99 protein-coding genes, 1 tRNA gene and 1 other RNA gene (1 of these 101 running past the window's edge) are annotated in these 115343 nt (G+C 55.0%); 41 read left to right on the top strand and 60 right to left on the bottom strand.

Annotated features, from left to right (window positions below; translation table 11 throughout):
• Nucleotides 1-267, bottom strand: the 5' end (the start) of a protein-coding gene (locus HNQ64_RS22825; protein WP_184212970.1) for a pyridoxamine 5'-phosphate oxidase family protein. The gene continues 270 nt to the left of window position 1, outside the view; 267 of the gene's 537 nt are visible here — the first part of the coding sequence; its start codon is at nt 265-267; the stop codon falls past the left edge of the window.
• Nucleotides 268-410: 143 nt separating this feature from the next.
• Here HNQ64_RS22825 and blaOXA point away from each other — a divergent pair, with 143 nt between their 5' ends.
• The gene (gene blaOXA / locus HNQ64_RS22820) at nt 411-1199 is read left to right on the top strand and encodes a class D beta-lactamase (protein WP_184212968.1); all 789 of its coding nucleotides are present in this window, start codon (nt 411-413) and stop codon (nt 1197-1199) included.
• Nucleotides 1200-1201: 2 nt separating this feature from the next.
• Here blaOXA and HNQ64_RS22815 read toward each other — a convergent pair whose 3' ends face one another.
• The 5 genes from HNQ64_RS22815 to HNQ64_RS22795 form a co-directional block, all read right to left on the bottom strand.
• Nucleotides 1202-2083, bottom strand: coding sequence for a transglutaminase family protein (locus HNQ64_RS22815; RefSeq protein WP_184212966.1), 882 nt, complete (start codon nt 2081-2083; stop codon nt 1202-1204).
• A gap of 120 nt (nt 2084-2203) precedes the next feature.
• Nucleotides 2204-3277 carry an alpha-E domain-containing protein gene (locus HNQ64_RS22810; RefSeq protein ID WP_221305540.1) on the bottom strand — a complete coding sequence of 358 codons (1074 nt, stop codon included), beginning with the start codon at nt 3275-3277 and terminating at the stop codon, nt 2204-2206.
• A 67-nt stretch (nt 3278-3344) separates the two neighbouring features.
• A complete protein-coding gene (locus HNQ64_RS22805) occupies nt 3345-4799 on the bottom strand; it encodes a circularly permuted type 2 ATP-grasp protein (RefSeq protein ID WP_184212964.1) in 1455 nt (484 codons plus the stop codon).
• A 69-nt stretch (nt 4800-4868) separates the two neighbouring features.
• Nucleotides 4869-5882 carry an NHL repeat-containing protein gene (locus tag HNQ64_RS22800; RefSeq protein ID WP_184212962.1) on the bottom strand — a complete coding sequence of 338 codons (1014 nt, stop codon included), beginning with the start codon at nt 5880-5882 and terminating at the stop codon, nt 4869-4871.
• A 283-nt stretch (nt 5883-6165) separates the two neighbouring features.
• Nucleotides 6166-6242: transfer RNA gene (locus HNQ64_RS22795), tRNA-Pro, on the bottom strand.
• A gap of 175 nt (nt 6243-6417) precedes the next feature.
• Between HNQ64_RS22795 and HNQ64_RS22790 the strand changes: the two genes are divergently transcribed.
• Nucleotides 6418-7599 (top strand): AI-2E family transporter, encoded by a 1182-nt coding sequence (locus HNQ64_RS22790; protein ID WP_184212960.1) that lies wholly within the window; start codon nt 6418-6420, stop codon nt 7597-7599.
• A gap of 13 nt (nt 7600-7612) precedes the next feature.
• On the opposite strand, the gene HNQ64_RS22785 is transcribed toward HNQ64_RS22790, so the two are convergent.
• From HNQ64_RS22785 to HNQ64_RS22770, 4 genes are all read right to left on the bottom strand, one after another.
• Complete coding sequence (locus tag HNQ64_RS22785; RefSeq protein ID WP_184212958.1) at nt 7613-8473, bottom strand: alpha/beta hydrolase; 861 nt, start codon at nt 8471-8473, stop codon at nt 7613-7615.
• A 58-nt stretch (nt 8474-8531) separates the two neighbouring features.
• On the bottom strand, nt 8532-9113 hold the full coding sequence (locus HNQ64_RS22780) for a sulfocyanin-like copper-binding protein (RefSeq protein ID WP_184212956.1): 582 nt from the start codon (nt 9111-9113) through the stop codon (nt 8532-8534).
• A 78-nt stretch (nt 9114-9191) separates the two neighbouring features.
• Nucleotides 9192-10562, bottom strand: coding sequence for a PQQ-dependent sugar dehydrogenase (locus HNQ64_RS22775; RefSeq protein ID WP_184212955.1), 1371 nt, complete (start codon nt 10560-10562; stop codon nt 9192-9194).
• A gap of 192 nt (nt 10563-10754) precedes the next feature.
• Nucleotides 10755-12944 carry an AMP-binding protein gene (locus HNQ64_RS22770; protein ID WP_184212954.1) on the bottom strand — a complete coding sequence of 730 codons (2190 nt, stop codon included), beginning with the start codon at nt 12942-12944 and terminating at the stop codon, nt 10755-10757.
• A gap of 175 nt (nt 12945-13119) precedes the next feature.
• On the opposite strand from HNQ64_RS22770, the gene HNQ64_RS22765 reads away from it, so the two are divergent.
• From HNQ64_RS22765 to HNQ64_RS22755, 3 genes are read left to right on the top strand one after another with little or no spacing between them, the layout of a single operon-like run.
• Complete coding sequence (locus HNQ64_RS22765; RefSeq protein WP_221305539.1) at nt 13120-14859, top strand: bifunctional alpha/beta hydrolase/class I SAM-dependent methyltransferase; 1740 nt, start codon at nt 13120-13122, stop codon at nt 14857-14859.
• A 34-nt stretch (nt 14860-14893) separates the two neighbouring features.
• A complete protein-coding gene (locus HNQ64_RS22760) occupies nt 14894-16243 on the top strand; it encodes a phosphatase PAP2/dual specificity phosphatase family protein (protein ID WP_184212953.1) in 1350 nt (449 codons plus the stop codon).
• A gap of 30 nt (nt 16244-16273) precedes the next feature.
• Complete coding sequence (locus HNQ64_RS22755; protein WP_184212952.1) at nt 16274-18022, top strand: alginate O-acetyltransferase AlgX-related protein; 1749 nt, start codon at nt 16274-16276, stop codon at nt 18020-18022.
• 143 nt (nt 18023-18165) lie between these two features.
• Here HNQ64_RS22755 and trmD read toward each other — a convergent pair whose 3' ends face one another.
• Nucleotides 18166-18837, bottom strand: a complete 672-nt coding sequence (gene trmD, locus HNQ64_RS22750; protein ID WP_184212951.1) for a tRNA (guanosine(37)-N1)-methyltransferase TrmD — start codon at nt 18835-18837, stop codon at nt 18166-18168.
• A 239-nt stretch (nt 18838-19076) separates the two neighbouring features.
• On the opposite strand from trmD, the gene HNQ64_RS22745 reads away from it, so the two are divergent.
• Complete coding sequence (locus HNQ64_RS22745; RefSeq protein ID WP_184212950.1) at nt 19077-19589, top strand: hypothetical protein; 513 nt, start codon at nt 19077-19079, stop codon at nt 19587-19589.
• Nucleotides 19586-19777 (top strand): hypothetical protein, encoded by a 192-nt coding sequence (locus HNQ64_RS22740; RefSeq protein ID WP_184212949.1) that lies wholly within the window; start codon nt 19586-19588, stop codon nt 19775-19777. Before HNQ64_RS22745 ends, HNQ64_RS22740 begins: the two co-directional genes overlap by 4 nt.
• A 22-nt stretch (nt 19778-19799) precedes the next feature.
• Here the strand turns inward: HNQ64_RS22740 and HNQ64_RS22735 are convergent, their stop codons facing one another.
• A complete protein-coding gene (locus HNQ64_RS22735; protein WP_184212948.1) occupies nt 19800-20240 on the bottom strand; it encodes a pyridoxamine 5'-phosphate oxidase family protein in 441 nt (146 codons plus the stop codon).
• 415 nt (nt 20241-20655) lie between these two features.
• Here HNQ64_RS22735 and HNQ64_RS22730 point away from each other — a divergent pair, with 415 nt between their 5' ends.
• Entirely contained in the window at nt 20656-23046 is a 2391-nt protein-coding gene (locus tag HNQ64_RS22730) for a Tex family protein (protein ID WP_184212947.1), read from the top strand.
• Nucleotides 23047-23097: 51 nt separating this feature from the next.
• Complete coding sequence (locus HNQ64_RS22725; protein WP_184212946.1) at nt 23098-24060, top strand: endonuclease/exonuclease/phosphatase family protein; 963 nt, start codon at nt 23098-23100, stop codon at nt 24058-24060.
• A gap of 10 nt (nt 24061-24070) precedes the next feature.
• Here the strand turns inward: HNQ64_RS22725 and HNQ64_RS22720 are convergent, their stop codons facing one another.
• The 3 genes from HNQ64_RS22720 to HNQ64_RS22710 all read right to left on the bottom strand — a co-directional run bounded on the left by HNQ64_RS22720 (nt 24071) and on the right by HNQ64_RS22710 (nt 25924).
• The gene (locus HNQ64_RS22720) at nt 24071-24763 is read right to left on the bottom strand and encodes an SdpI family protein (RefSeq protein ID WP_184212945.1); all 693 of its coding nucleotides are present in this window, start codon (nt 24761-24763) and stop codon (nt 24071-24073) included.
• 8 nt (nt 24764-24771) lie between these two features.
• Nucleotides 24772-25074, bottom strand: coding sequence for an autorepressor SdpR family transcription factor (locus tag HNQ64_RS22715; RefSeq protein WP_184212944.1), 303 nt, complete (start codon nt 25072-25074; stop codon nt 24772-24774).
• Between the two features lie 76 nt (nt 25075-25150).
• Nucleotides 25151-25924 carry an ABC transporter permease gene (locus HNQ64_RS22710; RefSeq protein WP_184212943.1) on the bottom strand — a complete coding sequence of 258 codons (774 nt, stop codon included), beginning with the start codon at nt 25922-25924 and terminating at the stop codon, nt 25151-25153.
• 493 nt (nt 25925-26417) lie between these two features.
• On the opposite strand from HNQ64_RS22710, the gene HNQ64_RS22705 reads away from it, so the two are divergent.
• Together HNQ64_RS22705 and HNQ64_RS22700 are read left to right on the top strand one after the other, a co-directional pair.
• On the top strand, nt 26418-27530 hold the full coding sequence (locus HNQ64_RS22705; protein ID WP_184212942.1) for a hypothetical protein: 1113 nt from the start codon (nt 26418-26420) through the stop codon (nt 27528-27530).
• 94 nt (nt 27531-27624) lie between these two features.
• The gene (locus HNQ64_RS22700; RefSeq protein ID WP_184212941.1) at nt 27625-28629 is read left to right on the top strand and encodes a hypothetical protein; all 1005 of its coding nucleotides are present in this window, start codon (nt 27625-27627) and stop codon (nt 28627-28629) included.
• On the opposite strand, the gene HNQ64_RS22695 is transcribed toward HNQ64_RS22700, so the two are convergent.
• Complete coding sequence (locus tag HNQ64_RS22695; RefSeq protein ID WP_184212940.1) at nt 28626-29723, bottom strand: substrate-binding domain-containing protein; 1098 nt, start codon at nt 29721-29723, stop codon at nt 28626-28628. The two genes, HNQ64_RS22700 and HNQ64_RS22695, sit on opposite strands and share 4 nt — an antisense overlap.
• A gap of 173 nt (nt 29724-29896) precedes the next feature.
• On the opposite strand from HNQ64_RS22695, the gene HNQ64_RS22690 reads away from it, so the two are divergent.
• A complete protein-coding gene (locus HNQ64_RS22690; protein WP_184212939.1) occupies nt 29897-31216 on the top strand; it encodes a S8 family peptidase in 1320 nt (439 codons plus the stop codon).
• A gap of 82 nt (nt 31217-31298) precedes the next feature.
• On the opposite strand, the gene xylA is transcribed toward HNQ64_RS22690, so the two are convergent.
• From xylA to HNQ64_RS22650, 8 genes are all read right to left on the bottom strand, one after another.
• Nucleotides 31299-32609 carry a xylose isomerase gene (gene xylA, locus HNQ64_RS22685; protein ID WP_184212938.1) on the bottom strand — a complete coding sequence of 437 codons (1311 nt, stop codon included), beginning with the start codon at nt 32607-32609 and terminating at the stop codon, nt 31299-31301.
• A gap of 350 nt (nt 32610-32959) precedes the next feature.
• Entirely contained in the window at nt 32960-33568 is a 609-nt protein-coding gene (gene thrH / locus HNQ64_RS22680; protein WP_184212937.1) for a bifunctional phosphoserine phosphatase/homoserine phosphotransferase ThrH, read from the bottom strand.
• A 417-nt stretch (nt 33569-33985) separates the two neighbouring features.
• Nucleotides 33986-34360: a holo-ACP synthase gene (gene acpS / locus HNQ64_RS22675; RefSeq protein WP_184212936.1), complete on the bottom strand. Its 375-nt coding sequence runs from the start codon at nt 34358-34360 to the stop codon at nt 33986-33988.
• Nucleotides 34357-35112, bottom strand: a complete 756-nt coding sequence (locus HNQ64_RS22670; RefSeq protein ID WP_184212935.1) for a pyridoxine 5'-phosphate synthase — start codon at nt 35110-35112, stop codon at nt 34357-34359. Before HNQ64_RS22670 ends, acpS begins: the two co-directional genes overlap by 4 nt.
• Nucleotides 35112-35534, bottom strand: a complete 423-nt coding sequence (locus HNQ64_RS22665; protein WP_184212934.1) for a hypothetical protein — start codon at nt 35532-35534, stop codon at nt 35112-35114. The genes HNQ64_RS22670 and HNQ64_RS22665 overlap by 1 nt, the downstream gene beginning before the upstream one ends.
• A gap of 8 nt (nt 35535-35542) precedes the next feature.
• Nucleotides 35543-37081 (bottom strand): bifunctional phosphoribosylaminoimidazolecarboxamide formyltransferase/IMP cyclohydrolase, encoded by a 1539-nt coding sequence (gene purH, locus HNQ64_RS22660; RefSeq protein WP_184212933.1) that lies wholly within the window; start codon nt 37079-37081, stop codon nt 35543-35545.
• Nucleotides 37082-37238: 157 nt separating this feature from the next.
• On the bottom strand, nt 37239-37985 hold the full coding sequence (fabG, locus tag HNQ64_RS22655) for a 3-oxoacyl-[acyl-carrier-protein] reductase (protein WP_184212932.1): 747 nt from the start codon (nt 37983-37985) through the stop codon (nt 37239-37241).
• Nucleotides 37986-38034: 49 nt separating this feature from the next.
• Nucleotides 38035-38412 (bottom strand): hypothetical protein, encoded by a 378-nt coding sequence (locus tag HNQ64_RS22650; RefSeq protein ID WP_184212931.1) that lies wholly within the window; start codon nt 38410-38412, stop codon nt 38035-38037.
• A gap of 149 nt (nt 38413-38561) precedes the next feature.
• Here HNQ64_RS22650 and HNQ64_RS22645 point away from each other — a divergent pair, with 149 nt between their 5' ends.
• The gene (locus tag HNQ64_RS22645) at nt 38562-39662 is read left to right on the top strand and encodes an NHL repeat-containing protein (protein WP_184212930.1); all 1101 of its coding nucleotides are present in this window, start codon (nt 38562-38564) and stop codon (nt 39660-39662) included.
• Here the strand turns inward: HNQ64_RS22645 and HNQ64_RS22640 are convergent, their stop codons facing one another.
• A complete protein-coding gene (locus HNQ64_RS22640) occupies nt 39663-40859 on the bottom strand; it encodes a glycosyltransferase (protein ID WP_184212929.1) in 1197 nt (398 codons plus the stop codon). It abuts the gene before it with no gap.
• A gap of 107 nt (nt 40860-40966) precedes the next feature.
• On the opposite strand from HNQ64_RS22640, the gene HNQ64_RS22635 reads away from it, so the two are divergent.
• Entirely contained in the window at nt 40967-42589 is a 1623-nt protein-coding gene (locus HNQ64_RS22635; RefSeq protein WP_184212928.1) for an AAA family ATPase, read from the top strand.
• Between the two features lie 4 nt (nt 42590-42593).
• Nucleotides 42594-43043 (top strand): hypothetical protein, encoded by a 450-nt coding sequence (locus HNQ64_RS22630; RefSeq protein ID WP_184212927.1) that lies wholly within the window; start codon nt 42594-42596, stop codon nt 43041-43043.
• Between the two features lie 45 nt (nt 43044-43088).
• Here HNQ64_RS22630 and HNQ64_RS22625 read toward each other — a convergent pair whose 3' ends face one another.
• The 3 genes from HNQ64_RS22625 to secA all read right to left on the bottom strand — a co-directional run bounded on the left by HNQ64_RS22625 (nt 43089) and on the right by secA (nt 48266).
• Nucleotides 43089-44108, bottom strand: a complete 1020-nt coding sequence (locus HNQ64_RS22625; protein ID WP_184212926.1) for a lipid A deacylase LpxR family protein — start codon at nt 44106-44108, stop codon at nt 43089-43091.
• Nucleotides 44109-44493: 385 nt separating this feature from the next.
• Complete coding sequence (locus tag HNQ64_RS22620; RefSeq protein WP_184212925.1) at nt 44494-44976, bottom strand: iron-sulfur cluster assembly scaffold protein; 483 nt, start codon at nt 44974-44976, stop codon at nt 44494-44496.
• 35 nt (nt 44977-45011) lie between these two features.
• Complete coding sequence (gene secA / locus HNQ64_RS22615) at nt 45012-48266, bottom strand: preprotein translocase subunit SecA (RefSeq protein ID WP_184212924.1); 3255 nt, start codon at nt 48264-48266, stop codon at nt 45012-45014.
• A 336-nt stretch (nt 48267-48602) separates the two neighbouring features.
• Between secA and HNQ64_RS22610 the strand changes: the two genes are divergently transcribed.
• Nucleotides 48603-48980, top strand: a complete 378-nt coding sequence (locus tag HNQ64_RS22610; RefSeq protein WP_184212923.1) for a DUF721 domain-containing protein — start codon at nt 48603-48605, stop codon at nt 48978-48980.
• Nucleotides 48981-48991: 11 nt separating this feature from the next.
• On the top strand, nt 48992-50428 hold the full coding sequence (locus HNQ64_RS22605; RefSeq protein WP_184212922.1) for a DUF2868 domain-containing protein: 1437 nt from the start codon (nt 48992-48994) through the stop codon (nt 50426-50428).
• A 123-nt stretch (nt 50429-50551) separates the two neighbouring features.
• Here HNQ64_RS22605 and HNQ64_RS22600 read toward each other — a convergent pair whose 3' ends face one another.
• The 9 genes from HNQ64_RS22600 to HNQ64_RS22560 form a co-directional block, all read right to left on the bottom strand.
• On the bottom strand, nt 50552-52171 hold the full coding sequence (locus HNQ64_RS22600; RefSeq protein ID WP_184212921.1) for a CTP synthase: 1620 nt from the start codon (nt 52169-52171) through the stop codon (nt 50552-50554).
• 31 nt (nt 52172-52202) lie between these two features.
• Nucleotides 52203-52961 (bottom strand): 3-deoxy-manno-octulosonate cytidylyltransferase, encoded by a 759-nt coding sequence (gene kdsB, locus HNQ64_RS22595; RefSeq protein WP_184212920.1) that lies wholly within the window; start codon nt 52959-52961, stop codon nt 52203-52205.
• A gap of 154 nt (nt 52962-53115) precedes the next feature.
• Nucleotides 53116-53571 carry an rRNA maturation RNase YbeY gene (gene ybeY, locus HNQ64_RS22590; RefSeq protein ID WP_184212919.1) on the bottom strand — a complete coding sequence of 152 codons (456 nt, stop codon included), beginning with the start codon at nt 53569-53571 and terminating at the stop codon, nt 53116-53118.
• The gene (locus HNQ64_RS22585) at nt 53571-55262 is read right to left on the bottom strand and encodes an HD family phosphohydrolase (protein WP_184212918.1); all 1692 of its coding nucleotides are present in this window, start codon (nt 55260-55262) and stop codon (nt 53571-53573) included. The genes ybeY and HNQ64_RS22585 overlap by 1 nt, the downstream gene beginning before the upstream one ends.
• A 108-nt stretch (nt 55263-55370) precedes the next feature.
• Nucleotides 55371-56330: a PhoH family protein gene (locus HNQ64_RS22580; protein WP_184212917.1), complete on the bottom strand. Its 960-nt coding sequence runs from the start codon at nt 56328-56330 to the stop codon at nt 55371-55373.
• A gap of 61 nt (nt 56331-56391) precedes the next feature.
• Nucleotides 56392-56634, bottom strand: a complete 243-nt coding sequence (locus tag HNQ64_RS22575) for a hypothetical protein (RefSeq protein WP_184212916.1) — start codon at nt 56632-56634, stop codon at nt 56392-56394.
• Nucleotides 56635-56670: 36 nt separating this feature from the next.
• Nucleotides 56671-57126, bottom strand: coding sequence for a hypothetical protein (locus HNQ64_RS22570; protein WP_184212915.1), 456 nt, complete (start codon nt 57124-57126; stop codon nt 56671-56673).
• Between the two features lie 38 nt (nt 57127-57164).
• A complete protein-coding gene (locus HNQ64_RS22565; RefSeq protein WP_184212914.1) occupies nt 57165-57989 on the bottom strand; it encodes a hypothetical protein in 825 nt (274 codons plus the stop codon).
• A gap of 88 nt (nt 57990-58077) precedes the next feature.
• Nucleotides 58078-60285 carry a serine/threonine-protein kinase gene (locus HNQ64_RS22560; RefSeq protein WP_184212913.1) on the bottom strand — a complete coding sequence of 736 codons (2208 nt, stop codon included), beginning with the start codon at nt 60283-60285 and terminating at the stop codon, nt 58078-58080.
• 181 nt (nt 60286-60466) lie between these two features.
• On the opposite strand from HNQ64_RS22560, the gene lepB reads away from it, so the two are divergent.
• Entirely contained in the window at nt 60467-61675 is a 1209-nt protein-coding gene (gene lepB, locus HNQ64_RS22555) for a signal peptidase I (RefSeq protein ID WP_184212912.1), read from the top strand.
• 36 nt (nt 61676-61711) lie between these two features.
• Here the strand turns inward: lepB and HNQ64_RS22550 are convergent, their stop codons facing one another.
• On the bottom strand, nt 61712-63412 hold the full coding sequence (locus HNQ64_RS22550; protein ID WP_184212911.1) for a hypothetical protein: 1701 nt from the start codon (nt 63410-63412) through the stop codon (nt 61712-61714).
• A gap of 157 nt (nt 63413-63569) precedes the next feature.
• Here HNQ64_RS22550 and HNQ64_RS22545 point away from each other — a divergent pair, with 157 nt between their 5' ends.
• Genes HNQ64_RS22545 through HNQ64_RS22535 form a run of 3 tightly spaced genes read left to right on the top strand, consistent with a single transcriptional unit; the run spans nt 63570 to nt 67010 of the window.
• Nucleotides 63570-64103 carry an RNA polymerase sigma factor gene (locus HNQ64_RS22545; protein WP_184212910.1) on the top strand — a complete coding sequence of 178 codons (534 nt, stop codon included), beginning with the start codon at nt 63570-63572 and terminating at the stop codon, nt 64101-64103.
• The gene (locus HNQ64_RS22540; protein ID WP_184212909.1) at nt 64096-65643 is read left to right on the top strand and encodes a LamG-like jellyroll fold domain-containing protein; all 1548 of its coding nucleotides are present in this window, start codon (nt 64096-64098) and stop codon (nt 65641-65643) included. Before HNQ64_RS22545 ends, HNQ64_RS22540 begins: the two co-directional genes overlap by 8 nt.
• Nucleotides 65644-65687: 44 nt before the next feature.
• Nucleotides 65688-67010 carry a Trx7/PDZ domain-containing (seleno)protein gene (locus tag HNQ64_RS22535; RefSeq protein ID WP_184212908.1) on the top strand — a complete coding sequence of 441 codons (1323 nt, stop codon included), beginning with the start codon at nt 65688-65690 and terminating at the stop codon, nt 67008-67010.
• A 33-nt stretch (nt 67011-67043) separates the two neighbouring features.
• On the opposite strand, the gene HNQ64_RS22530 is transcribed toward HNQ64_RS22535, so the two are convergent.
• The 6 genes from HNQ64_RS22530 to HNQ64_RS22505 all read right to left on the bottom strand — a co-directional run bounded on the left by HNQ64_RS22530 (nt 67044) and on the right by HNQ64_RS22505 (nt 72579).
• Nucleotides 67044-67841, bottom strand: a complete 798-nt coding sequence (locus HNQ64_RS22530; protein ID WP_184212907.1) for a thymidylate synthase — start codon at nt 67839-67841, stop codon at nt 67044-67046.
• Between the two features lie 71 nt (nt 67842-67912).
• Entirely contained in the window at nt 67913-68803 is an 891-nt protein-coding gene (gene ilvE, locus HNQ64_RS22525) for a branched-chain-amino-acid transaminase (RefSeq protein ID WP_184212906.1), read from the bottom strand.
• Between the two features lie 106 nt (nt 68804-68909).
• Complete coding sequence (locus tag HNQ64_RS22520; RefSeq protein ID WP_184212905.1) at nt 68910-69386, bottom strand: acetolactate synthase; 477 nt, start codon at nt 69384-69386, stop codon at nt 68910-68912.
• Between the two features lie 23 nt (nt 69387-69409).
• Complete coding sequence (locus HNQ64_RS22515; protein ID WP_184212904.1) at nt 69410-69835, bottom strand: DUF6941 family protein; 426 nt, start codon at nt 69833-69835, stop codon at nt 69410-69412.
• Between the two features lie 23 nt (nt 69836-69858).
• The gene (locus tag HNQ64_RS22510) at nt 69859-71910 is read right to left on the bottom strand and encodes a penicillin-binding transpeptidase domain-containing protein (protein ID WP_184212903.1); all 2052 of its coding nucleotides are present in this window, start codon (nt 71908-71910) and stop codon (nt 69859-69861) included.
• Between the two features lie 63 nt (nt 71911-71973).
• A complete protein-coding gene (locus tag HNQ64_RS22505; RefSeq protein ID WP_184212902.1) occupies nt 71974-72579 on the bottom strand; it encodes a riboflavin synthase in 606 nt (201 codons plus the stop codon).
• Nucleotides 72580-72729: 150 nt separating this feature from the next.
• Between HNQ64_RS22505 and HNQ64_RS22500 the strand changes: the two genes are divergently transcribed.
• Entirely contained in the window at nt 72730-75015 is a 2286-nt protein-coding gene (locus tag HNQ64_RS22500) for a heparinase II/III family protein (RefSeq protein WP_184212901.1), read from the top strand.
• A gap of 116 nt (nt 75016-75131) precedes the next feature.
• Here the strand turns inward: HNQ64_RS22500 and HNQ64_RS22495 are convergent, their stop codons facing one another.
• Nucleotides 75132-76865 (bottom strand): molybdopterin-dependent oxidoreductase, encoded by a 1734-nt coding sequence (locus HNQ64_RS22495; protein ID WP_184212900.1) that lies wholly within the window; start codon nt 76863-76865, stop codon nt 75132-75134.
• 206 nt (nt 76866-77071) lie between these two features.
• Here HNQ64_RS22495 and HNQ64_RS22490 point away from each other — a divergent pair, with 206 nt between their 5' ends.
• Nucleotides 77072-77686, top strand: coding sequence for an FmdB family zinc ribbon protein (locus tag HNQ64_RS22490; RefSeq protein ID WP_246431169.1), 615 nt, complete (start codon nt 77072-77074; stop codon nt 77684-77686).
• Nucleotides 77687-77694: 8 nt separating this feature from the next.
• Here HNQ64_RS22490 and HNQ64_RS22485 read toward each other — a convergent pair whose 3' ends face one another.
• Both HNQ64_RS22485 and HNQ64_RS22480 read right to left on the bottom strand, forming a co-directional pair.
• Nucleotides 77695-79170: an NAD(P)H-hydrate dehydratase gene (locus tag HNQ64_RS22485; protein WP_184212899.1), complete on the bottom strand. Its 1476-nt coding sequence runs from the start codon at nt 79168-79170 to the stop codon at nt 77695-77697.
• A 12-nt stretch (nt 79171-79182) separates the two neighbouring features.
• Complete coding sequence (locus tag HNQ64_RS22480) at nt 79183-79797, bottom strand: N-acetylmuramoyl-L-alanine amidase family protein (RefSeq protein ID WP_184212898.1); 615 nt, start codon at nt 79795-79797, stop codon at nt 79183-79185.
• 248 nt (nt 79798-80045) lie between these two features.
• On the opposite strand from HNQ64_RS22480, the gene HNQ64_RS22475 reads away from it, so the two are divergent.
• The 8 genes from HNQ64_RS22475 to HNQ64_RS22440 all read left to right on the top strand — a co-directional run bounded on the left by HNQ64_RS22475 (nt 80046) and on the right by HNQ64_RS22440 (nt 91693).
• On the top strand, nt 80046-80948 hold the full coding sequence (locus tag HNQ64_RS22475) for an alpha/beta hydrolase (protein WP_184212897.1): 903 nt from the start codon (nt 80046-80048) through the stop codon (nt 80946-80948).
• A 228-nt stretch (nt 80949-81176) separates the two neighbouring features.
• Nucleotides 81177-83597 (top strand): DUF1549 domain-containing protein, encoded by a 2421-nt coding sequence (locus HNQ64_RS22470; RefSeq protein ID WP_221305538.1) that lies wholly within the window; start codon nt 81177-81179, stop codon nt 83595-83597.
• Nucleotides 83598-83618: 21 nt separating this feature from the next.
• Entirely contained in the window at nt 83619-85067 is a 1449-nt protein-coding gene (locus HNQ64_RS22465) for a DUF1501 domain-containing protein (RefSeq protein ID WP_184212895.1), read from the top strand.
• A 57-nt stretch (nt 85068-85124) separates the two neighbouring features.
• Entirely contained in the window at nt 85125-86576 is a 1452-nt protein-coding gene (locus tag HNQ64_RS22460; protein ID WP_343075919.1) for a sulfatase-like hydrolase/transferase, read from the top strand.
• 24 nt (nt 86577-86600) lie between these two features.
• Entirely contained in the window at nt 86601-88499 is a 1899-nt protein-coding gene (locus HNQ64_RS22455) for a sulfatase (protein WP_184212893.1), read from the top strand.
• A 38-nt stretch (nt 88500-88537) separates the two neighbouring features.
• The gene (locus HNQ64_RS22450) at nt 88538-90361 is read left to right on the top strand and encodes a sulfatase family protein (RefSeq protein WP_184212892.1); all 1824 of its coding nucleotides are present in this window, start codon (nt 88538-88540) and stop codon (nt 90359-90361) included.
• Nucleotides 90362-90445: 84 nt separating this feature from the next.
• Nucleotides 90446-91396: an HPr(Ser) kinase/phosphatase gene (gene hprK / locus HNQ64_RS22445; protein ID WP_246431168.1), complete on the top strand. Its 951-nt coding sequence runs from the start codon at nt 90446-90448 to the stop codon at nt 91394-91396.
• A 24-nt stretch (nt 91397-91420) separates the two neighbouring features.
• Complete coding sequence (locus HNQ64_RS22440) at nt 91421-91693, top strand: HPr family phosphocarrier protein (RefSeq protein WP_184212890.1); 273 nt, start codon at nt 91421-91423, stop codon at nt 91691-91693.
• An 8-nt stretch (nt 91694-91701) separates the two neighbouring features.
• Here HNQ64_RS22440 and HNQ64_RS22435 read toward each other — a convergent pair whose 3' ends face one another.
• Complete coding sequence (locus HNQ64_RS22435; RefSeq protein ID WP_343075918.1) at nt 91702-92166, bottom strand: L,D-transpeptidase; 465 nt, start codon at nt 92164-92166, stop codon at nt 91702-91704.
• 151 nt (nt 92167-92317) lie between these two features.
• On the opposite strand from HNQ64_RS22435, the gene HNQ64_RS22430 reads away from it, so the two are divergent.
• Together HNQ64_RS22430 and ssrA are read left to right on the top strand one after the other, a co-directional pair.
• Nucleotides 92318-93376 (top strand): zinc-binding metallopeptidase family protein, encoded by a 1059-nt coding sequence (locus HNQ64_RS22430; protein ID WP_184212888.1) that lies wholly within the window; start codon nt 92318-92320, stop codon nt 93374-93376.
• 107 nt (nt 93377-93483) lie between these two features.
• Nucleotides 93484-93836: a transfer-messenger RNA gene (ssrA, locus tag HNQ64_RS22425) on the top strand.
• Between the two features lie 52 nt (nt 93837-93888).
• Here ssrA and HNQ64_RS22420 read toward each other — a convergent pair.
• The 6 genes from HNQ64_RS22420 to HNQ64_RS22395 form a co-directional block, all read right to left on the bottom strand.
• On the bottom strand, nt 93889-95367 hold the full coding sequence (locus tag HNQ64_RS22420; protein ID WP_184212887.1) for a sulfatase family protein: 1479 nt from the start codon (nt 95365-95367) through the stop codon (nt 93889-93891).
• The gene (locus HNQ64_RS22415) at nt 95364-96899 is read right to left on the bottom strand and encodes a sulfatase (RefSeq protein ID WP_184212886.1); all 1536 of its coding nucleotides are present in this window, start codon (nt 96897-96899) and stop codon (nt 95364-95366) included. Before HNQ64_RS22415 ends, HNQ64_RS22420 begins: the two co-directional genes overlap by 4 nt.
• 38 nt (nt 96900-96937) lie before the next feature.
• On the bottom strand, nt 96938-98269 hold the full coding sequence (locus tag HNQ64_RS22410; RefSeq protein WP_184212885.1) for a Gfo/Idh/MocA family protein: 1332 nt from the start codon (nt 98267-98269) through the stop codon (nt 96938-96940).
• 39 nt (nt 98270-98308) lie between these two features.
• Entirely contained in the window at nt 98309-100312 is a 2004-nt protein-coding gene (locus HNQ64_RS22405; protein ID WP_184212884.1) for an alginate lyase family protein, read from the bottom strand.
• 101 nt (nt 100313-100413) lie between these two features.
• Nucleotides 100414-101838, bottom strand: coding sequence for a FecR domain-containing protein (locus HNQ64_RS22400; protein WP_184212883.1), 1425 nt, complete (start codon nt 101836-101838; stop codon nt 100414-100416).
• A complete protein-coding gene (locus HNQ64_RS22395; protein WP_408004368.1) occupies nt 101835-102287 on the bottom strand; it encodes a sigma-70 family RNA polymerase sigma factor in 453 nt (150 codons plus the stop codon). The genes HNQ64_RS22400 and HNQ64_RS22395 overlap by 4 nt, the downstream gene beginning before the upstream one ends.
• Before the next feature lie 530 nt (nt 102288-102817).
• Between HNQ64_RS22395 and HNQ64_RS22390 the strand changes: the two genes are divergently transcribed.
• Nucleotides 102818-103498, top strand: a complete 681-nt coding sequence (locus HNQ64_RS22390; protein ID WP_184212881.1) for a hypothetical protein — start codon at nt 102818-102820, stop codon at nt 103496-103498.
• A 75-nt stretch (nt 103499-103573) separates the two neighbouring features.
• Here the strand turns inward: HNQ64_RS22390 and HNQ64_RS22385 are convergent, their stop codons facing one another.
• Complete coding sequence (locus HNQ64_RS22385) at nt 103574-104590, bottom strand: beta-ketoacyl-ACP synthase III (RefSeq protein ID WP_184212880.1); 1017 nt, start codon at nt 104588-104590, stop codon at nt 103574-103576.
• Nucleotides 104577-105599, bottom strand: a complete 1023-nt coding sequence (plsX, locus tag HNQ64_RS22380) for a phosphate acyltransferase PlsX (RefSeq protein WP_184212879.1) — start codon at nt 105597-105599, stop codon at nt 104577-104579. The genes HNQ64_RS22385 and plsX overlap by 14 nt, the downstream gene beginning before the upstream one ends.
• Before the next feature lie 178 nt (nt 105600-105777).
• On the opposite strand from plsX, the gene HNQ64_RS22375 reads away from it, so the two are divergent.
• The 4 genes from HNQ64_RS22375 to HNQ64_RS22360 are packed head-to-tail and all read left to right on the top strand — an operon-like array spanning nt 105778 to nt 109363.
• Nucleotides 105778-106971: an MlaE family ABC transporter permease gene (locus HNQ64_RS22375; protein ID WP_184212878.1), complete on the top strand. Its 1194-nt coding sequence runs from the start codon at nt 105778-105780 to the stop codon at nt 106969-106971.
• A 3-nt stretch (nt 106972-106974) separates the two neighbouring features.
• Entirely contained in the window at nt 106975-107763 is a 789-nt protein-coding gene (locus tag HNQ64_RS22370) for an ABC transporter ATP-binding protein (RefSeq protein ID WP_184212877.1), read from the top strand.
• A gap of 14 nt (nt 107764-107777) precedes the next feature.
• Entirely contained in the window at nt 107778-108788 is a 1011-nt protein-coding gene (locus HNQ64_RS22365; RefSeq protein WP_184212876.1) for an MlaD family protein, read from the top strand.
• A complete protein-coding gene (locus HNQ64_RS22360) occupies nt 108785-109363 on the top strand; it encodes a PqiC family protein (RefSeq protein WP_184212875.1) in 579 nt (192 codons plus the stop codon). The genes HNQ64_RS22365 and HNQ64_RS22360 overlap by 4 nt, the downstream gene beginning before the upstream one ends.
• A 143-nt stretch (nt 109364-109506) precedes the next feature.
• On the opposite strand, the gene rpmF is transcribed toward HNQ64_RS22360, so the two are convergent.
• Genes rpmF through coaD form a run of 3 tightly spaced genes read right to left on the bottom strand, consistent with a single transcriptional unit; the run spans nt 109507 to nt 110709 of the window.
• The gene (gene rpmF, locus HNQ64_RS22355; RefSeq protein WP_078815962.1) at nt 109507-109692 is read right to left on the bottom strand and encodes a 50S ribosomal protein L32; all 186 of its coding nucleotides are present in this window, start codon (nt 109690-109692) and stop codon (nt 109507-109509) included.
• A gap of 15 nt (nt 109693-109707) precedes the next feature.
• On the bottom strand, nt 109708-110184 hold the full coding sequence (locus tag HNQ64_RS22350) for a YceD family protein (RefSeq protein WP_184212874.1): 477 nt from the start codon (nt 110182-110184) through the stop codon (nt 109708-109710).
• Nucleotides 110185-110226: 42 nt separating this feature from the next.
• Nucleotides 110227-110709 carry a pantetheine-phosphate adenylyltransferase gene (gene coaD / locus HNQ64_RS22345; RefSeq protein ID WP_184212873.1) on the bottom strand — a complete coding sequence of 161 codons (483 nt, stop codon included), beginning with the start codon at nt 110707-110709 and terminating at the stop codon, nt 110227-110229.
• A gap of 110 nt (nt 110710-110819) precedes the next feature.
• On the opposite strand from coaD, the gene HNQ64_RS22340 reads away from it, so the two are divergent.
• The 3 genes from HNQ64_RS22340 to HNQ64_RS22330 all read left to right on the top strand — a co-directional run bounded on the left by HNQ64_RS22340 (nt 110820) and on the right by HNQ64_RS22330 (nt 114521).
• Nucleotides 110820-111257 (top strand): acyl-CoA thioesterase, encoded by a 438-nt coding sequence (locus tag HNQ64_RS22340; protein ID WP_221305537.1) that lies wholly within the window; start codon nt 110820-110822, stop codon nt 111255-111257.
• 195 nt (nt 111258-111452) lie between these two features.
• Nucleotides 111453-113777: a DUF1549 domain-containing protein gene (locus HNQ64_RS22335; RefSeq protein ID WP_184212872.1), complete on the top strand. Its 2325-nt coding sequence runs from the start codon at nt 111453-111455 to the stop codon at nt 113775-113777.
• 51 nt (nt 113778-113828) lie between these two features.
• Nucleotides 113829-114521: a histidine phosphatase family protein gene (locus tag HNQ64_RS22330; RefSeq protein WP_184212871.1), complete on the top strand. Its 693-nt coding sequence runs from the start codon at nt 113829-113831 to the stop codon at nt 114519-114521.
• A gap of 114 nt (nt 114522-114635) precedes the next feature.
• Here the strand turns inward: HNQ64_RS22330 and HNQ64_RS22325 are convergent, their stop codons facing one another.
• On the bottom strand, nt 114636-115130 hold the full coding sequence (locus HNQ64_RS22325; RefSeq protein WP_184212870.1) for a hypothetical protein: 495 nt from the start codon (nt 115128-115130) through the stop codon (nt 114636-114638).
• Nucleotides 115131-115343: the final 213 nt, after the last annotated feature.

The following is a 115343-nucleotide window of genomic DNA, read 5'->3' as shown; positions in this document are numbered from 1 at the left end:
GCCCTGAAAGAATAACGATACGGCGTGGTCTTCAATCACCTCTTGGTTTTTTTGACTGTCGTCCGCGCTGAGAAACCATAGATTGCCTGCGTCATCCACTTGCTGGACGCTCATGGGCCGGGCATGGTGAAATCCTCCGGTGGAGAGGGAGGTACAGAAGAAACAAGTTTGGGCTTTTTTGACGAGTTCACGAATCTTTTGGACGGCGTCTTGAGCGCTGAGGTCCTGATGATTATCTTCGGATTGCTGCTGGTGAATTGAGTTCATGAAGGCTGGGGTTTCATAGATTCGGTTTCAGCAAGAGATGTGGTTGCCCATCTCTGGCAGGCATGTCTGATCATGGGAAAGCTTTTGGGATAAAGGAATGCCCACTTGAAGAAGGCATCGTGTGGAGAATAACTTTTGCCTCCATGCGTGCTATTTTCGGCGGCTTATTTTTTCTATTTACGACGACCCTACTTCTCGCTCAAAAAGTGGTGGAGGAGCAGGGGCTGAAAACGTTCTTCACCCAGCGAGGCCTGGATGGGTGTTTTGTGGTTTTGGACCCGCAAAAGGACGTGCTGCATGTCTATAACCCTGAACGTGCCAAGGTGAGATTCCGCCCGGCTTCGACCTTTAAAATTCCGAATGCTCTCATCGGGCTAGATGTAGGTGCCGTGCAGGATTTGGACGAAATTCTTCCTTATGGTGGAACGAAGGAATGGATGAAGACCTGGGAAAAGGACATGAATCTGCGGGATGCCATGAAGATTTCGAATGTGGCGGTGTTTCACCAGTTGGCGAAACGCATCGGCCTGGAGCGGATGCAGGATAGGCTGACGGCCTTTCAGTATGGCAATGCACTGGCGAGCAAAGATATCGAGATACGCTTTTGGTTAGACGGCCCTCTGGAGATTTCAGCTCTGGAGCAGGTGGATTTTTTGCATCGCTTGGTGAGCGGAAAAGTGCCTGTGAAAGCGGAGACGCTGGAGTCCGTCAAGACACTGATCCAGTATGATAAGAAATCTGGTGTAGCGATCTATGGCAAGACGGGCTGGCTAGGCTCCAAGGGCACTCAGGTGGGCTGGTGGGTCGGCTGGGTGGAGAAGGAGGGTCAGTCCTATCCCTTTGCTTTGAATGCAAGAATCAAGTCCCTCGAAGATGCAAAACATCGCATCCCGATCGCTCTGGATTGCCTGCAAAAGCTGGGGTATTGGTGAGACTATTCTGCGAGACGGATCTGGACGATGACGTCCATGTGCTGCTTGCCCTTGCCGCGGAAGCGACCGCTTACAGGCTTGGCATCGTCATAGTCGCGACCGATGGCGAGTTTGATATAGCGGGTATCGGCCTCGCGATTGTGGGTGGGGTCCCAGGCCTTCCAGCCATAGTTAGGCAGGAAGATTTCCGTCCAGGCATGGGAAGCCTCATTTTCATCTCCCGTTTTGCCATTGTAGAAGTAACCGCTGACATAGCGGGCTGGGATGCCCTGGCTACGGCATAGGGCGAGCATCACGTGGGCATAGTCCTGGCACACTCCACGGCGATCTTTCAGCGCCTCGGCGGCGTTTGTGTGGACGTGGGTCCAGTCGGGATCATAGGAAAAGATGCTGTGAACATGCTGGCCGAGTTTGACAGAGTCTGCCCAGATGTCTGAGACGGAGTGGCCGATGATGTCCACGGCCTCGCGCCAAATGGCGACGTTTTGAGAAACAAACTTGGATTCGACGACAAAGTCGAAATAGTTCTCGTTCACCTTGGGGTCGTTCAATGCATCGAGTGAGAGAGCCTCAGGGATGGAGGTGCGTGCATCCTGGCGTGTTTCGATGAGCGAAACGGCCTCTACCTCTAAGGTTTCGTGAGGCTGATGGAGCTCGAAATGATCCACTCGATTGAGATAAAAATCCCGGTGGGTGTGCATGGGCACATTTGGATTGATGCGCAGGTCGAAATTTGCGCAGCGCTGGAGGGGATCGGAAACGGGGCAGAGACGGGCATCATTGTAGCTATCGAGCACAGGCCCATCGTAGTGGAAGCGCGTGAGGTGGCGCACGCGGAGGCGCATTCCAGAGGGCGGCGTGATGGCGGGTGAAGAATCGGGCATCCAAGAGGGGCGGGATGTTCTCAGGCAGGGGGGAAGAATGGGTAAATAATCGAGAACCGACAGCAAGAAGAAATCACATTTGCTGCCGGTTATCACCCAGGCGTCACCTGCCTAAGAGGCTCACTGCTGCTGTTGTTCTTGCTGCTGGTGAAAGCGGATTTCTGCCTGCATATCCACCGGGGGGTGATACATAAAAGTGGTGTAAAGATGTTCACCAAGAGCGCCAATTTCACGCTGCACTTCGGCCAGAAACTCATGAAGACCGCGACCAATGATATCTTTGGTGGTGGTAAAATTCAGGTTGTTCAGAAACTTGCCGAAACGATGTTCTCCTTCACTGCGATATTCGCCAGCCGGTGTGCCAGCGATGAGGTGGGCAAAGTCATCCATCTGCTGAAGGCAGAACATGAGCGAGCGGGGGAAGGTGTCTTCGAAGATAAGGAACTCGATGACCTTGGCGAAAAGAATATCAGCGACGTAAAAGCGACGGTAAGGCTCTACCGCACTGGCGGAACGGAGCACGGCCTGCCACTGCGCGGCATCTACGGCACCGCCCACATCCGTGACCTTGGGCAGGAGGATGTGGTACTTCATGTCCATGAGGCGCGTGGTTTTATCCGCACGCTCCAAGTATTTGCCAAACTGGATGAACTCGAAGCCCTCGTTTCGAGAGAAGGTGGAAACGGTGATGCCCTGGAAAAGATGGGAGTAGTATTTGATCTGGTCGTAAAAGGCGCTGGCTCCGCCATCCCAGATGTTTTCAGGGTCACTGTTTTTGATGAAGTGGTAGGCGTCATTTAGCACCTCCCACATCTCGCTGGAGATTTGGTCACGCACCTGGCGGGCGTTTTCACGGGCGTTGCCGATGCAGGTGAGGAGCGAATTGGGGTTCTCCTGACGGAAGGTGACAAACTCCATCACGCTTTCGCTGTCGGCGACTTCGTAAAGTTGGAAAAAGAGGTCCTCATCACCCGTAGAGCGAAGAATGGGTAGCCAGTGCTCTTTCATGGTCTCGTCAGAGACTTGGCCGAAATCTAGGATGATCTGCAAATTGACGTCCACAAGACGAGCGAGGTTTTCAGCTCGTTCCAGGTAGCGACTCATCCAGTAAAGGCTGCCTGCGACGCGGGAGAGCATCACGTTGGCCTGTTTGTGGCGGGCGACTTCTTCTTGGGTTGGGGGTGACTTGGGCATGGTCGGGAAAGGGGAAAGGAATGAAAGATAATGAGTGGGGTCGGGAATGATGAGCTGCGGATCTGCATCATTCGGGGACGGAGTTTCTCAGTACCCAGGTATCCTTCGAGCCCCCTCCTTGAGAGCTATTCACGACCAAAGAGCCTTTCTTCAAAGCCACGCGAGTGAGCCCACCGGGAGTGACGATGATCTTTTCCCCGTAGAGGATGTAGGGCCGAAGGTCAATGTGGCGGCCTTCAAACTGGTCCCCCGTCCAGGTGGGGTGACGGCTGAGCGAGATGGGGTCCTGCGCGATGAAATTGCGCGGGTTGTCCTCGATCATCACGCGGAATTCTTCGATCTCGGCTTTTGAGGCCCAGGGGCCCATGAGCATGCCATAACCACCGGCTTCGTTCGCTGATTTGACGACAAGCTTGTCCAAATTCGCTAGGATGTGAGCGCAGTCTTTCGGCTCAGAAGCAAGGTAAGTATCCACATTCGGGAGGATGGGATCTTCACCGAGGTAGTACTTGATCATGTGGGGCACAAAGTAATAGACCACTTTGTCATCGGCCACGCCTGTGCCGATGCTATTGGCGAGGCTGACATTGCCTGCGCGGTAGGCATTCACCAGGCCGGGAACACCGAGAAGGGAATCTGCCCGGAAGACAGAGGGATCTAGGAAGTCATCGTCAATACGGCGGTAGATGACATCCACCTTCACAAGGCCTGCGGTGGTGCGCATGTAAACCTTAAAATCACGGACGACGAGGTCGCGGCCTTCGACGATGGGAATCCCCATCTGGCGGGCGAGGAAGGCATGCTCAAAGTAGGCGCTGTTAAAAACACCCGGCGTGAGGAGCACGCAGTTCGGCGCGTCATTGGCCTTGAAATTCGCCGGGGCACAATACTGCATCACTTTCAGGAGCTCTGCTGGGTAATTGCTGACGGAGTGGACGCCGCTGGCCTTGAACAACTCTGGAAAAGTCCGCTTCAGGGCAGCTCGGTTTTCCAGCATGTAACTGGCACCGGAGGGACAGCGAAGGTTATCCTCCAGCACGAGGTAGCGGCCATCTTTGTCACGAATGAGGTCCGTGCCGCAGATGTGGACGTAGATGTCCTTGGGCACTTCGATGTGCATGAATTCCCGGCGGAAGTGCTTGGCACTCAGCACATACTGGGGTGGGATGATGCGGTCCTTGATGATCTTTTGCTCATGATAGATGTCATGCAGGAAAAGATTCAGCGCGGTGATGCGCTGGATGAGGCCTTTTTCGACAATTTCCCATTCCTCTGCCGCAATGACGCGGGGCACACAGTCGAACGGGAAAATACGCTCTGTGCCCTGTGAGTCGCTGTAAACAGTGAAGGTGACGCCGCCACGCATGAAGGAGGCCTCGACCGCCGACTGCTTGTTGCGGAATTCGTTAGGTTCCACGTCGTTAAGTGCCGCCGCTACGCTACGGTAGTGCGGACGGGTGACGCCATTGGCAGTGAACATCTCATCGAAGAAGTTCTCCGGCTGGTAGTTGTCGAAAAGCATGGTGGTTGTAGCCTTGTTGGTTGGCTGATGAAATGAATTAGCAAGTCTGAGGCCAAGATTGCGGACTCGTCAGCGCACGCGCTGCAGTTTGAGCAGTGGCGCGGTGGGGGAAGCAAATTGAGCGACGTAGAGATTCCCCTCCGCATCGGCGGCTACGGCATGTGGGTGGATGAAGGTGTGGGCATCACTCTTCAGGGGCTGGAGCACGCCATTTTCAGTGACAGCGGCGGGGGCGCCGATGTTGGAAATGATGCGAAAGTGGGAATCAAGGATGCTGATAAAGCCGGGAGAGTCGCGGTTTTGTGGCCACCGGTCTCCTAGGTGGGGCATGAGATAGTGGCCCTGCCAAGCGACGAGATCGCGCGGATTTCCGCCCGGGAAGGGGAATTTGTCCACAAACTGACCTTCGAGTGTGAAGCGTTTGATTTCTTGGCGGTCGCTCATGGCGATGATGATCCTGGGGGCGGCCGCGTCGCTGAGATCCAGCAGGCCGCCGTGAGGTCCCCAATGAGGAAGCTGGTTTTCACCCTGGCCGAGATCGCCTCCCCAGGATTTGAGGAGCTGACCCGTGACATTGTAGTGGTGGATGTAGTCTTTGCCGTAGCCGTCGAGCACCCAAAAATCGCCCTGAGGATGATGAAGTGTTTTGGAGGGGCGATACTCGGTGGCCTTGGCGTAAAGACCGCTTTTTTCTGGCCAGGGATAGCTGGCGAGTTCGGTGCCTTCGAGGCTGAGTTTGCGCACCTCATGCAGGGTCGTATCGGTAATGTAGAGGACTTCTCTGCCACCTTCTTTGACCAGACTCATGCCATGGGCTCCGGGCATGCGCGCTGTCCACTGCCCCAGGAGATCCCCCGTTTGAGGATCTAAGATGAGGACGTTATGCTGAGCTTCATCTGTCAGGACGAAAAGGCGGCCCTGGGAATCGAAGGTCAGTGCATGCCCATTTTTGAGAGGGGCGGTGGTGAGCGCTGCCTGTGCCCAGTTTTTGAGAAGGCGATATTGGAAAGGTTTTTGTCCCAGCAGTTCTTCTGCTTTGGCGATGCCAGACAGGCACAAGGCTAGGATCAATATTCGCAGCATGTCTCAGGCAATCATAAGAGGTTGTTTGAGGGAAGAGTAAACCGCTTGAGGTCGTCCGATTGATCGTCGCTACCAACTGGATCGTCTCATTGAGTGAGTGTGGACATGGCTGTTCTGGTGAAGCAGCGGGAGATTTTTCACCCTGGTGAGGTTCTGCGCCTGTAAATTGAAATCGCAATGAGAGTTCTTTGATGGTGCTGATGTCGCTTTGCTTAATGAGCGCAGGAACCGCCCAAATTGCAAACATCCGGCAAACTCAGACAAAGCCTGTGGCTTTGGAAAATGGTCGGGCCGGCGAGATTCGAACTCACGACCTCTTGCACCCCATGCAAGCGTTCTACCAGGCTGAACTACGGCCCGACCTTTTCGCAGGGCTGTGGAGCCCGGCTGGGACGTGGATACTGGCGTTTACCTCCCGCATTTGCAACTGAGATGTTGCTTTTAAAGAGAGATTCTTTTGGGGCCACCGATTGACGTTTCCTGTCGAGGCGGTGTTTCCTCTTGAGAAAAATCCTATCGTCTTGAATGTTTCCCCATGATCATCCTGCCGGAGCAAGATAAGACCGTTGATTGGGGCCGCAAAGGCTCGCAGATGATCCTCACGCTGGCGTGTCTAGTCATCGTACTTGCAGGGATGAAAGCGGCTGCGGGGGTGCTGGTACCCATGGTGTATGCATTCTTCCTGGCGGTGCTGAGTTTTCCGCTTTTGCGTTGGTTGACTCGCCATCGCATCCCCGGGCCTGTTGCGTTGGCGATGACCTTGCTAGTCAATCTGGGGGTATTGGCGGGGTTGATCACTTTGGCCGTGCGGCTGCTAATCAGCTTCAATTCGGATCTGCCGCGTTACCTGCGAGGGATTCAGCGCAACCTTACAGACCTAGGGGTGTGGCTGGATGATAATGGCATCGAAGGGGCGAAGGAGATGATGGGCAGTTTGTTTGACTGGAATACCATCATTGGTTATGCCACACAGCAGGATGTGATGTCCCGGATCGGTGCCATGCTGGGCAGTACGTTTGGCACTTTGGCCACGGTGTTTGCAGGGCTGGTGATGATTCTTATTTTGATGATGTTTGTCTTGATGGAGGCCACGGGGACTCAGCGTCGTATCGCAGCGGTCCGCACGTCTGGAGGTCCTGATTTCAGTGGTCTGATGCGCAGTGTCACGGACATCCAAAAATATCTCGGGATCAAGACGCTCATCAGTGCGCTCACTGGTTTATTAGCTGGCGTGTGGTGCTGGTTTTTTGATCTCCAGTATCCGCTGCTGTGGGCCATCCTGGCCTTTATTTTTAACTACATCCCGGCCGTGGGAAGCTCGGCCGCTAGTATTCCCGCGATCGTGGAGGCGCTGGTTCAACATGGTGGCGGCGCTGCCATTGGCATTGCGCTGGGGTATGGCGGCATCAATTTCGCTTTGGATAACTTTGTGCAGCCGCAGTTGCTGGGAAATCGCTTTGGCATCTCCGCTCTCGTGGTGGTGCTTTCGGTGATCTTTTGGGGCTGGCTCTGGGGCCCCATGGGCATGTTTTTGGCCGTGCCACTGACGATGGTGATGAAGGTGCTGCTGGATAACAGCGAGGAATTTCGCTGGGTCTCCGTGGCGATGTCTCAGAAGAAGATGCGGCGAGGTGAGGTGGAAGTGGTGGGCTACGACCTGGATGAAAACGAAATGGTGGGAGGTGGGGCGAGCACGGAAAGCCCGCGTCACGATTAGCCCTCTAGGCTTCTCATTGTTTGCGCCACAGCCACTTCATGGCTTCAGGGAAAAGAGACGCTCCGTGCTTGCTGTTGTGCTGGCCGTCACCGAATTCAAAGTGGTGATCATAGCCCATGAAGGTCAGGGCTTTGTCCATCTGTTGATTGGCTAGAGGCCAGTTGCCAAAGGGATTGTCGAGATCATTCGCCCCATCTTGGAGATAAATACGCAGGGGTTTACGCTCGGTGATGCGGATGACGTAGGGATACACATGGCCACCGGCGAGGTCCACATAACTGCCGATGGTGGAGAAGACTTTGCGGAATTTATCTGGGCGCTCCCAAGCGACGGTGAAGGCACAAATGGCGCCGCTGCTGGCACCTGCGAGAGCCCAGCCTTCAGGGTTGTCTGTCAGGCGGTAGTCTTTGGTGACTTGAGGGATGATTTCCTCTAACAGGAAGGTGGCGTAGGTGCTGCCTAACGTATTGTATTCTTTGCTGCGGTTGTTGTTTTTCCAGGCGCTGGCGGGTTTGGGACTGGAGATCGCATGGCCTGGATTGATAAAGATGGCGATGGTGGGTGCCATGTCGCCACTGGCGATGAGGTTGTCAAAGACTGTGGGGACGCGCCAAGCTCCTTTGAGCCCGACGTAATCATGACCGTCCTGAAAGACCATGAGGTTGGCGGGTTGCTCCGCTTTGTATTGGGCAGGAATGTAGAGCCACCAATCGCGTACGGTTCCTGGATAGATCTTTGATTCATGCGCAGGCATGGCAATGACGCGGCCTTTGGCGACATCCGGTTTCTCTTGGGAGAGGGGTGTCAGTTTGTAGTCATCCATGGCGTAAGCCGAGGAACCTAAAAGAAGTAACAAACTGGCGAGAAGACGCATGACGAGGAAGGGGGGAAATGAGTGAAACGGTGCTATTAAAGACTGAGAAGTCTGGGGACTATTTCACTTCTTTCGCAGCTTGGTCGCCCAGTTGCAAGGTGGGAACTGTGGCCTCATCGCTGATGATCAGGCTGACCCAGTGGCCGGCGACTGCGTGTGCGGGAAAGCCGCAGGCGAGGGCGAATTCACCCGCTTCATCCGGGACAAAGGTAAAATCTGCCTTGCCCAGGGTCATGCCTGTGAGGTGTTTCGGGGTAGCACCACCAGCAAAGTAAGGCTCGGGTGCTTGGAGCTTTTTGGTGTCACCTTTTTCGATCACAATGGCGCTGTGGGGAATGGGGCTGGGATTGATGAAGGTGACGTGGACTCGCCAGCCAGTGGGGATGGTGAGCACGGCTTTGCCATGGGAGTAGCCATTGAAATTCATGCCGTAGTTGGCGGCATTGAAAGTGGCTACGAGAGTGACTTTGACGCTCTTTGGGCCTTCACCCAGTTTCAAGAGATCCTCCGAGGTGATGCCCGCGAACAGCTCTTTTTTGAGACCTGGAATCTCAGTGCTATGATCATGAGCTGGAGGCGTGGATTGAGCGAGGGAGAACGTGGCAAAGCCCAAAATGGGGAGCAATAGACGAAGGAACATGGCAATGCAAAAGGGGTGAAAACACACGGAAAAGCGGAGGCCTTTCCGTGTGTTTTTGAGAGGAGTCGTCGTCGGCTTTTACTTGGCTGCGACAGGAGCGGTGACGGCGTCTTTAGCCACTTTGGCGGTGGGGACGATTTTCCACAGGGCTCCGCGCTCGCTGGTGTAGGGGTCCACAGGGCCGCCGTAGTTGGCGGTGGCGTGGGTAAGGTAGATGGCACCATCTGGACCGGTGCCGCTGCCCGTGGGGCGGATGCCATCGGCGAGGTCTAGCAGCTCCTGCATCTGCCATTTGCCGTCCACCTGCTGCATGCCCCAGACCTTGCCACTGCCCCAGTCAGCGGAGAAGTAGGTGCCTTCCAGTTCGGGATACTCGGCACCGCGGTAGATGCCCAGATTGATGACGCAGATGCCCTGATCCACATGACTGTATTCCGCGATGGGTTGCACGCCTACTTTGGGATAATTTTCAGGATCCACCGCAGTCTCGGTGCCATCTGGATTCTTTTTCAAAATCATGGGGAAGGGATGGCTGCCGCACATGAACTTCCAGCCGTAGTTTTCGCCGCCTTTGCTGCTGGCGGGCTGCATGTTGATTTCTTCCCAGTGATTTTGACCGATGTCGGCGATGAAAAGATCTCCAGTCTTGGAGTCAAAGCTGAAGGTCCAGGGATTACGCAGGCCGTAAGACCAGATTTCGGGTTTGGCTTTGGGGCGGACTTTGGAGAAGGCTTCTTCACTGACTCCAAAGAGCGTCATCTGCTGCAGCGGTGTGATGAAAGGATTGTCCTTGGGGATGTCGTAGGCGCGGTCTGCGCTGGATTTGTTGACGTCAATGCGCAGCATCTTGCCTAACCAAGTGTGCAGATCTTGACCGGCGTTGATGACATCACCCTCCCAGCCCCCATCGCCCACACCGATATAAAGGTAGCCATCTGGACCGAAGGCGATCTGGCCACCGTGATGGTTGCAGTAGGGAAAGTCGATCTGCATGATCACCTTCGCAGTCTCAGGATCCAGGCGATCTGGATTGCTTTTCGAGACGGTGAATTCGGTCACCATGGTGGCACCATTGAACCAAAGGTCAGCATAGGCGACATAGACTTTGCCATTGCTTTTGAAGTCTGGGTGGAAGGCCATGCTGAACATGCCTAACTCCAAGAATGACGAGATGGTTTTGTCCTTGAGGTCCAAGAACGGGCGCTTTGTCTTCTTGCCGTCTTTGATGATTTGGATGACGCCAGGGCGCTCCACCACGAAGATGCGGCCAGTGCCGTCATTGGGCGCTGCCACGCTGACGGGATCCACCAAGTCATCGGCCACTTTGACGAGACTGACCGAGATGTTCCCTGGGAGTTTCCCTCCTGGCTGTGCGGGTTTGATTTCTGCGGCAAAAGCGGGAGCCGTGAGAAGCGCGAGCAGGGTCAGCAAGGCAGGTTTGATTTTCATGGTGAGAATGGGTAGGGCAGGTTGGTTGCCAGAGCCTAAACGCCGTTAGGCTAAAAAAATCACACCTTTAAGACAAGCCTGAAATGTCTGTGCCAGAATGCTCCATGATCATGCGAGTTAGGCGATGGATTTATCCATCACCTTGCCCGCATGAAAATCGTTGGCTCCGGCCTCTGGATGAAAGGCTATGATTTAAGCTCCACCTTTGGCGATCTTCTCACAGTTTTGGACATCCAGTTTTCCAGAAGAAAGGATCGGAATGTCGGATACGCGAATCATCTTTTTAGGGATCCATAGCGGCGGCATGCCTTTCTCGAGCAAGCGGTAGCGCAGATCGAGAATTTCCTGGTGCTCAGGACCTCCAGGGATGGCTGTGAGGAGAATCAAGGCTTCACCTCTTTCCTGATCGGGGATACCGACAACGGCGATCTTCCTGGAGCTTTCATTCTCCAGGCCCATGGCTTTGATCAGGGCTTCCTCCACCGTTTCATGCGGCACCATTTCTCCGCCGATTTTCGAGAAGCGGCTGAGGCGACCTTCAATGTAAAGGAAACCGTCCATGTCCACGCGGCCAATATCTCCCGTCCGGAACCATCCATCGTTATCGAAAACTTCGGCGGTGCGTTTAGGATCATTGAGATAACCTTCAAAGACGTTGGTGCCTTTGAACCAAATCATGCCGCTGGAATGAAGCGACTGAGGTTCGTTCGTTTCGGGATGGGTGATGCGTACCGCAAGGCCCGGAATTAAATGCCCGACACTGCCTGGGCGGTGGCAGGGAATCCAGACGTAACCGTTGTCTTCATGACCCAGAGGCACAGGGTCTGGCAAGTTGACGTTGGAGACCGGGGAGGTCTCAGTGAGGCCGTAGCCCTCGAAGACTTTTTTGTCGAAGCGTTGCTCAAAGGCACTGGAGACGGTGGGGGGGAGTTTTTCAGCTCCGGTGACGACCATCTTCAAAGAGGCTAGCGACTCCCGGTTCACCCCGCGCAGATAGCCGCGCAGGAAAGTGGGAGTGGCGATCATGAGGGTGACACGATGTTTTTCGATCAACTCTCCTAGTTTCTTCGTCTCCAGGGGGCTCGGATAGGTGACCAAATTCAGGCCGCTGATGATGGGGTACCAGAGGGTGACGGTGCAGCCGAAACTGTGGAAAAGAGGCAGGCTGCCGAGGATGCTGTCCTTGGAGTCCATGCCCAGACGGCTGCTGAACTGGATGACGTTGGCCATCACATTCCGGTGGGTGAGGGCGACACCTTTCGGATTGCCCGAGCTACCGCTGGTGAATAAAAGGATGGCCTCTTCCCGACCACCTTTTTTGGGGACGCCTAGAACGCTGGCTAGGATGGCTGCGGGGAGGACTTTGCTCAGAGCCAGCCAAACGACGATTTGGGTCTTCAACTTCGGCAGGATTCGCTCGATGAGCATGAGCTGCTTCATCGGCGGCCAGGGAAAGCTTTGCATCTTCCGCACAAAGATATCTGCGGTGATGAACCGATCTAGATCTGCAGCTTTGATGGCAAACTCCACCGAGGTGCGTCCTGCAGTGAAGTTGAGATTGACCGGAATTTTGCCAGCGAGAAGCACCGCGACATTGGCGATGAGTCCACCTCGCCCTGGAGGAAGGATGATGCCTACGCGCTTTTTGTTAGTCTCAGCCTTGATGACTTTCGAAAGCGCGATGGCGACTGCTAAAACCTTATCGTAACCCAGCTCACTTTCATCTTTGCCATCCACGACCTTGTTGCGGGTGCCGTTGCGTTTGAGCCCCTGAATCAAGGCGTAGGCTAAATGAGTGTCCAGACCAGGGTGTTGACTAAAAGCCTGGTCTGCGAGGACAAAAAGCGCTTCTTGGTAGGCGGCCAGGGTGATGTCATCTCCTGAAATGAGAGGAGCCATCGCCATGAAGACGAAGCTTTCATCGCAATGACCGTCGATGCTGAGGGTAATCTCGCCCTTGGGTTGAACGAACAAGGGCAGCACCGGACAGGCGGCCTTGAGCAAGAATTCCAACTTGGCTCCTGGGACGGTGGTCAGTGGGGCATTTGTGGTAGCCGCCTCGGCAGGAAGATAAATGACAACGGAGCCTTTTTCGATCTCGCTGGTCACTGCTTTTCTGTAAGCGTGAGCATCGGTGAGGTTCGCGGGAATGACAAGAACGCGGACAGTATCCTGGTCCACGTGCGCTTTGAGTTGGGGGGACAGAGCTGCACCTTCCTCGAAGAGATACACCACCGTCTGCCCTTCCAGAAAGGTTTCTAGACGCATGAGGTCCAGATAGCTGAGGCGGGTGGGGAGGATGAGATAGCCACCGTTTGCAGGCAGATTTTCTTTCCCCAAAAGGGTGAGGTGTTTCAGCGAAACTGGCTTGTCCGTAGGCATGGCGAGAGGAGGCGAGGGGGTGAAGTGAAGTGTAAGCGATGAACCCTGCGCATTTCCAGCGGGAAAAGGATCATCACAGAGATAACCATTTATTTTGATCCTATCGGCGCTGCTTCTGCGCATGCGGGTGTGAACTCACCGGCCCTGGCTGGAAAGAGCTGAATCCTCACTTGCTATGACGACTATTCCTACACCATCTTCCCAGATGACCGAGCACACCTTTGCCTCCCATGACGGAGCCGAACTGTTTTACCGCGCCTGGTTACCCTTTTATCAAGCCAAACAGGCCATCGTGATCATGCACCGGGGGCACGAACACTCCGGCCGAATGCTGGAGCTAGCTAAAGCTCTGGATATGCCAGACACCGCCCTGTTTGCCTGGGATCAGCGTGGCCACGGCCAGTCTCCAGGTCCGCGTGGTGGGGCGGAAAATTTGGGCGTCGTCATCCGAGATCTGGAGGCGTTTTTCCAACACATCGAAAAAACTTACGCGATTGCGAGGGAAGACATCGTGCTGGTGGCTCACAGCGTAGGCGCTGTGGTGGCCGCAGCCTGGGTGCATGATTATGCGCCGCGTCTGCGTGGTCTGTTGCTGGGCACACCTGCTTTTCAGGTGAAACTCTATGTGCCGCTGGCTGTGCCACTGCTGCGCCTGAAAGAAAAAATGCTGCCGGGTGGTGTGGTGAAAAGCTACGTCAAATCCCGCGTGCTGACACATGATCCTGAGCAGCAGCGCGCCTACAATGAAGACCCGGCGATCTTCAAAGAGATCTCGGTGAACATCCTGCTGGACCTCTTCGATACCGCGCGGCGAGTGGTGGAAGATGCGGCGGCGATCCGTGTACCCACGCTCGTTTTCAGCGCCACTCAGGACTGGGTGGTGCAGACGGGGCCGCAGCGGGCGTTCTTTGAGCGTCTAGGCTCTGCGGACAAGGAATTCCACACGCTGCATGGTTTTTACCACGCCATCTTTCATGAGGCACAGCGGGAGGTGGTCTTCAATCGTGTGCGAGCTTTTGCCGAGCGGCTTTTTGTCAAACCTCCGGTTAAACTGGCCCCGCTGCTAGATGCGGATATCCGGGGGCACACACGCAGCGAGCGGGATGAGCTGGCGGCCTCGCGGGATTGCCTTTCCTCACGTTTGACTCGCTTTGTATTCGGTACCTTAGGCCGATTGAGTCATGGCATTGACCTGGGCTGGAAGGCGGGTTTTGATTCTGGGCGCACTCTGGATTACGTCTATCAAAACAAACCTTCCGGGCGGCTGATCCTCGGCTGGTTCATGGATAAATCGTATTTAGAAAGCCCAGGCTGGACGGGCATCCGCTGGCGGGGGCAAATGCTGCAAAAGGTGCTAGCGGAGGTGCTCGCCCAGGCTGGGTCCAGGCCGCATCTGGTGGACATCGCCTGTGGTGGCGGGCGCTACATTTTGCAAACGTTGCATGATCACCCAGAACTGCCCGTCACTGCTGTCTTACGGGATTATCAGCAGCCGAATTTGGATACGGCGAAAGCCACGGCTGAAAATCTCGATCTAACAGATCGTGTGACCTTCGTCCAGGCAGATGCCTTTGCTCGCAGTTCGTTAGCCGCACTCAATCCCGCGCCAGATGTAGCCGTAGTCTCAGGTCTGTATGAGCTTTTTAATGCGAATGCTCCGGTGCTGGAGTCTCTGCGTGGTCTGGCCGATGCCATGCCCCCTGGCACCCGTTTGGTGTACACGAATCAGCCGTGGCATCCGCAGTTGAAATTCATTGCCCATGTTTTGACCAATCGTGAGGGGCAGCCGTGGATCATGCGGCGGCGGACGCAGGAAGAAATGGACGACCTGGTTACGGCTGCCGGATTCATCAAAGAACGCCAGGAGACGGATCCTGCTGGTATCTTTACCATCAGTGTGGCACGAAAGTTGTAGCCCGTTTTACAATCTCGGGTACCGCCTTTCTTCCATGCAAGACCGTTCCATGCTGATCCAGGGATCTTCCGCCAGGCCTACCTTCCTCCAGGCGGCCTGGGTCAGTGCGTGGACCAGTGCGGTGTTTTTGGTGATCTACAATGCGAGCAACTGGATCACCGGGCTGCGGCCGGATGTGCAAACGGCGGCCTTTGGCTGGGAGCGTCTGTTCCCCGTGGTGGAGTGGATGATCGTCCCGTATTGGTCGCTCGATGCCTTTTTTGTCGTGGCGCCTTTTTTGTGCTCAGATCGCCAAGAACTGCGTGTGCTGCGTCGGCGGTTGGTGCTTTCCAATGTGATCGCGGGTGTCTGCTTTCTCATCATCCCTTTGGAACTCGCCTGGGCACGACCCAAGATCACGGAAGGGATGTTCGAGCCCTGGTTCCGTGCCATCCAGGCGATGGATGCCCCGCACAATCTTTTCCCAAGTTTGCACATCGTCCTGCGTACGATCATGGCGGTGCATTACGCGCGGCATTCCAGGGGGCTATTGCGCATTGTTCTACACATTTGGTTCAGCCTCATTGGCGTTTCCACCTTGCTGACATGGCAGCATCATCTGGTGGATGTGTTGGGTGGGTTCGTCCTCGCGGCGGTCATCTTCCACATCGTTCCTGACCAGGAGGAAAAGGCGACCGCAAATCGGCGCATCGGGTTTTATTACCTGACGGCCTCGGTGGTTCTCCTGTTTGCCTGTCGTTTGACTCTGCCGTGGACTCTCCTCTTGGCCTGGCCTGCTGCGGCTTTGGGCACCGTTGCAGCGGCTTCTTTGGGCATCGGTGCGGCGGTATTGAAAAAAACACGCGGTCGCCTTCCTGCCACCACCCGCTGGCTGCTGGCCCCCTGGCTTCTCGGGCAAGAGCTTTCCTGGTGGCACTACCGCCGCCAGTCGGCGAAGTGGAATCAACTCACTCCCCGCGTCTGGATGGGTCCGCTGCCAGATGATGCCACCGCGATTGAGCTCCTCGAAGCCGGCGTCACGGATGTGCTGGACCTCACGGCCGAGTTCGATGCGCCTGAGGCCTTTCGCCTCATGCCGGGTTATAAAAACATGCCGGTGGCAGATCTCACCGCGCCCACTCAGGATCAGCTCAAAGCCATGGCCGAATACATCGAGCGCGTGCGTAAGGACGGCATCGTCTTTGTCCATTGCAAGGCTGGCTACTCCCGCACCGCCGCTGCTGTGGGCGCGTGGCTGCTGCAAAGCGGCGGCACCACCGAAGCCGCCATCCGCCAGATGAAGGACGCCAGGCCTGGCATGATCGTCCGCCCAGAGGTCGTGCGTGCCCTCCGCGAAATGGAGTTATCCCTCACCGCCCCAGGGCGTAAACCTGTTTTGAGTTGAAGACGGCGCCGGGCCGGGAGATGGGCAACCATGATGGATGACCCCCTCAACTTTACCCGTATCTTCCCGCTTTTGCTGGCTGGGGGATTCGCCGCTTTTCCCAGACAGTTCGGGCCGTGGGCGTTCGGCACCGCTTTTGCGAGGATGGGCCTTGGTTTTGCCAAGCTGATGTTTCTGGCCCTGAATCTTGAAAGCCTTTACACCCTCTGTGTCAATGCCGCGCCCGAGGCCGCCAGCAGCTGGTCTGCATTCATTGGCATGGTAGCCTTCACGGGATGCCTCTACATGATGTTCACCGGCACTGCCGATGTTTGGGTGGGATTGATGCGGTTACTCAGAGTCGAAATGCCCGAGATCATTCGCCATCCCTTTGGCGCGAGGGGTTTCGTGGATTTCTGGAATCGTTGGGGAGTGTTGCCAGTCAATCACGTCCCCACGGCTTCATCGGCTCTCCTTCGTTGTGGCCTCTTGGTACTTTGTCTTCTTATTGCTCAGGGGTTTAGTTATGGCTTGTTGCTTTGGCTCCTGCTCCAGGCCTGCCTCATTGGGTTAGACTCTTGGTTAGGCCGCACTTCTGGCTGGATGGGGAAAATTCCACGCTGGATCAAAAGCATACTCACCATTGCTGCATTTACTTTGAGCACTCCGTTGCTTTACGGGGGCGGGTGGGAGGTGGCCATGCAGGAATGGAGTCGCCTTTTCAGTGCCTCGCCAGAGACGGTGTATTCGGTGTTTCTCGATGCCCGGCTCACTGCCCCGCAGGTTTGCTGGCTGCTGTGGATCAGTGTCCTTGCTGCCCTCGTCCTGCCCGGCTTTCCCTGGTGGATGGCGCGTGGCCCACGTCTCCGCCTCGCGGCCAAAGGTGCGGGTTTTCTTTGCTTTGGGGCCGTTATTTTGTTCGTCATAACATTCATCGAATCGGCTCCTTCCCCCCTCATCCGAGCCGGAGAATGGCTTCATCGTGTTTCCAGCCAAGCTGGCAGTCATGGCGTTCATCAGGGGATTGGAGGCTGGCTTTATGCAGACACTGATCTCTACCGCCTTACCCAAAAGCGGCACACTCCCGGTCAGGTCGAGGACATTCTCAGCCTGCAAAAGCAACTGCAAAGCCAGGGCAGCCCCCTGCTGCTCTTGCCCATCCCTGACAAGATCGGCCTCCGGCCTGAACCCATCCTCCCCGCCAGATACAAAGGGGCTGTTCACCCCTTGGGTTATCACGCGTCCATTCAGCGGCTCAAAAGCGCCGGCGTGGACGTTCTGGACATGTCCGAAAAACTTTGGGATCAGCGCAATCGCCTCCCCCTCCACTTCCATCAGGACACCCTCTGGACCGCTGAGGCCATGAAGGAGATCGCTGTCCAGGCCTCCCGCCACATTCGCAAAGCCTACCCCCAGGTTGTGCTCGATGAAACACCGCTGGTGGATGCTCAGTTCATCGAGCGCCAAGATTTTGGCGATCTCGCCCGTCGTCTGCATCGCCAGCCTGAATCCTTTTGGCCTGCCGAGACCACCCAAATGGTGGGCCTGCGTGGCCTCACCGGGGCTGAAACGTCGCCCGTGCTCGTCATCGGCGGCGATCTCGTTCGCGCCTACGATGACCCTTCCTTGAGCTTCCCGCCCACCTCACTTACCGATCCTCCTGCTGGTTTCCCCACCCAACTCGGGGCTCTCCTGGGCCGTGCTCTCGACGTGGCCGAAGCCGCTCCTGCAGCCACCCTCGTTCCTCGTATGAGCGGGAAAAAACTCATCATTTGGGTCGTCAGGGCAGGGGAACTCTAACCCTGGGGCGATGGGGCCTACTTTTCATTGTCGCAAGATGACCACACCTTCGGGGAAAGGCGGCAAGACTGGCGAACAGGTCTGAGAGCGGATGAGGCTCACCTCGCCAGACATTACCGCCCTACGTTGCCAAACCGTCGTCCTTACTCCAGTAAATCTGGCCGCATTTTCCGTGTCCGCTCCAGCGCCTGCTGCTGCCGCCATTCGGCGATTTTTCCATGGTTGCCGCTCAGTAAAATATCCGGCACCCGCAGCCCCTGAAACTCTGCTGGCTTCGTGTAATGGGGGGCCTCCAGCAGACCTGCCGGGCCAAAGGATTCCTCAACGGCGCTCAGGTCATCACCCAGAACACCGGGCAGTAGGCGAACGATGGCATCCATCACCACCACTGCAGCGATGGCCCCGTTGGTCAGCACATAGTCGCCCAGGCTCAGCTCTTCATCCACCCAATGGTCCACCACCCGCTGGTCCATGCCCTCATAGTGACCGGAAAGAAAAATCAGATGCTCCTCTTGTGCCAACCGCAGCGCTGACGCCTGGTTAAAAGGCTTTCCAGCGGGCGACATCAGGATCACCCGACTGCTCTCCGTATGCACCTTCTCCAGCGCCGCAAAAAGTGGCTCCGGCCTTAGCAGCATGCCCTGTCCACCGCCGTAAGGCGTGTCATCCACCTGCTTGTGTTTGCCCAGACCCTGCTCGCGCAGATCGTGCACCCCCACCGTGATCGCCCCCTTCTCCTGGGCCCGCCCCATGATGCTCGTGCCCATCGGCACAGTGATGAGTTCAGGAAAAAGAGTAATGACGTCTAGGCGCACAAAGGAGCTATGGCTTGGAGGGGAGAGGAGTGCAAGTTTCTCCCAAGCTAGGGGAACTTGAAACGAAGGGATTTGATTTCGATGATGCTCATATTTTCTCAGGCAGTGTCTGCATGATTCATCGAATTTGATGTTGCATCCTGCTTGCCACTCACTCTTGATGAAGCTTTGATAGAAACAATTCAGCAGAGAATAATGCCCTGAGCGAGTGGCAATTTGCTAACGGAGCTTGTCAGACCATGAAGGAAACTCTTTCTGAAATCAATGAACTGCGAGCTGTAGGTCTCATTGGTCAATGGGCCATCGGTCGGGCCATGGGAGCGACGTTTTACCTGGAACCAATCTCAACTTTTGATTTGGATATCTTTGTCATCTTTGAGGGTTCTCCGTTGATTCTGACATTGACGCCGATCTATAACTTTTTAACTGCACGCGGTCATGCAGCCGATGGTGATGCTATTTTAGTGCATGGCTGGCCGGTACAATTCCTGCCTGCCGAGTCCGCTTTATTGCGGGAAGCGGTGGAGGATGCCAAGGAGATAGAATTTGAAGGAGTGCCTGCCCGTGTGATGAGAGCAGAGCACCTGATGGCAATCGCATTGCAAACCGGTCGTGGGAAAGATTTTGCCAGGTTAATGACCTTTGTTGAAGCCGACATTGTTGATAGGTCGAAACTGGTCGATCTTTTAGCACGTTACGGTTTGGAAGCGGCTTGGAAGCGATTTAAACAAAATTACTTGAACCCATCATGAGTCCTTTGATGCAACAAACGCTGGAACAGAAGGCTCTCCGCCGAAAAAGGCTGATGGAATTGTCTTACCCTGAAAAGGTTCGCATCGTGCAGGAGTTACGTGCGGCGACACTTCAGATTCAGTCGGTGACCGAAAAACAATGGGTATTGAAGGAGGCGGTGCCTGTCTACGGGGATAAAAAGGCATAAACCTTGTCCAAGACGGGTATTTTCAAGACAGCGGTAACTCCCAGTACTCCAGCGCCCATTCCTTCATGTATCGCACCCGGTGGGGCGTGAACTTGTAGATGATCAGTTCCGGGTTGTTGATGTCGCGGAGGTAAGCTCGCAGGAGGGCGTTGCTGTTCCAGATCTCTTCAATTTGGGGGCGGTCGGTGAGGATCTCGGCAGTGGCGGTGATGCGGACTTGGTTGTGGTCGTCGTCGGTGTAGCAGAGCTCGGCTTTGGGATTGGTGGCGAGTTCGGCGGTTTTGCCGTAGCGGCGGAGATTGGCCACATAGACCGTGAAGCCGTCGGTTTTCACTGGGGAGACGGGGCGCAAGCGGGGTTGGTCGCCGTCCATCGTGGCGAGCACGGGGAACTTAGCGGCTTTCATCGTGGCCAGGGCCAGGGCGGGGAGTTCGGCGGGATCGAGGGGTGCAGGCGCGGGCATGGCGGGCAGGTTAATGGTTGAGAGTGGAAGGACAGTTGAAGGCGTGGGGTGGCGGGGCTTGGCGACGGTTTTTTTAGACAGGATTTACAGGATGGCAGGATTCACAAGATTTTGAAGAGGCCAACTTCGGCGGTTATCTTTTGAAGCTCTTGGGGTTAATTCTGAAATCTTGTGAATGCTGTTCAAGAAAGGCCCTATGAAACCCATGAGGTGGGGGCGTGAATGAGTGGATTTCGGGGGAAAGGGATCGGGTTTGTCAAGCTTGGGGCTCGAACAAAAGTTTCAGGAAAAGCTGCCTCCGGGGTTGCCCTGGATACCCCTTTCGCTACCCCTCCATCTGAGTCCAGGCGCGTGCTCTCCCGAACACCTGGACCTTTGATTTCTGTCCCCTCCGTCTTTCTTTCCTTTCCCAATCATGTCCGCCTCCAACGAACTCAACATCAACATCGCTCATGTGGAGCGTGTCGCTAAAGAACTGGGCCTGCGCGCCATCCAGGTCGGGGCGACGGCCCAGCTTTTTGCCGATGGGGCCACGGTGCCCTTCATCGCCCGGTATCGTAAAGAGGCCACGGGATCCATGGATGAGGTGCAGATCCAAAATGTGAAGGACCGCATGGAGCAACTGGTGGCCCTGGATGATCGCCGCACGGCCATCGTGAAGTCCCTGGAAGAGCGCAATCTCATGACCGACGTGCTGCGTGCGAAGATCGAGAAGGCGGAGACGATGAACACCCTGGAGGACATCTTTGCCCCGTTCCGGCCGAAGCGCCGCACCCGCGCCACCATCGCCAAAGAAAAGGGGCTGGAACCTCTGGCGGATTTCATTGAGGCGAACCTCTTCACCCATGGCGTGAATGTGGACGATGAAGCGGCCAAGTTTGTGAATGCTGAGGCTGCCGATGAACTGAAGGTGAAGGATGCGGCCGATGCGCTCAGCGGAGCGCGTGACATCATCGCCGAGCGCATCAGCGACCACGCGGATGCCCGTGCGGCTCTGCGCAAGCTGTTTAGCGAGCAGAGCACGGTGGTATCCAAGGTGATGTTCGGCAAAGAAGCTGAGGCCGATGCCCAGAAATTCCGCGATTACTTCGACTGGTCCGAGCCTCTGAAGTCCATCCCCTCTCACCGCATGCTGGCCATCCGCCGGGGTGAGAAGGAAGGCTTCCTGCTCATGCGCATCAATCCGCCGGAAGATGCGGCGGTGCAGATCCTGACGAACCTGTTTGTGAAAGGTGGCAATGCCTGCTCTGACCAAATGAAGCTGGCCTGTGCAGATAGCTACAAGCGCCTGCTGAGCAGCAGCATGGAAACGGAAGCGCGCCTGGAATCCAAGAAGAAGGCCGATGGTGAAGCCGTGCGTGTCTTTGCCGATAATCTGCGTGAGCTCCTGCTGACCGCTCCGCTGGGGCAGAAGCGTGTGCTGGGCATTGACCCTGGCTTCCGCACGGGCTGCAAAGTGGTGGTGCTGGATGCGCAAGGGCAGCTCCTGTTTAACGATGTGATCTATTTGTTAGGCGAGGGCAACAGCCTCATGCAGGCGAAGACGCTGATCATGAACTTGGTCGAGCGTTACAAGATCGAAGCCTTTGCCATCGGCAACGGCACTGCCAGCCGTGAGACGGAGGCCTTCATCAATAAGATTGGCGTACCGAAGTCCATCCCCGTCCTCATGGTGAATGAGAGTGGCGCTTCCATTTACAGCGCCAGTGAAGTGGCGCGTGAGGAGTTCCCCAATCATGACATCACTGTGCGTGGCGCTGTCTCCATCGCCCGTCGTTTGATGGACCCGCTGGCGGAGCTGGTGAAGCTGGACCCGAAGTCCATTGGCGTGGGCCAGTATCAGCATGATGTGGATCAAAACCAGCTCAAGAGCAGCCTGGACAATGTGGTCATCAGCGCCGTGAACGGCGTAGGCGTGGAGATCAACACGGCCAGCAAGCAGCTCCTCAGTTACGTCTCCGGCCTCAACAGCACGCATGCGGCGAACATCGTGGCCTTCCGCAATGAGAACGGCGCTTTCAAAACTCGTAAAGACCTGCTGAAGGTGCCCCGCCTGGGCGACAAAGCTTTTGAGCAGGCCGCTGGGTTCCTGCGCATCCGTGGTGCGGCCAATCCGCTGGATGCCAGCGCCGTCCACCCTGAGCGCTACCCCCTGGTGGAAAAGATGGCTGCCGATCTGGGCTGCACCGTCGCCGACCTCATGCAGAAGGCAGAACTGCGCCAGAAGCTGGACCTGAAAAAGTACGTCAGTGAAGAGGTGGGCCTGCCGACGCTCCAGGACATCATGAACGAGTTGGCCAAACCAGGCCGCGATCCGCGTAAGCAGTTTGAAGTCTTCAACTTCGCTGAAGGCGTCAACGACATGAAGGACTTGACCGTGGGTATGAAGCTGCCGGGCATCGTCACCAATGTCACCGCCTTCGGGGCCTTTGTGGACATCGGCGTGCATCAGGACGGCCTCGTGCACGTCAGTCAGCTCAGCGATACGTTTGTCCGCGATGCGGCTGAGGTGGTGAAGGTGGCCCAGAAGGTCATGGTCACCGTCACGGAGGTGGACATCCAGCGCAAGCGCATCGCCCTAAGCATGAAGTCTAAACCGGACTTTGAGAAGAAGACGGGTAGCGGCGGTGCTGGCGGCCCACGTCCGGCAGGGCAGGGAGGCCAGGGCGGGCAAGGCGGTGGCAATCGCAGCTTAGGTGGTGGTGGTGGTAATCGCAGCAGTGGCGGCGGCATGGGCAATCCCTTTGGCGGTGGCGGCGGCGGTGGGGACTGGTTCACGGCAGCTTCACAAAAGGGGAAGAAGTAGTTCTTTGCTTGCCTCGCAGACAGAGAAACAGCAGAGGACCTTATTGTTCGCATGATGGATAAGCTCTCTTCTTTGTCTGCGCGGCTCCGCTTCCGGGCAGTGCTGGATTTTAACTTGGTGTTGATGCTGCTGGGGACCTGGCTCGGGCTCTTGGGGCGCTTTCATTGGACCCTGGATCTCTTCAGCCACTTTCGCTGGCAGTATGTCATTCTTTGTGGAGTGGCATTGCTTTGGTCGCTGATGGCGAAGCGTTCACGGCTGATGATCGGCTTTTGCGTGGCGTCACTGGTGATGAATGTGAATGACCTCTATCAGGCCCGTGGGAAGGACTCGTGGACTCAAGAAGAAGGTGCGAAACTGCGGGTGGTGAGCCTGAATGTGCTCACAGGAAATCCCCAAAAGCAAGGGGTGCTGGACTACCTGCGAAGTACCCGTGCCGATGTGATTTTCCTCATGGAAGTTGATGCCGCCTGGGGGGAAGCGTTGGAGTCTTTAAAATCTAATTATCCACATCATTTGTTAGGCTCTCGGGAGGATAACTTTGGCGTCGCATTTTTCAGCCGGGTGCCTTTGCTTTCCGTGGAGGTCTGGCAGCCTTCTCCTGGTTCCATGCCGTCTATTCAGGCTCGATTGATGCACGATGGTCAGGAGATGGTGATTTTAGGCATTCACCCGCTGCCACCCATCGGCCCTCGGCTGGCGGCGAGAAGGGATTGGCAACTTCAGGAGATCGGCCAGCGAGTGGCTTTTCTGAAGCAGCCGGTGCTGGTGGTGGGGGATCTGAATGCTACGCCGTGGTCCTGGGGCATGAAGCTGATCCGCCAGGGCAATGAGTTGGATTTTCGTTCGCCTGCCCCAGCCTGGACACCGACTTGGCAAGTGGGCACACCAGTTGCCGTGCCGATTGATCACGCCCTTTGCACGCCACCTCTGGTGATCGTTGGAAGGAAAATCGGGCCTGATGTGGGCTCAGATCACCGCCCGCAGGAGTTGGAGGTGGGGTGGCTTCCTTGAGAATGACCTGTTAGGCCGTTAATCCGCGTTTCTCTTTGCGGGCTTCATGCCACGCGATGCAGAGCGGAATGACGATCAAGAAAAATAACCATAGGCCCGTGAGATGCATCGGCAAAAGGTTCGCCGGCAGTAGCCAAGACATGGCCGCAACAACCAGGCTGCTGACCGTCCAGATCCAGCCCGCCGCACGGTGCGTCTGCCGCCAAACATACTCCGAATTCAGTGTCCAGGGAACGCGGATGCCTGCATAACGATTGCGTTTCAGTTTGCCGAAAAGGTTGCCGATGAAAGCAAAGAGCAATGCGATCCCAGTGATCACCCAGCGAGTGACATCTGGACGGTGCCCCAAAGACCAGGAGATTTGCACCAGTGCCACGGCTGCGAGTAGTACGCTGATGCCGAGACGGATCAACCGAGTGGCTTTGCCATGGGCGGTGAGGCTGCCATCTCCTTCACGATACCGACCTGCATCCTGGCTTTCTTTCCAAAAGACGACCCCGAAAGAGAGCAACGTCGTGACAGGCATTACCAGCAGTCCCCAGGTTTTGGGCGCATACCAATTCACCTCCCCACGCAGATTCCACTGCATGGGTACACGATCCGTTGCGAAGGGCATGGCTGCCAAAGATGCCAAGACAGGGATGCTGAGGATGAGCAATTGCAACCACTCGCGCCTAACAAAGGAAAGAATATTTTTTTTCATGAAGAGGATCAGGCTTTTAGCTTTTTGGTCACTGCTTTTTTAGCTGTGGGTTGGGTGGACTCCATGAGGCCGCTGAGCCACACCATCACATCTTCCACCACGCTGGTATTTAGGTGGTAACGCCGGAACTGACCCTGGCGCTCTTCTTCCACCAGTTCGGCCTGTCTCAGGATGTCGAGGTGGTGAGACACGGTGGGTTTGCCGACCTGACATGCGTCTGCAATTTCCCCTGCCGTCAGTGATCGCTCCCGTAGCATCTCCAGGATCTGCCTCCGGGTGGGATCATTCAGAGCTTTGAACAAGGAATTCATGATTGCTTTGATATTTCGACAAATATCGAATTAATGCAAGGAGATTTGCACTCAGTGTTCACCTCGGTTGGCGTGATTAGATTCTTTCTCCGCTCGCCCGCACCACGCCGAGCACGGCTATGGCGATCAGAATCATCACCAAACTCACGGCTACAGCGGACTCTAGATTCCCCACGCTCAATTCCAGCCAAACGGTCGTTGGCAGCACCTCTGTGCGATGGCGAGTGGCCCCCGCAAACACCAAAATGGGTCCGAATTCGCCCAGGCTGCGGGCCCAGGCGATGCAGAAGGCGGCGATCAGTCCACGTTTCGCACTGGGCAGAGCGATATGCCAGAGCGCCTGAAAGCGGGTGGCACCCAGCGTCAGTGCCACATCTTCAGGTCGGGAGGATAGGTGATCAAAAGTCCCTCTTACGGTGCGGATGGCGAAGGCCGCCGCTACCACGAACTGAGCTAGGATGACTCCAGCAATGGTGTAGGTAAATGGAATGACTTCTTCGATAGCCTTACCGATCTGGGTTTGGAAAAAGATCAGCAAGCACAGTCCCACCACCATGGGGGGGAGCACAATCGGAATGTCTAGCGCCGCATCCAGCAAGGCCTTGCCGGGGAAGTGGCGTCTTGCCATGAGGTATCCGATGGGCACCGCAAAGAGCAAAGCAAAGGTGGCGGCTGCGGTGCAAGTGACGAGGCTGAGGCCTGTGGCATAGCGGATTTCAGACTTCAGCAGTGTTTCCAGCCAGGCTTCCGGCGTGCTGTAAGTGGCGGTGGCACCGATGAGGAGAAACCAAAAAACTAGGTAAGCCGCAGTGATAAAGGCCAGGAAAAGCCAGAACAGGCGAGAGGACATGGGAGAAGGTAACAGGAAACGAGCACAGATCTATGGCCACTCCATGTTTTGTATAACTCAGCTTTCAGGCGTCGTTAAAGTTGCCTCACCTTCTTTTCTTTGTAAGTAAACAAACCATAAGAAAGTGGTGCGTATGGAGAAAAGTTCCCAGGAAAAAGCTCTTCACGACAAGTCCGCCCCCCTGAGTGTGCGGGTGGAGGAGGATTTTTCCAAGCAACGGAGCTCCGATTCCAAGACCTCTTGGGAGGCCAAGCGCAGAGGTCAGCAGCGGAAAAGAATCACCCTAGCAACGGGTTTTGTAGCTTTGGTGGTTGCTGGAATATGGTCTTTCGGTGGGCTTGCTGGTGAAAATACCAGGGTAAAGCAGAGTTCACATGAATCTGGCTGGCATCGTCTGTTTCCCCAAGGGAAATGGGTGCCAGTGAAGGTCAGTGCTCAAGAGAGTCCGAGTTATACCGAGTCTGCAGATGGTTGGTCCCGATTGCCTAAATGGATGTCCTTGGCCCCTCAAAATGCACAGGGCAGCAATTGGGGACTGCGCGCGAGCTTTGCCCATTTGAATGATGGCGCACCGCCGGAATTATGGCTGCGTGAGAATGGGCCATTCCATTACAGTGCTTATTTGGATGAAAACGGAAAAACTTTGGTCATCCAGCGCTATGAAAACGAAGGAATGCTGCAGCGCATTACTCTGGGAAAACGCTGGCTGCCAGAGCCCATCAAGACGGGACAAGCATACCGTTTGGAATTTTTCGCGATTCATCAGCGGCTCATTGCACGCCTGGACGATCACCTGCTGGATATTGCAGTCTCAGACGTTCCCTACAGGGGGTATGCCTCCATTTATGGGATTTCGAGGGATGCTTTTCAGGGTGTAGAGCATGTGAACCTGGATGGAATGAAGCATGTGGAAGCTCTGAATTTGGCGGGTGTTGGGGATTTTACAGGTCCGCCTCAACCGGCTTTATCGGAGACAGTAATTCCTGGTTTTGCGGGAGCTAGCCCCGCGACTTCATCTCGAGTAGAAGAAACTGAGGCGGCTGAGTTTTCTCACTTTCCAGTGGGTCGCTGGAAAGCAATTCCTTTGAATCTCAAAGAGATGCCCTTTTTAAAATCCAGGGGCAATGGGTGGCTGACTTCCAGTGGAGTCGCTTCCACTTTGCCTGTGGGCATCAAGGGGACCAATTGGGGGCTGAGGGTGACGTTTCGCCATCAGCACCGGGCGCAGGTGCCCGAGTTGCTTCTGCGTTCCAGTCACGAGTCTAATTTTAATGCTTACCTTGAGCATGGAGGTAAGACGCTGACGATTCAGCGTTTTGATCGGCAGGCCGATGAGCGCTACCAGACCTTGAGGCAAATGGATTTGCCTCAGGCGGCGGAACCCGGGCGTGCTTACACGTTGGAGTTCTTTGCCATTGGTCAGGTGCTGCTGGCTCGTTATCGCGATGTGGTGATGGAAGTGACCACAAAGAATGCTCCCAAGGCTGGGCAGATCAGCATCTACGGCATTCATTTTGATGATTTCCGTGACGTGGAAGTCATGAATTTAGAAGGAGTGGCTGAGGAAAATGCTCTGCAGATGGCACGCGGAAAAGATAAACGATGAAGAAGTACGGCTGATAATCTCACGGTGGGGCCAGGCTCGGCTCTGAATCGCTCTTGCTCGAAGGTTCATCTGATTCTAGTTTATCTAGTAACTGATGATCCTTTGTCTCGAATCTTCCCTCCTCGGAGGTTATCTCTCCAATGAAGTGCCTGGTCTGGTGACCGGGATGCTGCATGTGGCGGGCTCCAAACAGCCAGTGAGGGTGGAACTGGTCGGTAATTTCCTTCGCGATATTGCAGGATGTCGGGTGGATTTGCACAATCCGCTCCCGCATGGAGATTTGGATGAAGTGGCTTGGTTAGCCCCACAGCAGCACGGGTTTAGTGGGGTGATGACGGCTTCCTATCGAGTCGCAAAACTGCCACGCCGCCGTAATTCTGGCCTTTCTCCATTGCTAGAACCCCAAGGACTGAAAAACTTACTTTTCTTGGAATGGTTCAACCAGCAGCACCAGCGTATCCTCATTCAGTCCTGGCACCTTCAGATGCGGGTGAGTGCACCACGCTGGCAGATGAGTGAACAGGAAGAGGCTTCTCTTTTGCGACAGGCACGCGCGCGGCGGAAGCATTTTCTTTTGCATCAGCAAGACCACCATGATCGAGAAGGGGCGTTGCTAGCTCCAGGCATGCCAGATCCTTTTGAGCCGCATGATCTCAGCAGTGGAGATCCCTTTAGTTCGCTCGAAGCTCCAGAAGGGATAAACCCACCAGGAAAGCCGAAAAAATCCAACTCGGCGAATCCTGCCAAACGATCCCAGGCACTTGCTCAAGAGCTGCGCAGGTTTGAGCAGTTGCTGGTATTCAATGAAGAGGTACGCTCCCGCCCGGCCGTAATGCACTTGCTTTCGACGGTGGCAGATCTCACCGCGCATTTGGTGCATGTATTACGGCAGTTTTCGGAGTCCAAGAGTGCGCATTGGCAGTTTTTGATTGTGGATTTAGAGCAGTCCCTACCCCTCTTTGGTGCGGCCCTCAATGCAACAGACAAGATGATGCAGCATGCGACTCCAGGCACTGATCAAGAATGGTTAGCCATGGTGCAGGCCAGTTTGCTCAACATCGAACTGCGGATGCGCGAGCTACTGACGCTGCTGCGTTAAATGCTGCGGATAGGCGCTGGCCCCAGGCTTTCTCCACGCAGAAATTCAGGCATCAGAAGTCGGCTGGCTTCGCGGATCGTGCGTCCTTCTCCACAGGAGATGACTAGGCGCGCCAGCTTTTTGGCAAAGGTCTCCGCGCTGCGGCGGTAACGGGCTGGCTCAGGATGCAGATGCAGGAGGAAGGATTCATCATCACGGGAGAGGAGAGAAATTTGCCCTGGGATGCGGTAGCCCTGGCCTAACAACCAAGTTTGTACTGTGGCTAAGTGATCTGCCCGCAGCACGAAAAAAGCTGTAGGTGCGGATGATTTTGCGAATAGACGTCGCAAGCCGGCGATGACGCTAGCAGGGGTGTCTTGATGTGTCATCACTTGCACTTGGGCCTGCCCTGCACCTTCCTGGAAGCCAGCCACACTTTCCGCGTCGCCAGCCAGTTTCACTTGAGAGGCGACAATCACAAGATGCTGGTGACCGAGTGCTGTTAGCCGCGTGGCTGCATGTCGTGAAGTGGCGCGGTAGTCGGTATCCACTTGCGGGAGGGAAATCCCAGCGTGTGGGGTGCCTGCGATCACGGTTTTAATGCCCTGGTTTTCAAACCAGCGCTGCATGGCCTGGGTAGAGCGGTGGAGGATCCACACTCCGTGAGGATGCTCTGAAGTCAGCGTTTCGAGTATCTGGGTGGGGTTTGACCGGAAGGCAGCAGAGACCACTTTCATTTGTAGATGCCAGCCCGCTCCCTGGAGCCTTAGACGCAAGGTTTCCATCCATAACAGGGTGGAAGAGGCGAGTGTATGAGGTGGGGAGCAGAGCAGAAGCCAAGCGGTCTGAAGCGTGGGGGGCGGGACTGTGGCACAACAGCCAGTGACCTCTCTCCTACGGCCCATGTGGGTCTTGACCAGGCCTTCGCTTTCCAGTTGAGCCAGTGCTGCGCGAAGGGTGTTTCTGCCCACTTGGAGTTGGTGCGCCAGTTCCATCTCTCCTGGTAGGTAACGGGGCCAGGTGCCTTTGAGCAGGCATTCACGCAAAAAAACTGCCACTTCCGCTGCACGTTTAGGGCGCACGGGTAGGGACAGGGAAGCGGTGTCCGAAAGCATCGTCGGGGGACGATTACACACAGCGGTCAGGAAATATTCAACTCCTGATATGACCAATGTGAGCAGGAGGCGTAATCTAGAAAAAGACGTGAAGATTTCTACCTGAGTAGGTGCAGGTTCGATTAAAATAAGATGAAACAAAGATCAGTTATCGGGGTCTTATTCTGCATCTCATGAACGTCTGGCTGAAAAGTCTTCTCTCCCTCAGCATTCTAGTCTGTGTGCTTTCTTTTGGCACACTTGGCTGGTTAGCGGTGAAGACCACGGAAGGGCCTTCTGCTCGTTCAGCCAAAAAGTTGCCTGACTGGGAACGCACTCTACCGCCCAGTTTGCTCAAGTCGCTGGATGTAGATGCCAGGCTGGAACAGACCGCGACGATGGCCCTGCACACACTGGATGAGTTGGCCGAGCGATTGCGGAAACTCAGTTCTGCCCCAGGGGTGAAACCTAACGAGTTAGTCCTCACTTTTAAATCTCCTGAGGCTCTGAAGGCTTTCCGTGAGAGGGCTGCGCGAGAGGGATTTCAGATTTTGCATGATGATCCGCGTCTGCTCAGTGCGCGGGTAAAATACACAGACCCTTTGACCATGGCGCGTGAATTGCGGCAGAATGCGGAGGATTTGCAGAACATCGGCCTGAACTATCTGGCTTGGGTTCCCGGTCTGCCGGATGCCAGTCAGGTGGACTCTGCCAATGCAGGTGGGGCGACGCCTTTCGGCAACAGTGGGCTGAATGCCATCGGTGCCATGGGGGATCGCAGTGCCTGGGGGGCTGGCACTAAAGTCGCCGTTCTCGATACCGGCGTCACGCAACACCCCTCACTGCAAGATTCCCGAGTCACGCACATAGATCTCGTCAAGGATGGACTGGAGCCCAATGGCCACGGCACTGCCATGGCTTCTCTAATCGCTGGAACGGATGCACGCGATGGCGGCGTGGCTCCCGCTTCAGATCTTCTTGACATTCGTGTGGCTGATACTCGTGGGGAGAGCAATACTGCCCTAGTGGCTGAGGGCATCATGCGGGCCGTGGATGAAGGCGCGCGGCTCATCAACATCAGCCTGGGCACCACAGGAGATTCCGATGTGCTGCGCCGTGCCGTGGAATACGCTTTGGCTAACGATGTGATCGTAGTGGCCGCAGCCGGGAATGAACAACAAACTTCTCTGGCTTATCCAGCCGGGTATGAAGGTGTCATCAGTGTTGCTGCGGTGGATGCGAATGGGAATCAAGCCTACTTTTCAAATTCGGGGGAGACACTCACCATCTCCGCTCCAGGGGTGGGCATCGTTTCGGCTTACAGTGGAAATCGTATGGTGGTGAGCAGTGGCACCTCTCAAGCGACGGCCCTAACGAGTGGTGTGATTTCCGCGTTACTGAGTTGGGGCTATCCCGTCCAGGGCATGGCCAAAACTCTGACAGCGAATGCACAACCAACAGGAGCACCGAAATCGCAGGTCGGTGCTGGCATCATTCAAATGGTTCAGCCTTGAGATTTCTGGGTCACACCGCATTCAAAAAAAGAGACAGGTCCCTCGACCTGTCTCTTCGCAGCGGATCAAAAAATCAACGAGCTTAGATGTACTCGTTGATGAGGTTCTCCAGCATCTCCTGACGGCCTGAGCCGATGAGGGGCTCACCATTTTCTAGGGTGTAAGCTTCCAGTTCGGCAAAGCTGGTGGTGCCTGCTTCCACCTTCGCGCCGATGCCTGCATCAAAAGTGCTGTAACGGGCTTTGCGGAAGGCATCCAGGCGACCATCTTCAAGGATGGAAGCAGCGATTTTCAGGCCGCGGGCAAAGGCATCCATACCACCGATGTGAGCATGGAAAAGATCCACGGGCTCAAAGGATTCACGGCGCACTTTGGCATCGAAATTGAGGCCCCCGGTGGTGAAGCCGCCGCTCTTCAAAATGACAAGCATCATCTGTGTGGTGAGGTAAATATCGGTCGGGAATTGATCGGTATCCCAGCCGATGAGTTCATCGCCCGTATTAGCATCCACAGAGCCGAGAGCGTCCGCTGCGACGGCCACTTCCATTTCATGCCACATGCTGTGACCGGCTAGGGTGGCGTGGTTGGTTTCCAGATTGAGTTTGAAGTGCTCCATGAGGTTATGCTCACGAAGGAAGTTTAAGCAGGCGGCTGCGTCGGAATCATACTGGTGAGTGGAGGGCTCACGAGGTTTAGGCTCAATGTAGAAGGGGCCTTTAAAGCCGATCTCCTTTTTATAGTCCACAGCCATGTGGAGGAAGCGTGCGAGGTGGTCCAGCTCCCGCTTCATGTCTGTATTCAACAGGGAAGCGTAGCCCTCACGGCCTCCCCAGAAGGTGTAGCCTTCACCGCCTAGGCGATGAGTGACTTCGATCGCTTTCTTCACCTGAGCGGCGGCGTAAGCATAGACCTGGGCATTTGGGCTGGTGGCAGCGCCTTGGTTATACCGAGGGTGGGCAAACAAACAAGCGGTGCCCCAAAGTAACTTTTTACCGGTGGCCTTTTGGGCTTTTTCGAGCTCGTCAGCGACGGCATCAAGATTCGCATTACTCTCGGCCAAGGTTTCGCCTTCGGGAGCGACATCCCGGTCATGGAAGCAGTAATAATCCACGCCCAGCTTATCCATAAACTCAAAGCAGGCCCAGACGCGGCGTTGCGCATTGGCGATCGAATTGCTGCCGTCATCCCAGGGGCGCTGGGCGGTGCCTGCACCGAAAGGGTCGGCCAGGCTATTGCGCATGGCATGCCAATAGGCGACGCCGAAGCGGAAATGGTCACGCATCTTTTTGCCGGCGATGACCTCGTCAGCGTTGTAGTGCTTGAAGGAAAGAGGATTGCGAGATTTGGGACCCTCGTACTGGATTTTCGGAATATCAGGAAAAGCTTCGCTCATGGTATGGGCGGCCATTGGATACTTTCGGCAGGAAAGCGTCAAGCTTGTTCATGGGTGGGAGTTGGCTCAGGAGATCGCTTTTTAATAAAAGCGGCCCGGAGGGACCCAACCAAAATCCCTCCGGGCCTTAATTGACCGGGCTGTCCCCAACCATGAAGTGACAGTCCAGCTCGTTGTGGTGAAGCTCGCGCTTCAGGAAATCTAATAAGCAGCTAGCAGGCCAAGTGGTCGGCGATTTTAAAGCAATGTTGACTCAAACAAGTCATGCATTTTGCTGCCCTGAAACGCTTGTGACATTGAGTGATTCAGATGTGATCTAACCAGAGATGAAATCACTTCTACTCCACTCCTCACAGCTCAGCTTTGATCGCTGAAAGCAGGTCTTCGTAACGATCAAAAGGCTGGAACTGAGGGAACTGGGCCTGAATGCTTGCGGGGGAGTGGAAAAAGAAACCCTTGTGCGCTTCTCCCAGCATGGTGGTGTCATTGAAAGAATCACCTGCTGCAATGACTTGGTAATTGAGGCTTTTGAAGGCCACGACGGCTTTTTGTTTTTGGTTAGACTGGCGCAGCTTGTAGTTGACGATGCGGCCTGTGGAGTCGGTCTCTAAATAGTGGCAAAAAATGGCGGGCCACGCTAGCTGGCGCATGAGCGGTTGGGCAAATTCTTCGAAAGTATCGCTCAAGATGATGACCTGAGTCAAAGAGCGCAATTCATCCAGGAAGTCCTTGGCTCCTTCCATGGGAGAAAGCGTGCTGATGACTTCTTGGATATCATTCAGCTTGAGCCCATGCTGATCCAGAATGGCGAGGCGGCTCTTCATCAGCACGTCATAGTCGGGCTCATCCCGTGTCGTGCGGCGCAATTCAGCGATGCCGGTTTTTTCGGCAAAAGCGATCCAAATTTCCGGGACGAGTACGCCTTCAAGGTCGAGGGTGACGATGGTCTGTTTTTTCATGGGCAGCGTTTCTGTGTCATGGGTTGGGGGCACTGTCTAGTCACGGCATGGGTAAAGTCAGAGCATCTCCAGACGCTGGGCGGGCTAAAGGGAATTTGGATGTTATGGATCTGGGATTGTTAAAAAGTCGAAAAGGTGTATTATTTACATGTCTCCCGACCTCAGATCTCATTTTTACTTTTTAACTGAATGACATTTTTTACTCGCGGCCTCTGGGTCGTTTCGGTCGGCTTGATCTTTGTGGGCAGCAGTTGCAGTCAAGTTCACTCGGCAGGTTCCTTGGGATACTTGATGAATGGAGAGACGAAGTTACGCCCAACTCCGAAAAACTTTAGGCACATGCCCCCGCGTGACCAAGACCGCACTCCCACGCCCATGCAATGGGGCATGGCGTTTTAGTCCGGCATCTCTTTCAGCCTAGGCCAGGGAGACCTGTGCCTGCGCGAGATCTTTCGTGTGGGTGAGGGAAACCAGGACGCGTGTGACGCCCTGGGAGGTGGCGTGTTTTTGTGCTCCTCCATGGAGCAAGAGCACGGGCCTGCCTGATGCCTCACGGGTAATCTCGAAGTCTTTCCAATCCACGCCCTCGGCCCAGAGACCGGTGCCGATCGCCTTGGCTGCTGCTTCTTTCGCCGCAAAGCGGGCCGCGTAATGCATGGCGGGGTCAGCACAGGAATCACAATAGGCGATTTCTCCCGCTGTGAAGGTGCGCTCTTTAAAGCGATCTCCGTGCTTGATGAGGAGATCCCGAATGCGTGGTACTTCCACCAGATCTATGCCCAGTCCAATCATGCGTGTGGATACTGAGCCATGATAGCGAGGAATTCGGCGATGGCCTGCCGCATCCCAACAAAAACGGATCGCGCGACGATGCTATGGCCGATATTCAGCTCCGCCAGATGTGGCACGCTGAAGAGTTCAGGAAGATTTTTGGTGGTCAGGCCATGGCCAGCATTGATTTGCAAACCGAGGCTGTGACCCAACTTTGCCGCAGCGATCAGTCGGGCGGTTTCATGAGCCCGTTTTTCACCTTGCTCATTGGCAAAAGTACCTGTGTGCAGCTCAATCATGCTGGCTCCGATTTCGGCGGAGGCGCGAACTTGATCCAAGTCAGGGTCAATGAACATGCTGACGCGGGTGCCATTGGCTTCCAGTTGAGCCACGCTGCTGCGTAGGGCCTCCTTTTGGCCAATCACATCCAGCCCCCCCTCGGTCGTTACTTCTTCGCGATTCTCTGGAACCATGCAGACAAAATCTGGCTTCACCTCTAAGGCAATGCCCAAGATCTCAGCCGTGTTGCCCATTTCCAGATTCATCTTGGTGCCGATCTCTTTGCGCAGTAGGTAGATGTCTGCATCCACGATGTGGCGGCGGTCTGCACGCAAATGGACGGTGATGGAGCTTGCCCCAGAAGCCTCAGCAAGATGTGCGGCTTCGAGGATGCTGGGTTCGACATTGTGCGCGCCTAACATGGTGCGGTAACGGGCCTGCCGAAGAGTGGCCACGTGGTCGATATTGACGCCGAGAAGGAGAGGCGGATTCATCAAAGAGGACGTTGAGAGTCTGAGGAAAAAAGATGGGTTTTAGCCAGTTGCTTGGTGGCCCAGGCATGAGTGCGACGGGAGAGGGCATCGAGGAGCAAGGCTAAGCAGAGTCCTGCCAGAGCACCGCCGAGAGCACCATAGGCTGGAATGACCCAACCGTCCCCGATCTGAGCCGAAAAGTGCTTCAAAGCCCAGGCGCAGATGGCTCCAGCGGGAATTCCGGCCAGGATGCCACACTGAATCAAAAAAGCACGAATGCCTGATTCTGTGCGGCCCGCGCGGAGGCCGATCAGGACAGAGGAAGAAAGGACACCTAGACTTATCAGCGCGGCGGCAGCCCCGATAGCAGCTAATCCAAGGGCGATGCCCGCGCCGATGAGGACGAGGGCAACGCCGAGGAAGAGGATGCCAAAGATGGCCATAGGGGGTATCAATGCAGGAAGTGGCGGTGGCCCGTGAAGACCATGGCCATTTTGCGCTCATCGGCCGCAGCGATGACTTCTTCATCACGCAGGCTGCCGCCGGGCTGGATGGCTGCGGTGGCTCCGGCTTCAGAGCAAGCGATAAGGCCATCAGCAAATGGGAACATCGCATCGCTGGCGACGACGCTGCCTGCGAGAGAAAGGCCTGCTTCTTTAGCCTTCCAAATGGCGATGCGGCAGGAGTCCACGCGGCTCATCTGGCCTGCGCCGATGCCAAGGGTACGGTCATGAGTAGCGAAGACGATGGCGTTTGACTTCACGTGCTTCACCACACGCCAGGCAAAGCGCATGGCTTCCAGTTCCTCACGTGTCGGGGGGCGCTGGGTCTTGACTTTGTTCTCCAGGTCTTCCAGCCCTAGTGCACGTGGGTCACTGTCCATGACGAGGACACCGCCAGGGGCACTACGGATGATGGGGTCGCTGAAGGTCTTGGTGACTTCAGGCAGCATCTGAATGAGGCGCAGATTTTTCTTTTTCTGAAGAAGCGCGCGGGCATCGGCATCGAAATCTGGGGCGATGATGATGTCTGTAAAAATCTCTGAGATGATGCGAGCTAAGCCCAGCGTCATGCTGCGATTGATGACGATGACGCCGCCGAAAGGAGCCTGTTTGTCTGTCTCGAAGGCTTTCGCCCAGGCTTCACGCAGATCTTCATCCGCACAGCCGATGCCGCAGGGATTGGTATGCTTCAAGATGGCAACCGTGGGGCGGCGGAACTCATGAATGAGGGCTGCTGCACCGTGGATGTCCAGGATGTTTGTGTAGCTGAGTTCCTTGCCATGCAGCTTCACGAAATAATCGCTGAAATTGCCGTAGAGGGCTGACTTCTGGTGTGGGTTATCACCGTAACGCAGCTCACTGTGCAACGGCAGGCTGAGGGAGAAAGTTTTTTGGGTGACCTGCTCTTTATTCAAGAAGCTAGCGATGGCGGCATCGTAACTGGAGGTGCGCTGGAAGACTTTGCAGGCTAGGCGCTCGCGGGTAGCCAGGGTGGTCTCACCCTTATTTTCCTTCAGTTCAGCCAGAACGATTGGGTAGTCCGCAGGATCCGAAATGACAGTGACCCAACGGTGGTTTTTGGCTGCACTGCGCAGCATGGAAGGGCCGCCGATGTCAATGTTCTCGATGGCCTCCTCCAGCGTCACATCCTTTTTAGCGATGGTCTGCTCAAAGGGATAAAGATTGATGGCGACGAGATCAATGACGGGGATGTTGTGCTTGGCCGCATTTTTTTTGTCCTCATCGTTGTCGCGACGCTGTAGCAAGCCCCCGTGGACTTTAGGGTGCAAAGTCTTGACACGACCATCAAACATTTCCGGAAAACCGGTGTGCTCGGAGACATCAATGACGGTCAGGCCAGCGTCTTTAAGGTGTTTTGCCGTGCCGCCGGTGGAAAGGATTTCAATCCCAAGCTCAGCCAGACCTTTGGCAAAGTCGAGGAGACCGGTTTTGTCGGAAACAGAAAGGAGGGCGCGGGCGATGGGCATGTGAACGAGGTTGTGTTACGGGAGAGAGGAGTAAAGGGGGAAAGCGAGCGCGGGCAATGGGGAATATTGGGTGATTCTGGGACCCGGCCATGAAAAAGGGAGCCTGGATGACCCAGACTCCCGATGCAGGTTAAAGATATTTTTTAGCGTGCCTTGGTTACATGACCATGCCACCATCCACAGCCAAAACCTGACCTGTGATGTAGCGTGCCTCGGCACTGGCGAGAAACGTGGCAGCAGCAGCGATGTCCTCAGCCTGGCCGAAATCGGCGAGCGGGATTTTTTCCAGCACCGCGGCCTTCACTTTTTCATCCAGCACGCCTGTCATGTCCGTGGCGATGAAGCCTGGGGCGATGACATTGGCCGTGACTCCGCGTCCGGCAAATTCACGGGCGAGGGATTTGGTGAAGCCGATGAGGCCTGCCTTGGATGCTGCATAGTTAGCTTGGCCAGCATTACCGATGAGACCGATGACAGAAGCGACATTGATGATGCGAGCCCCTTTTTGTTTCAAGATGCTGCGCTGGAAGGCCTTCACCATGTTGAAGGCACCCTTCAGGTTTGTATCTACCACAAAGTCCCAATCTTCTTCGCTCATGCGCAGCAGCAGGCCGTCTTTGGTGACGCCTGCATTGTTGACTAGGATGTCCACGTGATCAAAATCCGCCAAAATGATCTTGCCCAGTTCTGCCACTGCCGGCCCATTGGCCACATCGACAGCATAGCCTTTAGCGGCCCCTGGATACTTGGCATTGATGGCCTCGGCCGCGGCCTGGGAGTTGGCTTCGGTGCGGCTGATGATAGCCACTTTGGCCCCTTCCGAAGCGAATTTTTCAGCGATGGCTTTGCCGATGCCACGCCCGGCACCGGTGACGACTGCGACTTTATCTTGGAGTTTACCCATGTGGCATCATGGCCAAGTCAGGCCTTCTGGCAAGCGCGGACCTATTGCCTCAATCGAAGAGTCCGCCAATCACCGAGCCGATGCCTTCTAGGGCCAATCCCAACAATTCCCCCGCATCCACTCCATCCATACTTTCCAGGATCCTGCCTAGAGTGTGACGAACGCCGACAATGGCGAAGAAAAAGAACAACAAAGACAGCGCCGCCATGCCCAGTCCACGGCTCGTACTCTCTGCCATAAACCCGGCATAACTTCCGTAGGCACACGCGGCCGAAATGCCTCCCAGACTCCAGCGATACAGGGCAGGTAGTAACTGTACCTTCACCTCCAGCAGTTCTTGACGATCCAGGGGATGGCCAGCTTTGAGCGAGGCTTTGATGCCTGCTTTTTCAATCCGTGGCAGGAGTTTTTTAGCTTTGGAGGTCATGGGGTGGGGGCATGCAGGCTTGGGAATGAAGTGCGCGTTTGGGCCAGTTGCCAATTCCAAAGCAGGGGTGTTGATTCCAATCAGTAGTCGAAATGGACATAAGAAGATCATTTCCAAGCGGGTGTGGCATCAGTAAAAATCAGTCACTTATGAATACACGCCGTCACTTTCTCGCCGGGCTTACCTCGGCTGCCGCAGCTACCTTCACGGAAACTTTGCGTGCTGCTCCTGACCCGAACAAAGATGTGGTGATCGGTCATGGGAAACACCAATACAAAGTGAATAAAGACTGGGTGGCTCCGGGGCAGGGGAGGCATCATCCTATCTTGAATTGCCATGAGATGGTGCAGGTGAAAGATGGGCGGCTTTTCATGATGGGTGATCATTGGGATAACCAAATGTTGGTTTTTAAGCCTGATGGCACGATCTTGGAATCTTGGGGCAGTGTGTGGCCTGGAGGCCATGGGCTCAGTCTGAGCCGGGAAAATGGCGAAGAATTTCTTTTTGTGACGGACAGTGGCCTGTGGAAAAGCGGTAATGGTGGTTACCGGCAGACGGGTCGTGTTACAAAGATTGACCTAGCTGGGCGAGAACTTTTTAGCCTCAGCCATCCGATGAGTGTGGGAGCCTATGAGCCAGACATGTTTTTCAATCCTACAGAAACAGCGGTGGCTCCGAATGGAGATATTTATGTGGTGGATGGCTATGGGTCTAACTATGTATTGCGTTACGATCAGCGAGGGAAATTCATTTCCCGATTTGGCGGTAAGGAAGGGGTGTCTGAAAATGAACGGCTGAACAATGCCCATGGAATCGAGATTGATACTCGCAAGGGAGCGGATCAAGCGACCGTGCTGGTGACCTCGCGGGCGGATCATTGTTTTCGCCGCTTTAGCTTGGAAGGTAAATACCTTGAGACTCTACCTGTGCCGGGGTGCAAGGTGTGTCGCCCGGTCATTTCAGGGCAGGAACTGTATGCAGGGGTGTGCTGGTCGCTGGATCCTGTGCGTAGCAAGCTGCCACAAAACCCTTCGGGCTTTACGGTGATTCTGGATGCAGCGGGGCAGGTGATCAGTGCACCAGGGGGGAGCGAACCCGTTTATGAAAATGGGGTGCTCAAATCTCTCACTCAGGCCCAGCCTGTGATTGATCACGGGCACGATGTCTGCGTGCTGGACACAGGAGACCTGATCGTGTGCCAATGGAATGCTTTTCAGACCTATCCCATCAAGCTCGAAAAGATCGTCTAGCTAGGGCTTGGCAATGGCCCGAGAGGCGATCTCTTCAAATCGGCGTAGCCACACAGTCGGGTCCGTTTCTTGGCGCAGCCAATGACGCCCGCTATTGCCCAGGGCGGCTCTTTGGCTAGGGCTCATGGCTTCCAGGTTAAGGACGTCTTGCGTCAGTCCATCCACATCACCTGGCTCGTGCAGGAAACCAGTACTCCCGTGTTGAACGGTCTCAGCCAGACCGCCGGAACGGGCTGCGAGCACAGGCTTGGCATAGTCATAGGCTTCGTATGTTACCAGGCCTAACGGCTCCCACCAAACGGAGGGGATGATCACCGCACGGCTGCGAAGGAGCTGATCTTTTTTGGTTTCTCCCCCCACGGTTCCTAAAGCGCAAATGAAGGGATTTCCACGTGCGTGCTGGGCCACCAGACCTGCGAGAGGGCCATCTCCGGCGATGTGGAGGCGAGGTGTATTTTTACCTAACTGCCGGTGGAGCGTGTCCCAGGTTTTGAGCAACATAGGCAGCCCTTTTTCTTCAATCAGACGGCCTAAATAGAGGTAATAACCAGCATCCTGTTTTTCGGGGGCCTGGGGCATAGCGTCCCAGGCATGACGGAGGGTGACGATACGGTCTGGATGCACGGCACCTGCCTCGATGAGGCGATGGCGCATGAAGTCTGAAATGGCTATCCACGTTTTCACACTTTCCAACCAGCCACTGCGGTGAAGGAGCTTTAAAAGCACGGCCATGAGAGCACTGCGGGTGACAGATCCCATCCATGCTCCTTCACGCACTTCCGCTGCGTATCGCCCATGCAGAGGATCTGGCAGCACCCGCCCACGAGAGTAAAGGCTGCCGCCTACGGAAAAGGGGCGGTAGTTATGGAGAAACTGCACCACCGGCAGCTTGCGTTTCAGCGCGCTGTGGTAAAGGGCAGGGGACCCCACGGGATAGATATTGTGAAAAATAGCGAGCTCAGGCTGAGCCGCAGTGATGGCGGCCTCGAAACGCTGTTTGCCTTCAGGATTATAAAAAAGCTTCCTCGCCTGAGCTAGTTTGCCTGGTGCACCTGGCTGTGTCCATTCCTGACTGTCAAAGAGGCAGGACGAGACCTGATGTCTTAGGCTGAGATGCTCGTGGATGCGTCCCACGGCATATTCCTCTCCCCCAAAAGAGCGGTAACGATTGAAAACATCAAGGATGGTCAGGGACATAGCATTCTGGGAATCCATTCGATCATCGCACAGACTGCGCCACGACCAATGGGAATGTCTAATAAGCCATTGTCATGTGGCAGCGAATCGGGAACAATTCACCCATCATGAGTGATACCCCCCAGGACCCGCCAAATCCCTCCAAACCGACGCCATCTCCCGATGAGATCACCCGGAAGCTGGAGGATTTCATCAAAAACAGCCTCGGTGGACAGGTGGTATTTTCTCGGGTTGAGCCAAGTCTGCGCGGAGGTATCCCCGAGGAGGCAGCTCCGGAGGGACCTCCCGTGGAGGAAGAGCCTGCGGCCACCTATGATTTCCAATACAAACCCGCAGACATCAAAGCCTACCTGGATCGGTTCGTGATCCGTCAGGATGAGGCAAAAAAAGTGCTCTCGACGGCTGTCTGTGACCATTACAACCATGCGCGGATGCTGCGTGAGCACAAAAAGCAAAAGGGGGCAGGCCAGTTGGAATTCACCAAACAAAACGTCCTCATTACAGGGCCAACGGGTGTGGGTAAAACCTACCTCGTGAAACACATCGCGGACCTGATCGGTGTGCCGTTTGTGAAAGCGGATGCGACGAAGTTTAGCGAAACGGGTTATGTAGGGGCTGACGTGGATGATCTGGTGCGCGACCTCGTTGCGAAAGCCAATGGCAATGTGGAACTGGCGCAGCACGGCATCATTTACCTGGATGAAATTGATAAACTGGCCACTGGGGGGGAGGGCCGAATCGGCCGGGATGTGAGCGGGCGTGGTGTGCAGACGGCTCTGCTCAAGCTCATGGAAGAGACTGAGGTAGCTCTCTATGCGCCTAACGATATGCGCAGCCAGATGCAGATGATGTTTGATACTCGCAAAGGGCGCACGGGCCGTGAGGTGGTGAATACCCGCAATATCCTCTTCATTGTAAGCGGTGCCTTTTCAGGACTGGAAAAAATCATCGAAAAGCGGCAGACTAAATCTGCCATCGGTTTTGGGGCGATGATGGCAGAGAAACCGCAGGCAGAGGAGCTATTGAGGGAAGCGCGTACGAAGGACTTCATCGATTATGGTTTTGAGGCTGAGTTCATCGGGCGTCTGCCTGTTCGTGTTTTTTGTGATTCGCTGAAGGCAGATGATCTCTTCCAGATCATGAAGAACAGTGAGGGCAGTCTCATTCGTCAATACGAGCGGGAGTTTCATGCTTACGGTGTTCGCACCGTCTTTGAAGATGATGCACTGCGGGCAGTGGCAGAGCGTGCGGCGGATGAAAAAACAGGAGCGCGTGGTTTGGTGACTGCGTGGGAAAAAGTCCTGCGTGATTTTAAGTTTGAACTGCCCAGCCTGGGGCTACCCGATTTGATCGTGGATGGCCCTTTGGTGGCGGATCCGCTCAATGCTCTGGAACGCTGCCGTATAGATGCGCAGAGCTTCAGCACGGATGTGCGGGCGGAGATCGTCCACCGTTTTGCAGCTCAGTTTGCCTCCTCGCACGGATTGGAGTTGGTCTTTGATGCAGGGGCCGTGCGTGCTTTGGTCCAGCGGGCTGAGCGTGAGGGCTGCGCGGTGGATGATCTTTGCCTACGTTTGTTTAAAGACTATCCCTTCGGTCTCCAACTCGTTTCGCGTAGCACGGGGCAGAAGGCCTTTCACATCCAGCGCGAATCAGTGGAGCACCCGGACAAATTTCTGAGCGATCTCGTAGTCGAGTCCTATCGCCAGTCTGAAGCTACCGATATTTAATTTTATGGATCGCAATCGAGTCACCCTCATGTTCATCGGCATCCTGGTCTGTGTGCCAATTTTGGCTCTCTATCAGTTCGGTCTGTTTCCTGAATTGGCCTTATGGTTGGAAAAGCAGCTGCCACGTCTTTTGGTGTTACCCGAAGGAGGAGTGAAAACGAGCCTCATTTTGCAGTATGGTTATTACACCCTGTTTGCTTTCATCAGTGCCTGGGCGGGTCTAGAAATGCGGGCTTTATGGCAAAAGTTTACCTTCCTATGTGGGCTGACCTATTTAACCTTGAGCCTGACGGTGACGCTGGCCTGGATGGGCATTTTATTTGAGCCGTTCAGTGGTCTGCTCGCAGCTTGGTTAGCAGGGCTCGTTTCAGTCATGGTCGCAGATGCGGGAAAAGTAGTGCTAAAACCCAACACGATGACTGAGGTGCTGACGCCTGAAACGAAAGAAGGATGAACCTCGCGGTCCATCCTTCTTTAAAATCTAGAGCTAGAGGTAGCCTTAGAAATTGAAGCTCAGCGTGATAGATCCAAAAATCTGCCCTTCATCCTGACCGCGATATTCGCGGGTACGATAAATGTAGGCGTAGCTGAGTTTGGTGTTTTTCCAATTCACCGCAAAGCCTGCGGAGAGGTCAGCGACCAGAGGGTATTTATCCACAGAATGGCTGTCACGGAAGGTGTTGCCATCCAGGAAGATATTGCGTGCTACAGCACGGCCTTCACCACGGATGAAAAAGTGAAAACCTAGGCGATTGGCCCACGATTTGGAGGTGTAGGGATTTTCTAGGGCTGTCGGTGTGGTCGCCGCTTCAGTGATCGCTCCGGTGCCAAAGTCATCGGGAAGGTTGTAACCAAAACGAACTTCGGTGCCGACGGTCGCGTGAGTCATGACATTGCCTAAAGTAGCACCCGCATAAGGCAGGATATCCCAGTCGAAGCCGTGGTTGTCACGGCGGTCACGAATGCGCCACATGCGTTCATAAGAGATGTTAACCCCGATTTCGTTGCCTAACTGATTGTCCCATCCCTGAGGATAATCAATGTCTCGCGCTTCGTGAACAAGGCGCTGAGTTTCCTCAGCGTAGGACCAAGGCCCGACGACGCCTACGTTAAAAACGAGAGAATTTTTAACGCGTTCGTTTTTCCAGATCAATCCCATACCGACATACAACCAGCCTGCGTAGGGGCGCTGATCTTTGACCAGATCCCTGGCATCCGTATCCATCGGCGTAAACATGCTCTGTCCCAGGGTAATGGCGACATTTCGCTCATAGGTATCCGTGCCAAAACCATCAAAATAGCCTGCCATCTGTCCTAATGTGGGATCATCGCCAAACTTTTTAAGATTGGGGGAACTCCAGCCGATGCGCGCTCCATTGGTGTAATTCGCATCGGTGTTACCGAACAAATCATTTTCGAAGTAGAAAGTCAGAGTTCCATAGCGATTTGGATCAATGTCTTGAGCCTGTGCGGCGACGGGCAGCAAACAAGCTGTCAGGAGGTAAAGTAAAGGTTTCATGGGAGGAGATGAGGTCAGAAGCAGACTCACCTCGCCATGCACAAACCGTGCCCCGTCTTTAGTTTCACTCCCGACTCTGTTTATTTGGCGTTGGACCGGCTTCCAAAAAGAGGAGCCGATTGAAAAGGCGGGTGAAGTGGGATGAGTGCCAAAGCAAGAGCACAGGCTGCTATCTTGATGATAACAGCCAAGTCCCGCATGTGGCGGGCACCAATCGGCCAATCCCGACGCCGCTTTTCGGACACCTATCTTGAAGACGGAGCTGCAGTTTCAAATCAGTTTTGAAGAATGCGTTCTGCGAAACATCAATCACAATGCCCTTTGCAAAGTGCATGTCCTATCAGGGCTATGAGGTGTGGCAGCGTGGTTTCAGAGAACGAAGCTGCTACTCTTGCAGCACGATCTTGATCTTCCCCGCACTCTTCCCAGCCGCAGCCAAACTATCCATTAGGGTAGGGCTTCCGAAATTCACAGGCGTGCTCACGGGTGCGGGTGCTGTAACTGAGTCTGCTTCGAGCGCAGCTTTCAGAGCCCCTTCCACCATTTGACCACAATGAATCTTCATAGGCGGCAGAGCCCCGAGGGGCGCACTGAGTTCTGCGGCGCTCATTTGCAGAGCTTCTTCCTTGGTTTTCCCACGGATCAATTCCGTGGCCAGACTGGCTACGGCGATGGCCGTCTGGCAGCCGAAGCTTTGGAAGCTAGCCTTATCAATCACTTTCTTGCCGTCCTTTTCCTTGTACTTCAGCCACATGCGCACCATGTCTCCACAGTCGGGGGAACCGACAGTCCCTACCGCATCCGCATCGGGCATCTCGCCAAGGTTTTGCGGATTGGATAGGGCGGACTGTAGGGTTTCTTCGTTCATGGTGAGAGATTGAGGGAACGGGTGGCGTGAAGAGATTACGCCAGTCGTCCGCAGCAGTTTTTGAACTTTTTGCCACTGCCACAGGGGCAGGAGTCATTGCGACCTGCGTTAGAAAGGGGCTTCTTTTGCGGGACCATGCCAGGCAGGATCAGCTTAGGCCCATCAGAACTGGGGTTATGGGGCTTTGGCTTTTCGGGTTCAGGTTCTGGTGCGGGGCGTGCCTGAGGTTGAAGGACAAGGTTTCCATCTTGAATCTGGATGCCATTGCCTTGCTGCTGCTGCATCATGGCGATCTGGGCCAGAAATTGCTCAAAGGCAGCTAACTGCTGAGTGCTGCGGAAGAGATTTCCCAGGACCTCACCATTGATGTTGCGCATCAATTCAGCGAAAATGGTGAAGGCTTCTTGCTTGAATTCAATGAGCGGATCCTTCTGCCCATAACTGCGCAGACTGATACCTTCCTTGAGAGCGTCCAATGCATACAGATGTTCCTGCCAGAGACGGTCGATGGCATTGAGCAGAATCATCTTCTCGATCTCTTGCAGAGCTTGTGGGTTGGCACCGCTAACTTTGAGATCGTAGGCACCGAAGATTTTGTCCTTCAGCCAAACATATTGAGCTTCGAAATCGAGAGCTTTGAACTCGTCATCAAAGTCGCGCAGACCGATCGGGAAGGTGGTATTCACCCACTGGAGCAGGTTCTCATAGTCTGGCTCCATGTCGCTGCCGCGTTCTTTTGGCAGGAATTCTTCCAGACGTTCTTTGAGACCTTTTTCAACGGCTTCATTGATGAGCAGGCGTGGGTCATTGCTGTCCAGCACATCGTTGCGCCATTCATAGATGACTTCGCGCTGCTGGTTCATCACATCATCGTATTCCAGCACGCGCTTGCGCCAGGTGTAGTTACGCTGTTCCACGCGTTTCTGGGCGGTTTCGACGGAGCGGTTTAACCAAGGATGCTGAAGCTCTTCACCTTCAGCCATGCCAAAGCGTTCCATGATCTTGGTCATGCGGTCAGCCGCGCCGAAGTTGCGCATCAGTTCATCCTCAAAGCTGAGGAAAAACTTGCTCTCACCAGGGTCACCTTGACGTGCGCAGCGACCGCGAAGCTGGCGATCCACCCGGCGGGATTCGTGACGCTCCGTGGCCAGCACCATCAGGCCGCCCAGTTCAGACACACCTTCGCCCAACTTAATATCGGTGCCACGACCCGCCATGTTGGTGGAGATGGTTACGGAACCTTTTTGACCGGCACGGGCGACGATTTCGGCCTCCTGACGGTGATACTTCGCATTCAAGACCGCATGAGGAATCTTCTGCAGCTTCAGCATGCGGCTGACAGTTTCAGAAGCTTCCACACTGGCGGTGCCCACCAGGAGAGGCTGGCCCTTGGCATGGCGTTCGCGGATCATTTCGATCACCGCATTGTACTTCTCACGACGCGTCTTGTAGATGCTGTCGTTCTGATCCAGGCGCTTCACGATTCGGTTGGTCGGGATCGTCAGCACGTCCAGGCCATAGATGTCATGGAATTCGGATGCGTCCGTTTCAGCAGTACCGGTCATGCCGCCCAGCTTTTCATAAAGGCGGAAGTAGTTCTGAATCGTGATGGTGGCCAGGGTCTGAGTCTCGGCATCAATCTGCACACCTTCCTTGGCTTCCACAGCCTGATGGAGGCCATCGCTCCAGCGGCGGCCCGCCATCTTGCGGCCCGTCTGCTCATCCACGATGACGACTTTGTTCTCTTCGACGACGTATTCCACGTCCTTCTCATAGAGACAATAGGCCCGAAGGAGCTGGCTGATCTGGTGGATGCGCTGACCCTGGTGGGAAAGACGGTCCTGCAGTTCATTCTTTTTCTGGATTTTCTGGGCTTCCGTTAGGGAGGCATCACCATCAATTTCAGAATACAGGGTGGCTAGATCAGGCAGCACAAAGGCGTCCGGCTCGTCAGGGCTGAGGAAGTTGCGGCCTTTTTCGCTGAGGTCAGCGTCATGACTCTTTTCTTCGATGGAGAAGTAGAGACCTTCTTTGAGTTCAAAGAGGTCCTTCTTCTGGGTATCCTCATACATCTTCAGCTCAGCCTTTTCCAGGGCGCGGCGCAGCTCAGGATCTTCCATGCAGCGCATCAGCGCGCGGTTTTTCGGCTGGCCCAGACGGCACTGGTATAGCTTCCGCCCTGCCACATCCAGCTCGCCTTTTTTGGCGTCTTCTTTAGCCTCAGTAACTAGGCTGTTGCAAAGTGTATTCTGGCGTCTAACCAACTGTTCGACCAGCGGTTTGTAGCGCTCATACTGGTGCGTGCTTTCCGCTCCAGCCACAGGACCGCTGATGATGAGAGGTGTGCGTGCTTCATCAATGAGCACGGAGTCCACCTCATCCACGATGGCGAAGTAGTGGCCGCGCTGCACCTGCTGCTCCTTGCTGGAGGCCATGCCGTTGTCACGCAGGTAGTCGAAGCCGAACTCGCTGTTTACCCCGTAGGTGATGTCACACTGATACTGGTCGCGGCGGATGTGGCTCGGCTGGTCATTCTGGATGCAGCCCACAGTAAGGCCTAGGAACTTGTAGAGATAACCCATCCACTCCGAGTCACGGCGGGCGAGGTAATCATTGACGGTGATGACGTGCACACCACGGCCCGTGAGTGCATTCAGTGCGACTGGCAGGGTGCCCACAAGGGTCTTGCCCTCACCGGTGGCCATTTCGGCAATCATCCCGCGATGCAGGGCAATGCCGCCAATGAGCTGGACATCAAAGTGAACCATGTTCCACTTCAGCGGCGTGTCACAGACGATGTGCTCCTGACCGACAAGGCGGCGGGCGGCATTCTTCACCACTGCATAGACTTCCGGAAGGATGTCATTGAGGATCTTTGAAATGATGTTCGCAAACTTCGGCTGGATCTCATTCCAGGCATCACGCGCCTTATCAATACGGGCTTTTTTATCTTCAATAGAAGCACCGCTCCAAGCGCTCTCGGCGAGGTAGCTGCCATCCAGAGAAGGGAAGTGGGGCTTCAGTGCGGTGAAGTAACCTTCCACATGACGCAGGCAAGCTTCGACGGTTTCTTCATCGGCAATACGCAATGAAACCCCCCCCAAGAAATGAGGCGTATGAAAGGCACGGAACTGGGCTTTCCACTTGGCGCAACGCTCACGCAAAACCTCATCGGATTCGTTTTGAAGCTGGGCTTCGATGCGGTTGATCTCGGCCACAACCGGTTGCAAGCGCTTCACAGTGCGCTGGTTTTTGGTGCCGATGATTTTTTTGATGATCCACTCGAACATAACAGAAAGGGAATGACAGAAAGACCGCCGCGTCACAAAGGGGCGTGGCGGTCGGGCTAATTACTTTGGAGAGGATGCGCGACTTGGCAAGTAGGGAGGGTGGGCTTCGCTGAGGTCAAAAAAGGCACTTCTATGAGAAATTGGACGTTTTGGATGCTTGCTCGGCATGTTGACGAAAAGGAAGACGGGAGCTTTGAGTCTGAACATAGGGTTGAATGATTTAGCTAATCGGGCCTCGATGCGGCGCTGGATGTGGGATTGTGGGGCCCTATGAAACATTGCCGAGCATGCATTTCTCACTCGCATTTCCTAGCACTCCCACACATCTTTAGGGGTATGTCCAATCGCCTCCCCACCGCTTCCCAGCGCCGCAGGCACGCCCTCATCTCGGCGTGGCGTGGGATGGATGGAGGTCCGATCATAGACTTACCGCTCAAGTCTGTGGCCGACCTCATCGGGCCGATCGTTTCGCAAGCAGGAATCGGTGAGCGGATGAAGCTGGAGGAAGTGCTGGGAGCTTGGAAAGAGATCGTGGGCGACTTTCTTTACCAGCATTCACGTCCAGACTCGATTCAGCGTGGGGTGCTGATGGTGCGCGTTTTACAGCCCACCGTCCATCATGCGCTGATGATGGAGCGCCCGCGCATCTTAAAACGGCTGAAGGAGACGCTGAAAAACTCTGGCATCAAAGATGTAAGACTGAAACATGGCTGAAGTGAACGTGCATGGACTGGAATGACTGGCAGAGCATCCTACGCTGGCGGGCCCTTGAAGAAGGCGATGCCGACGGGGCCATCCTTTCTGAAGAAAGGCGCCGGGAGGCTACGGCCCGGACTCGGGGTGGACTGACGGCCGATGAGATTAAGGGAGAACCGATTAACTCCCGCGAGATCACTTTTTTGCATAAACGAGCTCAGTGGTTGGAGCGCGAAGTTGTTGGCTGGAGTGGCTCTTTGGTGAGGGTGATGGAGCGACTCGTGACCGTCCAAGGGCGTTGGTCCTGGGCTCTAGGAGGGTGGGGTATTGCTCTGGTGATCGGTTACTTTCTTTCGGGCTTGGGGCAAGCCGCGGAGTTCAATCTCTTGGCGCTGCCTTTGGTGGGATTGTTGCTCTGGAATGCCATCATCATGGGCGTGTCTTTAGTGTGGGAGCTTTGGCCTGCGCCGAGTGCTAGCCGGGGCAGCGCCTGGCTGGAATGGCTGGCGCGAGTGGTCTCCCCCGTGGGGCATGACAGTGCTGTAGAAGGCGAAACCCTCACGGGACTGACCGTGGATCAACGTTTTGGTCTCCTGGCCAATGCGCCTGCGCTGGAGCGTCTGCAGCGTCGCCTGCGTGCGTGGATGCACGTGGCCGCGGCGCTACTCGCACTAGGAAGCATCACTGGGCTGTATGCCCGCGGCTGGGCTCAGGAATACCGTGCAGTTTGGGAAAGCACTCTCCTTTTAGAATCAGGGGCTCAAGAGTTCTTTGGCGCGCTTTTTGGCCCTGCGTCTTCAGTTTTAAATTTGAATCTGCCCTTAGATCAGCTGTCGGCGATGCATCGCACGGGTGGGGTGGCCCAGGCTCCTGCAGTGGCGCGGCCCTGGATTCATCTGTATGCAGGCACTCTGTTTCTCATGATCATCCTGCCGCGTTTAGGCCTCGCTGGCCTCGCCGTCTGGCGTGCTCATAGCGTGCTGCAAAAGCGCGTGCGCAGCCTTGGCTGGCGCTCTTACCTGAAGAGAACCCTGCGTGCAGTCGAAGGTGGGCAAGAGGTGATCCATGTGCTGATCCACGCCACGGATGCTACGCCCATGCATCGCGAAGTCTGGGCTCGCGGGGTACGGGAACGTTTTGGCGCCATGATTGAGCCTGACATGATCCACATCCCTTTGGGGGATGAAGATGATTTTGTGGCTTCCTGGAAACCCAGTGGGAGCAAAGCGGTGGTGATTTTCAATTTGGCCACTACGCCCGAGCAGGAAGTGCAAAGTCGTTTCGTCCAAGATGTGAAGCAGGTCCTCATCACTCAGCATCGTGAGGCTGATCTGGTCGTGCTACTGGATGCCACCAGCATTGGAAATCGCTGGTCTCCAGATAAATTGGCAAGCCGTGAGAAGCTCTGGACAGACATGCTGCAAGGTGTGGCTGATGAGGTGATCGTGGCAGCTCGTCGGGCTTAAATTTGGGGTATTTCTGCTTACTCCTTCTGGCTCTGCCAGGAGACTGGCTAACCAAAAGTACAGTTATTGGCCAAACAAAAAGGCCATCACGTCATGCGTGATGGCCTTTGAGGTCTGAGCTTCTCAGCAAAGAGGCTCCGGTGTGCTGTGATGCAGGAGGGCAGCCTTGATGAAGCCATTGAAGATCGGGTGCGGATCATTCGGCTTGCTGCTGAATTCGGGGTGGAACTGGCAGGCTACAAAGAACGGGTGGCCGGGCAGCTCGATGGTCTCAGCTAGCTCGCCCTTCTGGGAGACGCCGCTGATGACGAGGCCGTTGGTCTCAAGCTGTTCCTTGTAGTCGTCATTGACCTCGTAGCGATGGCGGTGGCGTTCGCTGATGACATCTTCCTGATAAAGCTCATGCACTTTCGAGCCGGGAGTGAGCTGGGTGACCCAGCTACCCAGACGCATGGTCCCGCCGAGCTGCTTCACCTTTTTCTGCTCTTCCATCATGCTGATGACGGGAGCGGCCGTACCTTTATCGAACTCGGTGCTGTTGGCATCTTTCAAGCCACAGACATTGCGAGCGTATTCGATGACGGCGATTTGCATGCCAAGGCAAATGCCGAAGAAAGGGATGCCTACGCGACGAGCGTAACCTGTGGCGGCGATTTTACCCTCAGTTCCGCGATCACCAAATCCACCAGGAATGAGAATGCCCTGAAGGCCATTGAGGTAGATATCTGGACCGGCTTTCTCGATGGCTTCTGCGTCCACGCGGACGATGTCCACCTTGCAGTCATTGGCCGCACCTGCGTGCGTGAGGGCTTCATAGATGCTTTTGTAGGCATCCTGTAGCTCGATGTATTTGCCCACGACTCCAATGCGAACATGGTGAGTCGGGTGAATGACACGCTGTACAAAATGGCGCCATTTGCCAAGGTCTGGCTGCTCGGTCGGGAGATTGAGCTGCTTGCAGACCACATCATCCAAGCGCTCTTCGTGGAGCTTCAGGGGCACCTCGTAGATGCTGTGTTTCACATCGCGTACTTCAATGACGTCTTCGATCGGGACGTTGCCGAAGAGGGAGATTTTTTCACGAACGTCCAACTCAAGGGGATGCTCCGTGCGGCAGAGAATGATGTGCGGGGCGATACCGATCTCACGCAGCTTGGCGATGGATTGCTGGGTGGGCTTGGTTTTCAGCTCCTGCGCAGCCTTGATATACGGAACGAGTGTGGCGTGGATGAAGAGCACATTACCCTGGCCGATCTCATGGCCGAACTGACGGATGGCCTCCAGGAAAGGCAGACCTTCGATGTCACCCACCGTGCCGCCGATTTCTGTGATGATGACGTCTGCCGTCATCTTGGTAGCGACTTCCTTGATACGCTCCTTGATCTCGTTGGTGACGTGAGGGATGACCTGCACCGTGCGGCCCTGGTATTTGCCTGCACGTTCTTTCGTGAGGACACTTTGATAGACCTGGCCGCTGGTCAGGTTGTTCAAGCGAGAAAGGTTGGTGTGGGTAAAGCGCTCGTAGTGACCTAGATCCAGGTCGGTCTCTGCGCCGTCATCCAGCACGTACACCTCACCATGCTCGTAGGGGTTCATGGTGCCCGGATCGATGTTTAGATACGGGTCAAATTTCTGCATGATGACCTTGAGGCCACGGAGCTCTAGCAAGGTGCCTAGGGCAGACGCGGCCAGACCTTTGCCAAGAGAGCTGACGACGCCTCCAGTGACGAAAATGTATTTCATAGGCTTCTGCGGCAGTGTGTTAGGCATGATGTCAGGGGGGAGGGATGGTCAGGAAATGTTGTTCGATGGCAGCGGCCTGCTCAGGTGTGTCCACGCCTGGCGAGAGGTCATCGGTCAAGACGATGCGAAGAGGAACGCCGTTTTCGACGGCGCGGAGCTGCTCCAGAGATTCGGTCTGCTCAAGGCGCGAGGGCGGCCACGCAACGAACTGAAAAAGGAAGCTGCGCTGGAAGCCGTAGATGCCGAGATGGCGGTAGTGCCGCACGCCGGCGCTGGCATTGCGCACGTACGGCAAAGGCGAACGCGAGAAGTACAAGGAATCGCCTTTCACGTCGAAGACGACTTTGACCACATTGGGATCGCTCACCAGGGCTTCATCGTGAATCGGAGCGGCAGCCGTGATCATGCGCACCTGCGGTTCCCGGCGAAGGACAATGGCTAATTCATCAATGAGAGCCGGGGAGATGAGCGGTTCATCACCCTGCACATTGATGATGGTGCGATGATCGGGGAAAGAACGCGCAGCTTCGGCGATGCGGTCAGTCCCACTGGGATGATCTGGCGCTGTCAGCACGGCTTTGGCTCCAAAGGCGGCGGCGGCTTCGGCGATGCGTTCGTCATCCGTCGCGATGATGATATCGTCCACCTCACGGCAGCTTTGGCAGCGTTCCCATACATGCTGCACCAGCGGCTTTCCGGCGATGAGGTGGAGCATCTTGCCTGGGAATCGGGTGGATCCCCAGCGGGCAGGTATGGCTACGAGTGTACGTTGATTCTCTGGATCGGACAAGGGTGGTGGCAGGACGGTTCACCTGAGATGGCGCGGAGGCGGGAAGGGTGCAAGAAAGAAATGGCGAATGTCAGGGCGTCACTTCTTCGACTCCCCAGGGGCAGTCGAATTTTTCTCCGCCACGGGCTTCTAAGTCAGACGAAAAGTGGCTTTTCTACGCGCTCTTGCCAAGACGGGGAATTTCGCTCAAAACACGGCGGTGAATCGCTTCCTGACGGCGTGTCATTTCAGCCGCTTCCTCCGCCTCGTGATCATCCCACCCGCCCAGGTGCATCAGACCATGAATCAGATAGAGGGCCAGTTCTTCATTCAGCGTCTGGCCATGCTCAGCCCCTTGGCGCAGGGCGGTGTCTGCACTGACGAGGATTTCACCATGATGAAAGGTGATGACATCTGTCGGAGTTGGGTCTTCGAGAAATTCGGCATGCACCTCGGCAATTTCGTCGTCGGAAATGATGGTGAATTCGATTTCTTCCAACTCAGATAGTGGAGCCTGAGGAGATTTAGCTTCTGCCAGACAATGGGGCAGGGCAGATTTGAGGATCCGGCGCAGCCAGGGTAGGTCTGGGCGGTGCGTTTTCTGCCGATTGTACAGCAACAATTTGACCATTAGGCAGCAGAGGCTGGGGGCTTGCGGGCAGAGCGCTTTTTCTCGTTACCGGCACCCGTAGCGTAGGGGTTTTCAGTCACTAAAGTCATTCCATCATGGATCTGAGCCGTGGCTGCCGCCTCTTTCGTGATGATGTTGGAAGTCGGAGCTTCGTGGCCTTTCTGATACTTGATGCGGCTATGCATCATGCTGAGCAGAGTTTTCACGAAACTGGCCTTCACTCTCGCCAGTTCGGCGATGGTGAGGTCACATTCATCCAACTGGCCATCTTTCATCCGGTCCTGGACAAGTTCGTCCACGAGACCTTCGATACGGGAGGCATTCGGTTTTTCCAGCGCACGGGAGGCACTTTCCACTGCATCAGCCAGGGAGATGATGGCAGATTCTTTAAACTGAGGTGTGGGACCTGGATAACGAAAGACTTCCTCGCTCACTTGCGGTACATCATCTTCCTTGGACTTGCCTTGCTCCACGAGGCGGATCATTTCTGCCTTTTGGTCGAGCGCGCGTTTGTAGAAATACCAGGCTAGAGAGGTGCCGTGGTGCTGCTCGATAACATCAATGATGCTCACATTGAGCTTATGCTTGATGGCTAAGTCCACACCATCTTTCACATGCGCGATCAAAATGAGGGCGCTCATGCGGGCCGTAAGATCATCATGCGGATTCTCCGCAGGGTCCATGTTCTCAATGAAATATTCTGGCTTGGTCAGTTTGCCGATGTCGTGGAAGTAAGCGCAGACTCGAGTCATGGCTGCATTGGCACCGATGGATTCAGCGGCTGCTTCGGACAAATTGGCCACGACAAGGCTGTGATGATAAGTGCCGGGTGCCTCAATGCTGAGGCGTTTCATCAGAGGGTGATTTAAGTCTGCCAGTTCTAACCATGAAACCTCCGTGGTGGCACCAAATAAGCTTTCTATCACTGGGAGTAAGCCGCCCACCAACAGGCCCGTGATGATACCAATGGCGAAAGGAACGCCGAGAATGCGCCCTAACGAAACTCCGCCCAGTCCTGTGCCAGCCGCTTCATGAAGAATGAGGGAGAATACTGCGGCTACGACACCAATGTAAAGCCCGGCCATGAAAAGGCGGTTCCTCCGCCTGACACGTTTGGTGAAAAGAACCACGAGGAAGCCAATCAGTGAAGAACTGGCAAGGTAGGTGATCGGGTTCACGGCTACACAGACAATCGTTCCTAACAAAGTCGAATAAATGGCTGCGAAGAGCCCCATTTTACGGCCTAAAATAACCGAAAGCACCAGCGGGGCAAAGGCGTGTGGCATGGCGACAACAAGGAGAGCTCCGGTCCAGCTCTGTTGGTTGCCATAATCCAGCATGGCCACGTTCGCGCCCATTTGAAGAAGCAGGGTGCCGAGCACCAAGGCCAGTTCGGCATTGTCTTCGACATCCTCCGTCAAAGCCACTCTCAAATGCACCACCAAGGCGGAAGCGATGGCGGCCATGCAAATGTATGCGATCGGCTGGGGTGTCACGGTACCTGGGATGACTGCGGCCCCCATCTTCATCAGCAGACCCAGCACGAAGAAGAAGCCCAAATAAACGGCAATAGTCGCGGCTTTGTGCGTCCGCAGCTCATCCACGAGATCTCCCTCTTGATGCTTCAGGCGCTTCTTCCCACAGGAAAGCCCAGCTCGTTGCAATTTGGCCCGGCGAATGGATTCAAACATGAGTGGGTTTTTCGAGAAGTATTAGCGTGATGCTAACACACTCAAGGTCGCCTACAAGAAGCCTTTTTTATCAAAATATGTTCAGAGGAACATTGATTTTAAGGTATCCTAAGATTTTGCGCGATATTGATCATAAGCCTCGATGATGCGCTGAACGACCGGTAAGCGAACGATGTCTTTGGACAAAAAGCTGACGAATTTAACGCCAGGTACGTCTTGCAGCACCTCCACCGCTTCCCGCAGACCTGAGCGGACATGCCGCCGCAAATCTACTTGAGAGGGGTCTCCCGTGATCACGCAGCGCGCTCCTTCCCCGAGACGAGTCAGAAACATGAGCATTTGCTCTGTGGTGGTATTTTGGGCCTCATCAAGAATGATGAAGGCATTTTTCAGTGTGCGGCCGCGCATGTAGGCCAGGGGGGCGATTTCGATGGCTCCTCGTTCAATCATGCGTTCGGCTTCATCCGGGTCCAGCATGTCGTAAAGCGCATCGTATAGAGGGCGAAGGTAGGGGAAGATTTTTTCTTTGAGATCCCCTGGAAGAAAGCCCAGCGCTTCGCCTGCTTCCACGGCTGGGCGAGTTAAAACCAAACGCTGTACCACTTTCTCCCTCAGTAGATGCAGACCTTGCGCCATGGCGAGGTAGGTTTTACCCGTGCCCGCAGGCCCAATTCCAAAGACCACTTCATGCTCGCGCATGGCTTGCACATAGGCAATCTGACCCCGCGTTTTCACTAAAACTGGGGGCTTCCGGCTAGAGCCTTGCAGCCGCAGATTCATGATGGCATCTGCTGGCGCACTGTCGTGCTCTGTCATCACGCTCTCCGTAACGAGGCGTAGCATAGTAGGCGTGACCTCGCCTCCTTGACGGCGAATACGCTCCAACTGCCCAAAGACTTCTTTGACTGCTGCGATGGCTGGCTCTTCCGCTTCAATGCGGACCCAGCCATCCCGGCTGGTGATTTGGACATGGAGTGTATCTGCGATGATTCGCAGGCCAGAGAGGTCGTGACCGATCAGTTTTTGTAGAAACTGGGGCGACTCATAAGTGAGGGTTTCGACGGGCATGAAGCAGGTTGGAAAAAGGGAAGTCGAAGCCCTGGTGGGTCTGCGTTTTAAACGCGCAGGCCTATTTACCCAGTGCTCCAGGGTTGAAGCCACCCATTAAAGCTCCTACGCCCCCAAAGAGCAGGGCGATCACAAGGAAGATGGCAAACATGATGATATACATCACGATGACGGCGGGGATCGAGGCCAGCATGGTCTTCAGCATGATCATAATAAGGCGACCGAAAGGAATATCAATGTCAGTCAAAGTCGTCCGAGTGGTGGTCGAAACGTCAGTAGATGGGCTCTCGTAAGGATTATTCATGGTCATGTGAATGCTGAGCTTTGAACGAACTGAAAATTAACGGTATCCGTAAGCCAGGGCCCAGTAGAGTCCCTTTTCCTTTTTCGAGGTCAAAGAAAAGACGACGCTGTAGGTGCCAGTTTTGGGTGGATTGACCCGAACTGTGGCAAACATGCCTTGATTCTTGAAGTCGAGTTCGATCTCTTTGCCTTTTTCGTCGAGCACCTTGAGTTCAAAAGCCACTTCTTCACTGGCGGTGCCTAACCAAAAGGCATATTCATTGCCTTTGAACATTTGGTGGCGGACCATCAGCTTTTGGCCGCTTTTCACTTCACCGTTCCAGTAATCTTCACGGACGATGAAACCTTGTTCCACAAAAGGAACAGCGGCTTCCATGGCGAAGCTGTGGGCATCGTCAATGGTGGCGTGGCTAAGAGGTGCGCTAGTGAGCAACAGCGCTGCCACAGAGGCAGCGGCCGTGCGTTGGAGATGGCGAATGGAGAGAAAATGCATGGACGAGTCCGGTGAGAGGTTTCGCGGAGATACCTACCTTACTTGGCTGCCTGGATATCGGTCAGCAAGCTGTCGCAGGTCTTGCCAATTTCACGCACGCCTTCTTTCGTGAAGCCATCCACGGCACCTTCCATTTTGGCCAGGATGTCTTTCAGCCCCTTGGAAATATCGGCCACATTGGGGTGGTCTTTTTTGTCCTTGGACATTTTGCTGATAGAAGCAATGAAATGCTCGACCAACATGGGTTGATTCAGCAGTTCAGCACGGTCCGCTGAAAAGCTTTTGCCGATGACGGAGGTAACTGAGGCGGTACCACGCAGCCAACCGCCCATGCTCACGCACTGGGAAAGGTCAGCGTCCTTCATTTGTTCCATGGAGTCGCGAACCGTTTTTTGAGTCTGGTCGAATTCTTTGCGAATGCTGGCCCAGTCGCTCTTATCTGCGGCGTCTAGAATCGCTTGCGCGTGGGGACGAACGGACTTGATGAGTCCTAGGGCGGTGGCGAGGTCTATGACCTCACGGCCAATGTCTTTGACGGCTTCTTTATCTTCAGCCTGCACGGCCACAAAACCTTCTGCGACGACTAGGCCGAAAAGGAGTGAGAGCTTCGTACGGTCAGGAGTCTTGGGGAGGTTCACCGTGCGGATTTCCTGGCGCCAGTTAGGCTCGCCCAATTTATCGAGAACTGAGAAAACTTCGCTCGGGACTGGCACGACTACGTCTTCGACCACCTGACCAGGGAAAGCCTGCGGATCAAACTCCTGCACACCAGCACTGGCTCCTTGGGCAGAAGCAGGGCTGATAGAGGCCAAAGCAGTCACCGCAGTGACGACAAACAGACAAGGGAGGGAGGATCGGTTCATGAGCAATGAGACGGCGTGGTCTGGTAAGAAAATTCAAGTGTAAGAAAGCCGCAAATGGACTCAGCCGCAACCGCTTTGAAGCTGGGGACTACTTGTTAGGAACTGAAGGAGCAGGGGCGGGCACTGGCGTGGTCGGCGGTCCCTGGATATAGTGATCACGCAACACCTTGGATTCGAGCAACTGGACCTGATCGAGCTTGAGAAAAGAAGAATACATGACGATTTCCGCCAAGTAACCCGAGTATTGCTCTTCTGCAGGAGCATTATCCTGGTTGGCATCCACGACTTTACCCACTTGCAGCCGTGAAAGGGGGGCTGAAGGGGGCGTGGTTTTTCCTGTTCCACGGAAGGTTTTACCAGGCGCATCTTTAGCGCGCAGTTCCGTGGCTCCCGTGCTGGCCTGCCAAGTCAGCAGCACCGTCGAAGCCAACGTTGGGTCTGCCGTGTTGCTCGTGATGGTGCTGCTGGAACTGCCATTGCGAAATTCAGCGATGATTTTTTTGGATTGATCCACTCGCAGGATGACAGTTGCGCCTTTGTCATTGGACAAGGTTAAGATGCGCATCGGCAGCCGTGAGGGATCGACCTGAAACACAACCGCTAAGGTCAAACCACGTTCGCCTTTAGGAGCAACGTCCCCAAAGGGAAATTTCCCAGCTTCTCCAGCAGCGTCGGTCATGGAAAGCGCAATAGGCCGACCTTCCCGTGGACGGAAATCTAGCACGCTACGATTCGGTTTGGCACCAATGATACCGTCCTTAGGCGTGGGCCAGAAGCTACGTTTCGGCGAGTAGTCTGCATTCTTGTTGTAGGCTCTGGCCAGATTGTCATTGGCCAAGGGGGCGATATCATGCCATTCCACCACCACCCCATCGGGCCCGGCCAGTTTACCATCTTTCCCTGTACCACCGACACCCGCGACCCAATGCAGACAAATATCGCGATCCACTGGTGGAAACAGACGATCCTGTGGCAACTGATAGGTGACTGCAGCAGGTCCTGTGGCAAGAATGGTCGGAGACGCAGATCCTCCACTGGCAGGATCTTTTTTGCCACTAAAGAAAAACCAACCCGAAACCAGCACCAAGGCGACACCGGCCCCAATGATGGCGAAAAGTTTGCCTTTGGATGCAGCGGGTTCTGACAGTTTCTGCGAAGGTGAGGAATGCAGCCTCGCTGAGGGAGACTTGCTGACTGGAACCGTCCGGCGACCGATGGGGGGGCGACCTGTCGCAGGACTCGGCCGGGAAATAGGGGTGGTATAAGCCGCCATTTCCATGATCGGCTCAGCATCTGGGATCACCTCCAAAACCGGCTGTGCATACATCTCAGCGGGCGGTTGTTGATAGTAGCCAGGTTGGACGGGAATGGTGCTGGTAGTGACAGCCCCTGGGTACATGGGCTGCGTGTAGGCACCGGACTGTTGGCCGTAATTTGGCGGCATCCAGGGCATCATCGGCGGTGCCGCAGACATTTTTTCCCAAGCGCGGAATTCTTCGATGGCTTGCTGGGCGCCCGTGGGGCGATCTTCCGGATTCAACGCCATCAGCCGCAGCACCCAGGCTCCAAGCCAAGGCGGAACATGCGGTGCCACGAGATTCAGAGGGATGATGTCGTGGTTGATATGCTTATCAATCACGATGTTCAACGATTCCCCATCAAAGGCTTTACGACCCGAAAGAGCCTCATAAAATACGCAACCGAGGGAGTAAAGATCCGTGCGGACATCCACTGGGGCGCGGGTGAGTTGTTCAGGCGCCATGTAGAAAATGGAGCCCATCACCGTGCCTTCCTGATCTTCAGTCTGCTTGCGCGCCCGCATGCCTTCACGGGCTAATCCAAAGTCAATGATCTTGGACTGCATGCGGCCCCCAGGGAGGCGCTCCACCTTGATGTTTTCGGGCTTGATATCCCGGTGCAGGATGTGCCGCTGATGGGCCGCCAACAGGCCTTCCAGCGTTTGGGACGCCAGTTCTTTAAAATCATCGTAGTGAAGGGGACCGCGGGCGACGACATCTGCCAAATCCTCCCCTTCCAGCAACTCCATCACCATGAATAAGCCCTCAGCATCGCTAGCCACGTCAAAGATGGTGACGATGTTTGGATTGCGCAGGGACGCGAGTGCGTCTGCCTCACGGCGCAGTTCTGCCGCTAGACCCGTATCACCACTGGCATCATTGGCCGAGATGAGACGCTTGATGGCGACCCAGCGCTTGAGCTCGTTGTCGTAAGCGCGGAACACGGCCCCCACGCCACCGGCGCCGAGTTTGTCATAGATCTTGTATCGTTCCGCCATCCAGTGTTTTTGGGGGTGTTCTGAGCTGACTGTAAGGAGAATCCAAAGCCTAAGGGTTTGGCAAGAGCGATGTTTACTAAATTACGCTTTCGAGACGGATTTTGAGCGTAAACACAACATTCTTGGTCAGGGATTCAGCTCCTGCTTGACGAGAGCAGCAGGTCTCCGACCATCCGCCCACATGTTTTTCCTCACTCCTCGCTACCTGAAGCACGCCAAATTGCTGCATAAAGGCGTCACTCGGTTCATTGATTACAAGCGTGATTTGTTGCCTGCCGCCAAGCTGGAGGAAATCTGTGGACTGCGCCGCAGTCTGGAGCAGGCCATGAAGGCCCGGGATAAAACACGCCTCCAAGAACTCAATGAGGAGATCAATAAAGTCTGCGAAAAAGCCCTGCCTGAAGCGGCCCCTAGCGAGATTGCAGACAATGTAGAGGTCTTCTTTGTAGCTATCGTTATTGCTTTAGGCATCCGAGGATACATTGCGCAGCCGTTCCAAATCCCGACGGGTTCCATGCAGCCGACGCTCAATGGCATCACCGCGCAGGCAACGGCGGAGGATCCGCGTCCTGGTCTGTTAGGCTATTTGGGGTCCTTTCTCACCAGCAGTCGGCAAATTCATGTGGTGTCCGACCACAGCGGTTATTTGCGGGATGAAGAGCCTGTCACAGAGCATAAGTATTGGCTGATTTTCATGCCTTACTGCAAACTCCATTTTAAGGATGGGCATACGATTGACATCATGGCACCCTATTCGCAGCTGACTAATGAGCTCCAGCTAGCGAAGCACCTGCGCTCACAGCCGGTGCTCACGGGAAATGACACACCGGATATGAAGTATCGCGTGGTCATTCAGGGTGGGATCAAGGTGGAGAAAGGGCAACTGCTGGCCAGTGGCATCGTTCAAAACGGGGATCATGTTCTCGTGGACAAATTTTCGTATCACTTCCGCAGCCCGAATCGTGGTGAAGTCTTTGTTTTCACCACCAAGCACATTCGTGGCATTGAGAACTCTTCCTCGTTTGACCCTCGTCACGGTTCTCAGCATTACATCAAACGCCTGGCAGGTCTGCCTGGCGATAAGCTGGAAGTGAAGTCCCCCAAGCTATTCATCAATGGCGTGGAAGCTCAAGAGCCAGGTTTCCAGCGTGTCATGCAGGGCACCTATGAAGCCCCTGTGGATGGGTATCGCGGTTACTCCGACCCCGGTGCCATTGGCGGCGGGATTTCCAAAATTGACCTCGGCGCAGAGCAATACTTTGCCATGGGCGACAATAGCTACAGCAGCAGTGATTCGCGCTCCTGGGGCTCTGTGCCGGAGCGAAATCTCGTGGGCTCAGCCCTCTTCTGTTATTGGCCTCTGACGGAGCATTGGGGCCTGATTAAGTAGGGCTACGGATGATTTCGCACACTGTGGAAGGGAGTGTCACTCCTCCAGTTTCACGTCGCCTTTCGTGGGATCCACAAGTTGGGTTTTGACGAGGTCGTAGGCGGAGCCACGCATGTAGGCGTGCATATAGAGTCGTTGTTTGCGGCGCTCTAGGTTTTCTCGGACGATGGTGACCTGTTTGAAGTCCACTCGGTCTTGGAAATCGGAGAACCAGTAGATGCCATCGGCTGTGCGAAGTTTGTCATTCAACAATGCTAACCAGGTATATCCGAGACCGGTGTTGTGAATGAAATAGGTCTGGGGGCGTTTGGAGAGAATGCGGTAGATGGCTTCGCTCTGAATTTCTTTTTTGGGATCAATGCGGAACTTGCGCGTCTCAAAAAGGGTCGCGCCACCGAGGCGCCAGAATTTTTCAAATTCGACACTTGATGTGGAGTAAACTTCATCGCCGTCAATGCCCTGTGGAGGCGGTGCTTCCAGTCCACAGCCGAAGTAGAGAATGACGATGCTGCCTTTGGCTACTTTATCCACCTCCTCAATGACGCGGGGAAGATGGGGGGCCATGGAGGTGGAGACATCCAGGACAAGACCGAGACGCTTGGCCTTGATCTGCATGCCGAACATGGAGAAGGGTTGAAAGACGAGGCCGGTCTTTCCTCCCATGCCGATGCCTTTGCCAAAACCGTTTCCAGATCCTGCTAGCCCCATGCCTGCGGTGAGTTTGCTGTCAGAAAGAAAGTCTTTGGACTTGGGCAGATCAAGGAGATCTGGGACATCGTCTGGAAGCACAATGTCTGAGATGGAGCCCACGGCGGCGATCTTTCTCACGGGCATGGCCTTCTTGAGCCAGGGGCTTTTTTTCTGCTGGATTTTGTGCTCAAGGGCCTGAGAGGCTTCGGCTCCTTGCTGTGTTCCCCCACCGGGAAGAAAGTCCACCTGTTTATCGGCGACTTGACTGACGACGATCAAGGCCCCGCTCAGTAGGAGGAGCGCATGGACAGCGACGCTGAGGCTAAGGGCTTTCCCGCCCCAGCGTTCCCAGTATTGCCGGACGGGACTCAGCTTCTCAGGAACTTTGGTTTCGGTTGTTGAGGGCGCCTCTTTGACCTCCGCAGTGTTTGGAATCTCCGCATGGGATGGTGCTTGGTTCTCCGAGAGGCCTATTGATTCAGGAAGAGATGCGGATTTTGAGGCTGCTTTCTGGCCTTTTGAGGCAGATGTTTTGGTTGTGCTTTCCTTTTTGGGGTTGGCGGTCTGTATTTCCTTAGATTGTGAAGGAGGCTCCGGAGCGGCTGGGGTGAGTGTCTCTAGCGGTGTCTCTTCGCTGCGTTTAGCAACGATGGTGCGCCTAGGCGGGACTGGAACTTCTGGTGGGAGCTCTACGGGTGGGGGGGAGTCTTCGACAAGAGGGGCGCGGCGGCCAACGATAGTGCGGCGCGGTGCGGGCGGCTGCTGAGGGAGATCTAGATCTTCCTGAAGGGATGTTGGAAAAGCTTTTTTAATCCAGCCTGCGTCTGTGGATTCGCTTGCGGGATTTTGCAGCAGTTCCTGCCAGTCGTCTGAGAGGGGAATGGGGGCTTCTTCTGGAGGCGCAGCCTGAGGTGCGGGCTGGTTGGAACGTGGGCCGATCCGCGTTTGCTGACGGGGTGCCTGGGACTGGGCATGCCCATTCTGTCGGGAGCCGCCATCCGCCGTGGGTAGCTGACTGAAGTCATCGGATGGATCTTGAGGAGGCATGGACACTTTAAATAATAATCAGCCGCTCAAGAAATGCCGGATCGAGTCCCGGCCCGCAAGCTTTTCGTCACTGTGCGTTCCCGCTGCTAAAGTTCGAACGGATGAGGTCGAACTTTCTTGTCCGGTTTTGGGGGGTGGTGTGAGATAATAAGACTGTATGAACACGCAGGAGACACGCGCTGCCCAAATCTTTCTCACCCATCACGACTTTGTGAAAGGGGTGGCGCTGAAGTATGCTCCCTGGCCAGGATTGATGGAGGACATCGCCCAGCAAGTGTTTTTAGAATTCATGGCGAAGGAGCAGAGGTGGGATCTGGAAAATGATCTGCGCCCACTTCTGGCTACCATGACCCGCCATGTGGCCATGCGGCTGTGGCGTGACCGCACACGCCAACGGCCTGAAGTGGTGCAAAAACTGGCGGACCACATTCGCCTGCTGGCTGAGGAAAGTGAGTTACCACCGCGATATGAAGAAGAGGTCGGACTTCTGCGGGAGTGCTTACAGAAACTACCGGAGAAAAGCCGCGACCTCATCCAAATGTATTATTACAGCGATGTATCCACCCCGCAGATCGCCGAGCAGCTAGAAATGAAAGCTGACACGGTTTGCCGCGCTCTATCCCGCGTGCGGGAGAAGCTGCGGGAGTGCATCCAGCGCCAGATCCAGCAGGGAGGTGCCGCTCATGTCTGACCCGATGATTGATCCCGATGTCCTGATCCAACGTTATCTGGAAGATTGCCTGACCGAAGAGGAGGCTGAGGCCTTGCTCATGCTTTTGCAAAGGCGAGAAGATGGCTCAGGAAAGCTGCATGAGAAGCTTCTATCCCAGCTTTCCATGGATGCAATGTTGCGAGAAAGGAAGGCTAGCCATGCAGTGCCAATGAGGGGCCCGATGCCCGCGAAAAGGCGCAACGGGGTCAAGTTTAGTTTTACCGTGCTGGCCTCGGTGGCTGCACTGGCGGCTTGTATCACCCTAGCGGCGACATGGTTAATCACGCCTGCCGATACAGAGGCGGATGAGGATACCACGACGGCGGTGGCTGTTTTGACGAGGGGTGTGAATCTTGAATGGGAAGGGGACCCTCATGCACCTGGCAGCCCGCTGGCCCCGGGGTGGTTGCGACTGAAATCAGGCTTAGCACAGATCGAGTTTTATCAAGGAGCAAGAGTAACCCTCGAGGGGCCGGCTGCTTTTCAGTTGATCTCACCTAGCGAAGCTTTTTGTTCGGCAGGAAAGCTCAGTGCTCACGTTCCCCCCCAAGCCAAAGGCTTTCGCATTGATACGCCAAAAGGCATGATTGTGGATCTAGGAACGGATTTTGGTCTGGATTTGAACACCTCTGCCGCAGAGTTACACGTCTTCAAAGGGGAGGTGGAACTGCATGCCTCTGGAGCGGAGATGAAACCGCTGAGAGAGGGGCAGGGGATGACGTTGGGGAATGAGACACGGTCTATTTTGGCGAATCAGGCCGCTTTCGCTTCACTGGGCTCGGTGGATGAACGTACGGCGGAATCTCAACGGGTGGCCTTTGAGACGTGGTTATCCCGAAGTGCGGTGTGGAATGAGGAACCAGCTTTGCTGATGCGACTGGACTTTCAAGACCGCACAGATACGCGCAGCCTGCGAAATTTGGCGAGCCATGCACCACAGGTGCCCGCGGGCAGCATCGTCGGCTGTGCCTGGACGGAAGGCCGCTGGCCGGGTAAAAGAGCGCTCGAGTTTCGCAATGTGAGTGACCGCGTCAGATTGAGTGTTCCGGGGGAACAAATGGCAGTTACCTTGAGTGCCTGGGTGCGAGTGCATGGACTGGACCGTGCCTACAATTCCCTGTTCATGGTCGAGGGGTATTCAAACGGTGGCATTCACTGGCAGATCACTCGTGAAGGGAAATTGCGCCTGGGTATTGCAGGGCGAGATGAGAAATCCTCTCGAGATCATGATACTCCCGCGCTTTTCACCCCGGAACGTTTCGGACAATGGATGCATCTAGCGACCGTGATTGACCCTACGGCGAAAGAAGTGCGGCATTACGTGAATGGCGATCTAGCGGCGCGTGTGCCTAGAGTGGAGGTTTTCCCCGTGACTCTAGGCGTGGCAGATCTGGGAAACTGGAATGCAGGAGGCCGCAGTGATCGTGTGGCCATTCGCCATTTCAGCGGTACCATGGATGAGTTTATGCTTTTCTCTCGGGTGCTGACAGAGGCAGAGATCAGCAAGCTGGCGCGCTGAATTCTAGACTTGCGGTTAGGTTTGAATGTTGCCAGCATCGTTGGATGAAATCATTCATCTTCGTCGCTTTGCTGCTGTCTGGTTGGAGTTATGCAGCGACAGTGAAAGATCGTGAAGGGGCCGTGCGCGCTGACAAAGCGGCGATGGAAAATGACAAGCGCTGGGCATACAATGATCTTGAAAGTGGTTTTCGGCAGGCAAAGCTAACAGGCAAACCTTTGCTGGTGGTGCTGCGTTGTGTGCCATGTCTTTCGTGCATGGGGCTGGACAGTGCGGTACTTATGCAGGGGGAGGAACTGGCCCCGCTGCTGGACCAGTTTGTCTGCGTCCGGGTGATCAATGCAAATGCGCTCGACCTAACCAAGTTTCAGTTCGACTTTGATCTGTCTTTTTCCACGCTGTTTTTTAATGGAGATGGCACTGTCTATGGCCGTTACGGCTCATGGACGCATCAGAAGAACTCGGCGGATACGACGATTTCAGGCTACAAAAGATCCCTGGAGGCAGCGTTGAAAATTCATGCGGGGTATCCAGGTAACAAGGCAAAGCTGGCAGGTAAACAGGGGGCCCCGCTGCCCTTTGTTAATCCTCTGGACATGCCGAATCTAGCCGGGCGATATCAGGCCCAGCTCGACTGGGATGGCAAAGTGATGCAGAGCTGCATCCACTGTCACATGCTGGGAGATTCCCTGCGTGCCTCCTACCGGGAAAAGAAGCAGCCTATCCCGACGGAATGGATCTATCCCATGCCATCTGCGGAAACCTTGGGACTGACTCTGGCCGTGGACCCTGTGGCTGAAGTAACGATGGTAGCGGTGGGATCTCTGGCTGAAGTGGCAGGAGTTAAAACAGGCGACCAAATCACTGCGGTCGCAGGTCAACCGCTCGTCTCCGTCGCGGACTTAAGCTGGGCACTGCATCGCACAGAAGATGCGGTTAATAAGATGCTGGAGATGACGGTGGAACGTGACGGGCGGGAGATGCCCGTGAAGCTGACACTACCTGCCGGCTGGAAGCATGGTGTAGATAATACCGGTCGTGTAGGAGCCTGGCCCATGCGGGGTATGGCGACAGGTGGAATGGTCCTGGTGGACCTCACTGATGAGGAGCGGCAGGCACGCGGACTGGACCTGCACGGCTTGGCTCTTTGGGTGAAAGGGCTGGGCATGCATGGAAAGCATGCCCTCGCTAAAAAGACGGGTTTTCAAAAAGAGGATGTCATCGTGGAATGCGATGGACTCAAAGAACGCATGACAGAAAGTCGCTTGCTGGGGCATCTGCTCCAAAAACGTTTGTTAGGCGATGTCGTGGAGGTGACTTTCCTTCGTGGGAAAGAGCGTAAAACGCTCATGCTACCCATGCAATGATAGGCCTTTGTCGAGCCTGCGAGACTCTCAAAATCAAACCGCAATAGGAGCCTTGATCGCTGGATGCGGGTCATAACCCTCGAGCGTGAAGTCTTCGAAGCGAAACGCGAAGAGATCTTTGACCTCAGGATTCAGCTTCATGACAGGCAGGAGGCGCGGCTCGCGACTGAGCTGCTCTTTGGCCTGGTCGAGGTGGTTCTTATAGAGATGGAGATCCCCAAAAGTGTGGACAAAATCACCGGGTTGGAGATCGCAAACCTGGGCCACCATCATCGTCAGTAGAGCATAACTGGCGATGTTGAACGGCACGCCGAGAAAGAGGTCGGCACTGCGCTGGTAGAGCTGGCAACTGAGCTTACCCTCCGCCACGAAAAACTGGAACAGACAGTGGCATGGCGGCAGGGCCATTTGATCCACCACGGCGACATTCCAGGCGCTGACGATGTGGCGGCGGCTGAATGGGTTTTTGCGGATGCCTTCCACGAGCTGGGTGATCTGGTCAATGGGGGCTGCCTTGGGTGCCCCTTGCCAACGCCGCCATTGAGCACCATAAACTGGGCCGAGCTCGCCTTGTTCATTCGCCCATTCGTCCCAGATGGAGACTTTGTTTTCCTGGAGATAGCGGATGTTTGTATCACCCGCGAGGAACCAAAGCAGCTCGTGGATGATGCTGCGAAGGTGTAGTTTTTTTGTCGTAACGATAGGAAAGCCTGCACTCAGATCATAACGGCTCTGCTCGCCAAAAACGGAATACGCGCCCGTGCCTGTGCGGTCTTCGCGGTAACTACCGTGAGTGAGCACCTTTTGAAGCAGGCGGTGGTATTCTTGCATGCGAGAGAGGAAAGTGCTGTGCTGAGAGGTTAAGGAGAGCTTCTCCTTGACCCTTGATGGCCTACGGTTCCTTACGCGTAAGGGACTGGAGTGCCGGTGGAGTTGGCCAGCACCTTGAAGTTCTTGATGATTTCTGCGGTGAGCTTGCCGGGCTTGCCATCGCCGATAGGACGGCGGTCATACTGAACGGCCGGGATCACTTCCGCCGCAGTGCCAGTGAGGAAACATTCGTCCGCCGTGTAGATTTCGTGGCGGGTCATGGTCACTTCGTTCACTTGCAGGCCCATTTCTGTCATGACTTCGATCACTGCCTGGCGAGTGATGCCATTGAGGGCACCGCTGGCGATGGTCGGGGTATAAACGATGCCGTTTTTGATGACAAACACGTTGTCTCCCGTGCACTCGGCCACGTAGCCCTGTTCATTGAGCATGATGCCCTCTTCACACCCGGCCTGGATGCATTCGATCTTGGCCATGATGTTGTTCAGGTAGTTCAGACTTTTGACCTGGGGGCTGAGGGCTGCAGGAGTCGGGCGGCGGGTAGCGCAGGTGATGAGGTTCAGCCCGGTCTCATACTTTTCCTTGGCGTACAAGGTGATGCCGCTGGCGATGATGATGACGCCAGCTTTGGGGCACTGGTAAGGATTCAGCCCCAGGGAGCCCACGCCACGGGTGATGACGAGGCGGATGTAACCATCGCGAAGATTGTTAGCAGCTACCGTTTCCACGGTCGCTTTTTCCATTTCTTCGATGGAAATCGGGATGGTGAGGCAGATGGAACGGGCGCTTTCATACAGGCGCACCAAGTGCTCCGTCAGGCGGAAAACACGACCATTGTAAATGCGGATGCCTTCAAAGCAGCCATCTCCGTAGAGCAGACCGTGATCGAAGACCGAGACTTTAGCCTCGGATTCAGGAACGAGTTTGCCGTCGAGGTGAATGAGCAGATTGGAGGAAGCCATGATGGATGAATGGGAGGGCGTGGAGAATGCCAGTCACACGCTCGTTTGCAAGTGTCTGCTTGCGGTCTGCATCACAGGATGCAGAGCGGCGCTGAGAAAACGGGAATTAACGACTGAGGTCACCCTGGCAGAGCACTTTGAAGCCTGCCCGGCCAAGTACATCGGCCCCCATGTCCACGTCATCGCAATGGAGGGCGAAGAGTGGGAATAGGCTGGGGCGAACCAATAACGGGTAGCAAAATTCGATGTTCAATTCTGCCGCTAGCAGCACTGATAAGCATTCGGTAAGCCGACGATCCGACTCGCTGAGTTCCACGACGATGATGAAACAATCGGTGTGAGGAATGCCTTTTTCAATGAAGAGCATGGCTGCGCTTTCAGGGTCGCTCAGGATCAAGCGTACCAAGGTCATTTCTGTCGTGTCCTGCATGGACAGGCCCAAGACTTCAATGGCATTCTCCTGGAGGAGTTTGACCAGAGCCATGAGAGAACCGACTCGGTTGGGTAGAAAGACCGAAAGCTGGCGGATGGGGCTGCTCTTGGCGGTGGCGGCAGGGGTTTCTTGCAGAGAGTTTGACTGCATGATGGAGTGGGGTAGAGGTGAAACTAGCCCGCAGGGCCGATGGTGGAGCGGGATTCATCAAAAAGAGTCACGCGCAATGGGATGGTGAACAGCACATTGCCTGCGAGTTCCAGCACCCAGCGATAGACGCCCTGCCTTTCGATACGCAAGCGCTGCAAGTTTAGGACGATATTTCGGGTGACGAAGGGGACGAAATTCGATGGGAAGCTGACATCCACTGCGGGGTCAAAAGGGGGCAGGCACTCCTGGCCGGCAGGGTCAATGCAGCGGATAAGGAAGGCGTGATGCCCCGTATCCATGGGCTCAAACATGAGCCGGATAACCAGGGAGCAATGCGGGTGAACCACGGGAAACTCACGGGCACAAAGCGTGTCGAATGCGCCTAAAATGCAGAGTTTTCCAGAGTAATCGGACGCGGAGTCGCAAAGGGTGGCGAGTTGGACCGTCATGTCTGTCAGGAAAAGGCAGGGAACTAAGAGCCGCGCTTGAAGAGCTTGCGGAAGAATCCACCCAGCGTTTTTTGCTCAGGCGGTGGTGGGGGGGGGGCAGCTTCGGCTGGGCGTGTTTCTTGGGACGGAATGCCCTCCATCTCGCCTTCATCCACCGCCAAAGCCTGAGGCACATCTTTGAGTGCAGCCACCAGGGGATCATCGGTAGGGGCACCTTCAAAGTATTTGGTGAAAACCTCATTCACGATCGGTGCCGCAATGGCCCCGCCGCCGACTTTTTCTCCAGGGCGGCCCTCATACACCACCGCAAAGGCGAGCACGGGCTGGCTCGCAGGTAAGAAGCCAGTGAACCAGGCCAGGTTTTGCTCCTTGGCAGGCACCCACTGGGCCGTGCCGGTCTTGCCTGCGATCTGAGCTTTTTTGATGGCGGCATTGCGGCCTGTACCCCCGCTGCCAGATACCACCGCCACCATGCCTTTGACCACGGTGTCTCGGTGTCCTGGGTCGAGATTGATCTGGCGGCGCACGCGAGGCTCTGTGGCATCCACGACGATTTCGCCGATGGTCTGCACCTGTTTCACCAGGCGTGGTTGCGGCATGTTCACGCCATCACCGATCGCTGCCATGGCCTGGCAAACCTGTAGGGGAGTCACTAAAACGGCACCCTGGCCGATGGCGATGTTGGCCAGTTCACCGCCTAGAATGCGGTGATCTGCATTGGTCGGCACGTTGCCTGCGACTTCCCCTTTCAGAGGAATGCCGGTGCGTTCGCCGAAACCCAGTCGCAGCGCCATATTCGTGATGGGATCTGCCCCGGTATCGAGTGCTGCTTGGTAGAACCAAGTGTTGCAGGAGCGTTTGATGGCGGAGATGACGTTCATCGGGCCTTCATCCGACTTCGTATTCCAGTTGTTGAAGTAGCGATCTCCGACCAGGAACGATGTGCCGCAATTATAACTCGTGGAGGCGCTCACTTTGCCACTCTCTAAAGCGCCCAGGGCGGTCACAATTTTGAAAGTGGAGGCAGGTGGGTAACCGCCGCGAAAGCAACGATCCGTCGTGGGTTTGCGTGGGTCATTCTGCAGTTCTTGTAAACGCGCATTGCTGATGCCAGGGACAAACTCGTTGAGGTTGAATCCTGGATTTGAAGCCATCGCTAGAATATCGCCATTGCGGATGTCCATGATGACCATGGCACCACCATTGCGAGCCCCTTTTTTGAGGGCGTTTTCGGCGTGTTTCTGGAGATTGAAATCCAGGGTGGTAACCACTGTGCGGCCTGGGGCAGGGCGGCGCAGCACTTCATCAGCCAGCAGTTTGCCATCCGGATCGAACAGCAAGTTGATCTCCCCTGGAATGCCCTTGAGCCAGGAATCAAAGGTTACTTCCAGGCCATCGCGCCCTTCCATTTCTTCAAACAGTTGATCGCCATCGGCAATGGGGCCTTGAGGGAGGGGGCGTGTCTTGCCCGTATAACCAACGATGTGGCAAGCGCTATCCTCTTTGGGGTAATTGCGGATGTAGGCGGGCTGAAGAAGCAGGCCATCCTCTAAAAGCGGAGCGAGCAGTTTTTGCTGCTCGGAGTTGATTTCCACATTGAGGTTGTCCTCCACCGAAAACACCAAAGGCAACCAGCGGCGATGCTCGTAATGGCTCAGCAGGCGCTCGTCCGGCAGCGACCAATTTTTCCCCAGGACGCGATTTGCCGCATCAATCTTGCCTTTGGCAAAGCTCAGGATCTTTTCTGGAGTGGCCTTCTCCATGAAGGGAAAATTCAGCGCGAGGTAATTGACCACTCGGTTGGTGGCGAAGGCAATACCGTTGCGATCCACAATTTGCCCACGCGGGGCAGGGATGCTCAGCCGCATGGTTCGTGCCTCTTTCTGCGTCAGGAGCGTGGCAGAGAGATCGCCCTTTTTCTTTTCTTCTCCTTCATTGCCGACAGACACATTTTGCACGGGGACAGCCTTGGGGGCTTCCTGGGCGGAGGCAGCAGGGATGGTAGAGAGTAGGCAATAGCCGAGAGCCAGCGATTGCCAGGGGCGATAAAACACAGTCTGCATGAGGGTGGGCATTCGTCCGGCGGACAGGGACGTCCCACAAGATGCCGGGTGAGCCCTCCCCCGTCAAGGTACACGTCAGGTTCCCGTCTGCGCCTGCATGAGATTTCGCACGTATTTGCCCAGAAGATCAAATTCCACGTTTAACCGCATCCCTGCCGCTTTGGTGTGGAGATTGGTAACCTGAAAGGTGTGGGGAATGATCCAGCAGACAACACTTTGAGAGGTGACTTCCGCTGCGGTTAAAGAGATACCATCCAGGCAGATCGACCCTTTGGGAATGACTAAGCCAGCATACTCTGCGGGCAACGCGACCTCTAGACGATAATCTTGCCCATGCGGACTCCAGTCTAAAACGGTGACGGTAGCGTCCACGTGCCCCTGAACAAAGTGCCCTCCAAAGCGGGCGCTCATGCTCATGGCCCGCTCCAGGTTGACTAAGCTACCGGGAATTAAATCTCCCAGACTGGTGACTTTGAGCGTCTGCATGAGCAAATCAAAACAGGCTGTCTGCTGGGAGATGTCCCATTCGGTGACTGTCAGGCAGCAGCCATTGACAGCGATGCTTTCGCCTTCGGTGAGTTCGGCGGCTAAGGGACCGACTTTGAGTGTCAAGCGTGCGCTTTCGCCGCGCGCTTCCAGAGAAAGAACGGTGCCGGTGCATTCGATGAGGCCTGTGAACATGGGGATTTTGCTACACGGAGGAAGCGCCCCTGTCGAATGGGTAATCGGCTGTGGCCTGACGAGATTCTCTTTTCTCTCGAAGCCGCATTTTTGCCTTGTCGGCGAGACGGACGAAACTCACACTCGTAGGCTTAAGACTTCCCATCTATCATGAATGCTGCTGTACACCGTCCCCTCACCACGTTTTTGCTCGGCCTGACTATACCGTTGATGGCCACGGCAGAGATGCGTGCTTGGAAAAATAAGGCCGGGGTCTCCATTGAGGCTGAAATGGTAGCTGTGGATGTGGCTGCACGCACCATCACCATCAAGCGTGCGGATGAAAAGACCTTCACCATCCCAATTGACAGTCTGAGCGATGAGGACAAAGCCTTTGCGGCAGAGCAGTGGAAAAAAATGCAGTCCATGCCTGCTGCCGCCCCTGCCACTGCGGCTGCGCCAGGAACTCCCACGTCCCCTGCGCCGGGTGCTCCAGCCCCTAAAACCGCCAGTGCCAAGCCAGCCCCTGCGCGGCCTGTTTTGGCCATCACCCCGGCCAATAAATTCAAGGTGCCAAACAGTGCTGACTACATCCGTACGGTGTTGAAAACCCGTCCTCGTTTGGTCCACGCAGCACAGGGCTGGGCCTATGTGAAGGGACTGCCAGCGGCAGATCCTGTGGCGGCTAAAATGCTGGAGAATCTCAAGGCTGGGGGTGAAAAGCTTCTGGAAGCGCCTGAACTGACGCGTATTTTTGGTGAGCAGCGTGGCACCGTGACACCGGGCTCTAAAGCCATCTTCCGTATGGCGACACTCGGCACTCTAAATTTTGTGGACGGTGATCCTCGCTGGAAAGAGCGTGGGGTGCGTGAATTGATCGCCATCACAGATCCAGCAACGTTTCAAAACTGGTATGTGGACGAGCCGCCTGTGACGGCAGATTTCCTCATCGCGGCGTCTTTGGGCTATGATTATTTCCGGGACGGTCTGAATGAAAAACAGGCGACGGATGCCCGCACTTACATGATTGAAAAAGGTATCGGGGCTCTGGCTGCTTTTCTCAAAGGAGAGCCCGTGCCAGAATCTGCCCGTGGCAAAGCCGCAGGCTCGGATGCGGCACCGAAACCTAAGGCAGCGCCGAAAGCTGCGGCGAAAGGTGAATCTGAAGAGGAGCCTGATTCTGAACACATGGCAGCGGCTTCGGCCCTCATTTTAGCCGCTTTTTGTTTGAGTGATGAAGACCCTAGCGCGGCTAAGCAGGCGATGGATGCGGCTGGTAAGGTCTTTGGTAAAGGCATGCTGCGCTTTGCCCCGGCGGGTATCTGGCCTGAAGGCATGGAGTCTGGAGAGCAGGTGCTAGATTACGCCATCCTGGTTTTGCAGACCTTGAAGGCAAACGCAGGCAGTGACCTCGGTTTCAGTCTTTTGGAAGGTCTGCCTCAAGCGGGCTTAGCCCGTGTACATCTGGTGGGACCTACCAACCAGTTGTTCAATTATGGGGATGCACAGGGTTCCGCCCTCACTCGGCCCTGGGTTTCCACTTGGTTAGCCGGAGCCCACGGCAACATGGGGACTAAGGCCCTCACCGCCGGCGCTGCTCCTGGACCGGATACGGCCTTTTTGAATCTGGCCGGTCACCTGATGTACTACAATCCGCATGCCGCAGGGGACGGTGCGCCGGACAGCATGGATTATTCCTTCCCAGGTGGTTCTGTGGCTGCCCTGCGTAGCAGTTGGGAAAAGGATGCTTATTACGTTGCCGTCAAAGGTGGCGACAATAGTATTCCGACTGCGCAGCTTGATTTGGGCAGCTTCGTTTTAGAAGCAGGTGGTAAACGCTGGGGCATTGAACTGGGCGGCGAAAGTGATCGGGCTCCCGGCTTTAAACCTGCTGCGGACCGGACCAAACGTTACGAACTTTATGTGGAAGGCACTCCGGGGCAAAACACCATTTCTTTAGGCGGAAACCAGGAACTGGATGCCAAAGCCTCCGTGATCGTCAGCCACAGCACACCAGCTCTGGGTATCACGGCCGTGGATCTCTCCAAAGGCTACTCCAAGGCCGCCAAAGATGCTTTTCGTGGAGCCATGATGGTGCGCGGGGCCAAACCTTATGTGGTGCTGCAAGATGATCTTTCGGTGAAAAATACCACCCCAGTGACATGGTCCATGCACACGCGTGCTGAAGTGACCGTAGAAGGCGGGAAGGCCACTCTGAAGGACAAGGAGCAGACCCTGCACGCGGTGATTCTATCTCCTGCCGGAGCAACCTTTACGACGGAAGATGCTCCAGAACCGAAGAGTGAGCAGATGAAAAAGCTGACCGGGATCAAGGTGCTCAAAGTCAATCTGGGTGCCGTAAAAGGGCCTCAGACGATCAGCATCGCTTTTGCTTTGGGCGAAGCCCCCCCGGTGAATCCGGTGAAACCCATCTCCGAATGGGAGCCCAAGCGCTAAAGCCTAATCCGTCATCCAACAAAAAAGCGCCAGAGGAGACTCTGGCGCTTTTTTGTTTATGAATGGAAGTGCTATCGAAGGGTTTTCGATGCTATCCATCCATTCGGGTGAGCCGATTAACCCACGATGATACCTTTTGATTTGCGCTCTTTTTCGCGCTCTAAGAGAGGAATAGCCTCGCTTGTTTCAATCAGCGGGATGCCGAGATCGCCGATCTTCGCGTAAGTAAGACCATTGAAGACAGACACGTCATTGGCGAGTCCTTTAAAGACATCTTCAACGCTGTAAAGCCCATTGGAGCCGCCGCAAGCCACGACGAGATCGCGCAGGATTTCCCAGGTGTCGCGAGCGTTCCCCGGAGCGTTGACTGCCTTGTTCAGTTTTTGCAGGCGGCCTGTGACATTGATCATGCTACCGCGCTTTTCTGCGTAGGCTGTGCCTGGAAGCACCACGTTGGAAAGCTCTGCTGTGGCATTGGCGAGAATGTGCAGGGTGGTGAGGAAACCGATTTTTTCGATGTCACGGCGTTCGAAACCGACTTTGAGGAGGTTTTCTCCCAGGGCCAGGACGGCACGAAGTCGGCCGCGGCTCATCAGTTCCGTGATGCCTGCAAGGCGGCTGCCAGGCTCAATGCCGAGGATCTCTTTGGCCCCGAGGGTATTGGGGTTTTTGTCGGCAGCGAAAAGATAGTTGTCTCCTTCGCTTTGACGTTGGATGACGTCCACATTTTCAGTGCCGAGCACCCGTGCAAGTTGCTTGACGAAGAAAAGCTCTTCATTGGTCATGCGGGCGCTGGCGATGATGGCGATTTCTTCGCCCTTCAGGCCAGAAAGACCTTCCGCCACGGCTTGGATGGATTTTTTCCAAGTGCTGATCTCATGCTTGCCACCGGATTTTACCAGAGGATCTGTGAGGCGGAACTCACTGTTGACGAAGTGGAAGTCGAGACGGCCACGGTCACACATCCACGTGGAGTTGACGTCGTTGTTTTCACGCGGGGTCTGGCGGAAAATGGTATCACCGCGGGCGCCGATTTCCATGTTGCAGCCACGGCCACAGCCTGTGCAAACGCTGTTAGTCTCGCTGAGGAACCAGACGCGCTGCTGAAAGCGGAAGTCCGTGGAGGTGAGGGCACCCACTGGGCAGATATCCACCGTGTTGAGGGAGTAATTGTGCTCCAAGCGCTTGCCAGGATGAACGGCCAGCGTGGTGTGGCTGCCGCGTTCGGTGAACCCCAGAACAGGCTCGTCCGCGATTTCCGCCGTGAAGCGGATGCAGCGGCTGCACATGATGCAGCGCTCGTCGTCCAGACGAACACGTGGGCCGATGTCCACATTCTTCGGCTTTTTGACCTTGTTCTCACGGAAGCGGCTTTCGCCCTTGCCGTGCTCCACGCTGAATTCCTGGAGGCGGCATTCGCCAGCCTGGTCACAGATGGGGCAATCTAGTGGATGGTTGATGAGAAGGAACTCCATCACTCCCTTGCGGCATTCCTGCGTCAAAACGGATTCCGTGCGGATGCCCATGCCTTCAGCGATGGTATTGGCACAAGCAATGACGGGACGTGGCATCCAGCCGATCTTCGGCATGCCATGTTCGTCCTTTTCTGCTTCTTGGCCAGGGGCTGGGCGAGGCGGCATGCCCATTTCTACGAGACACATGCGGCAATTGCCCGGGCTGGAAAGCTTCGGGTGGTAGCAATAATGCGGCACTTCTTTCTTCACCTGCTTGCAGGCTTCGATCATGCGAGTGCCCTTGGGAAACTTGTACCAGACGCCGTCAATTTGCACATTCACCAAGTCAACAGGTGGGGGTGCGGTGGGGGTAGCGGCGGCAGCGGGAGCAGACATGGGCGGAAAAGCGGAGTTTGGGGATTATCGGAGCCGTCGGGAGAGGGGCAACCCGAATTTGTGAAAAATTTCACAAGCAATGATACGGATGATTTCGCTCTTGGAGAAACACAGTTATTTCCTCAGAGAGCGTTCCTCCTGGCGTGGGCATCTTCTGGAAGTCTTGCTAGAACTGTTATGAGACACCGCTGACGTCCTTGTGATCTATGGAATGCGAATCTGATGATGTATTCAGTGGATCTTTTTGCAAAATCGAGGTGGTGCTCTTCCCGCCTATCTCGCTACTTTCTCCCCAGATCATGCCCATTTACGAGTTTTACTGCCCCGAGAACAACACGGTTTACCAGTTCCTCGCGCGGAGCCTTGCCTATGGAGACAAAGTGCCGACCTGCCCGGACAACCCTGCGTTTAAACTGCAAAAACAGGTTTCGCGTTTTGCGATCATTGGCAAGGCCAAGGAAAATCTGGAGGGGGACCCCTTTGCTGGATTGGATGAGGAAAAGATGGATGCTCTGATGCTCGAGATGGAAGGCGAGATGGGGGCGATGAATGAAGACAATCCCGATCCTAGGCAATTGGGCCATCTGATGCGGAAAATGACCGATTTGATGGGGGACAAAACACCTCCAGAGTTACGCGAGATGGTGAAGCGTCTGGAGGCAGGAGAAGATCCAGAAAAGCTGGATTCTGAATTTGGCGGGCTGGGAGAAGCGGGAGATGTGGACCTTTTTGCGACCGTTAAAAAGATGGTTCAGGGGGGGCGCGCACCCATTCGAAATCCCAAACTCTACGAAATGAGAGAGTGGGTGGGGCATGAGTAGAAGTGACGTTATAGTTCAGCCCAGGCCTGACCCAGGTGCCGGATGACATCCGTCGGTAGCGTGCTTTCGGCAGCTTGCGCACGTGCGTGGATCTCGGCGGCCCTGCCACAGAGCCAGGCGGCGAGGCCTGCGGCAAAATGCGTACGGATACCCTGGCCTATGAGGGCTGCGGAGACGCCCGTGAGCACATCCCCCATGCCTCCTATGGCCATACCAGGGTGACCGGTGGTGTTATACAGAGTGTCCAGCCCGTGGGTCGCAATGACAGTGCGGGCCCCTTTGAGAAGAAGAGTATGCCCTAAATGGTCGGTGGTCCAGCTTGCCGCCTGTTCACGTCGCGTGAAGTTGGCGCAGTTAGGCAGCAGCCTGGCCATTTCACCGGGATGAGGCGTGAAAAGATGCGAGGCAACGCAATCATCCAGAGTCTCATGTTCCTGGCGTGCCAGTGCGGTGAGGGCATCGGCATCCACGACGCAGCGCACTGATGTTTGACGAATCATCTCGATGTATTCAGCTTCATCGGTGAAACCCAGCCCGGGGCCGATGCCTATGGCGTCAAAACGCATGTTAAGCACCTCCCGGTAATCTTGGACGGATTTCACCATGACCTCAGGTGGGACGCGGCAAGCGAGGATGTCGTAGGCGTCTTCTTTGACAATCAAAGTCACCAGGCCAGCCCCAGCACGCAAGGCAGCGCGGCAGGCCAATTCGGCTGCCCCATAATACCCACGCGAGCCAGCGAGGATGCCCACCCGGCCTGCTTGGCCTTTGTGAAAATCAAAGTTCCGTCGCGGAAGGTGAGGGCGCAAAAACTCTGGGGTGAGCAGGTTTTCTTGAATTGCCTCCTTGGGCATGAACGGGGCCAGTTGAGGCAGGGGAACCAGCGCCAACCTGCCCACATGATGCGTCGCTGCATCAGCTACCAGGCCTTTTTTACAGGCGGCAACGGTGGCCGTGATGTCCGCCACCACACAGTCTGGGTGGGGCTGGCCTGTATCACCATCTAGACCCGAAGGAATGTCCATGGCGACGGTGACGGCCCGGTGGCTGATCCGTAGCTGGTTCATCTCCTGTGCAAGCGCAGAAAGACTGGGGCGCAAGGGCCCCTGGCTGCCGATGCCTAGCAATCCATCCAGCAAGACTACGGGAGCTTGGAGATTTAAAAGAGGCGGATGATGGAGCCTTTCCATGCCCTTTAACTCGTTCCAATGTTTCAGCGGCAGGGCTTTCATGTTACCCGGCTCGCCGCTAAGACGGGCCAGCAATGTCCATCCCTGTTTTTGGAGTTCGCGTCCAGCCACCAGGGCATCGCCGGCATTGTTGCCGCTTCCCAGGTAGAGAATGAGCGTGCCGGGGGTGAGAAAAAAATGGCGGATGACCTGGGCGATGCCTATGCCCGCCACCTCCATAAGATCGGATGCCTGCACGCCCTGGGCAAACGCACCTTCTTCCATCTCCTGCATCTGGCGGCATGTCACCAGCATGGTCGTGAGAGCTTATTTGGCACGTTTGTAAGCCACAATGCCCTGGGCGATGCCTTCGGCGATGCGGGCGCGGAATTCACCCGTCATCATACGGGCTCGTTCCGTGGGATTGCTGACGAAACCACACTCCACCAGCACGGCGGGGTTGCGCTCTGTTTTCCGGATGACATGGAAGCTGGCGTGCTTGACCCCACGGTTGGTCATGCGGGTGCGCTGGACCAAGTAAGCCTGGATGTAGGCAGCCAGAGTGTAGCCCCGGGAAAAGTGATAGAAGGTCTCGACTCCGCTGCCGCTGCCGCCACGGTTGTAGTTATAGTGGACGCTGACAAAGATGGCATTGCCATAGCGGTTGCCTGCGGCGGAGCGGTCTTGCAGGGGGATGAACACATCGCGGCTGCGGGTCATGATGACCTTGATGCCCTCTTTACGCAAAAGCTGCTCCACACGTCGGGCAGTATCCAGGGCGAGGTGCTTTTCATAAACGTAACCAATGGCAGCACCCCGGTCATGGTCTCCATGTCCTGCATCCAGGATCACGGTGTCAAAGGCCTGAGCCAAGGGGCTGAGGAACATGCTGGCGAAAAGCACGAGCCAGAGGACCTGAGACCGGAAAGAGGTGAAGTTCATGCAGGAAAATCGAGGGGGATGAAAGAACTGGCCGTGGACTGGCAGGCGGCAATCGAAACGCAAGCATGCAGACCGCTGGTAAAGAATCCAGTAAGCCTGTTTCAGGAGGAACGGTCAAGCAGTTTGGCGGATCCCTCTTCGGGCAAATTTCAGGCAAGTTCCATGCCACGATGGCGGTCACTGAAGCCTTATAAAAAATGACTTTTGACCTTTGTTCAAATGAGGGAAGGACTAGACTGAGCGACTTCATGAGATTCTTTCCGATTATAATGCTGCTTGTGGGAGGTTTTTGGACCTGCTCGGCTCTGGCCCAAACCCCTACCGCACCCAAGCCGACGCTGGCGAATGTCGCCTATGGCACGCATGAAAAGCAGGTGCTGGATTTCTATCAGGCGGCTTCAGACCAACCGGTGCCATTGCTGTTTTTCATCCACGGCGGTGGCTGGATGAATGGGGATAAAGCCAATCCTGACTTTCTGGCGAAATGCCTGGAATCTGGGATCTCTGTGGTGTCCATCAACTACCGCCTCATCCCAGACGTGAGTGCGGACAAAAGTGTGCCGCCGGTGAAGGCCTGTTTGGATGATTCAGCCCGCGCTCTGCAATTCGTGCGCAGCAAGGCCGCGGAATGGAAGATTGACAAAACTCGCATCGGCGGCTGCGGTGGTTCGGCAGGCGGATTCAATGCTCTTTGGCTGGCTTTTCACCCGGACATGGCCGATGCCAAAAGTGCAGACCCTGTGGCCCGTGAATCTACCCGGCTGACCTGCACGTTAGGCTTTGTCCCCCAGACATCCCTGGACCCGCAGCAGATGCGTGATTGGATTTCTAACAATGATTATGGTCACCACGCTTTTCTATTGGCCAGCTACCAGGAGTTTGTGGATAAGCGCGGGTCGCTGATGCCCTGGATTGAAAAGTTTTCGCCCTATGCTCTGGCGACCTCGGATGACCCCCCCGTATATCTGTTTTATGACTCGGTACCTGCCATGGGCAAGGATGCCAAAGACCCGCCACACTCCGCCAATTTCGGGGTGGGGCTGGAAGAGAAACTGAAGAAGGTGGGCATTCCTTATGAATTGAATTATACCGGAGGTCCAGAGGTGAAACACCCGGACATCTTTGGCTTTTTGTTGGAGCATTTGAAGTGAGTAAGCTCAAGGGAGATGCTGGACGAACGTGGGCAATGGTGGGACGAATGCGGCAGAGTTGTGTTTTGAGTTTACAATTTTCCATCTATGGCCGCGCAGGCTGAAAGTTGAAGGTTTGCCAAATCCGACACAAACTTTGCTGATGTTTTAGTCGTCCGCAGTCCGTTTCGGACGAGTGACAGGCTTGTGCCCAACCGCATGAAAGGGGCAAGCTGCTCAACCAACTGCATGAAAAAGTCGCTCTGCATTCTCTTCCTGTCGGCTGTCCCTGCTTGGGCAGCGATTGACTTTGCGCATCAGATTGTGCCCGTTTTGCGCAAGCACTGCGCTGAGTGTCACATGGGAGATAAAAAGAAAGGGGGCTTTTCCATGAATGATCGTGGTTCCCTGATGACGGGTGGGGAAAAAGGTCTGGTGGTGAATGCCAAAGTGCCGCATGAGAGCATGTTGTTAGACGTGGTAACCACTGAGGATAAAGAGCTGCGCATGCCGCCGAAGGGGCCGGGGCTAACCAAAGATGAAATCACCTTGCTGAAGCAGTGGGTGGCGGAAGGACTTCCCTGGGAAGCGGGTTTTGCCTTTAAAAAGCCAGCTTATGAGCCGCCTTTGAAACCACGCCAGGTGAACTTACCTTCTGCCATGGATGGGCGTGAAAATCCAGTGGATCGCCTGGTGGATGCCTACTTTGTAGAGCGGAAATTGGCTCGTCCAAAGATGTTAGAAGACGGCGCTTTCATGAGGCGCGCCTATCTGGATCTTATCGGCCTGTTGCCGATGCCGGAAGAATTGGCGGATTTTCAGGCGGACAAAACAGCGGGTAAGAGGGAACGTCTGGTGCAATCTTTGTTGGCCCGGGATGTGGACTATGCCGAACACTGGCTGACCTTTTGGAACGACCTGCTACGCAATGATTACGGCGGTACCGGATTCATCACCGGGGGCCGAAAGCAGATCAGCAAATGGCTGTATGAATCTTTGGTGAATAACAAAAGGTTTGACCAATTCACGCGTGAGCTCATCGCACCACCCACCGATGATAGCCGGGGTTTCATTGATGGCATCAAATGGCGTGGCGAGGTGAGTGCGGGGCAAACGGTGGAGATCCAGTTTGCACAGAGCGTGGGCCAGTCATTCTTGGGGATCAACCTGAAGTGCGCTTCCTGCCACGACAGCTTTGTGGACCGTTGGAAATTAGATGAAGCCTATGGACTGGCCGCGATCTATGCCGAGAAACCTCTGGACATTCATCGCTGTGACAAGCCCGTGGGACGTCAGGCGAAAGCAGGTTGGTTGTTTCCAGAGATCGGAAATGTAGAAGCCTCTGCGCCCAGGGCAGAACGTTTACAGCAATTGGCCGCCCTGATGACCCATCCTGAAAACGGGCGGTTCACTCGCACCATCGTGAATCGTCTTTGGCATCGTCTGATGGGGCGTGGCATCGTGCATCCTTTGGATGCCATGGACACACCTCCATGGAATGCGGATCTGCTGGACTTCTTAGCGACTCATTTGCAGAAAAATGAATATGATCTAAAGCAGACTCTGCAACTCATCGCCACTTCTCAGATTTATCAGTCCCGGGGAGATGTGATGACTGGCGAAGCCGAAGATGCAGCTTACGTCTTCAAAGGTGTGCGGTCCAAGCGACTAACGGCGGAGCAGTTTCTCGATGCAGTCTGGAGATTGACCGGAGCAGCACCCTCGAAAATGGATGCTTCCGTGTTCCGTGGGAAGCCTGATCCCGCGCTGGCCCAGCAGATTCAACTTCAAGGTAAATGGATTTGGGGAGACTCGGCGCTGCCTGGAAATATCCCACCCGCAGGAGAGAAGATCCTTTTGCGGAAGATTCTGAAACTGGATCAAGCCGTGGCTGCAGGATCTGCTATCATGACCTGTGACAATGGTTTTTCTCTCTACATCAACGGGCGCAAAGTGACAGGAAGCGAAAACTGGGAGCAGATTGTCGCTGTTCCATTGGCTGACAAACTTGTGGTTGGGCCAAATACCCTCGTGGTCATTGCCACCAATGCTGGCAAAGGACCCAATCCTGCCGGGTTGTATTTTGAGGCTCGGCTTAAGTTGGCGGATGGAAAAGAGATCTCTGTGACTACCGACGACACCTGGGAGTGGAATGCTACCATTCCGGAAGGCAAAGAAGGCCGACTGGGAGCCGTGGCGGCCAAGAGCTGGAAACCTGTGGTGGTGGTGAAAACTCTCGGGGCCTGGAAGCAACGGCTGGATTCACAGGGCCCGGCCCTGCTGGCTCAAGGTGGAAAAAATGGTCACCTCATGGTGCGGGCAAGTTTGCTGAAAAGCGATTTTCTGATGCGCTCTCTCGGGCGACCCAATCGGGATCAAATCGTCTCCATGCGTCCAAACGAGATTACCACATTGGAAGCGTTGGATCTATCCAATGGTGAGGCCTTGACGACCACGCTCGCACGTGGTGCTGAGACCCTGGCTGCACGTGACTGGAAAACTCCTGAGGCGCTTGTGAACTGGATTTATGAGTCAGTTCTTTCCCGAGATCCGACCAGCACGGAATTGCAAGCTGCCTTGGAAGCCATCGGCGAAAAGCCGACGGTGATTCCGATCCAAGATTTGTTATGGGCTGTGGTCATGCAGCCTGAGTTTCTGTTTGTTCGTTAACCTTTTAGAGGAATCCAGATCATGAACCTCGAATTCGATACCCAGGCACCGACATCCATTGTTAGGCGGGATTTTATCAAGCAACTGGCAGCGGCTGGAACGGCTGCATGGATGACGGGTGCTCCACAAATGGTGAAAGGCGCTGCGTTGCAACATCCCCAAGCGAAGGCGGATGCCTGCATCCTGCTCTGGATGGCTGGTGGCATGGCCGCACCGGAGACCTTTGACCCGAAACGTTATGTGCCCTTTGAAAAGGGTGTCGAAGTGGCGAAAATGCTGAGCACCTTTCCGGCGATTGATACGGCTGTGGATGGAGTCAAAATCTGTCAAGGTCTGGAGAATATCGCCCAAGTGATGGATCGTGCCACGCTCATCCGCAGTGCGGTGCAGCCTGATTTGGGCAGCATTTTGCACAGCCGTCATCAATACCATTGGCACACAGGGTATGTCCCCCCTCAGACGGTGGCTTGCCCGCACATTGGTTCCTGGATGGCGAAGGTGCTGGGGTCGCGAAATGCGGTGATGCCTTCATTTGTAAACATCGGTCAGAGGCTGGAAGGGGTGGGTGAAAGTGAGGAACTGAAAGCCTTTACGACGGCAGGCTTTTTTGGCAGCGAATATGGGCCCATGAACCTGCCTTATCCAGAAGATGCTGCGACCTCGGTGCGGCCACCCAAAGGCATGGATGCGGGGCGCTTTGCCAGTCGGGATAAGCTGTTCCGCAAACTGGTGGATCAAAGTCCGCAGCGTGATTACATGAGTGATCACCAGCAGCAGTCATTGATCCGCAGCATGAACAATGCCTATCGTTTGTTGAGTTCGAAAGAGCGGGAGGCTTTCGACATCACTTTGGAACCCAAGGAGAACTATGCCAAATATGACACAGGTCGTTTCGGTCGCGGCTGCTTGCTGGCTCGGAGACTGGTGGAGGCCGGTGTGCGTTTCGTCGAAGTGACGACGGAATATGTGCCCTTTTTCCAATGGGATACGCACAAGGATGGCCACACCACAGTGGAAGGACTGCACAAGGAGATGGACTTACCCATCGCCACCCTGGTGCGAGATCTTGAAGAACGGGGTTTGTTAGACCGCACATTGATTGTCCTTGCTAGTGAGTTCAGTCGAGATGCCATCATGGAGGGCAAGCCTGGATCCAATGCCAATGACCAAGCGACCTTTAAGGTGGAGCGCTTGGAGGAGATGAAACATTACGGTCTGCATCGGCATTTTACCGCAGGGACCAGTGTGGTGATGTTCGGGGGTGGTGTGAAGAAAGGTTTTGTTTATGGGGAGACGGCGGATGAACGCCCCCTGGTGGCGACCAAGAATCCAGTGAGTGTGATGGATCTACACGCCACCATCATGACCGCAATGGGCATCAGTCCGAAGACGGAATACCTCATCGAAGGTCGACCTTTTTATGTGACAGAAGATGGCAAAGGGAAGGCAGTGGCGGATCTTTTTGCTTAAACAGACACACTTTCCAGATGACTGGAAACATGGACGTTGTCTCAACGTTACCCGCTTGTGAAATCACTGCTATTCTTCTGCCTGCTCCTCCTTTGTGGCTTGGCATCTGCTGCACCGCCGAATGTTCTGTTTTTGTTTGCCGATGATATGCGCTCAGATTCCCTGGGAGCCCTGGGCGATCCTGTGGTGAAGACACCGAACTTAGATGGCTTGGTCCAGCGTGGATTCATCTTCACCAATGCTTACAATTTGGGAGGCAATTCGCCGGCGGTCTGTATGCCCAGCCGGAACATGATGATGAGTGGTCGTGCTTACACACGCTGGAAAGACTATCTGCCAGTTGGTGCGCCAGAAGCGCGTCGGGGTAAAATGAGTCCTGGAGACGGACCCAATTTTCCTTTGTCCATGAAGGACGCAGGTTACGAAACTTGGCACTTCGGAAAAAAGGGGAATTCGGCGAACCTCATCCAGGCGAAGTTTGATCACGTGCATTACCTGGAGCAAGATCACATGGATCGTCAGCATGGAGAACCAGGCCGTGAGATCATTGATGGGGCCATTCAATTTGTCAGTCAGCGCTCAGATACGAAACCTTTCTTTATGTATTTGGGGTTCAGCAATCCGCATGATCCCCGAGTCGCAGCGCAGTCTTATCGAGATCTCTATGTGGAGGCGCAAATGCCTTTGCCAAGAAACTACTTGCCAGTTCACCCCTTTGATAATGGCGAGATGATGGTGAGAGATGAAATGATCTCTCCTTGGCCACGCTCGCAGATAGAGATTCGCCGCACTTGGCGAGATTATTATGCGACGATCACTGGGCTGGACGCACAGATTGGCCGCTTAATGAAAGTTTTGCAGGAGCGTGGTTTGATGGAGAACACTCTCATTCTTTTTTCAGCGGATCAGGGGATCGCTATTGGCAGCCATGGTTTGTTAGGCAAGCAGAACCTCTATGACCACAGTGCCAAGGCCCCATTGGTCGTAGCTGGGCCCGGTATTCCAAAGGGGAAGAGCGCTGCATTGGTTCACCTGCTGGATATTTATCCCACGGTGTGTGATTTAGTCGGAGCAAATCAGCCAGCGGGGATAGATGGAATCTCCTTCAAGCCGGTGATTCTTGGAAAAAATAAAACCATGCGTGAGGCACTGCTGTTGACCTACATGGACAAACAACGCGGTCTGCGGGATGTGCGTTATAAGTTAATTCGTTATCCTCAGACAGGTGTCACGCAGCTCTTTGACTTGGAAAGTGATCCCCTAGAAATGCAGGATCTTTCGCTCCAGCCAGAGCTTCAGGAACGCAAACAAACCATGCTGAAAAAAATGGCCGAGTTGCAGGCGAAATTAGGTGATGATTTACCTCTTGAAGTTGCTCACCCACGATCTCCATCGTGGAAGATCCCGACTCCTGATGAGATCAAGATCCTGTCGTCGAAATGGAAAATGGAAGCTTCCCACGGGCATCGTGCTGGAGGGCCTCCCCCATTCCCAGTCCAGAAACACTGATTCGTCATTTTTTTTCCATTCATCATGAAGTTTCTTCTTGTTCTCATCTCCTTGTTGGCCGGTGGTGTCGCTCAGGCCGCAGAGAAGGTCCGGCCTAACATTGTATTCATTCTCGCTGATGATTTAGGGGGTAAGGACCTCGGCTGTTATGGCAGCACCTTTCATCAAACTCCTCACCTGGATGCATTGGCGAAACGAGGCATGCTTTTTACCCAAGCCTACTCGGCGAGCCCCTTGTGCTCCCCCACTCGCAGCAGCATCCTCACAGGCATGGCACCTGCCCGCACGGGGATTACAGCGCCAGCTGGTCATGTGCCGCAGGTGATTTTAGAAAAGGGGCTGATGAAGGGCGGGGCCCAAATGAGGGTCTTGGGCGCGGAATCCGTGACACGCATGCGGACGGAGTATGTGACCCTTGCAGAGCTCTTGAAGCAGGCAGGTTATCGCACGGGACATTTTGGCAAGTGGCATCTTGGACCCGCTCCTTATTCGCCTCTGGAGCAGGGTTTTGACGTGGATCTGCCTCATACACCTGGACCAGGGCCAGGGGGGGGCAATGGCTACTTTGCTCCCTGGGCCTTCTGGAAGAATGAAGGTAGTCCTGGGGACCACATCGAAGACCGCATGGCCGAAGAGGCCGTGAAATTCATGCGTGAGAACAAGGATCGCCCATTCTTTCTCAACTACTGGGCGTTCAGCGTGCACTCTCCCTGGATGGCCAAAGCAGACTACATCACAGAAGCTGCGCTACATGCCAACCCAAACAGCGGTCAGCGTAATCCCATGTATGCTGGTATGATTCGCAGTCTGGATGAGGCCGTAGGGCGCCTAACAAAAACTTTGGATGAGCTGAACTTGAGTGAAAAAACGCTCGTGGTTTTCACCAGCGACAATGGCGCGTGGCACAATGTGCCGAAAGAAGCGATGGGTAAAAACAGCAGTTATTCCAATGTGCCTGTGACTAGCAATGCCCCTTTCCGAAGCGGTAAAGCGAGTAATTATGAAGGCGGCACACGGGTGCCTTTACTCATTGCCTGGCCTGGCCATGTGGAGCCAGGCAGTCAGAGTGCTGAGGTGGTGCAAAGTGTGGATTTTTTCCCCACCTTGGTGGAGCTATGCCACTTAAAGTCCCCGGAAGGGCAGCCTCTAGATGGTGTGAGTATCGCGTCCGCAATGAAGGGCGGAAAGGTGGAGCGTGAATCCATTTTCTGTCATTTTCCCCATGGTGGTAGATCGGATATTGAGGGTTTTCTACCGAGCACCTGGGTTCGACGTGGAGACTGGAAGCTGATACGTTTTTTTGCGGCGTCTGAGGATGGGAGTGATCGACTGGAGCTTTATAATCTGGCAGAGGATGTGGGGGAAACTAAAAATCTAGCGGCAGAAATGCCCGAGTTGGTTTCAGACCTCAATAGACTGATCAGCGATTATTTGAAGCGCACGGAAGCCGTGGTGCCGCAGCTTAATCCAGCCTACCAGCGTAAGAGTGAACCTTTTGCGAAAGGGCGTGTGTTCGCCGGCTGGAAATCGAGCGAGCATGCGAAGCTGGAGCTCACGCCCGAGGGCGCGCTGATCATCGACTGCACAGGAGGAGATCCCTGGTTGGCGACCACACTCGTGCCTCAAGGTAAGCATGATTCCATGACGGTGAAGATCCGGTGGCGGTGCACGGCCAAAGGGCAGCCTTTGATTTATTACACCACTATTCAAGGGCAGCCTTTCCACAAAGAGCGCACAGTGCCTTTGCTAGGGAAACCTGACGGTGAATGGCATGAGCAGTCTGTTCAGCTACCGGTGAAGAGTCTCCATTCTCTGCGGCTCGATCCCGCTCAGGGAAAGGGCAGGGTAGAGATTTCCAATCTTTCTCTAATGGGGGGCGATGGCAAGGTGTTGCAAGTATGGCTGCCGTACAAGAAGCCATGATTTGAAGTAAAGATGGTTAGCCTAGATTTCGAAAACTCATGAAAGCGATTGTTTTATTTGTGCTCATTGGACTCATCAGTTTTCATCATGGTCTTGATGCGGCTCCAAATGTCCTGCTGATCTACAGCGATGATCACGGCTGGGCGGATCTAGGGCTGCAAGGGGTGGACCCAGATATTAAAACGCCTCACCTGGACCAACTTGCGAGGGATGGAGTACGTTTTTCTCGTGGCTATGTTAGCGCCCCACAGTGTGTGCCTTCCCGTGCAGGGGTGATCACAGGCACTCACCAAAATCGTTTTGGAGTGGATGATAATAACAAGGGACCGCTACCTTTAGATGTGCTGACTCTACCAGAGAGGCTAAAACAGGCAGGTTATGTCACCGGCATGTGTGGCAAATGGCATCTGGATCTAGGGAATAAAAAAGATGGTCCAAAGACCCTGCGCATCTTGCCTGACCACATGCCGCACAGGCACGGTTTTGATGAATACTGGCGTGGGGAGATGCGCCAGTATTATGCCTCTCATGGACTCGACGGACAGCCCTTTGAGGGTGCGCCAAGATTGGTATTGGATGATCGTTTTCGCATCACGGTGCAGACGGAGGCCGCACTGAGTTTCCTGGATCGAAGGGTGGCGAAGCCGGAGGTGCCTTGGTTCCTTTACCTTGCTTGGTATGCGCCTCATGTGCCGTTGGAGTCACCGGAACCCTGGTATGCCAAGACACCCACACATCTGCCGAAGGAACGTCGTCAGGCCTTGGCAATGATCGCCGCGATGGATGACGGCATCGGGCGACTGCGGACGAAGCTCAAGGAGATGGGTGCCGAGAAAAACACACTGATCTTTTTTATCGGAGACAATGGGGCTCCGCTTAAACGTGGAGCGTGGAATGGTTCTCTGAATGACCCCTTGGTGGGTGAAAAAGGCATGCTGACAGATGGCGGTGTCAGGGTGCCTTTTGTCGCGGCATGGCCTGGCCAAATTCCAGCGGGAAAAGTGTATGAGCAGCCGGTGATGAACCTCGACGTGGCAGCGACTGCCGTGGCCTTGGCTGGACTGCCTCATGACCAAGCACTGGATGGGGTGAATCTTATGCCTTACCTTCTAGGAGAAACCCAAGCATCTCCCCATGAAGCTCTTTTTTGGCGTTGGCGCAGCCAAGCCGCTGTGCTGGAGCACCCCTGGAAGTTGATTGATCTGGGGGGCAAGGAGACCTTTCTTTTCAATGTTTCTGTGCCCACTGGCGAGACGAAAAATCTCATAGACAAGCATCCAGAAATCGCCGCTCGGTTGGATGTAAAACTCAAAGCTTGGAGTCAGACCTTAAAACGTCCTGGAGCTGCTGAACCCCTGCATCCTCAAGATGTGGTTTTCTTTGCAGATCATGTAAAGTCGGCTTTGGCACCAGTGGTTCCTAAAGCAACAGCCGCAGAACCAGGAAGCGTGCAAGGCTGGATTTGCCGAAATGGCAGTCTTGAAGAAACAGAGACGGGGCTGCGAATCATCCCACAGGGCAGGGGGGCTAAAGCTTCCCGTGTCTTCATCACACGCCCAGGTCTCTCCGTTCCAGGCCCGGTCACACTCACTCTGCGAGCGCGAGCACGGAAAGGAGGGACTGCAACGGTAAGCTGGAGGACGAAAGCGGAAGTGGACTTCACCCCAGCGAATCAAACCTCCTTTGAGTGGCCTGCTGGCACAGATTGGCAGGAGGTAAAGCTGCCACTGCCCATCCAAGGAAAGCTGATTCATTTGCGGATCACTCCGGCAGGAACCCTGTCGGATCTGGAGATCCAATTCATCGAACTGACAGGTAAAGGTGAAGCTTCTACTCATTGGCAGTTTGGTCGCCAGCTCTAAAAAGCACGAACGCAAAATCCAGGATTCTACTTGGGCTGGTTCATTCTCCCGCTAAAATGTTCAGCCATGAGTCCGTCTTCAAAAATGAAACGTCCCTCCGCCATCACGGTGGAGGAGTTTTTCAGAACCAACGAAAAGGCATTGAAGCTGCGTTTGGTCGGCAGCGATGCGGGCTTCAAACGCAAGATCTCAGAGCCTTCGGTGAATCGGCCAGGCCTTGCCCTTTCGGGGTTTTTCACCTATTTCGCTTACAAACGGGTGCAGATCATCGGGAATTCTGAGCATTCCTTTTTGGAGGGACTGGAGCCTAAATTGCGAGCCGCCCGCTTCAGCCAATTGTGCAGTTGGGAGATTCCCTGCCTCATCGTGGCCCGTGGACATCGTCTGAGTGAGGAATTGGTAGCCATAGCGAATGAAGCCGGCATTTCCGTTTTCCAGACCAGCATGATCACCATGAAATTCATCAATGCAGCCACCATCAAGCTGGAGTGGGCCTTTGCCCCCACCATGCTCGTGCACGGGTGCCTGGTGGATGTGCAGGGCATTGGCGTTCTGGTGCAGGGGAAAAGTGGCTGTGGTAAAAGTGAAAGTGTCATTGGGCTCTTGCAGCGCGGTGCCAGCCTCGTGGCGGACGATGCCGTGCGCTTACGCCTCGTCGAAGAACGTGAAATTGTGGGTTCTGCCCCCGAAATGACCCGTAACATGATTGAAATTCGTGGCCTCGGAATTCTCAATGTAGCCGCCCTTTTCGGGGTGGGGTCTGTCCGCATGAGCAAAAGGCTGGATTTAGCAGTGAATCTCGTCCACCTCCAGGAATCCAATGACCTGGAGCGAGTAGGCATGGAAAATCAGACGACTGAGGTCATGGGAATGACCATCGCCAAAGTGGATATTCCAGTGGCCCCAGGCCGCGACGTGGCGGGTTTGATCGAATTAGCGGCCTTAAATTACAAATTGCGCACCTTTGGCTACAACAGCGCAGTAGAGTTTGATCAAAGATTGTTGAAAAAGATGGCGGACGACCAGATAGGTTAATACGCGCCTAGCCAACCCACCCGCATGACTCTCAGTAAAGACCTCACCATCCGAAACAAGATGGGCATGCATGCCCGTCCTGCGGCGCAATTTGTTAAGAGGGCTAGCAAATATAAGTGCGACGTCTGGGTGGAAAAAGACGAAGAGCCCGTGAATGGCAAAAGCATCATGGGGCTCATGATGCTGGCGGCTGGCCGCGGCGAAGTGATCAAGCTAACAACGGAAGGTGTGGATGCCGAGGCTGCCATGGCAGACTTGGAGGAACTCGTCCTTTCCGGCTTTGGAGATGTGGAGTAAGCGGCTGCTTACTCACAGATCCAGACCGCTGTTCCCACAGGTGTCAGATCGTAGAGTTCAATCATGGCCTCATTTTTCAGCCGAATGCACCCGTGGCTAGCTGGTCGCCCGATGCTGCGTTCGTCATTGGTTCCATGAATGTAGATGTAACGCTGCCAAGTATTGGAATTGCGTTTTTCCACCCCGTCCAGCCACAAAATGCGGCTTAAAATGAGATCATCCGGAGTTATGAAGTCTTCTGTCCAAAGCCCCACTGGCTGACGAGATTTAAAAATCGTGCCCGAAGGCGCCCCTTCACCGTGCTTTTCCCGGACGACGAAACCGCCAAGAGGCGTCTTATGGCTCCCTTCCGTGTAGCCTAAACCAAATTTTGAAGTACTGCATGGCCAGCGCTTCACTTGGCGGATGCCGTCCCACAGTTCCAAAGTTTGGGTGCCGACAGAGACTTCGATGCGTGGGTGGATGAGATTCACTCGGAGATGACTTACACAGATCAGCGACTTTGACAAATGATCGCATCCGGTGAGCGCCTTCTCGCGGTGAGGGTAACCTTTGCATGACAGCATGCTTAAAAGGGGCGAAAGGGAGATGCAGCTTCATTCAGGAGATGCCGCCTTTTTTTCCATGCAACGATTCAACTGTGACTGTGGCAATGTGATCTTCTTTGGCAGTTCTCGCTGTCTAAAATGTGGAAAGGAGGTGGGTTATGACCCATACACCAATGAAATGCTACGGATCCAGCCATCCGTGGGCATGAAACTCTGCGAAAATGGCGTGAAGCATGGGGTGTGTAATTGGCTGGTTCCGGCGAATTCTCGCCAGAAGCTCTGTCTGGGGTGTCTGATGAATCGCACCATTCCAGATCTGAATTCAGAGCGTAACCTGATCCTCTGGGGGCGCATGGAGATGGCTAAAAAACGGCTTATCTACACACTTCTGCACATTGGCATCACGCTGCCTTTGAAATCAGAAAACCCTGCGGATGGACTCGCCTTTGACATCATCAGCACCGTTTCAAATCCCACCGTTACAACAGGGCACCTCAATGGCGTAATCACGGTGAATTTAGAAGAGGCCGATGATACCTATCGGCAAATCAATCGGCAGCAGTTGGGTGAAAACAGTCGCACCTTGTTAGGCCACTTTCGTCACGAAAGCGCACATTACCTCTGGCAGCGGTTTCTCTCGAATCTGCCCTGGGAAGACCCCTTGCGTATGGCTTTTCGTGAGCGTTTCGGAGACGAATGGCTAGACTATGCCGGAGCCTTGAGCGCGCATTATCAAAAAGGTCCTTCAACGGGTTGGGAGCAAAACTACATCACGGGTTATGCAGCCTCTCACCCTTGGGAAGACTGGGCAGAAACCTGGGCTCACTATCTCCAGATAGCCGATGGTCTCGAGACTTGCGAAGGATTGGGCATCCAGGTGCAACACGTGGCGCTTCCCCTGGTCTTGATGCCAGTGGAGGCGGGTTTTTTACCCACGATTTTAAAGCATGATCCCGTCGCTAACGATGAGTTCTTGGCTTGGCTCCAGCGCTGGATTTGTCTTTCTACGGTGCTCAATGAGATCTCCAATAGCCTAGGCGAGTCGGCCTTATATCCGTTTGTGATTCCTGTTAAAGTCGCCCAAAAGCTACGTCTAGCACATCACTTTGCTCAAGTATGGGGTCGGCGTTTGTGAGGGCATGGTTTGGATCAGAGCTACTCAGGCTGCGGTCATCTAGGCCAAGAAAGAAAACTTGACTGTTCCGCCAAATAACGCGATGCTTAAACTGTCAATACTGACATGGGGGCGTCCTGGTTTCGACGGGTAGTCTGCGGTCGGGGTGGCATGTCGAGGATGATTCGTTGGCCTCGTTAATCTTCGGATCAAACAAATAAAAGCAAACTCTTCTGAGCTCGCTCTTGCGGCCTAAGCACCGCAACATCTTCGAGGCAATGTCTGGTAGCCTCGACGATGACACTACCAGGCTGGCTGGCTGACCGGGCGACCGGGTCGAAAGCGAGATTCAACAGGACGCTGGGTGAAAGGTATTCTGCCAGTTGAAGACCTCTCATCGAGATTAAATAACCGGATAAACATGTAGAAGCTCCAACTTACGGTTATTCGGACAGGGGTTCGATTCCCCTCGCCTCCACCATTTTAGAAAAGCGCCAATTCGCTGAAAGCAGCGGTTGGCGCTTTTTTTATGCCTATTTGGCTGGCAGTGCCCAGGATGGCGTGCCGAACCATTGATGCATCTCTTGGGCAAACGGGGCGGTGACCTCTGCGGGTTCTGGAATGGCTCCTCGATCTCCGGTTTCTGTCATCCAGGTATCGAGTGCAGCGCGAAGTCGGGTCAAGGCTTCGCGATCGGCGGGCTCCTGTGAGGTCAAAAGGTTCTTCACCTCGTGCGGGTCCATCTGGGTGTTGTAGAGCTCTTCACAGGGACCGGTCCGCTGCATGAGTTCCAGTGCCGGTCCAGTGAGTTTCCCCTGTGCATGGAGGCCATGCATCACAGGCATGATGGCAAAACACTTTTCCTTGTAACGGTTCAGGGATGAAAAGGTGGGGCCAGTCGAAAGGGTGCGGATATAGTGATAGCATTCGTCATGCACGGAGCGGATTCGCTGCTGAGTCTCGTCAATGCGGTCGCGGGCGGCAAAGGCAAATGTGCGGGGGGCCTCGGTCTGCTCTCCCAGGAAAACACGCCCCTGCATCAGAAGAGGTTTCGACTGTCCTGCTAATGCAAGGGTGGTGGCCGTCACATCAATCAAGCTGAGAATGCGGTCATCCACGGTTCCCGGTTTGATTTGGTCCGGGGCAGGGAAGTTCTTGGGCCATTTGATGATCATGGGCACTCGCAAACCATTGTCATAGCACCAGTGGATGCCGCGTGGTTCCAGGCGGCCATTGTCGCCGAAGAAGATGATGATCGTATCGTCTTCAAGACCATCGTGTCGCAACTGGGCCAGCACTTTGCCAAAGCGCAGGTCCATGCCGGAGACTGAATTTAAATATCGTGCCCACTCTTGTCGCACTACGGGGTGCTCTGGATAGTATGGCGGCGGTGTGACGGTCTCTGGCTTGGCATGCTGGGCGTGGATGCGCTCCCCCACCCACTCGACCCTGTCTTTTTCGGCGCTCTTGCGATCATAGATGTCGTACTCACTTTCCTCTGCATTCACGACAGCGAAGAAGGGCTGTCGGGTTTTCAGTGTTTCCCACTGGCTGGAGTTTTCATGGTAAATGGGGCCTTCGTTGACGTAGTTGAGGTCCAGTTTGCCCGTGCCCACACTCTCGTTACCCACGGTCTTGATGTTGGCTGTGAAATACCCTCCATCTCGAAGGCGATGCGTCACAGGCCTCACACCTTCAGGCAGCTTGAAGCCATCGGTGCGGTGCGAGCGCATGGGATGTGTATCGGTCGAAGTCTGATACATGCCAACGAAGAAGGCGGAGCGGCTCGGAGCACATGCCGGGTTGGTGGAAAAGACGCGGCTATAGCGCACGCCTTCAGTCGCCAAGCGGTCGAGGTTGGGGGTGTGGACATTTTTTGCGCCATAGCAGCCCAGATCATGGGACAGGTTTTCGCCAATGAGCCAAAGGATGTTAGGCTTGCGGGCGGGCTGTGCCGCTTGTGCGGGCAGAAACGCTAGGGACCCCAAAAACAAAAACAGGAACTTTGTCATGGCGTGTCAGTGGTACGGATTTTCTCCAGTTCTTCGTCGAGGCTTTTCCGCAGTTCGAGAAGTTTGGTCTGGTAGCTCGGATCTGATGCTAAATTGTGCCATTCATGCGGATCCGCCTGGATATCATAAAGCTCTTCTTCGTTGTTATCATAACGAAGGTAACGCCAGTCCCGGGTGGAGAGTGAATGATTGCCAGGATCAAAGGCGGTGACGACAGCTCGGCCCGTGGCTTTTTCCGGTTTCATTAACAAAGGGACCAATGACTGACCCACGATGCTTTTCTTTTCGTTCAGGTGGCAGACTTCGATTAAGCTGGGGTACAGATCCATCAGGCTAACGGGTTCGGCACAGATCTGTCCGTGTGCGGCTTGAAAGTTCGCCGGGGGGACGATGATGAGGGGTATGCGTGTGGATGCCCTCCAGCCTGTCCATTTGCCCCAGTGCTGCTTTTCGCCCAACTGCCAGCCATGATCGCTGAACAGGATGATCCAGGTATTGTCAGCATGAGGGCTGGCCTCCAGTTTTGAAATCAGCCGTCCGATCTGCCGGTCCACATAAGTGATGCAGGCCAGATAGGCTCGCACAGCCTGTTTCCATTGATCATGATCGGCCACCAGCTTGTGGGTGCCTGCGGTGATAGGATCCAGGGCGAATTTCTTTCCCGCCTTACCCAGGTCCTCCAAGTCGTTAGGCCTATGTGCAGGGAGTTCAATGGCTTCAACGGGTGGCAGGGCATCAAAGTCCTGCTGTGGAGCAAAGAGGGGAATGTGAGGCCGATAGTAACCGACACCAAGAAAGAACGGTTTAGCTCTGGGTTCTTCCAATTTCGTCATGGCCCAGTTGGTTACTCGTGTGTCCCCCATCTCTTCGTCATTCACATCAACAGGTCCCCAATCAAACGATTCGCCTTCTTTGCCCGTCGCATTGCGTTCGCTCGGCAGTCCGTTGAGTGGCAGCGCCCAGTCGTGACCGCCGGGGCCGCCCTTGATCACATGCCTCGGGTTTGCGCTGCCTTTGCTGGGCTGTTCCTCATCCGTGTATCGGGCCTGCTCCTGCGTGAAGGGGCTCCAGCGGTTTTCCGTATCGTAGTAGTCATCGAAGAATTCGGGAGACGCTGAGTGGTAAAGTTTGCCTGTACCGAGCGTTTCGTAACCCGAACCAGAGAAGTGCAGCGGCATTTGCAATGACTTGGCTGGGGGCTTGCCCTTGGTCTTCCCCCAGTTGCTGAAAACCCTGGTTTGATCTGGATAACGCCCGCTGAATAGGGCGGTACGGGAGGCCAGGCAAACCGGGGCCGCACAGTGGGCATTGGTAAATAGCACTCCTCGCTCGGCCAGTCGGTCCATGTTAGGTGTCCTCGCTTGAGGATGCCCCTTCATGCAGCCGATCCAGTCATTGAGATCGTCTACCGCGATCAACAGCACATTTGGGTGAGCTCGAGCTTCTTCAGCTAGAACGCTGGAGCTGGGTGCGAAGACCCAGCCGATGTGGATCATGATCATGAACAAGCTGAGAGCCCTGGCAGATTTCATAAGGTGAGTACAAAGGAATAACCAAAGTTGTAAACGACTTACATTTCCCAGCCAGGACGATATTCGCGTGTGACCATGCCATGAGCCGCTTCGTTATTGGCAATCTTCAGCGCCTCGGCATCCCAGACCAAATTCTCTTTCGGAAAGACCGTGGCGATGCAACCCAACAGCACGGCTTCAGTGAGAGGGGCTGCATAGTCAAAATGGGCCGAGGGCCGCGCAGAGCCTCCTTTTAAACAGCAGTCCACGAAATCGAACCAGTGATTCCGCGGCTCCAGTTTTGGATAACGGAAGCCTTTGAACTTTTCACGAGGGTATAGCATTGGCGTGCTGGTGTGTTGGTGGAGGAGCACCCCCTCCGTACCGATGTAGATGCTGCCTTGCTCTGGGAACTTGGAGGGGGACACCAAGGCCATGATCTCGGCGGGCGGCCGCGCATCGCCGTCATACCAAGTGACTTTAACGGTGTCACCTTCTGTGCGGGCGGTGCCTTTGAAGGTGTATTCCACGATGCAGTCTGTGGCCCAGTTTACAGCGTTGGCGGGTGTTGCTCCGATGGATTTGACGGCGATAGGTGCAGCCAGATCCAGGGCGCGGAACCAGCCGCTGAACATGTGGCAGCCCATGTCTCCTAGAGTGCCTGTCCCGAAGTCGCGGCGTTTCCGCCATTCTTTGGGATGGTAATAGCCGTCAATGTAAGGACGGTCCTTGGCAGAGCCTAGCCACAGCTTCCAGTCCAGCTCTCCAGGCACGGGGCTGGCATCGGAAGGAACGGGCTGCATATCGCCCCACTTTTTGTGGGAGAACGTGTGCACTTCCTTCACTTTGCCGATGAGTCCGAGGTGCACCAGTTCTACCGCATGACGTTCCGTAAAGTCTGACGAGGCCTGAATGCCCATCTGGGTCATCACACCTTGCTCGCGGGCTTTCAGCATCATTTTCCGGCATTCATGCAGGGTCTGTGCCAGGGGTTTTTGGCCATAGACATGCTTGCCCATTTCCATGGATCGCAGCCCCATCGGGGCATGCATATGGTCAGGGGTGGAGACATTGACGGAATCAATGCTGTCCCCCTCCTTCTCCAGCATCTCGCGCCAGTCTTGGTAGAGGCGGGCTTTGGGAAACTGCTGCTTCACCTTGGCAAACTGCCGCGTATCGACATCACAGACAGCCGCCAGTTCCAGCATGGGATGGTCAGCTAGGGAAACAATATCCCTCCAGGACATGCCGGCGGCACCGAAGGCGGCGTGGCGAAGCTTCCCGTTAGGCGAGGCAGCGCGAAGCCCCCGGGTGATGAAGGGCCCAGCAAAGAGGCCCGTTCCGGCTGTTTTGAGAAAATGGCGGCGTGACAAGGTGTTGGTGGTGTACATGGAAGGGTGCTAGGCAAGGGATTGCAAAGGTGCGGGTGTTCAGGGTTTGGCTGGGACGATGAAATCTTTGAGGCTCGCCTTTCCACTGCCGATTTTGATGTCGGTGACGTAAACAGTTTTGCTCGTGATGTCGGTCTTTTCAGCCTCGAAGGCTTGCCGCTTGTTATCCGTGTCCGTATGCCATTCGGGGCGGTAGATACCCGTCTTCATGTAGGGGGTGTATTCCACACCGATGCTGCCATATACGTTTGGCCCAGACCTATCGAAAACCAGCTTTCCATCCTTCCAGATCTGCAGGAACCCTTCAGCCCCAGGGGACCATTTAGCATGGATGATCCACGACACCCATTGGCCTCTGCTTACAGTCTCTTCCAGGTGTTCACTGTGGCGGGTGGGGCCTTGTTGCGGAGAGCCGTAGCTTTGATTGATGGACCATCGATCATTGGCGACGTAGATGGCCAAGTTGGGATGTGTGGGCTTCCAGTTGCCGGGAATTCCGTGCCACTGCAGAACGATGTCACTCGCCTTCGAAGGATCAAAAATCCAGTCTTCTGGAATCAGGATGCGTGCAGCATACCAGCGCTCTTGAAACCCCTCCTCGTGAGGCAGTGAAATCTCCGAGCGAAAGGAGTTAGGCGCACGCTTCACGACAAAACGCACGGCTTTGGCCCCTTCCGGCAGATCAGGTGCATCCACCACTTGGATGCGTTCCGGTGACGGCGTGGGGAGGGCGTAGCGGTCATCCTCAGAGATGTTCCAGCGATCAATGGAGTCACTGTGAAAATCATCCTCGAAGATCACCTTCTGGTTAGGCTGAAACACATGATGGGCGCGGATTTTCTTCGGCGAGGGAGTCGCTGAGGAATGATCGAACAGCGTCGTCCACAGCAGCGGTTGCGTGATCGCATTGTTACGTCGGATTTCAAAGTCCGTCGGGTCGGGTTTGAGATCCCGCCACAACTTTAGGTAGTTGTCCTCGTGAAAGGCGATGCCTCCAAACAGCAAGGAAGGCTGCCTCACCGGCCAGCCTTCCCAGGCATTGACATCCGGCTTCAGGGGCCAGGAAGATTTATCTGCCAAGTAAGGATAGAGATAAGCGACAGCCTTCTCCATGCATTTGCCATCTGGAGTGGTGAAGGTCCAGAGGTTGTCAGACTCATTGGACAGCAACTGGCAAAGGCCCGTCATGTTATCCAACTGGAAGATCGAATAGGCATAAGGTTTGGTGCGGCCTAGCTCTAGGGGGAAGCCGCCATCCGTGGCCATCTGCACCGTCACAAAGACCTCCTTGAACTGGCGGCGGCACTCATCCAGCAGTTTCTTGTCCTCGGTGAGTGTGGCAAAAGCGGCGACTTGAAACCAGTAGGCCACCGCATGGTTGTTCTTGGCCTTCGCCTCATTCTTGCCCTTGGAGTTGGAGACAAACCAGGATGTGTAATCCGCGAACCATTGCCTCAGACCATCGAAGATCGCAGGCTCCATCGCCTTGGAAGGCCGGAGCGTCAGCACGGCCAGCGGCACCTCCACTAGATGCAGGCTATCAATGAGCCCAGTTCCGCGATCCGGTGTCGCCTTGCCCACGATGGCCTGCGCGTGATCCAGGCTGGGGTGCATACGTGTTTCTTCATCCAGGAAAAAGACCTTCAGCATCTCTACTGCTTTCTTCGCATAGCGTTCATCCCGCGTCAGTGCAAAGGCTGCAGCCAGAGCGGAGGTCGCATCTCGCATGGCCATCAGGGTTTCGCGGTGTTGGTTGAAGTTCCCTGGATTCGATTGACCATCCCTCATGACGTAAGGTTTGCCGTCCGGTTTCTCAGGATCCGGCCAGTAGTAGTCGCTCATGGAGAAAAACTCGTTAGGCCGCCCTTCGCTGAGGGGCGAGCGGTGCTGGGTGATGCTCACGGGCGCCATCTTTAGTGCCTCCTTTGCGGCTGTGAGGATGCGGGATCGGTCCTGGCGTGCGGTGATCTCCTGTCCTGAGGGTTCGCCCCGGACTGGTAGGATAAAGAGAATGACGAAGGCGACTGAGCAAAGGGTTCTCATAGCGGTTGGGTTGACCGCAAATGTTCTGAACCGCCATTCGGTTGCACAGCTTCTCCAAAAAAATTCGGAGCACTGCAGAGTAGTCGGCGCTGACCTCCGGATCACTCCGCCGTATCTTTGACAACGGAGACTTGCAGGTCCTCAAATGAGAAATCTCCGCCCATGCCATTGGCCACCCGCACACCATCAAAACGCAGGCCCGGATCCGTCACTCCCCGTAGAAGTGGAAGTCCCTGCACCCCCCAGCCACGGTAGATTTCGAAGGCTCCGTTACGCTGTCTGTAACGTAGAGTGAAAGTCTCTTCACTGCCCTGGATGGCTAGGTCATAGGCCCGTCTGGGACTTCCGGGCCGCCAGTAGTTTTTTCCATAGACCAGGAACTCCCACGAGTAGGAGTTCCGTGACTTGTCTCCGAAGAAAAACATTTCGCCGTCACCGTTGAAAAGGCTGATGCCGGCGAATCCTTTGGAATGGAAGAGAGTCATTGGAGAGACGGACCTAAAGCTGACCATGATCACCGCCTTTTCCGTGGGCTCAATGGCGCGTGTAAAACGGCCCATGAGGTGAGTGAAGCTCGACTTCGCCGCAAAGCGTCCTTTGCTGACTTGTGGATCTCCCTTCAGAATTGTCCAAGTGCCTTTCAGGGGTTGCCTATCAGCGAAAGACTGATCGGGCACCGATGCCAGCGATTCCTGGAAGACGATCTCCGGCTTTTCCGTCATGGCTTCTGGGTTGAGCAGAGATGCGCCGCTCACCACTTGGATGGTCTGCTGGTTCGCCTGCCGAACTAGTTTTTCGCCGACCTTTAGACGCTGGACGGGAATTCCATCTTGCCGCTGGCGGACTTCCACCAAGCCTTGCTCCACCTGCACCTGATGGTCACCCTCATTTACGCTGACCGTGAATATTGTTCCCAGATCCACGACTTCCATTTCAGGGAGATCCACGGTGAATCCCTTCGCCGCCAGAGGCACGCGGAACCACCCTGCGCCCTCGTCCAGTTTCAGCCGGTTGGGGCCTGTGATCGCAAAGCGAGAAGGACTTTTTAGCACTGCCTCCACGCCGCTGGGTAGCCGGATGGAGACCGAGCCGTCATTCATGATAACGCCATCGCCAAATTGTAGCCTGCCATCATCCGGGAGGCGGGCCAGTGTGGTATCAAAGACGGAGGCCGCTGAAAACTGGATACTCGGCAGTGGCGTCCTATCTACAAGGCCCGGTCCGCTGCTCTTGTCATAACGCAACAGCAGAGCGAGTGCAGAGATCAGGACTGCCGCTGCGGCCGCCCAGGCCAGACTCTGACGCGGCGCGACTCGCCATTTTGCGACTTTAGGTTTCGCAGGCCAAGCGTGATCCTTCAGCAGCGAGTCCATGCGCATTTTGTCCAGATAGAGAGAGAGGATCGTTGGGTCCTCCTTCATCCATGCTTGCACCTCCTGCGCTTCCTCCGCCGTCAGGCTACCTTCGATCAGTTGATCGAGCGCCCGGTTCAATTTGAAGGGATCTTCTGGAGGATGGGGAGTCATGAATTTCCAAGGCGGCTGTCAATGCAATCACGGAGGGCATCCCTGAGGCGGAACAGGCGGGCTTTGAGCGTGCCTGGCCGTGTGCCCACCTGTTCTGCATATGTCTCCAGGGAGGTGTCGGTTGCATAACGCGCATGCAAAAGGTGACGGTCCTCCGGTTTCAGAAGTTCCAGACACTGGTTGAGGGCCGAGTGATGCCCCTCCATCCGCACGGTCTCTGTTTCCATCCATCGCCGGTCAATCAGCTCCAGCATTTCGTCATCCAGCAATACCACCGGAGATCTTGCCAGTTTGCGGCGCTGATTCATGACCAGGAACTTGGCGATCTGAAAGGCCCAAGCCTTGAAATAAGTGCCTGCAACAAATTGGGAACGTTTTTCCCAAAGCTTAAGCAGGGTTTCCTGAGCCAAATCATCGGCCCCCTCATAACCTGGCATCAAGGACCGCACGTAAAGGCGAACAGATGCAGAGTGGTCTGCCAGCAGTCGCTCAAATTCTCCCGCCGACCCCAAAATCCTGCCTGATTCAGATGGGGGAATGGATGACTCATGGCCCATGCTGGTCGGGTTCAAATGGCTATGAGGGAAACGCGAACGAAAGCTAAAGGGACTCCAGTCCAGACATTTCCATCATGAGCTATCAAAATTCTGCGATTTCGAAGGAATGGAAATTTGACGGTGTGAAATATGCTAGAAAAGACCTTGAGGGAATTTTTTTGTTTGTCCGAAATGCCAGAAAGAAGGAATAACCCTCTTTTTTGTTCTGAGCTCTGGAAGCAGGCCCAAGTTCCTCCTCTTTCGATTGCGAGTTAGAAAGATTACATTTTAGAGGAAGTGGTGTAATTTACATATATTCAAATGCGTCGTTACTAGTTAGATTATTACTTTGATTTTACACTGAAGGTAAATAGAAAATTATTTCTTTATCAAGAAAGGTAACGATGGTGGAAAAGGCAAATATTCACAAACAGTCCAAAATTATGTCTTCTGAACTTGTTGAGAAAATGTCGTCAATATTTGCTGTTGCTAGTGTGATTATGGGAGCTCTGTTGGCTTTTGTAGGTGCAGCGGCTTGGTATTTTGCAGACAGGGATTCTGACAACAAAAAGAAAGCATTAGAGCGTTACCAAACTGAATCTAAAATTCAAATCGCAGAAGCGAATTTAAAAGCGCAGGAGGCTAAAGAACGTGCAGCTTTAGCAGAATTAGAAATGGTCAGATTACAACAAGAAATAAAATGGCGTCTTGTTGGAAACGAGTTTTCTAAAGCTCTCGAGGGTAGGAAAACTGGGGAAGTCCAAATCGTCTATGCTGCTGAACATTCGGAGTCTTATGTGTTTGCTGAGAGTATTTATGGTGAAATAGCTAAGACTGGGTGGTTATTGCGTGAAATGCCAAAGGGGGTGTCTTTAAAAGATGTGAGCCGAACATTTATGATGCAGGAGGCGGGATTGCTTTTCTCCAACTCAATATCTGGCTTGGCAATCACGTTTGCAAGTGATGAACTTCCAGGCAAAATACCTTTCGTGGAAGACACAGCTTCCAATGCACTATTGGCTGCATTTCACGCTTCTGGATATAAACCTTTGATAATTAGTCCTCACGAAGAAATACGCCCCCCAAAAGGGGTTATAAAAATAGTCATTGGTCCTCGCCACTGATGGACCAGATGTCCAAGTTTCCGGTGTCTAATGTGTGTGTGATCTACCAGATACTATTGTATGCATACGCCGTAATCACCAGCGGATCACGGAGCTGGCCCAGGTAAAGCCGCCGCCGAAAGCAACGAGGAGGATGATGTCACCGCGTTTGATTTTGCCTTGGCGATGAGCTTCATCCAGAGCCACCGGGATGGTGGCGGCGCTGGTGTTGCCGTATTGATCCAGGTTCATGAAGGTTTTTTCAGGAGGCACGCCTAGCCGATCGGCGATGGCCGTGATGATGCGGGCATTCGCTTGGTGGGGGATCACCATGGCGATGTCTTCTTTCTTCAAGCCAGCGATTTCCAGGGCTTGCTCGCTGGCCTGGCACATGCGTGTGACGGCATGCTTGAAGGTTTCCCGGCCTTCCATGTGGATGGTGTTCGGGCGGCTGGCCACGTTTTCAGGCGTGATGGGGCAAGCGCTGGCACCTCCAGGGACTTTGAGGAGATCAGTCAGGTTACCATCGCTCCCCATGACGGTGGAAAGGACGCGCCCAGGGGCGTCTTCGCCTTCTTCGGCCCGGCGGATGACGACGGCTCCTGCGCCGTCCCCAAAGAGGACGCAGGTGTTGCGGTCCTGCCAGTTGATGAGGCTGCTGAGTTTTTCTGCGCCGATGACCAGGGCGGTGGTGCGGTTGCCGGTATTGATGAAGTGACGGGCGACTTGCAGGGCGTAAAGGAAGCCGGAGCAGGCCGCGCTGATGTCAAAGCAGACGGCGTTGCTGGCACCGATCTTTTTCTGGACGAAACAAGCGGTGGAGGGGAAGAACATGTCTGGCGTAACTGTGGCCACGACGATGAGATTGATGTCTTCCGGCTGCACGTTCGCAGCGGCCATGGCGCGGCGGGCGGCTTCACTGGCGAGGTCGCTGGTGGCTTGGTCATCTGCAGCGATGCGCCGTGCCCGGATGCCCGTGCGGCTGGTAATCCATTCATCGGAGGTGTCCACAAATTTGGACAGGTCGTCATTGGTCAGGATTTTTTCCGGCATGTAGCTGCCGGTTCCGATGATGCTGGAGGCGCAGAAGGGCTGCGAACTAGGCGTGGGCATGGATGAGAAGATGTTGGGAGATGGCGGCCTCAATGTGAGGATTCACCTGGTGGGAAATGGTGTCGCAAGCCATGCGGATGGCATTTTTCATGGCGTAGGCATTGGCTCCGCCGTGGGCGATGATGGTGATGCCATTGAGACCCAGCAGTGGCATGCCACCGGCCTCATCGGCACTGGTTTTTTTATGGATGCGCTTGAAAGCTGGCTTGGCTAGCAGGCCGCCGATTTTGGTGCGGGTGGAACTGATGATCTCGGTTTTGATCATGCCAAAAAGGGCATGAGCCAGAGCTTCGGAGGTCTTGAGGATGATGTTGCCAGTAAAGCCGTCGCAGACGACGACATCAGGCGGAGTTTCCCAGAGATCATGACCCTCCACGTTACCGATAAAATTGATCCCGGGGGTGGTGCGTAGCAGCTTGGCCGTTTCTTTGCAGAGAGCATTGCCTTTTTCCTCCTCGGTGCCGTTGGACATGAGGCCCACGCGTGGGTTGGGGCGGCCCATGACATGCTTGGCATAGGCGCTGCCCATGAGGGCGTTTTGGACGAGGTGCTCGGGGAGACTGTCGGGATTGGCTCCCGCGTCAATCAGCAGCCAAGTCGTCGTCTGCGAAGGCATGACGGAGGCGATCGCGGGGCGCTCGATATGGGGCAGGGTTCGTAGCTTGATGAGGCTGGCGGTGACGGCGGCCCCGGTGTGGCCGGCGCTGACGACGGCATCGGCAGTTTTTTCCTTCACCAAGTCCACTGCGCGGGCGATGGAGCTGTCCTTTTTCTTGCGCACAGCATCCAGGCCGCTGTCGCTCATGTCCACCACCTGGCTGGCAGGAACGATTTCCAGCTTGGGACTGGCGGGGATGCCTTGCTTGTGCATCTCCTGTTCGATGAGTTCCGGGACGCCCACGAGAAAGATTTTCTCGATCTGCGGCAAGGTTTCCAGGGCTAGCTTCACGCCGCCCATGGGATTCTGCGGGGCGTGGTCGCCACCCATGACATCCAACGCGATTTTCATGCCTCAGGAGCTGTGGTTTTCAAAATTTGGAAAGCCTGAGTGTAAAGCGTGGCTCGGTCAGTTTGCAAATGCGGATTCATTCCAGCATGATGGATGAGGGCGGGAAAGTACAATCGGGAAGGGACCAACACAGGCTTGTGGCGCGAAAAAATCTGCTTGCTCATGATTCTCAAGCAGAATGATGTCTCCCTCTAAACCGCTTCTTGTTTCCCGTTCTGTTCTGGCGAATAGTGCCGCAGTGAGCGAACGCGCCGATGCCACACCCCCTTCTGCTTCCTGGACTCAGGAGGGTGCAGTTGTGACTTTGATTCTGGCGGGTGTGTGGAATCGAGAAGGACCGGAGGCAAAGATCGAAGGGACAACGCCGACTCAGTGGCCCGACCACTTTCAGACTGAAGGATTGAAATCTTTCGACTCAACTCTTCCTGCCTTTCTTCTATCGCTGTTTCGTGAATTTCCTTCGGGCGAAGCTGAAGTAGAACCCCCTTCGCTGGAAGGACTGCCTGATAATCTGCGTGGGCTGATGGAGCTGGCACTGGCTGTGCCGGAGCGGAGCGAGGCTAAGACACGTAGTGCAGCCCCCTCGGAGCTCAAAGCTCTTGGGAAGATCACGCTCGGCATTTGGGCTGGAATCCTCGGCATGGCAGAGTTCGTGGGGGAGTCTTTACTCTCCGTGGGTCGTTTGTTGACCGGGCGGGCTCGCTTTCGCCGCAGTGATCTGTGGATGACGATCCAGGAATGCGGGATTGAGGCTTTACCCATTGTCTCGCTGATCAGTTTTTTGATCGGACTGATCCTTGCTTTTGTGGGCAATGTTCAGCTCACGAATTTCGGTGCGAATATCTTCGTAGCGGATCTGGTGGGCATTGCCATGGTTCGTGAAATGGGGGTGGTGATGACGGGCATCATCATGAGTGGACGCACGGGGGCTGCCTTTGCCGCGCATTTGGGCAGCATGAAGGCAAATGAGGAGATAGATGCCCTACGCACATTTGGCCTGAACCCGTTCGACTTTCTCGTCTTGCCTCGCCTTCTGGCCCTGCTGCTGATGATGCCAGTGCTTACGGTGTATGCCAACATCATTGGTATTCTGGGGGGCATGCTGGTGGGTGCGGTGGTGGGGATACCGCCCGTGCTATACTGGAATGAAACCCTCCTGGCGATCAATCTCACCACCGCTTCTTTGGGGGTGTTAAAAAGCTTTTTCTTTGCGGCGGCGATTGCCATCAGTGGCTGCATGCAGGGCATGAATGCGGGGAATTCCTCGGCTGCTGTCGGGCAGGCTACCACCCGGGCGGTGGTCATTTCCATCACCGCCATCATCATTTTGGATTCCGCCTTTGCCGCCATCTTCACCCTGCTGGAAATCTAACTCATGAGCGTGCCCGCCAAAGAATCGAAAGCCAAGATCTCCATTCGAGATCTGACGATGGCTTATGGTTCCTTTGTGGTGATGAAGGACCTGACCTTTGATATCCAGGATCGAGATATTTTTGTCATCATGGGGGGCAGTGGGTGTGGCAAAAGCACCTTGCTCCGCCATCTCATCGGCCTCAGAGAGCCAGCGAAAGGGAGCGTGTATTATGGAGAAGAAAACTTTACCGAGGCGGAGCCTGAGTCGCGTGAGAAGTTCATTCGTCGTTTTGGCGTGATGTATCAGTCCGGCGCTCTCTGGTCTTCGCTGACCTTGGCGGAAAATATCGCCCTGCCTCTGGGCGAGTTTACTCAAATGTCGCCTAAGGCCGTGCGGGAATTGGTTTCCTATAAACTGGCTTTGGTGGGACTTTCCGGGTATGAGGATTATTACCCCAGCCAAGTCAGTGGTGGGATGAATAAACGTGCAGGCATCGCCCGCGCTATGGCTCTGGACCCAGATATTCTCTTTCTTGATGAGCCGGGGGCAGGGCTGGATCCGCTCAGCTCCCGTCGTTTGGACGATCTCATTTTGCGGTTGCGGGATAGTCTGGGTTCCACGGTCGTCATCGTGACTCATGAGCTCGCCAGCATCTTTGCCATCGCCAACAACAGTGTTTTTCTCGATACTGAAACCAGGACCTTGGGGGCCGTGGGGAACCCATCGGACCTACGAGACCATTCGGAGAATGACAATGTCAGGCGTTTTTTGAATCGAGGAGAAGAAATTGCCGTCAAGAAGGACGCCTAACTAGAAGTTATTTCATGAGCCAGAAAGCCAATCCTACTCTTATCGGTGCCTTCACCTTGGTCGGACTCATCATCGCCGGAGTTGCGGTGGTGTTGTTTGGTGCAGGGAAGTATTTTGAACGTTCGCACAAAATCCTCCTGCACTTCGACAAGAGTGCCATCGGCCTCATGGTCGGCTCGGACGTGCGTTTCGGCGGTGTTCGTATCGGTCGCGTCGCTTCCATCAATGTCATGGTGGATACTGAAAAGAACCGCAAAATCATCCCGGTCGTGGTGGAATTAGGGGAAAAAGATCTGAAAGCCATTGGCACTACCACGGGCGTGGCCATTGATTTCTCCAGGAGGGAAGGGGTGGAACGCGCGGTCGAGCGCGGCCTGCGGGCGGGGATGAAGCAGCAGAGCCTGCTCACTGGCCTGCTCTACATTGAGTTCGACATCGTGCCTGACGAGCCCGGCTTTCTGTATGATGGTCCCACCATTGCGAATTATCCCACGGTGCCGACGATTGCGACCGAGATTGATGAATTGATAGCAGGTGTGGCGGATGGTCTCAAAAAGATCAATGCTCTGGACCTGGATGGCATCGTCAAGGATTTAAGAGATGTTCTAAAATCCGCCGATAAACAGTTGGCCGATCTGAATACCAAGGCTATCAGCGATAGCCTACTCGTCATCACCGAGGACGTAAAAAACTTCACCGGGGATAAAAAGCTGTCTTTGGCTGTGGATAATCTTAACGAAGCCCTGGTTCAGTTTCGAGACCTGAGTGCTAAGGTCAATCAGGGGGTAGATCCTTTGCTCGAAGACTTCTCCAAGGTGGCAGACAAGGCGGCCGAAAGTCTCACTCGAATCGAAGAAGCTGGTGGAGAAATTACTAAAGTGACCAATCCGCGTGGTCCGGTTTTAATGCGTCTTCAGGCAGTGCTTCAAGAAACCGAGCGCGCAGCCCGGGCCATCACGGAACTGGCCAATGACCTGAAACGCAACCCCAACGCCCTGCTCATGGGTAAGGATAACAAAGAATGAAAAACGCTCTTTTGCTCTGCCTGCCGCTCTTGTTGCTGTCATGCAGCACGTTCAAGCCGGTTAAAGATCCGGCTTCGAGGCATCTCCTGGACCCTGCTATACCCTATCGGGCAGGGACGTCTGCACGCCCTGCTTTAGGGATTGCTCGTCCGGCTTTGCCTGCCTATCTGGACCGCCAGCAGTTGGTTGCTCGTGATGGTTCTGGGGCCGTTCGCGTGCAGGACAATCATCTCTGGTCTGAGCCTCTTGCGCCAGCGATTGCTCGGGTGATCGCGGCGAATCTTAGCCGTCTCACCGGTTCCACGGGCATATTGCCTGTGGAGGATTTTGTGACCTTGGAATATACTTCTTTGGTGGAACTCCGAATCGCCCAGTTTGATCCCTCACCCGCCGGTGCTCTGGTGCTGGAGAGCACCTGGAAGGTGCAACCTGTGAAGGGTGGGGATACAGACTTCCGCAGCTTTCGCACCGAAGTGCCGATTGAGCTGACCGTTCCTCCTGTATCGGGTCGCATTGCCGCTATGAATGAAGCCCTGGCCCGGCTTTCTCGAGACATAGCTAAATCCTTGAGGTAGGTCTAGGTCTGCACGGCGCATTCCTGATCGGACTTCAGAGGTTAAGGATCTTCTGAAGTTGGCGGCGTTCTGACTATGCAAAAACTCAACCCCGCCCGGTTTCCCAGGCGGGGTTGGAAAGATGAGCCTCTCAGTCGCTACGATTACTCGCCAGCGGTGATATTCAGCACCTGACGGCCTTTGTAGTAACCGCAAGAAGGGCAGGCCACGTGGCCAGGAACAGAAGTGCCGCACTCAGGGCAGGTCTTGAGGACGGGTGCACGCCAGCGGTTAGCTCCCTGACGGAGGCGTTGGCGGCTCTTGGATTGTCTGCGTTTTGGATTGGCCATGTTCGGAAGGGGTCGCTATTTCAATTGATCGAGGGCATTCCACACTCCGCCGTCAGCGCCAGGCTCTTCGTTCACCAGAGGTTCATCAGTCGGATCGAAGTCGCCTTCAGCAGGACAGTCGCGCGGATCAACGTTGCCGTCTTCACAGCGCGGGAAGTTCGGAAGGGTGAGCAGAATGTCTTCTCTAACGAGGTCTGTCAAGTCCATCGTTGTTTCCTTTTCAATCGGCACTTCGGCCTGGTATTCAGGAAGGTGAATCCTCTGTTGAAAGCGCTGGAGGCAGCGACCGCACTCCAGGCTGAAGGTGGCATCAAGACTGCCTGTGACGATGATGTCTTTGTCATCGCGAAGAAAAGTCAGGTCATAAACCACGGGCGTTTCTGCTTTGACGAGGTCATTTTCTGGCAACTGGAAAAAGCTAGCGGGCAGGCTGCCAGTCACTTGTTTGCCATCCACAGGCAGGTTGCGAATGTCGAAATGGAATGGGTTCATAAGGTTCGAGATGGGAAAAGGTAAAAAGGGGCCTCAAGAGGTCTAGCTTTTCATTTGCCGTGCTTTCAGGGCTGCTACGACATGAGGGGGCACAAATTGATTTACGTTGCCACCTAGCCGAGAGATTTCTTTCACCAGTCGGCTGCTGATGTAAGTCAGCTCTTCGCGGGGCATGAGAAACATGGTTTCTAGATTGGGCTCCAGCTTCCGGTTCATCAGGGCGAGTTGGAATTCAAACTCAAAATCACTTACCGCTCGCAGCCCTCGCACGAGGGCCACGGCTCCCTGCTGTTTGGCAAAGTCCACCAGCAAGCCTTGGAACGGCATCACTTTCAGATTAGGGATGTGTTCCGTGGCACCGATGAGCAATTCTACCCTTTCTTCCACGGTGAAGAGGCTTTGCTTGGCATTGTCCTGGGCTACGGCGACGATGAGTTCATCAAACAAACCCGCCGCGCGTTGCAGCACATCCAAATGGCCATTGGTGATGGGGTCAAAACTTCCAGGGTAGATGGCGCGGCGCATAAAAAAAAGCAGACTGGTTACTCGTTTAGACACCAGGAGAAAAGCGATTGCTCAGGAAAGTTGCAATTCCGCTGGTCGCCCTTAATTCAAGGAGACAGCTCCAACATCCCATGAACGACGATAGCACCACCATTGAGACGCGCGAGGAAGTCATGTTTTTCGACACGGACATCGGCGGTGTGGTTCATAACATCGCCTACTTGCGCATGATCGAGACTGCGAGGACAAGACTCGCGGCAAAATTGGGCATGAAACTGCGTGATATGGCGCAGACACAGGTTTACCCCGTCGTCGTTCGCACGGAGATTGACTACCGTAAACCGGCTACCCTCGGGGATGAACTCGTCATCTCCGGTCGTCTTGAAAGCGTGGAGCGGGTGCGCTTTTGGGTCGCCTTTGAAGTGCGTCGGCTGGGAGAGGAAACCATACTTATTTCTTGTCGGCAGTCTCTGGCGCTCGTCCAGATGCCCCAGGGCAAGCCGATGCGTCTTCCAGAGGACTGGATGGAGAAGTACGCCCACCTTTTTCTGAAAAAGGGAAAGTCATGATTTCGCATTCGGTTTACCCATCTCGTGAAAGTGGGGGAGGCTGAGGAGTGAGCCCACTTCCAGTTTGAAATCGAATTTTTTCCACCCTTCGGTGTGAAAGATGCCTTCGAGTGCATCGTTTCCGCCCCTGTCCTGCCCCCCAGGAACGCAGCGCGAGTTCTCGCGTCTGGCACGCAGTGTATGAAAAAGACTCCCATGAAACCCTCCCTCACTCCTAAAAATCCGGGCTACCGTTTACCTGCGGCGCTGGCAGCTATGGCCTGTGCGCTGGCGGGATTGACCCAGGCGAAAGAGATGTCCCCGGCAGATATTCAAGCCAAAGCGAAGCAGATGGATCAGCTCGTCTTGACCAAGCTTGAAAAGGAAAAAATCCAGCCCACGGCTCCAGTATCGGATGAGGTTTTTGTGCGTCGTATTTATCTGGATATCTCCGGCCGTATCCCGACGCTGAAGGAAACCACAGATTTCTTGGCCGATCAGGCCCCAGATAAACGGGCCAAGCTGATTGATGAACTTCTGGCCTCCGATGGCTACGTGCAAAACTTTACGAATTATTGGAGTGACTTGCTGCGCGTGAAGTCGCAACTCACTATGGGTAACAGTCAACCTGCGGGTGCCGCTTATTCCAACTGGGTGCGTGATTCGCTCAAGGCCAATAAGCCCTATAACAAGATGGTGCAGGAGATGCTGACGGCTAAGGGCAAGACTTATGAAAATGGGGCCGTGGGGTTTTACATTCGCGACTACAACATGCCGCTGGATAACATGGCCGTCACCACGCAGGTCTTCCTCGGCACCAGCATGGTGTGTGCCCAGTGCCATAACCATCCTTTTGATAAGTGGACCCAAATGGACTACTACCAAATGGCCGCTCACAGCAATGGCATGACCGGTAGCAATGGCCTTTCGAATCCTTTGTTAGCCCAGGCTTTTTATGGACGCAGCGCTAAAGGCAAAAAAGCGGCCAAAGGAGACAAGTCCATGGACTCCATGATGATGGGGGGAGAGGCAATGGCTGGACTGGCCCGCAAAGACGTGGGCCGCGCTATGAATGAAATCCTACGCCCGCTGCGCTACAACACCGTGCTGGATGAAACGGATAAAAAGCCTCTGCGCCTGCCCCATGACTACCAGTATGCGGATGCCAAGCCTAAAAGCGTGGTGGAGCCTGTGATACCTGCCGCTTTTTCGAAGGATGGCAAGATCGTCAAAGACGGGCAGAAACCCATCGAGGCTTATGCTTCTTGGGTCGCTTCTAAAGAGAATCCACGTTTCACACTGGTCATCGCCAATCGTCTTTGGAAAAAGGTGATGGGCGTGGGTGTCATCGAGCCGGTGGATGAAATCACTGATTCCAGTGTGCCTAGCAATCCGCAGCTCATGGCCTTTCTGGAAGACACCATGAAGCAGGTGAACTACGACATGAAGGCCTACCTGCGCATCATCTACAACAGCAGCACTTACCAGCGTGCCGCCTATACTAAAGATGTGGAACTGGGTGAAGTGTACCACTTTCCTGGTCCTATCCTTCGCCGCATGAGTGCAGAGCAGATTTGGGACAGCATGGTGGCTTTGTATAAACCTTCCCCAGATACACCGAGCATGACCGCTAGCATTGAGCGTGAATCCACCATCCGCCGCGTGGAGTGGCTGGACCGCGCGCTGAATGCCCTCTCTGCCCAGGAACTCGCTGAAGGCGCTGCTAAAGTAGTCGCTGTGCAGAAACAGCTCGCCGCAGATGTGCGCAAGGCCCAGGAACAGCTCACTGCGGCCAACAAGAAAAAGGATGAGGACGCCATCCGTGCTGCCAAAAAAGTGGTGGCCAATCAGCGCCGGGCCATTGACGAAGCCGCCGAGGAGATCATCTATTCAATGGGCTTCAAAAAGTTTGCACAGCTAGCCCGGGAAGGGAAGCTGAAGGAGCAGGTGGATGATGTGGAGTTTGCCAAAGAAATCACCAGCGTCATTCGCAGCAAAGAAGGTCAAGATCTGGGCATTGATGAAGCCCTCGCCATCATGGCAAAGCAGCAGCGTGCCCGCCTCACCGCCCAGCAGCAGCAGCGCCTGAAACGGGATGCTGAAGCTCTGAAAGTGGACGATAAAAAAGAGCTGACCTCCCTCAAAGCCTGGGAAAACTACCGCGACACTTACATGGTCCGCGCGGCTGATCTGCGCAGCCCAGCCCCCAATGGTCACTTCCTTCGTGAGTTTGGCCAGAGTGACCGTGAGCTGGTGGAAAACAGCAATGACGAAGCCAGCGTGGGCCAGGCTCTCATGCTGCTAAATGGCAAGACCTTCACGCAACTGCTGAACCCTTACACGATGATCTCGCGCGCCCTGCGCCGGGCAGAAACCACTGAGCAGACCGTGGATGCGGTTTATCTCGCGCTCTTCAGCCGTAAGGCTACCCCAGAGGAGCAAGAGCTGCTGAAACCAGTGGTGGAGGGTAAAGGTATGGTGGGTAAAGGCGATGCTCTCTGGGCCGCACTCAACACCCGCCAGTTCTACTTCATCCAGTAGTCGCGCTTTCGGAATTCATGGCGGTGGCTCTTGCGAGTCACCGCTTTTTTTGTGCCCTGGAACCTTGATCGTTTGTTAGCTCTGGACGATGAACATCGTGCTTTGAAACCGCACCTACCCAACCATCCCACCCAGCTTTATCTCATCCGCCACGGTGAAGTGGAGGAGCGTTACCACCGTGTCTTTGGCGGCAGTCGCATTGATATGGAGCTTTCGCCTCTAGGCCACCAGCATGGCGCTGCGTTGGCGAGCTGGCTGGCAGATACCCCATTGGATGCCATTTACGCCAGCCCGATGGTCCGTGTTCAGCAGACACTGGCCCCTCTGGCGGCGGCCAAAGGATTGCAACCCACCCTTGTGCCAGATTTGCGTGAGGTGGACTTTGGTGACTGGACCGGTTATCGCTGGGATGGCATCCAGGAGCATTTTGGCGTGAGTGCCTTTGATTGGCTAGAGATCATCGAAAACCCAGGCATCCCCCAGGGTGAAACGGCAGCAGCACTTGCCCAGCGGGTGCAGCCTGCCTTGCTCAAGATCCTTCAAGAGAATCCCCATCGGCGTGTAGCCATCTTTTGCCATGGCGGCATCATCCGCGTGATCTTGGCCCTGCTGCTGGAGCAGCCCTTGAAATACATGGCTCATTTCAATATTGAGTACGGCAGCCTGAGCATTGTCGAAGTCCAGCCAGAGAAAAAACACGCAGTTGAGATCGAGCTTCTTAACTTTTGCCCACCCATCGCCTGAAGACTTCAGGGCTCTGTCAAATCTCGCCTTTGGCCTTAAAAAAATGAAGCCGATACCTAATCAAAGGTTCCCGGCTTCATTTTTCTAAAATTGTAATGACGGAGCTCGCTACCGTTATTTTTTGATATTCGGGGAGTTGGCACTGGCTGCTGTGATCTTCACATCATCAATTTGAATGCTCCCTTTGCCCATCGTCGGTGTCAGGGTGAAAGTGAACTTCTCATCGGGCGTATTGCGTGAGAACACCCACTTGAGATCCGTCCAATTACCATCGGTGGAGACGGGGCGAACTCCAAAGGTACTTCCACCTCCACGCCGCTGCATGGCAATGCGGAGTCCATTTCCCGTGTAGCCTTCGCTGCGCACCTTGAGGGTGACTTCACACTGGGTGTTTTTGCCCATGTCCACTTCTTGGGTGATCTCGTCTCCGTATCGCTCAGATGCTTTCAGTTCCAAGACTTTGCTGCCTTCCTTGGTGGTGACCACCTTACCGTCACCGCGCCAAAACTGCTTTCCATTTTCAAAATCGCCGTTTTTGAGTTCCAAAGCATCAGCTCCATAAGCAGAGATGGAACTGGCTAGAATAAGGAAAAGAAGCGGGTTTTTCATAAGATTTAAGGAATAGGTGAAACATCGTCTAACAGAATCGTCGTGCTTAACGCAATGCTTAAATGTTTGAAAAGTAGAGAATCTAAAATTTTCCGAGGTGGTATGGCTTTTGAGGACGTTCAACCCGGATGATGCAATAGGCGCGAGGTGTTGTGAGCGAAGGTATTGACGCTGTGTGGGATTGACACCTATGGCATGCTTCACCCTCATGGT

This window comes from Prosthecobacter dejongeii (assembly GCF_014203045.1).
GTDB classification, from domain to species: Bacteria; Verrucomicrobiota; Verrucomicrobiia; order Verrucomicrobiales; family Verrucomicrobiaceae; genus Prosthecobacter; species Prosthecobacter dejongeii.
This window is presented reverse-complemented; position numbering and strand designations above follow the sequence as displayed.

Coding starts and splice junctions, on each gene's coding strand:
- HNQ64_RS22580 (WP_184212917.1), bottom strand. CDS start 56,330: ATGCCCGTCGAAACCCTCACTTATGAGTCGCCCCAGTTTCTACAAAAA.
- HNQ64_RS22695 (WP_184212940.1), bottom strand. CDS start 29,723: ATGCTTTCGGACACCGCTTCCCTGTCCCTACCCGTGCGCCCTAAACGT.
- HNQ64_RS22720 (WP_184212945.1), bottom strand. CDS start 24,763: ATGAAAAAAAATATTCTTTCCTTTGTTAGGCGCGAGTGGTTGCAATTG.
- HNQ64_RS22400 (WP_184212883.1), bottom strand. CDS start 101,838: ATGACTCCCCATCCTCCAGAAGATCCCTTCAAATTGAACCGGGCGCTC.
- HNQ64_RS22790 (WP_184212960.1), top strand. CDS start 6,418: ATGATCATCCTGCCGGAGCAAGATAAGACCGTTGATTGGGGCCGCAAA.
- plsX (WP_184212879.1), bottom strand. CDS start 105,599: ATGAAAATCGCGTTGGATGTCATGGGTGGCGACCACGCCCCGCAGAAT.
- HNQ64_RS22575 (WP_184212916.1), bottom strand. CDS start 56,634: ATGAATAATCCTTACGAGAGCCCATCTACTGACGTTTCGACCACCACT.
- HNQ64_RS22385 (WP_184212880.1), bottom strand. CDS start 104,590: ATGCCCACGCCTAGTTCGCAGCCCTTCTGCGCCTCCAGCATCATCGGA.
- hprK (WP_246431168.1), top strand. CDS start 90,446: ATGAAACGTCCCTCCGCCATCACGGTGGAGGAGTTTTTCAGAACCAAC.
- HNQ64_RS22585 (WP_184212918.1), bottom strand. CDS start 55,262: ATGTTTGAATCCATTCGCCGGGCCAAATTGCAACGAGCTGGGCTTTCC.
- blaOXA (WP_184212968.1), top strand. CDS start 411: ATGCGTGCTATTTTCGGCGGCTTATTTTTTCTATTTACGACGACCCTA.
- HNQ64_RS22645 (WP_184212930.1), top strand. CDS start 38,562: ATGAATACACGCCGTCACTTTCTCGCCGGGCTTACCTCGGCTGCCGCA.
- HNQ64_RS22760 (WP_184212953.1), top strand. CDS start 14,894: ATGCAAGACCGTTCCATGCTGATCCAGGGATCTTCCGCCAGGCCTACC.
- HNQ64_RS22480 (WP_184212898.1), bottom strand. CDS start 79,797: ATGAACTTCACCTCTTTCCGGTCTCAGGTCCTCTGGCTCGTGCTTTTC.
- lepB (WP_184212912.1), top strand. CDS start 60,467: ATGTTTTTCCTCACTCCTCGCTACCTGAAGCACGCCAAATTGCTGCAT.
- HNQ64_RS22455 (WP_184212893.1), top strand. CDS start 86,601: ATGAAGTTTCTTCTTGTTCTCATCTCCTTGTTGGCCGGTGGTGTCGCT.
- HNQ64_RS22375 (WP_184212878.1), top strand. CDS start 105,778: ATGATGTCTCCCTCTAAACCGCTTCTTGTTTCCCGTTCTGTTCTGGCG.
- HNQ64_RS22405 (WP_184212884.1), bottom strand. CDS start 100,312: ATGAGAACCCTTTGCTCAGTCGCCTTCGTCATTCTCTTTATCCTACCA.
- HNQ64_RS22690 (WP_184212939.1), top strand. CDS start 29,897: ATGAACGTCTGGCTGAAAAGTCTTCTCTCCCTCAGCATTCTAGTCTGT.
- HNQ64_RS22500 (WP_184212901.1), top strand. CDS start 72,730: ATGAATGCTGCTGTACACCGTCCCCTCACCACGTTTTTGCTCGGCCTG.
- HNQ64_RS22725 (WP_184212946.1), top strand. CDS start 23,098: ATGATGGATAAGCTCTCTTCTTTGTCTGCGCGGCTCCGCTTCCGGGCA.
- HNQ64_RS22670 (WP_184212935.1), bottom strand. CDS start 35,112: ATGAATCCGCCTCTCCTTCTCGGCGTCAATATCGACCACGTGGCCACT.
- HNQ64_RS22550 (WP_184212911.1), bottom strand. CDS start 63,412: ATGCCTCCTCAAGATCCATCCGATGACTTCAGTCAGCTACCCACGGCG.
- HNQ64_RS22735 (WP_184212948.1), bottom strand. CDS start 20,240: ATGCCCGCGCCTGCACCCCTCGATCCCGCCGAACTCCCCGCCCTGGCC.
- HNQ64_RS22365 (WP_184212876.1), top strand. CDS start 107,778: ATGAGCCAGAAAGCCAATCCTACTCTTATCGGTGCCTTCACCTTGGTC.
- HNQ64_RS22705 (WP_184212942.1), top strand. CDS start 26,418: ATGTCCTTGGCCCCTCAAAATGCACAGGGCAGCAATTGGGGACTGCGC.
- HNQ64_RS22490 (WP_246431169.1), top strand. CDS start 77,072: ATGGAATGCGAATCTGATGATGTATTCAGTGGATCTTTTTGCAAAATC.
- HNQ64_RS22560 (WP_184212913.1), bottom strand. CDS start 60,285: ATGGCGGAACGATACAAGATCTATGACAAACTCGGCGCCGGTGGCGTG.
- HNQ64_RS22815 (WP_184212966.1), bottom strand. CDS start 2,083: ATGCCCGATTCTTCACCCGCCATCACGCCGCCCTCTGGAATGCGCCTC.
- HNQ64_RS22800 (WP_184212962.1), bottom strand. CDS start 5,882: ATGCTGCGAATATTGATCCTAGCCTTGTGCCTGTCTGGCATCGCCAAA.
- HNQ64_RS22765 (WP_221305539.1), top strand. CDS start 13,120: ATGACGACTATTCCTACACCATCTTCCCAGATGACCGAGCACACCTTT.
- HNQ64_RS22415 (WP_184212886.1), bottom strand. CDS start 96,899: ATGAAATCTGCCAGGGCTCTCAGCTTGTTCATGATCATGATCCACATC.
- HNQ64_RS22605 (WP_184212922.1), top strand. CDS start 48,992: ATGGACTGGAATGACTGGCAGAGCATCCTACGCTGGCGGGCCCTTGAA.
- HNQ64_RS22730 (WP_184212947.1), top strand. CDS start 20,656: ATGTCCGCCTCCAACGAACTCAACATCAACATCGCTCATGTGGAGCGT.
- HNQ64_RS22625 (WP_184212926.1), bottom strand. CDS start 44,108: ATGAAACCTTTACTTTACCTCCTGACAGCTTGTTTGCTGCCCGTCGCC.
- thrH (WP_184212937.1), bottom strand. CDS start 33,568: ATGAAAAAACAGACCATCGTCACCCTCGACCTTGAAGGCGTACTCGTC.
- HNQ64_RS22600 (WP_184212921.1), bottom strand. CDS start 52,171: ATGAAATACATTTTCGTCACTGGAGGCGTCGTCAGCTCTCTTGGCAAA.
- rpmF (WP_078815962.1), bottom strand. CDS start 109,692: ATGGCCAATCCAAAACGCAGACAATCCAAGAGCCGCCAACGCCTCCGT.
- HNQ64_RS22740 (WP_184212949.1), top strand. CDS start 19,586: ATGAGTCCTTTGATGCAACAAACGCTGGAACAGAAGGCTCTCCGCCGA.
- HNQ64_RS22350 (WP_184212874.1), bottom strand. CDS start 110,184: ATGAACCCATTCCATTTCGACATTCGCAACCTGCCTGTGGATGGCAAA.
- HNQ64_RS22700 (WP_184212941.1), top strand. CDS start 27,625: ATGATCCTTTGTCTCGAATCTTCCCTCCTCGGAGGTTATCTCTCCAAT.
- HNQ64_RS22785 (WP_184212958.1), bottom strand. CDS start 8,473: ATGCGTCTTCTCGCCAGTTTGTTACTTCTTTTAGGTTCCTCGGCTTAC.
- HNQ64_RS22775 (WP_184212955.1), bottom strand. CDS start 10,562: ATGAAAATCAAACCTGCCTTGCTGACCCTGCTCGCGCTTCTCACGGCT.
- acpS (WP_184212936.1), bottom strand. CDS start 34,360: ATGATTGGACTGGGCATAGATCTGGTGGAAGTACCACGCATTCGGGAT.
- HNQ64_RS22440 (WP_184212890.1), top strand. CDS start 91,421: ATGACTCTCAGTAAAGACCTCACCATCCGAAACAAGATGGGCATGCAT.
- HNQ64_RS22710 (WP_184212943.1), bottom strand. CDS start 25,924: ATGTCCTCTCGCCTGTTCTGGCTTTTCCTGGCCTTTATCACTGCGGCT.
- HNQ64_RS22715 (WP_184212944.1), bottom strand. CDS start 25,074: ATGAATTCCTTGTTCAAAGCTCTGAATGATCCCACCCGGAGGCAGATC.
- ilvE (WP_184212906.1), bottom strand. CDS start 68,803: ATGGCTTCCTCCAATCTGCTCATTCACCTCGACGGCAAACTCGTTCCT.
- fabG (WP_184212932.1), bottom strand. CDS start 37,985: ATGGGTAAACTCCAAGATAAAGTCGCAGTCGTCACCGGTGCCGGGCGT.
- HNQ64_RS22635 (WP_184212928.1), top strand. CDS start 40,967: ATGAGTGATACCCCCCAGGACCCGCCAAATCCCTCCAAACCGACGCCA.
- HNQ64_RS22370 (WP_184212877.1), top strand. CDS start 106,975: ATGAGCGTGCCCGCCAAAGAATCGAAAGCCAAGATCTCCATTCGAGAT.
- HNQ64_RS22540 (WP_184212909.1), top strand. CDS start 64,096: ATGTCTGACCCGATGATTGATCCCGATGTCCTGATCCAACGTTATCTG.
- HNQ64_RS22510 (WP_184212903.1), bottom strand. CDS start 71,910: ATGCCCACCCTCATGCAGACTGTGTTTTATCGCCCCTGGCAATCGCTG.
- HNQ64_RS22745 (WP_184212950.1), top strand. CDS start 19,077: ATGAAGGAAACTCTTTCTGAAATCAATGAACTGCGAGCTGTAGGTCTC.
- HNQ64_RS22390 (WP_184212881.1), top strand. CDS start 102,818: ATGTCTTCTGAACTTGTTGAGAAAATGTCGTCAATATTTGCTGTTGCT.
- secA (WP_184212924.1), bottom strand. CDS start 48,266: ATGTTCGAGTGGATCATCAAAAAAATCATCGGCACCAAAAACCAGCGC.
- HNQ64_RS22475 (WP_184212897.1), top strand. CDS start 80,046: ATGAGATTCTTTCCGATTATAATGCTGCTTGTGGGAGGTTTTTGGACC.
- HNQ64_RS22565 (WP_184212914.1), bottom strand. CDS start 57,989: ATGAACCGATCCTCCCTCCCTTGTCTGTTTGTCGTCACTGCGGTGACT.
- HNQ64_RS22770 (WP_184212954.1), bottom strand. CDS start 12,944: ATGCCTACGGACAAGCCAGTTTCGCTGAAACACCTCACCCTTTTGGGG.
- HNQ64_RS22530 (WP_184212907.1), bottom strand. CDS start 67,841: ATGCAAGAATACCACCGCCTGCTTCAAAAGGTGCTCACTCACGGTAGT.
- HNQ64_RS22495 (WP_184212900.1), bottom strand. CDS start 76,865: ATGTCTGCTCCCGCTGCCGCCGCTACCCCCACCGCACCCCCACCTGTT.
- HNQ64_RS22630 (WP_184212927.1), top strand. CDS start 42,594: ATGGATCGCAATCGAGTCACCCTCATGTTCATCGGCATCCTGGTCTGT.
- HNQ64_RS22755 (WP_184212952.1), top strand. CDS start 16,274: ATGATGGATGACCCCCTCAACTTTACCCGTATCTTCCCGCTTTTGCTG.
- HNQ64_RS22450 (WP_184212892.1), top strand. CDS start 88,538: ATGAAAGCGATTGTTTTATTTGTGCTCATTGGACTCATCAGTTTTCAT.
- purH (WP_184212933.1), bottom strand. CDS start 37,081: ATGCCCATCGCCCGCGCCCTCCTTTCTGTTTCCGACAAAACCGGTCTC.
- HNQ64_RS22340 (WP_221305537.1), top strand. CDS start 110,820: ATGAACGACGATAGCACCACCATTGAGACGCGCGAGGAAGTCATGTTT.
- HNQ64_RS22545 (WP_184212910.1), top strand. CDS start 63,570: ATGAACACGCAGGAGACACGCGCTGCCCAAATCTTTCTCACCCATCAC.
- HNQ64_RS22515 (WP_184212904.1), bottom strand. CDS start 69,835: ATGACGGTCCAACTCGCCACCCTTTGCGACTCCGCGTCCGATTACTCT.
- HNQ64_RS22640 (WP_184212929.1), bottom strand. CDS start 40,859: ATGTCCCTGACCATCCTTGATGTTTTCAATCGTTACCGCTCTTTTGGG.
- HNQ64_RS22535 (WP_184212908.1), top strand. CDS start 65,688: ATGAAATCATTCATCTTCGTCGCTTTGCTGCTGTCTGGTTGGAGTTAT.
- HNQ64_RS22420 (WP_184212887.1), bottom strand. CDS start 95,367: ATGACAAAGTTCCTGTTTTTGTTTTTGGGGTCCCTAGCGTTTCTGCCC.
- HNQ64_RS22610 (WP_184212923.1), top strand. CDS start 48,603: ATGTCCAATCGCCTCCCCACCGCTTCCCAGCGCCGCAGGCACGCCCTC.
- HNQ64_RS22665 (WP_184212934.1), bottom strand. CDS start 35,534: ATGGCCATCTTTGGCATCCTCTTCCTCGGCGTTGCCCTCGTCCTCATC.
- HNQ64_RS22465 (WP_184212895.1), top strand. CDS start 83,619: ATGAACCTCGAATTCGATACCCAGGCACCGACATCCATTGTTAGGCGG.
- HNQ64_RS22780 (WP_184212956.1), bottom strand. CDS start 9,113: ATGTTCCTTCGTCTATTGCTCCCCATTTTGGGCTTTGCCACGTTCTCC.
- HNQ64_RS22360 (WP_184212875.1), top strand. CDS start 108,785: ATGAAAAACGCTCTTTTGCTCTGCCTGCCGCTCTTGTTGCTGTCATGC.
- HNQ64_RS22650 (WP_184212931.1), bottom strand. CDS start 38,412: ATGACCTCCAAAGCTAAAAAACTCCTGCCACGGATTGAAAAAGCAGGC.
- HNQ64_RS22620 (WP_184212925.1), bottom strand. CDS start 44,976: ATGAACGAAGAAACCCTACAGTCCGCCCTATCCAATCCGCAAAACCTT.
- HNQ64_RS22430 (WP_184212888.1), top strand. CDS start 92,318: ATGCAACGATTCAACTGTGACTGTGGCAATGTGATCTTCTTTGGCAGT.
- xylA (WP_184212938.1), bottom strand. CDS start 32,609: ATGAGCGAAGCTTTTCCTGATATTCCGAAAATCCAGTACGAGGGTCCC.
- HNQ64_RS22805 (WP_184212964.1), bottom strand. CDS start 4,799: ATGCTTTTCGACAACTACCAGCCGGAGAACTTCTTCGATGAGATGTTC.
- HNQ64_RS22410 (WP_184212885.1), bottom strand. CDS start 98,269: ATGTACACCACCAACACCTTGTCACGCCGCCATTTTCTCAAAACAGCC.
- HNQ64_RS22325 (WP_184212870.1), bottom strand. CDS start 115,130: ATGAAAAACCCGCTTCTTTTCCTTATTCTAGCCAGTTCCATCTCTGCT.
- ybeY (WP_184212919.1), bottom strand. CDS start 53,571: ATGGTCAAATTGTTGCTGTACAATCGGCAGAAAACGCACCGCCCAGAC.
- HNQ64_RS22470 (WP_221305538.1), top strand. CDS start 81,177: ATGAAAAAGTCGCTCTGCATTCTCTTCCTGTCGGCTGTCCCTGCTTGG.
- HNQ64_RS22520 (WP_184212905.1), bottom strand. CDS start 69,386: ATGCAGTCAAACTCTCTGCAAGAAACCCCTGCCGCCACCGCCAAGAGC.
- HNQ64_RS22335 (WP_184212872.1), top strand. CDS start 111,453: ATGAAACCCTCCCTCACTCCTAAAAATCCGGGCTACCGTTTACCTGCG.
- coaD (WP_184212873.1), bottom strand. CDS start 110,709: ATGCGCCGCGCCATCTACCCTGGAAGTTTTGACCCCATCACCAATGGC.
- HNQ64_RS22810 (WP_221305540.1), bottom strand. CDS start 3,277: ATGCCCAAGTCACCCCCAACCCAAGAAGAAGTCGCCCGCCACAAACAG.
- HNQ64_RS22485 (WP_184212899.1), bottom strand. CDS start 79,170: ATGCTGGTGACATGCCGCCAGATGCAGGAGATGGAAGAAGGTGCGTTT.
- HNQ64_RS22505 (WP_184212902.1), bottom strand. CDS start 72,579: ATGTTCACAGGCCTCATCGAATGCACCGGCACCGTTCTTTCTCTGGAA.
- HNQ64_RS22570 (WP_184212915.1), bottom strand. CDS start 57,126: ATGCATTTTCTCTCCATTCGCCATCTCCAACGCACGGCCGCTGCCTCT.